This window comes from Burkholderia sp. AU31624, from assembly GCF_020420065.1.
Taxonomy (GTDB): Bacteria; Pseudomonadota; Gammaproteobacteria; order Burkholderiales; family Burkholderiaceae; genus Burkholderia.
Genome location: NZ_JAIZRT010000005.1, coordinates 339349 through 454691 on the forward strand (window position 1 = coordinate 339349; position 115343 = coordinate 454691).

General features: G+C 66.8%; 100 protein-coding genes and 8 tRNA genes (2 of these 108 only partly in view). 35 read left to right on the plus strand and 73 right to left on the minus strand.

Features of this window, described 5'->3' with window-relative positions; translation table 11 throughout:
* The 4 genes from LGM89_RS20630 to LGM89_RS20645 form a co-directional block, all read right to left on the minus strand.
* Positions 1–538, minus strand: partial view of a hypothetical protein gene (locus LGM89_RS20630; protein WP_226273771.1) — the 5' portion only. The gene continues 80 nt to the left of window position 1, outside the view; 538 of the gene's 618 nt are visible here — the first part of the coding sequence; the start codon lies at positions 536–538; its stop codon lies off the left edge, out of view.
* Positions 539–544: 6 nt separating this feature from the next.
* On the minus strand, positions 545–2005 hold the full coding sequence (guaB, locus tag LGM89_RS20635) for an IMP dehydrogenase (protein WP_011352433.1): 1461 nt from the start codon (positions 2003–2005) through the stop codon (positions 545–547).
* A 274-nt stretch (positions 2006–2279) separates the two neighbouring features.
* Positions 2280–3086, minus strand: coding sequence for a DUF2182 domain-containing protein (locus tag LGM89_RS20640; RefSeq protein WP_226273772.1), 807 nt, complete (start codon positions 3084–3086; stop codon positions 2280–2282).
* Positions 3087–3114: 28 nt separating this feature from the next.
* On the minus strand, positions 3115–3879 hold the full coding sequence (locus LGM89_RS20645) for a DUF899 domain-containing protein (protein WP_089495091.1): 765 nt from the start codon (positions 3877–3879) through the stop codon (positions 3115–3117).
* A 114-nt stretch (positions 3880–3993) separates the two neighbouring features.
* Here LGM89_RS20645 and LGM89_RS20650 point away from each other — a divergent pair, with 114 nt between their 5' ends.
* The 3 genes from LGM89_RS20650 (at position 3994) to LGM89_RS20660 (ending at position 7052) form a co-directional block, all read left to right on the plus strand.
* Complete coding sequence (locus LGM89_RS20650) at positions 3994–5214, plus strand: helix-turn-helix domain-containing protein (protein WP_226273773.1); 1221 nt, start codon at positions 3994–3996, stop codon at positions 5212–5214.
* 31 nt (positions 5215–5245) lie between these two features.
* Positions 5246–5932, plus strand: a complete 687-nt coding sequence (locus LGM89_RS20655; RefSeq protein WP_226206900.1) for a DUF5074 domain-containing protein — start codon at positions 5246–5248, stop codon at positions 5930–5932.
* Positions 5933–6068: 136 nt separating this feature from the next.
* On the plus strand, positions 6069–7052 hold the full coding sequence (locus LGM89_RS20660) for a DMT family transporter (protein ID WP_226273857.1): 984 nt from the start codon (positions 6069–6071) through the stop codon (positions 7050–7052).
* Positions 7053–7106: 54 nt separating this feature from the next.
* On the opposite strand, the gene LGM89_RS20665 is transcribed toward LGM89_RS20660, so the two are convergent.
* Both LGM89_RS20665 and LGM89_RS20670 read right to left on the minus strand, forming a co-directional pair.
* Positions 7107–7430 (minus strand): RnfH family protein, encoded by a 324-nt coding sequence (locus LGM89_RS20665; protein WP_089495093.1) that lies wholly within the window; start codon positions 7428–7430, stop codon positions 7107–7109.
* 4 nt (positions 7431–7434) lie between these two features.
* Entirely contained in the window at positions 7435–7872 is a 438-nt protein-coding gene (locus LGM89_RS20670; protein ID WP_043190873.1) for a type II toxin-antitoxin system RatA family toxin, read from the minus strand.
* Between the two features lie 98 nt (positions 7873–7970).
* Between LGM89_RS20670 and smpB the strand changes: the two genes are divergently transcribed.
* Positions 7971–8417 (plus strand): SsrA-binding protein SmpB, encoded by a 447-nt coding sequence (gene smpB / locus LGM89_RS20675; RefSeq protein WP_039342760.1) that lies wholly within the window; start codon positions 7971–7973, stop codon positions 8415–8417.
* Positions 8418–8656: 239 nt separating this feature from the next.
* Here smpB and LGM89_RS20680 read toward each other — a convergent pair whose 3' ends face one another.
* From LGM89_RS20680 to ppsA, 3 genes are all read right to left on the minus strand, one after another.
* Positions 8657–9592 (minus strand): SPFH domain-containing protein, encoded by a 936-nt coding sequence (locus LGM89_RS20680; RefSeq protein WP_089495094.1) that lies wholly within the window; start codon positions 9590–9592, stop codon positions 8657–8659.
* Between the two features lie 33 nt (positions 9593–9625).
* Positions 9626–10060 (minus strand): NfeD family protein, encoded by a 435-nt coding sequence (locus LGM89_RS20685; RefSeq protein WP_046545972.1) that lies wholly within the window; start codon positions 10058–10060, stop codon positions 9626–9628.
* Positions 10061–10313: 253 nt separating this feature from the next.
* Positions 10314–12713, minus strand: coding sequence for a phosphoenolpyruvate synthase (gene ppsA, locus LGM89_RS20690; protein ID WP_089495095.1), 2400 nt, complete (start codon positions 12711–12713; stop codon positions 10314–10316).
* Positions 12714–13089: 376 nt separating this feature from the next.
* On the opposite strand from ppsA, the gene LGM89_RS20695 reads away from it, so the two are divergent.
* Positions 13090–13905: a pyruvate, water dikinase regulatory protein gene (locus tag LGM89_RS20695; RefSeq protein ID WP_011352445.1), complete on the plus strand. Its 816-nt coding sequence runs from the start codon at positions 13090–13092 to the stop codon at positions 13903–13905.
* Between the two features lie 96 nt (positions 13906–14001).
* Here the strand turns inward: LGM89_RS20695 and LGM89_RS20700 are convergent, their stop codons facing one another.
* The 16 genes from LGM89_RS20700 to rpsB form a co-directional block, all read right to left on the minus strand.
* Positions 14002–14784, minus strand: a complete 783-nt coding sequence (locus LGM89_RS20700) for a TrmH family RNA methyltransferase (protein WP_089473091.1) — start codon at positions 14782–14784, stop codon at positions 14002–14004.
* Positions 14781–15425 (minus strand): ribonuclease HII, encoded by a 645-nt coding sequence (rnhB, locus tag LGM89_RS20705; RefSeq protein ID WP_089425680.1) that lies wholly within the window; start codon positions 15423–15425, stop codon positions 14781–14783. Before rnhB ends, LGM89_RS20700 begins: the two co-directional genes overlap by 4 nt.
* The gene (gene lpxB / locus LGM89_RS20710; protein ID WP_226273774.1) at positions 15422–16591 is read right to left on the minus strand and encodes a lipid-A-disaccharide synthase; all 1170 of its coding nucleotides are present in this window, start codon (positions 16589–16591) and stop codon (positions 15422–15424) included. Before lpxB ends, rnhB begins: the two co-directional genes overlap by 4 nt.
* Before the next feature lie 3 nt (positions 16592–16594).
* Positions 16595–17383, minus strand: coding sequence for an acyl-ACP--UDP-N-acetylglucosamine O-acyltransferase (gene lpxA / locus LGM89_RS20715; protein ID WP_089495097.1), 789 nt, complete (start codon positions 17381–17383; stop codon positions 16595–16597).
* A gap of 58 nt (positions 17384–17441) precedes the next feature.
* A complete protein-coding gene (gene fabZ, locus LGM89_RS20720) occupies positions 17442–17909 on the minus strand; it encodes a 3-hydroxyacyl-ACP dehydratase FabZ (protein ID WP_011352450.1) in 468 nt (155 codons plus the stop codon).
* A gap of 129 nt (positions 17910–18038) precedes the next feature.
* Complete coding sequence (gene lpxD / locus LGM89_RS20725) at positions 18039–19118, minus strand: UDP-3-O-(3-hydroxymyristoyl)glucosamine N-acyltransferase (protein WP_089425683.1); 1080 nt, start codon at positions 19116–19118, stop codon at positions 18039–18041.
* 16 nt (positions 19119–19134) lie between these two features.
* Positions 19135–19632: an OmpH family outer membrane protein gene (locus LGM89_RS20730; RefSeq protein ID WP_011352452.1), complete on the minus strand. Its 498-nt coding sequence runs from the start codon at positions 19630–19632 to the stop codon at positions 19135–19137.
* A gap of 64 nt (positions 19633–19696) precedes the next feature.
* Complete coding sequence (gene bamA, locus LGM89_RS20735; protein WP_089473095.1) at positions 19697–22006, minus strand: outer membrane protein assembly factor BamA; 2310 nt, start codon at positions 22004–22006, stop codon at positions 19697–19699.
* A gap of 61 nt (positions 22007–22067) precedes the next feature.
* Positions 22068–23438: an RIP metalloprotease RseP gene (rseP, locus tag LGM89_RS20740; protein WP_089473096.1), complete on the minus strand. Its 1371-nt coding sequence runs from the start codon at positions 23436–23438 to the stop codon at positions 22068–22070.
* Positions 23439–23449: 11 nt separating this feature from the next.
* Positions 23450–24646, minus strand: coding sequence for a 1-deoxy-D-xylulose-5-phosphate reductoisomerase (locus LGM89_RS20745; RefSeq protein ID WP_226273775.1), 1197 nt, complete (start codon positions 24644–24646; stop codon positions 23450–23452).
* Positions 24647–24661: 15 nt separating this feature from the next.
* On the minus strand, positions 24662–25483 hold the full coding sequence (locus LGM89_RS20750; RefSeq protein ID WP_124584573.1) for a phosphatidate cytidylyltransferase: 822 nt from the start codon (positions 25481–25483) through the stop codon (positions 24662–24664).
* Positions 25477–26259, minus strand: a complete 783-nt coding sequence (uppS, locus tag LGM89_RS20755) for a polyprenyl diphosphate synthase (RefSeq protein ID WP_006478494.1) — start codon at positions 26257–26259, stop codon at positions 25477–25479. The genes LGM89_RS20750 and uppS overlap by 7 nt, the downstream gene beginning before the upstream one ends.
* A gap of 49 nt (positions 26260–26308) precedes the next feature.
* On the minus strand, positions 26309–26869 hold the full coding sequence (gene frr / locus LGM89_RS20760; protein ID WP_039342717.1) for a ribosome recycling factor: 561 nt from the start codon (positions 26867–26869) through the stop codon (positions 26309–26311).
* 91 nt (positions 26870–26960) lie between these two features.
* Complete coding sequence (gene pyrH, locus LGM89_RS20765) at positions 26961–27674, minus strand: UMP kinase (RefSeq protein ID WP_011352459.1); 714 nt, start codon at positions 27672–27674, stop codon at positions 26961–26963.
* A gap of 163 nt (positions 27675–27837) precedes the next feature.
* Positions 27838–28719, minus strand: a complete 882-nt coding sequence (tsf, locus tag LGM89_RS20770) for a translation elongation factor Ts (RefSeq protein ID WP_089495101.1) — start codon at positions 28717–28719, stop codon at positions 27838–27840.
* A gap of 162 nt (positions 28720–28881) precedes the next feature.
* The gene (gene rpsB / locus LGM89_RS20775) at positions 28882–29622 is read right to left on the minus strand and encodes a 30S ribosomal protein S2 (RefSeq protein WP_006752149.1); all 741 of its coding nucleotides are present in this window, start codon (positions 29620–29622) and stop codon (positions 28882–28884) included.
* Between the two features lie 378 nt (positions 29623–30000).
* Between rpsB and map the strand changes: the two genes are divergently transcribed.
* Genes map through LGM89_RS20790 form a run of 3 tightly spaced genes read left to right on the plus strand, consistent with a single transcriptional unit; the run spans position 30001 to position 35323 of the window.
* The gene (gene map, locus LGM89_RS20780) at positions 30001–30816 is read left to right on the plus strand and encodes a type I methionyl aminopeptidase (protein ID WP_012328760.1); all 816 of its coding nucleotides are present in this window, start codon (positions 30001–30003) and stop codon (positions 30814–30816) included.
* Between the two features lie 45 nt (positions 30817–30861).
* Positions 30862–33438: a [protein-PII] uridylyltransferase gene (locus LGM89_RS20785; protein ID WP_089495102.1), complete on the plus strand. Its 2577-nt coding sequence runs from the start codon at positions 30862–30864 to the stop codon at positions 33436–33438.
* A gap of 16 nt (positions 33439–33454) precedes the next feature.
* Positions 33455–35323 carry a pseudouridine synthase gene (locus tag LGM89_RS20790; protein ID WP_226273776.1) on the plus strand — a complete coding sequence of 623 codons (1869 nt, stop codon included), beginning with the start codon at positions 33455–33457 and terminating at the stop codon, positions 35321–35323.
* A gap of 90 nt (positions 35324–35413) precedes the next feature.
* Here LGM89_RS20790 and def read toward each other — a convergent pair whose 3' ends face one another.
* The 5 genes from def to LGM89_RS20815 form a co-directional block, all read right to left on the minus strand.
* The gene (gene def, locus LGM89_RS20795; protein ID WP_039342702.1) at positions 35414–35947 is read right to left on the minus strand and encodes a peptide deformylase; all 534 of its coding nucleotides are present in this window, start codon (positions 35945–35947) and stop codon (positions 35414–35416) included.
* A complete protein-coding gene (gene ligA, locus LGM89_RS20800) occupies positions 35944–38019 on the minus strand; it encodes an NAD-dependent DNA ligase LigA (protein ID WP_089473102.1) in 2076 nt (691 codons plus the stop codon). Before ligA ends, def begins: the two co-directional genes overlap by 4 nt.
* Before the next feature lie 166 nt (positions 38020–38185).
* Positions 38186–39469 carry a cell division protein ZipA C-terminal FtsZ-binding domain-containing protein gene (locus LGM89_RS20805; RefSeq protein WP_089495105.1) on the minus strand — a complete coding sequence of 428 codons (1284 nt, stop codon included), beginning with the start codon at positions 39467–39469 and terminating at the stop codon, positions 38186–38188.
* 85 nt (positions 39470–39554) lie between these two features.
* Positions 39555–43067 carry a chromosome segregation protein SMC gene (smc, locus tag LGM89_RS20810; RefSeq protein WP_175237113.1) on the minus strand — a complete coding sequence of 1171 codons (3513 nt, stop codon included), beginning with the start codon at positions 43065–43067 and terminating at the stop codon, positions 39555–39557.
* 139 nt (positions 43068–43206) lie between these two features.
* Positions 43207–44148: a DMT family transporter gene (locus tag LGM89_RS20815; RefSeq protein ID WP_089495106.1), complete on the minus strand. Its 942-nt coding sequence runs from the start codon at positions 44146–44148 to the stop codon at positions 43207–43209.
* A gap of 159 nt (positions 44149–44307) precedes the next feature.
* Here LGM89_RS20815 and dapC point away from each other — a divergent pair, with 159 nt between their 5' ends.
* The 6 genes from dapC to cls all read left to right on the plus strand — a co-directional run bounded on the left by dapC (position 44308) and on the right by cls (position 50477).
* Positions 44308–45540 carry a succinyldiaminopimelate transaminase gene (gene dapC, locus LGM89_RS20820; RefSeq protein WP_226206905.1) on the plus strand — a complete coding sequence of 411 codons (1233 nt, stop codon included), beginning with the start codon at positions 44308–44310 and terminating at the stop codon, positions 45538–45540.
* 43 nt (positions 45541–45583) lie between these two features.
* Positions 45584–46411: a 2,3,4,5-tetrahydropyridine-2,6-dicarboxylate N-succinyltransferase gene (gene dapD, locus LGM89_RS20825; RefSeq protein WP_014896723.1), complete on the plus strand. Its 828-nt coding sequence runs from the start codon at positions 45584–45586 to the stop codon at positions 46409–46411.
* Entirely contained in the window at positions 46411–46779 is a 369-nt protein-coding gene (locus LGM89_RS20830; protein WP_069248286.1) for an ArsC family reductase, read from the plus strand. The genes dapD and LGM89_RS20830 overlap by 1 nt, the downstream gene beginning before the upstream one ends.
* A gap of 90 nt (positions 46780–46869) precedes the next feature.
* Entirely contained in the window at positions 46870–48009 is a 1140-nt protein-coding gene (gene dapE, locus LGM89_RS20835; RefSeq protein WP_226273777.1) for a succinyl-diaminopimelate desuccinylase, read from the plus strand.
* A gap of 11 nt (positions 48010–48020) precedes the next feature.
* Positions 48021–48929: a 50S ribosomal protein L3 N(5)-glutamine methyltransferase gene (prmB, locus tag LGM89_RS20840; RefSeq protein ID WP_226206907.1), complete on the plus strand. Its 909-nt coding sequence runs from the start codon at positions 48021–48023 to the stop codon at positions 48927–48929.
* A 108-nt stretch (positions 48930–49037) separates the two neighbouring features.
* On the plus strand, positions 49038–50477 hold the full coding sequence (gene cls / locus LGM89_RS20845; RefSeq protein ID WP_226206908.1) for a cardiolipin synthase: 1440 nt from the start codon (positions 49038–49040) through the stop codon (positions 50475–50477).
* A gap of 63 nt (positions 50478–50540) precedes the next feature.
* On the opposite strand, the gene LGM89_RS20850 is transcribed toward cls, so the two are convergent.
* Entirely contained in the window at positions 50541–51020 is a 480-nt protein-coding gene (locus LGM89_RS20850; protein WP_089425699.1) for a glutathione peroxidase, read from the minus strand.
* 136 nt (positions 51021–51156) lie between these two features.
* Between LGM89_RS20850 and LGM89_RS20855 the strand changes: the two genes are divergently transcribed.
* The gene (locus LGM89_RS20855) at positions 51157–53088 is read left to right on the plus strand and encodes an ATP-binding cassette domain-containing protein (protein WP_089495112.1); all 1932 of its coding nucleotides are present in this window, start codon (positions 51157–51159) and stop codon (positions 53086–53088) included.
* 209 nt (positions 53089–53297) lie between these two features.
* On the opposite strand, the gene LGM89_RS20860 is transcribed toward LGM89_RS20855, so the two are convergent.
* The 3 genes from LGM89_RS20860 to alr all read right to left on the minus strand — a co-directional run bounded on the left by LGM89_RS20860 (position 53298) and on the right by alr (position 56169).
* Positions 53298–53564, minus strand: coding sequence for a DUF2866 domain-containing protein (locus LGM89_RS20860; RefSeq protein ID WP_089495113.1), 267 nt, complete (start codon positions 53562–53564; stop codon positions 53298–53300).
* 146 nt (positions 53565–53710) lie between these two features.
* A complete protein-coding gene (gene radA, locus LGM89_RS20865) occupies positions 53711–55087 on the minus strand; it encodes a DNA repair protein RadA (protein ID WP_089456623.1) in 1377 nt (458 codons plus the stop codon).
* An 11-nt stretch (positions 55088–55098) separates the two neighbouring features.
* On the minus strand, positions 55099–56169 hold the full coding sequence (alr, locus tag LGM89_RS20870) for an alanine racemase (protein ID WP_089473110.1): 1071 nt from the start codon (positions 56167–56169) through the stop codon (positions 55099–55101).
* 218 nt (positions 56170–56387) lie between these two features.
* On the opposite strand from alr, the gene lplT reads away from it, so the two are divergent.
* On the plus strand, positions 56388–57695 hold the full coding sequence (gene lplT, locus LGM89_RS20875) for a lysophospholipid transporter LplT (RefSeq protein WP_226273778.1): 1308 nt from the start codon (positions 56388–56390) through the stop codon (positions 57693–57695).
* A gap of 58 nt (positions 57696–57753) precedes the next feature.
* Positions 57754–58563, plus strand: coding sequence for a bifunctional hydroxymethylpyrimidine kinase/phosphomethylpyrimidine kinase (gene thiD, locus LGM89_RS20880; RefSeq protein ID WP_226273779.1), 810 nt, complete (start codon positions 57754–57756; stop codon positions 58561–58563).
* An 18-nt stretch (positions 58564–58581) separates the two neighbouring features.
* Here thiD and LGM89_RS20885 read toward each other — a convergent pair whose 3' ends face one another.
* The 4 genes from LGM89_RS20885 to tsaB are packed head-to-tail and all read right to left on the minus strand — an operon-like array spanning position 58582 to position 61832.
* Positions 58582–59547 (minus strand): DUF1853 family protein, encoded by a 966-nt coding sequence (locus LGM89_RS20885; RefSeq protein WP_226206911.1) that lies wholly within the window; start codon positions 59545–59547, stop codon positions 58582–58584.
* Positions 59544–60581 carry a uracil-DNA glycosylase gene (locus LGM89_RS20890; protein ID WP_226273780.1) on the minus strand — a complete coding sequence of 346 codons (1038 nt, stop codon included), beginning with the start codon at positions 60579–60581 and terminating at the stop codon, positions 59544–59546. The genes LGM89_RS20885 and LGM89_RS20890 overlap by 4 nt, the downstream gene beginning before the upstream one ends.
* Positions 60568–61068 (minus strand): ribosomal protein S18-alanine N-acetyltransferase, encoded by a 501-nt coding sequence (gene rimI, locus LGM89_RS20895; protein ID WP_089440456.1) that lies wholly within the window; start codon positions 61066–61068, stop codon positions 60568–60570. The genes LGM89_RS20890 and rimI overlap by 14 nt, the downstream gene beginning before the upstream one ends.
* Entirely contained in the window at positions 61065–61832 is a 768-nt protein-coding gene (gene tsaB, locus LGM89_RS20900; RefSeq protein ID WP_089425706.1) for a tRNA (adenosine(37)-N6)-threonylcarbamoyltransferase complex dimerization subunit type 1 TsaB, read from the minus strand. Before tsaB ends, rimI begins: the two co-directional genes overlap by 4 nt.
* Positions 61833–61980: 148 nt before the next feature.
* Between tsaB and LGM89_RS20905 the strand changes: the two genes are divergently transcribed.
* The 3 genes from LGM89_RS20905 (at position 61981) to aceA (ending at position 65878) form a co-directional block, all read left to right on the plus strand.
* Positions 61981–62250: an acyl-CoA-binding protein gene (locus tag LGM89_RS20905; RefSeq protein ID WP_011352486.1), complete on the plus strand. Its 270-nt coding sequence runs from the start codon at positions 61981–61983 to the stop codon at positions 62248–62250.
* 358 nt (positions 62251–62608) lie between these two features.
* Positions 62609–64159 carry a DEAD/DEAH box helicase gene (locus LGM89_RS20910; RefSeq protein WP_089495118.1) on the plus strand — a complete coding sequence of 517 codons (1551 nt, stop codon included), beginning with the start codon at positions 62609–62611 and terminating at the stop codon, positions 64157–64159.
* A 411-nt stretch (positions 64160–64570) separates the two neighbouring features.
* Complete coding sequence (gene aceA, locus LGM89_RS20915; RefSeq protein WP_089456438.1) at positions 64571–65878, plus strand: isocitrate lyase; 1308 nt, start codon at positions 64571–64573, stop codon at positions 65876–65878.
* A 199-nt stretch (positions 65879–66077) separates the two neighbouring features.
* Here aceA and LGM89_RS20920 read toward each other — a convergent pair whose 3' ends face one another.
* A complete protein-coding gene (locus tag LGM89_RS20920) occupies positions 66078–66512 on the minus strand; it encodes a universal stress protein (RefSeq protein WP_089425708.1) in 435 nt (144 codons plus the stop codon).
* A gap of 159 nt (positions 66513–66671) precedes the next feature.
* Positions 66672–67577 carry a LysR family transcriptional regulator gene (locus tag LGM89_RS20925; protein ID WP_089495119.1) on the minus strand — a complete coding sequence of 302 codons (906 nt, stop codon included), beginning with the start codon at positions 67575–67577 and terminating at the stop codon, positions 66672–66674.
* 154 nt (positions 67578–67731) lie between these two features.
* On the opposite strand from LGM89_RS20925, the gene LGM89_RS20930 reads away from it, so the two are divergent.
* Together LGM89_RS20930 and aceB are read left to right on the plus strand one after the other, a co-directional pair.
* Positions 67732–68493, plus strand: a complete 762-nt coding sequence (locus LGM89_RS20930) for a haloacid dehalogenase type II (RefSeq protein WP_011352491.1) — start codon at positions 67732–67734, stop codon at positions 68491–68493.
* A gap of 67 nt (positions 68494–68560) precedes the next feature.
* Complete coding sequence (gene aceB, locus LGM89_RS20935) at positions 68561–70153, plus strand: malate synthase A (protein ID WP_089440461.1); 1593 nt, start codon at positions 68561–68563, stop codon at positions 70151–70153.
* Between the two features lie 134 nt (positions 70154–70287).
* Here the strand turns inward: aceB and LGM89_RS20940 are convergent, their stop codons facing one another.
* The gene (locus tag LGM89_RS20940; RefSeq protein WP_089495121.1) at positions 70288–70701 is read right to left on the minus strand and encodes a gamma-glutamylcyclotransferase; all 414 of its coding nucleotides are present in this window, start codon (positions 70699–70701) and stop codon (positions 70288–70290) included.
* Between the two features lie 258 nt (positions 70702–70959).
* Between LGM89_RS20940 and LGM89_RS20945 the strand changes: the two genes are divergently transcribed.
* The gene (locus LGM89_RS20945; protein ID WP_089495311.1) at positions 70960–71835 is read left to right on the plus strand and encodes an AraC family transcriptional regulator; all 876 of its coding nucleotides are present in this window, start codon (positions 70960–70962) and stop codon (positions 71833–71835) included.
* 26 nt (positions 71836–71861) lie between these two features.
* On the opposite strand, the gene LGM89_RS20950 is transcribed toward LGM89_RS20945, so the two are convergent.
* From LGM89_RS20950 to gltX, 9 genes are all read right to left on the minus strand, one after another.
* Positions 71862–72326, minus strand: coding sequence for a GNAT family N-acetyltransferase (locus tag LGM89_RS20950; RefSeq protein WP_027787064.1), 465 nt, complete (start codon positions 72324–72326; stop codon positions 71862–71864).
* 353 nt (positions 72327–72679) lie between these two features.
* A tRNA-Asp gene (locus tag LGM89_RS20955) sits at positions 72680–72756 on the minus strand.
* 73 nt (positions 72757–72829) lie between these two features.
* Positions 72830–72905 (minus strand) — tRNA-Glu (locus LGM89_RS20960).
* 66 nt (positions 72906–72971) lie between these two features.
* Positions 72972–73048 (minus strand) — tRNA-Asp (locus tag LGM89_RS20965).
* Between the two features lie 78 nt (positions 73049–73126).
* Positions 73127–73202, minus strand: a tRNA-Glu gene (locus LGM89_RS20970).
* A gap of 63 nt (positions 73203–73265) precedes the next feature.
* Positions 73266–73342 (minus strand) — tRNA-Asp (locus tag LGM89_RS20975).
* Between the two features lie 79 nt (positions 73343–73421).
* Positions 73422–73497 (minus strand) — tRNA-Glu (locus LGM89_RS20980).
* A gap of 138 nt (positions 73498–73635) precedes the next feature.
* Positions 73636–73711 (minus strand) — tRNA-Ala (locus tag LGM89_RS20985).
* 128 nt (positions 73712–73839) lie between these two features.
* On the minus strand, positions 73840–75249 hold the full coding sequence (gene gltX, locus LGM89_RS20990; protein WP_226273781.1) for a glutamate--tRNA ligase: 1410 nt from the start codon (positions 75247–75249) through the stop codon (positions 73840–73842).
* A 279-nt stretch (positions 75250–75528) separates the two neighbouring features.
* Here gltX and LGM89_RS20995 point away from each other — a divergent pair, with 279 nt between their 5' ends.
* The gene (locus LGM89_RS20995; protein WP_089495123.1) at positions 75529–76443 is read left to right on the plus strand and encodes a patatin-like phospholipase family protein; all 915 of its coding nucleotides are present in this window, start codon (positions 75529–75531) and stop codon (positions 76441–76443) included.
* Between the two features lie 146 nt (positions 76444–76589).
* Here the strand turns inward: LGM89_RS20995 and LGM89_RS21000 are convergent, their stop codons facing one another.
* The 6 genes from LGM89_RS21000 to LGM89_RS21025 form a co-directional block, all read right to left on the minus strand.
* Positions 76590–77264 (minus strand): C40 family peptidase, encoded by a 675-nt coding sequence (locus LGM89_RS21000; RefSeq protein WP_089495124.1) that lies wholly within the window; start codon positions 77262–77264, stop codon positions 76590–76592.
* Positions 77265–77392: 128 nt separating this feature from the next.
* Complete coding sequence (locus tag LGM89_RS21005; protein ID WP_226273782.1) at positions 77393–79015, minus strand: ABC transporter ATP-binding protein; 1623 nt, start codon at positions 79013–79015, stop codon at positions 77393–77395.
* Complete coding sequence (locus LGM89_RS21010) at positions 79012–80109, minus strand: ABC transporter permease (protein WP_226273783.1); 1098 nt, start codon at positions 80107–80109, stop codon at positions 79012–79014. The genes LGM89_RS21005 and LGM89_RS21010 overlap by 4 nt, the downstream gene beginning before the upstream one ends.
* A gap of 48 nt (positions 80110–80157) precedes the next feature.
* Entirely contained in the window at positions 80158–81201 is a 1044-nt protein-coding gene (locus LGM89_RS21015) for a microcin C ABC transporter permease YejB (RefSeq protein ID WP_089440466.1), read from the minus strand.
* A gap of 52 nt (positions 81202–81253) precedes the next feature.
* Positions 81254–83125, minus strand: coding sequence for an extracellular solute-binding protein (locus LGM89_RS21020; RefSeq protein ID WP_206148952.1), 1872 nt, complete (start codon positions 83123–83125; stop codon positions 81254–81256).
* Between the two features lie 139 nt (positions 83126–83264).
* Positions 83265–83630, minus strand: a complete 366-nt coding sequence (locus LGM89_RS21025; protein ID WP_089440468.1) for a hypothetical protein — start codon at positions 83628–83630, stop codon at positions 83265–83267.
* 297 nt (positions 83631–83927) lie between these two features.
* Between LGM89_RS21025 and LGM89_RS21030 the strand changes: the two genes are divergently transcribed.
* The 4 genes from LGM89_RS21030 to LGM89_RS21045 all read left to right on the plus strand — a co-directional run bounded on the left by LGM89_RS21030 (position 83928) and on the right by LGM89_RS21045 (position 90087).
* Positions 83928–87146, plus strand: coding sequence for an efflux RND transporter permease subunit (locus LGM89_RS21030; RefSeq protein ID WP_226273784.1), 3219 nt, complete (start codon positions 83928–83930; stop codon positions 87144–87146).
* Positions 87136–88311, plus strand: coding sequence for an efflux RND transporter periplasmic adaptor subunit (locus LGM89_RS21035; protein ID WP_226273785.1), 1176 nt, complete (start codon positions 87136–87138; stop codon positions 88309–88311). Before LGM89_RS21030 ends, LGM89_RS21035 begins: the two co-directional genes overlap by 11 nt.
* Positions 88304–89719 carry an efflux transporter outer membrane subunit gene (locus tag LGM89_RS21040; protein ID WP_226273786.1) on the plus strand — a complete coding sequence of 472 codons (1416 nt, stop codon included), beginning with the start codon at positions 88304–88306 and terminating at the stop codon, positions 89717–89719. The genes LGM89_RS21035 and LGM89_RS21040 overlap by 8 nt, the downstream gene beginning before the upstream one ends.
* 110 nt (positions 89720–89829) lie before the next feature.
* Positions 89830–90087: a DUF4148 domain-containing protein gene (locus LGM89_RS21045; RefSeq protein ID WP_226206922.1), complete on the plus strand. Its 258-nt coding sequence runs from the start codon at positions 89830–89832 to the stop codon at positions 90085–90087.
* Between the two features lie 74 nt (positions 90088–90161).
* Here the strand turns inward: LGM89_RS21045 and LGM89_RS21050 are convergent, their stop codons facing one another.
* Genes LGM89_RS21050 through LGM89_RS21060 form a run of 3 tightly spaced genes read right to left on the minus strand, consistent with a single transcriptional unit; the run spans position 90162 to position 92924 of the window.
* Positions 90162–90827: a response regulator transcription factor gene (locus LGM89_RS21050; protein WP_319001508.1), complete on the minus strand. Its 666-nt coding sequence runs from the start codon at positions 90825–90827 to the stop codon at positions 90162–90164.
* Between the two features lie 19 nt (positions 90828–90846).
* Positions 90847–92238: a sensor histidine kinase gene (locus tag LGM89_RS21055; RefSeq protein WP_226273788.1), complete on the minus strand. Its 1392-nt coding sequence runs from the start codon at positions 92236–92238 to the stop codon at positions 90847–90849.
* An 11-nt stretch (positions 92239–92249) separates the two neighbouring features.
* Positions 92250–92924, minus strand: coding sequence for a response regulator transcription factor (locus tag LGM89_RS21060; protein WP_039342574.1), 675 nt, complete (start codon positions 92922–92924; stop codon positions 92250–92252).
* Between the two features lie 216 nt (positions 92925–93140).
* On the opposite strand from LGM89_RS21060, the gene LGM89_RS21065 reads away from it, so the two are divergent.
* The gene (locus tag LGM89_RS21065) at positions 93141–93440 is read left to right on the plus strand and encodes a DUF4148 domain-containing protein (protein ID WP_226273789.1); all 300 of its coding nucleotides are present in this window, start codon (positions 93141–93143) and stop codon (positions 93438–93440) included.
* A 109-nt stretch (positions 93441–93549) separates the two neighbouring features.
* On the opposite strand, the gene cyoD is transcribed toward LGM89_RS21065, so the two are convergent.
* From cyoD to cysS, 11 genes are all read right to left on the minus strand, one after another.
* Positions 93550–93882, minus strand: a complete 333-nt coding sequence (gene cyoD / locus LGM89_RS21070; protein ID WP_009692722.1) for a cytochrome o ubiquinol oxidase subunit IV — start codon at positions 93880–93882, stop codon at positions 93550–93552.
* Positions 93883–94491 (minus strand): cytochrome o ubiquinol oxidase subunit III, encoded by a 609-nt coding sequence (cyoC, locus tag LGM89_RS21075; RefSeq protein WP_089440477.1) that lies wholly within the window; start codon positions 94489–94491, stop codon positions 93883–93885.
* A complete protein-coding gene (gene cyoB, locus LGM89_RS21080; RefSeq protein WP_226273790.1) occupies positions 94491–96497 on the minus strand; it encodes a cytochrome o ubiquinol oxidase subunit I in 2007 nt (668 codons plus the stop codon). The genes cyoC and cyoB overlap by 1 nt, the downstream gene beginning before the upstream one ends.
* Positions 96498–96500: 3 nt before the next feature.
* The gene (gene cyoA / locus LGM89_RS21085; RefSeq protein WP_039342567.1) at positions 96501–97388 is read right to left on the minus strand and encodes a ubiquinol oxidase subunit II; all 888 of its coding nucleotides are present in this window, start codon (positions 97386–97388) and stop codon (positions 96501–96503) included.
* 276 nt (positions 97389–97664) lie between these two features.
* The gene (locus LGM89_RS21090) at positions 97665–99194 is read right to left on the minus strand and encodes a complex I subunit 4 family protein (protein ID WP_069248321.1); all 1530 of its coding nucleotides are present in this window, start codon (positions 99192–99194) and stop codon (positions 97665–97667) included.
* Positions 99195–100316: 1122 nt separating this feature from the next.
* A tRNA-Ser gene (locus LGM89_RS21095) sits at positions 100317–100410 on the minus strand.
* A 110-nt stretch (positions 100411–100520) separates the two neighbouring features.
* On the minus strand, positions 100521–101774 hold the full coding sequence (locus tag LGM89_RS21100; RefSeq protein ID WP_174941919.1) for an aspartate kinase: 1254 nt from the start codon (positions 101772–101774) through the stop codon (positions 100521–100523).
* Positions 101775–102115: 341 nt separating this feature from the next.
* Entirely contained in the window at positions 102116–103537 is a 1422-nt protein-coding gene (tilS, locus tag LGM89_RS21105; RefSeq protein WP_226273791.1) for a tRNA lysidine(34) synthetase TilS, read from the minus strand.
* Positions 103538–103583: 46 nt separating this feature from the next.
* Complete coding sequence (locus LGM89_RS21110; protein ID WP_039364696.1) at positions 103584–104555, minus strand: acetyl-CoA carboxylase carboxyltransferase subunit alpha; 972 nt, start codon at positions 104553–104555, stop codon at positions 103584–103586.
* A gap of 103 nt (positions 104556–104658) precedes the next feature.
* Positions 104659–105486: a DNA-3-methyladenine glycosylase family protein gene (locus tag LGM89_RS21115; RefSeq protein ID WP_089425730.1), complete on the minus strand. Its 828-nt coding sequence runs from the start codon at positions 105484–105486 to the stop codon at positions 104659–104661.
* Between the two features lie 43 nt (positions 105487–105529).
* Complete coding sequence (cysS, locus tag LGM89_RS21120; protein WP_069248324.1) at positions 105530–106927, minus strand: cysteine--tRNA ligase; 1398 nt, start codon at positions 106925–106927, stop codon at positions 105530–105532.
* Positions 106928–107161: 234 nt separating this feature from the next.
* On the opposite strand from cysS, the gene LGM89_RS21125 reads away from it, so the two are divergent.
* From LGM89_RS21125 to LGM89_RS21140, 4 genes are all read left to right on the plus strand, one after another.
* The gene (locus LGM89_RS21125) at positions 107162–107884 is read left to right on the plus strand and encodes a tetratricopeptide repeat protein (RefSeq protein WP_179254818.1); all 723 of its coding nucleotides are present in this window, start codon (positions 107162–107164) and stop codon (positions 107882–107884) included.
* Positions 107885–107923: 39 nt separating this feature from the next.
* Positions 107924–108505 (plus strand): peptidylprolyl isomerase, encoded by a 582-nt coding sequence (locus LGM89_RS21130; protein ID WP_011352517.1) that lies wholly within the window; start codon positions 107924–107926, stop codon positions 108503–108505.
* 88 nt (positions 108506–108593) lie between these two features.
* Positions 108594–109085, plus strand: a complete 492-nt coding sequence (locus LGM89_RS21135; RefSeq protein WP_006478428.1) for a peptidylprolyl isomerase — start codon at positions 108594–108596, stop codon at positions 109083–109085.
* A 23-nt stretch (positions 109086–109108) separates the two neighbouring features.
* The gene (locus tag LGM89_RS21140; protein ID WP_226206929.1) at positions 109109–109909 is read left to right on the plus strand and encodes a UDP-2,3-diacylglucosamine diphosphatase; all 801 of its coding nucleotides are present in this window, start codon (positions 109109–109111) and stop codon (positions 109907–109909) included.
* Between the two features lie 48 nt (positions 109910–109957).
* Here LGM89_RS21140 and cysE read toward each other — a convergent pair whose 3' ends face one another.
* Together cysE and LGM89_RS21150 are read right to left on the minus strand one after the other, a co-directional pair.
* A complete protein-coding gene (gene cysE, locus LGM89_RS21145) occupies positions 109958–110761 on the minus strand; it encodes a serine O-acetyltransferase (RefSeq protein WP_226273792.1) in 804 nt (267 codons plus the stop codon).
* A 268-nt stretch (positions 110762–111029) separates the two neighbouring features.
* Complete coding sequence (locus LGM89_RS21150; protein ID WP_089495140.1) at positions 111030–111854, minus strand: RNA methyltransferase; 825 nt, start codon at positions 111852–111854, stop codon at positions 111030–111032.
* Between the two features lie 280 nt (positions 111855–112134).
* On the opposite strand from LGM89_RS21150, the gene LGM89_RS21155 reads away from it, so the two are divergent.
* Complete coding sequence (locus LGM89_RS21155) at positions 112135–112938, plus strand: inositol monophosphatase family protein (protein ID WP_011352522.1); 804 nt, start codon at positions 112135–112137, stop codon at positions 112936–112938.
* Positions 112939–113250: 312 nt separating this feature from the next.
* Positions 113251–114873, plus strand: coding sequence for an NAD(P)/FAD-dependent oxidoreductase (locus LGM89_RS21160; RefSeq protein ID WP_226206932.1), 1623 nt, complete (start codon positions 113251–113253; stop codon positions 114871–114873).
* 341 nt (positions 114874–115214) lie between these two features.
* Here LGM89_RS21160 and LGM89_RS21165 read toward each other — a convergent pair whose 3' ends face one another.
* Positions 115215–115343 carry the final stretch of a toxin-antitoxin system YwqK family antitoxin gene (locus tag LGM89_RS21165; protein WP_226273793.1) on the minus strand. 165 nt of this gene lie beyond the right edge of the window, so the window shows 129 of its 294 coding nt (coding positions 166–294); the start codon falls outside the window, past its right edge — the gene reads right to left on this strand; it ends in the stop codon at positions 115215–115217.

Below are 115343 nucleotides of genomic sequence, written 5' to 3' on the forward strand. Positions count from 1 at the left end.
CAGCGGACGCTGCGGGACGGCTGACGACGGGTTCGACACGCTGCGGTGCAGGTGACGACGCGGGTGCCGTCGCCGGCTCGGCCGGACGCTGCGCAGGCGCGCGCGCCTCGAGCGCCTGCTCCCGCGCCTGCGCTTTTTCGCGCTGGCGCACGGCCGATGCGAGCCGCACGCCGCCGAGGCCGAGCACGATCAGCGCGACACCGGCCACGGCCGACAGCACGCGGCCAGCGGCCGCGAGCGCGGGACCGCTGCCGGTGCCGATCGACCAGACGATCGTCAGCGCGCCGGTCAGCCAATACACATGGCCGACCGAACGCGCGACCGGCGCCGTGAGATCCCCGTTGAACGCTGCATGAAACGCGAGCCACGCGAGCCCGAGCAACGCGATGCCGAACGCCTGGCCGAGCATCGCCGGCTGGACGTTCGCAAGCTGCAGCGCGTTGAAGAGCGACTGCCAGGGCGTCAGCACGAACAGCACGCCGAACGCCAGCAGCAGGACGGCATCGATGATCAGCACGGCTCGCAGCAGCGGTTTCATCGGCAATCAGTCCACGTGGTAGTTCGGCGCTTCCTTCGTGATCTGCACGTCGTGCACGTGCGACTCGCGCATGCCCGCCGCGGTGATCTGGACGAATTCAGCCTTGTCGTGCAGCTCGTCGATCGTCTTGCAGCCGCAGTAGCCCATGCTCGCGCGCACGCCGCCGACCAGCTGGAACAGGATCGCGTTGACCGAGCCCTTGTACGCGACACGGCCTTCGATGCCTTCCGGCACGAGCTTGTCGATGTTCGCCGAGTTGTCCTGGAAGTAGCGGTCTGCCGCGCCGTCCTTCATCGCACCGACCGAACCCATGCCGCGATACGACTTGTACTGGCGGCCCTGGTACAGGAACACGTCGCCCGGCGCCTCTTCGGTGCCCGCGAACATGCTGCCCATCATCACCGCGTTCGCGCCGGCCGCGAGGGCCTTCGACACGTCGCCCGAGAAGCGCACGCCGCCGTCGGCGATGCACGGCACGCCCGTGCCCTTCAGCGCTTCCGCGACGTTCGCGATCGCGCTGATCTGCGGCACGCCGACACCGGCGACGATCCGCGTCGTGCAGATCGAGCCCGGGCCGATACCGACCTTGACCGCATCCGCGCCGTATTCGACGAGCGCCTTCGCGGCGGCGGCCGTCGCGATGTTGCCGCCGATCACTTCGACGTGCGGGAAGTTCTGCTTGACCCAGCGAACGCGCTCGAGCACGCCCTTGCTGTGGCCGTGCGCGGTATCGACGACGATCACGTCGACGCCGGCCTGCACCAGCAGCTCGACACGCTCTTCGTTGTCGGGACCGACGCCGACCGCCGCGCCTGCGCGCAGCTTGCCGTGTTCGTCCTTGCACGCGTCCGGGTGCTCGGTCTGCTTCGTGATGTCCTTGACGGTCATCAGGCCGCGCAGTTCGAACGCGTCGTTGACGACCAGCACGCGCTCGAGGCGGTGGCTGTGCATCAGCGCCTTCGCTTCGGCGAGCGGCGTGCCTTCCTTGACCGTGACGAGGCGCTCGCGCGGCGTCATGATCGACTTGACCGGCTCGTCGAGGCGGGTTTCGAAACGCAGGTCGCGGTTCGTGACGATGCCGACGAGCTGCGGGCCTTCGACGACCGGGAAGCCGGAGATGCCATGCTGGCGCGACAGCGCGATCACGTCGCGCACCTTCATTTGCGGCGGCACCGTGATCGGATCGCGGACGACGCCCGATTCGAAACGCTTGACCTTCGCGACCTCGCGGGCCTGTTCGGCCGGCGTGAGGTTCTTGTGGACGATACCGACGCCACCTTGCTGGGCCATCGCGATCGCAAGGCGACCTTCGGTGACCGTGTCCATCGCGGCGGACACGAGCGGCATGTTCAGGGAGATGTTGCGGGTCAGCTTGGTCTTGAGGCTGGTGTCGCGCGGGAGAACGTCGGAGAAGGCGGGAACGAGGAGCACATCATCGAAAGTGAGTGCTTTTTGGATCAGACGCATGGCAAATCCTATGGGCGCAAAAGCGAATTATACGCGAAGCGCTGCGAATTTTCACAACACGAACAACGGCTTAGCCGGTTTCGGCCGTTCGGGGGCCGAATCGTTCGGATCGCCGTTCGGTTCGTTTTCGATCGCCTTTCGTTTCACCGCCGCATCGAGCCATTCGCGCAGCCGGCCGCGAAACGGCCCATCTGCCTGTTGCGGACGGCCCACGCGGCGGCGGCGACGATGAAGCCCGGCCCGGCAATGGGCCGAACGGGCCCACCGTCCCGCCTCATAGCAGCCCGGCCGCGCGGACGATCATCACCACGCCGCCGCCGACCACGACGCAGCCGACGATCCGCGCAACCCGCCCGCCCGCCGGCATCAGGCGCTCGGCGGCGATCGCAACCGTCACGACCGCCATCACGCGCAGATCCATCATGCCGATGGCCAGCGCGACCGCCATCAGGTTGCCGCAGCAGGCCCCGCATCGCGTGGCGGCGCTCACCCCGTGCCGCCATGCCGCACCGGCCTCCGCGTGCGGCGGATGCACGCCGGTCGCCGCGTGCCGGCAGCACGTCAGCCGGCGCGCCTTCCATCCGGAGAATTGCAGGACGCCTGCGACCGATACGACCGCGCCGGCCACGAACGGCATGGCGCGAGCGAGCGCCGGCAGCCTTGCAGCGGCACTCGTCAGCGCCGCGCCGGCCGGAAACACGAGCACGCCGACTGCCATCCACACGGCGAAATACCCGGCGCCCACCACGGCGACGAGCCAGGTCGAACGCGCCGCCGCCAGCGGCCCGGCGCCCTGCCGGTATCGCCACAGCACCGGCGCGAGCACGGGCAGCATCATCGTCGCCGTCATCGCGCCCCACATGCGGGCGAACGCCTCGAACGTGCGGCCGGCGCCCCATCCGCACGGCCGCTGCCATGCCGCCGGCGTCATCCAGCCGCCGGACATTGGTGCGCCGCCTATCGCGGCCATCGACGCGTGCTGCATCACGGTCGCAACAACGGCAACGGCGAACACGGCCGCGAGCGCCACCGCGAAGGCCCGCGGATCGGGGCCCGCGACGCCTGCGGCAGGCCGAGTCATCGCCCGCCTCCGCCCGTCGCCGGCGCGCTCAGCCGCGTGCGTACTCGTCATGACGGCGCCACCACGGGCCGGTCTCGTTGCGCCCGTGCGGCGCGCGATCGAGCCACTGGTACATCCCCCACAGCCCGTCGAGGCCGCGCGCATAGGTGGAATACGTGTGATAAACCGCACCGTCCTCGCGCACGAACGCGCTCATCCCCGGCCGGTCGAGCGAATACGTGAGCGCGTCGGTACCGCAGGTCGCCGCGAATGCCACGACGGGTGCCGGCGGCGGATCCATGTCCATCGCGTGGCCGGCCCGCGCGTAGTTGTACTCGACGTCGCCCGCGCGCTGCTGCGTTTCGGTAAACGACACGTTGAAGTCGAAGTTGAAATCGCTGCCGACCGACGACGCCCACGGGAAGTGCCACCCCATCCGCTGGCGGTACGCGAGCAGCTTCGCGAGCGGCGCGCGCGACACGGCGGCGAGCGTCACGTCGTGGTTCGCCAGGTGCACGGCGAAGCCGTCGAAACCGTCGGCGACCGACGAACACGACGGGCAGCCGGCCTGGTAGTCGGGGCCGAACATGAAGTGATAGACGAGCAGTTGCGAACGGCCGCGAAACAGGTCGTCGAGCGTTGCCCGCCCGTCTTCGGTGTCGAACCGGTAGGTCTTGTCGACGCGCACCCAGGGCAGTGCCTGGCGCCGCCGCGCGAGTTCGTCGCTTTGCCGCGTCAGCGCCTTTTCCGCGTCGAGCAGCGCGCGGCGTTCGGCCAGCCATTCGTCGCGGGTTCCGGTGAGATGAGTCGTCATGGCGGGTTCCTCCTTCCGATGGGTATCCGGGCACGGCGTCCGGTGCCGTGTGCGTGGTGCTAGATTAGGGGCGGGCATCGGACCGGAGGGAGTGACAAGTGTGTCGGGATTCGGATGGATTCGCTGATCACCGCGGCCGCGCGCGCGCTCGCGGCCGGTGACGCGCTCGGCGCGCTGAACCGCGTCGCGCTGCGCGACGATGCGCCGGCGCTCGCGCTGCGCGGGATCGCGATAGCGCAGCTCGGCGATTTCGAACGGGCTCGCGCACTCGTGCGCGGCGCCGCTCGTGCGTTCGGCGCCAGGGAGGCCGTGGCGCGTGCGCGCTGCGTCGTCGCGGAAGCGGAGATCGCGCTCGCGTCGCGCGACCTGCGCTGGCCGACGCGCGCGCTCGATGCCGCATGCGCGACGCTCGACGCGCACGGCGACCGCGCGAACGCCGCGCATGCGCACTATCTCGGCGTGCGCCGGCTGCTGCTGATCGGCCAGCTCGACGATGCCGAGCGGATGCTCGCGAATCTCGATCCCGCGCCGCTGCCGGCTGCATCGCGCGCCGCCCATGAGCTGATCGCGGCCGGCATTGCGATGCGCCGCATCCGCACGCACGCGGCCCGCGCAGCGCTTGCCCGTGCGCGCGCAGCCGCCCGCGACGCGGGCATCGCCGCGCTGACGGCCGAGGTCGAGGCCGCGGCACGCGTGCTCGACGCCCCGGCCGCGCGCCTCATCGCGCGCGGTACATCGCGGCTCGTGCAACTCGACGAAGTCGAAACACTGTTCGCGTCGAACGCGCTCGTCGTCGATGCGTGCCGCCACACGGTGCGCGATGCGCGCACGACCGTGTCGCTTGCGCGGCGGCCCGTGCTGTTCGTGCTTGCCCGCGCGCTCGGCGAGGCCTGGCCGGCCGACGTGTCGCGCAACGCGCTCGTTGCCGTCGCATTCCGCGCGAAACACGCTGACGAATCGCATCGCGCACGCCTGCGTGTCGAGATCGGCCGGCTGCGCGCGGTGCTGCGGCCGCTCGCGAACGTCGTCGCCACCCCGCGCGGCTTCGCGCTCGAACCGCTCGGCATACGCGAGACCGTCGTGCTGGCGCGCCCGGTCGACGATCGCCACGCGGCCGTGCTCGCGCTCCTCGCCGATGGCGAAGCGTGGTCGAGCTCCGCGCTGGCGCTGGCCCTCGGCGCAAGCCAGCGCACCGTGCAGCGCGCGCTCGACGCACTCGCCGAAGCCGACAAGGTCCAGGCGCTCGGCCGCGGCCGCGCGCGCCGCTGGATGACGCCGCCATTGCCCGGTTTCGCGACGACCTTGTTACTCCCTGCCCCGCTGCCGGCCGATTAGGATGACCGCATCGAACGACGAGGTAACGAACATGAAACGCTCCCGAGCAGACATCCTTCGCGAATACGGCCCGTTTCCGGGCGTCGACGGCGTACACGGCGTCACGTACGACGGGCAGTACGTGTGGTACGCGTCCGGCGACAAGCTGAATGCGCTCGACCCCGAACGCGGCACGACCGTCCGCTCGCTCGACGTTGCCGCGCATGCGGGCACGGCGTTCGACGGCCGCCACCTGTACCAGATCGTCGAAGATCGCATCGAGAAGATCGATCCCGAATCGGGCCGCGTGCTCGCGACGATCCCCGCTCCCGGCAAAGGCGGCGATTCCGGGCTGGCCTGGGCCGAAGGCGCGCTGTGGGTCGGCCAGTACCGCGAACGCAAGATTCATCAGGTGGACCCGCAAACGGGCGCCGTGCTGCGCACGATCGAATCGAACCGCTTCGTCACCGGCGTGACGTGGGTCGACGGCGAGCTGTGGCACGGCACCTGGGAAGCCGACCAGGCCGACCTGCGGCACATCGATCCGCGCACCGGCCAGGTGCTCGAGCAGATCGACATGCCGGCCGGCGTCGGCGTATCGGGGCTCGAATCCGACGGCCACGAGCGCTTCTACTGCGGCGGCGGCAACAGCGGCACGTTGCGCGCCGTACGTCGGCCCGCGCGAGCCGGGGCGTCGGGCCACAACGCGGGCGCACCGCCCGATTCGGCTGACGAATGATCCGCAGCCTGCCGTGATCGCTCCCGGGCGCAGCACGCGTGCGCGCCGCCCGGTGCCGAGTGCAGGAATGAACAAGACGACGTGGCAGCCGCGTCGCTACGATGCGCGCTCGTCAGTCATGTGTTCGGAGCGGTCGATGCGACGCGGTGTGGTCTATGGTGTCCTGGCAGGTGCCCTGTGGGGCATGGTGTTTCTCGTTCCTCGGCTGCTGACCGACTTCTCGCCGCTGCTGCTGAGCGCCGGCCGCTACGCGATGTACGGCCTCGTGTCGCTGGCGGCCGCCCTGCCGGCGGCCCGCTCGCTGCTCGCGCGGCTGACCCGCGAGGATCTCGTCGCGCTGGTCAGGCTCGCCGTCGTCGGCAACGTCGCGTACTACATGCTGCTGTCCGGCGCCGTGCATCTGATCGGCATCGCGCCCAGTTCGCTGATCGTCGGCGTGCTGCCCGTCACGGTCACGCTCGCGGGCCTCGGCGACCACGGCGCCGTGCCGCTGCGGCGGCTCGCGGCCCCACTCGCGCTGGTGATCGCGGGCATCGTCTGCATCAACGTCGACCTGTTCACCTCCGAGGCCGCGCATGCGACGACCCTCGGCCAGAAGCTCGCGGGCATGACCTGCGCGGCCGGCGCGCTCGCGAGCTGGACCTGGTATGCGGTCGCGAACGCACGCTATCTGCAGCGCCATCATCATTTCGGCGGCAACGAGTGGTCGGTGCTGTGGGGTGTCGTGACGGGCCTGATCGGCGGGCTCGTCTGGATCGCGATCCTCGCGCTCCCGGCCGGCACCGTACAGGCAGCGGTCCCGGCGTCGCGCTGGCAACTGTTCTGGCTGCTGAACCTGGTGCTCGCGATCGGCGCGTCGTGGCTCGGCAACGGGCTGTGGAACGCCGCGTCGAAGCGGCTGCCGCTCACGCTGTCGGGCCAGCTGATCGTGTTCGAAACCGTGTTCGCGATGCTTTACGCGTTCGTGTACGACCAGCGGATGCCGCATGCACTCGAGATCGCCGCGCTGGTGCTGCTGCTCGCGGGCGTCTACGGATCGGTGCGGCAGCACGGCGACACGCCCGCCGGCGGCGATACGTCGGAAAGCGCGCCGGCAAACGCAAACGCCGCGGCCCACTGAGCGCCACGGCGTTTGATCAGACGAATCGGGACGAAAGGCGTGGAACGGCCGGCGTCAGCGCGAATCCTTGTGCATCCACTTGCGGCCCTCGATGGAGCCGGCGCGGCGCGACTTGTCGACGCGGCGCTGGCGCGCGAGCTTCGGATCGACGATCAACGGGCGGTAGATCTCGACGCGGTCGTGGTCGGCAAGCGGTGCGTCGAGCGGCGCAAGCCTGCCGTACACGCCCGTCTTCGCGTTCGCGAGATCGATTTCCGGGTGCATCGCGAGCACGCCGCTCGCATCGATCGCCGAACGAACGGTCGCCCCTTCGGGCAGCGACAGCGGAATCAGCGTCTGGCGATCCGGCAGCGCGTAGCAGACTTCGATCGACAGCATCGCGTCACCCCTTCCCGTAGCGCTGGTCGGCGCGCTTCACGAACGAATCGACGAACGTGTTCGCGATATGGCTGAACACGGGCCCGATGATCTTCTCGAGCAGGATGCTCGAGAACTCGTAGTGCAGCGCGAATTCGATCTTGCAGGCATCGGCACGCAGTGCCGTGAAGCGCCACGCGCCCGTGAACTTCTTGAACGGGCCGTCCGTGAACTCCATGTCGATCCGCGTCGGGCGCTGCTGCGTGTTGCGCGTCGCGAAATGCTGCTTGATGCCCTTGAAGTTGATGTCGATGCGCGCTTCCATCCCGCTCTCGTCCTGACGGCGAATCTCGACACCGCCGCACCAGGGCAGGAAATTGGGGTAGTCGGCCACGTCGGTGACGAGGTCGAACATCTGTTCCGCCGAGTGACGGATCAATACGGTTTTCTGGACATCTGCCATAAATCGCGCGGCATCGCTCAAGGTGAGAACGCAAGCCGGGCGATTCCCGCCCCGCTTTGCTAAAATCGTGATTTTAAACGAGTTGGCCCGATCCTTTCATGAGCATCATCGACAACAGGAAAGCGCACTTCGATTACCACATCGAGGAACGCTACGAGGCGGGGCTCGTGCTCGAGGGCTGGGAAGTCAAGGCGCTGCGCGCCGGGCGCGGCCAGATCCGGGAAGGTTACGTCGTGATCAAGCACGCCGAGATCTTCCTGATCGGTACCCATATCAGCCCGCTGCCCGAGGCTTCGACCCACATCACGCCCGACCCGGTTCGCACGCGCAAGCTGCTGCTGCACCGCGAGGAAATCAAGAAACTGATCGGCAAGGTCGAGCAGCGCGGCTACACGCTCGTGCCGCTGAACTTCCACTACAAGGGCGGTCGCGTGAAGTGCGACATCGCGCTCGCGAAGGGCAAGAAGCTGCACGACAAGCGCGAAACCGAGAAGAAGCGCGACTGGGAACGCGAAAAGGCCCGCATCATGCGCGCCGGCACCTGACCTGCGCGACAACACGCATCACACACGACACGGCCCGCTCGAAGCGGGCCGTGTTGCTTTGGTATCAGTGAATCGGGCGCGGCTACACGGGCGACACTCGGCACGCCACGCCGCCGGTTTCGGCTGTACAAAGGCACCGACGACGGCACCGCATGGGCATCATCCGCCTCCGGCTGCGCGACGATTCGCCGCACGTCGATCACACGCGGCGGCCACCGGCGCCCCGCGCCAATCCGGACTCAGGCCTTCCCGCCCGACGCGCCCCCCGCGCTCTTGACGATCGTCAGCGCCGACGAGATCGCCGAGCCGAGATCCGACAGGTTCGATGGCACGATCAGCGTGTTGCCCTGCTTCGCGAGATTCGAGAATGCGCTGACATACTGCTCGGCCACCTTCAGGTTCACCGCGTCCATCCCGCCCTGCGATTGCATCGCGTTCGCGATCTTCTGGATCGCCTGCGCGTTCGCCTCGGCCACCGCCAGAATCGCGGCGGCCTCGCCCTGCGCCTGGTTGATCGCAGCCTGCCGCTCGCCTTCGGATTTCTGGATCGCCGCTTCGCGCGCGCCCGACGCGAGGTTGATCTGCTCCTGCTTGCGGCCTTCCGACGCGGCGATCAGCGCACGCTTTTCACGCTCCGCGGTGATCTGCGCCTGCATCGCGTGCAGGATTTCCTTCGGCGGCGTCAAATCCTTGATCTCGTAGCGCAGGACCTTCACCCCCCAGTTCGCCGCGGCCTGATCGAGCGCCGACACGATGTTGTGGTTGATGAAGTCGCGCTCCTCGAACGTCTTGTCGAGTTCGAGCTTGCCGACCACCGAGCGCAACGTCGTTTGCGCGAGCTGCGTGATCGCGAGCACGAAGTTGCTCGACCCGTACGACGCCTTCATCGGATCGGTCACCTGGAAGTACAGCACGCCGTCGACCTGCAGCTGCGTGTTGTCGCGCGTGATACAGACTTGGCTCGGCACGTCGAGCGGGATTTCCTTCAGCACGTGCCGGTATGCGATGCGATCGACGAACGGCAGCACGATATTCAGGCCGGGCGACAGCGTCGCGTGATAGCGCCCGAAGCGTTCGAGCACCCACGCATGCTGCTGCGGCACGATCTTCACCGTCTTCGACACGATCACGATCGCGATGACGAGCAGGACAACCCAGATGATCAGCGAATCCATGAAATATTCCCTCCTTGTTGTATCGGCGGACGATCAGCCCGCGGGTTTCGCCACGACCACGAGACAATTGCCGCGCACGGCACTCACCTGGTACACGTGCGCGTCGTCGCGCTCGCCGTTCTCGAGCTCGACGTCCCAGTCGGCGCCGCGATACTGCACGCGCGCGCGGCCGTCACGCCACGCGTCGACCGTGACGGTCGCGCCGATATCGAGATTGACGTCGGGATTCGTCGACGTGTCGCGCTTCTGCTTGCGGCCGAGCCCCGAACGCCGCAACACGACCATCGCGACGATCGCGACCACGGCCGCCGCACCGAACTGCACGTGCGGCGCGAAACCGGCCAGCTGCAGCAGCCCGCCCGCGAGAAAGCCGAGCGCGATCATCAGCAGGTAGAACGTACCTGTCAGCAACTCGGCCACGACCAGCACGCCCACCGCGACCCACCAGAACAGATGCCCCGACATCATTGTGGTCTCCAGAAAAACATCTCCCGCGCTTACTTGCGTGGCATGGAACCAGAATACGCGCTGAAGCGCTGTTCCGGATCGATTTGTTCGTGACTCCCGGGCGGGCGTTCGGCAGGCCTGGAGCAGCCCGCTTCGTACCGACAAACAAAAACACCCCGGTATCTACCGGGGTGTTTATAGCATGAACCTTGCAATTTGCCTTCAGTGAAGGAGCAGCAGCGCCGCTCCTTCGTCGATGGCACGTTACCGACCGTTACTTCCGGTTGGCGAGCGCCTGCCACGTATCGATGATCGTGTCGGGGTTCAGCGAGATCGACACGATGCCTTCGTCCGTCAGCCATTGCGCGAAGTCCGGGTGATCGGACGGGCCCTGGCCGCAGATGCCGACGTACTTGCCCATCTTGCGGCAGGTATCGATCGCGCGCTTCAGCAGGAACTTGACGGCCGGGTCGCGTTCGTCGAAGTCGACAGCCAGCAGTTCCATGCCCGAGTCGCGGTCGAGGCCGAGCGTGAGCTGCGTGAGGTCGTTCGAGCCGATCGAGAAGCCGTCGAAGAACTGCAGGAAGTCTTCGGCGAGGATCGCGTTGGTCGGGACTTCGCACATCATCACGAGGCGCAGGCCGTTTTCGCCGCGCTTCAGGCCGAACTTCTCGAGCAGGCCGACGACGCGCTCCGCCTGCTTCACGGTACGCACGAACGGCACCATGATCTCGACGTTGGTCAGGCCCATCTCGTCGCGCACGCGCTTCAGTGCACGGCACTCCATCTCGAACGCCTGCGCGAAGTCTTCAGCGATGTAACGCGACGCGCCGCGGAAGCCCAGCATCGGGTTTTCCTCGTCCGGCTCGTAACGCGAACCGCCGATCAGCTTCTTGTACTCGTTCGACTTGAAGTCGGACAGACGCACGATCACGGGCTTCGGATAGAACGCCGCCGCGATCGTCGCGACACCTTCCGTCAGCTTGTCGACGTAGAACTGACGCGGCGATGCGTGACCGCGCGCGACGCTCTCGACGGCCTTCTTCAGGTCCTGGTCGATGTTCGGGTACTCGAGGATCGCCTTCGGGTGAACGCCGATGTTGTTGTTGATGATGAACTCGAGACGCGCGAGACCCACGCCGCCGTTCGGCAGCTGCGAGAAGTCGAACGCGAGCTGCGGGTTGCCGACGTTCATCATGATCTTGACCGGGATTTCCGGCAGTTCGCCGCGCTGCACTTCCGTGACTTCCGTCTCGAGCAGGCCGTCGTAGATCTTGCCTTCGTCGCCTTCCGCGCACGACACGGTGACGAGCGCGCCGTCCTTCAGGATGTCGGTCGCGTCGCCGCAGCCGACGACTGCCGGCACGCCGAGTTCACGCGCGATGATCGCCGCGTGGCAGGTCCGGCCGCCACGGTTCGTGACGATCGCGGCTGCACGCTTCATCACCGGCTCCCAGTTCGGGTCGGTCATGTCGGCCACCAGCACGTCGCCCGGCTGCACGCGTTCCATTTCCGACGGATCCTGGATCACGCGCACGGGGCCCGCACCGATCTTCTGGCCGATCGCACGGCCCGTCGCCAGCACCTGCGACTGGCCCTTCAGCTTGAAGCGCTGCTCGGCCTTGCCGGTCGCCTGGCTCTTCACGGTTTCCGGACGTGCCTGCAGGATGAAAATCTTGCCGTCGCGGCCGTCCTTGCCCCACTCGATGTCCATCGGACGCTGGTAGTGCTTCTCGATGATGACCGCGTACTTCGCCAGCTCGATCACGTCTTCGTCGGTGATCGAGTAGCGGTTGCGCTGCTCGTGCGGCACGTCGACCGTCTTCACGCGACCCGGCTCGCCCGGCTGCGTGAATTCCATCTTGATCAGCTTCGAGCCGATCGAGCGGCGGATGATCGGGTACTTGTCCTGTGCGAGCGTCGTCTTGAACACATAGAACTCGTCCGGGTTCACCGCGCCCTGCACGACGGTTTCGCCCAGGCCGTAGCTCGACGTGATGAACACGGCGTCCTTGAAGCCCGATTCGGTGTCGATCGTGAACATCACGCCGGCCGCGCCGACGTCCGAGCGGACCATGCGCTGCACGCCGGCCGACAGGGCGACTTCCGCGTGCGTGAAGCCCTTGTGCACGCGGTACGAGATCGCGCGGTCGTTGTACAGCGACGCGAACACGTGCTTCATGCGGTCGAGCACGTCGTCGATGCCGACGACGTTCAGGTACGACTCCTGCTGGCCGGCGAACGATGCGTCGGGCAGGTCTTCCGCGGTCGCGGACGAACGCACGGCGAACGACAGCTCGCCCGGCGAGCTGTTCTTCAGGGTTTCGAACTGCTCACGGATTTCCTGCTCGAGACGTGCCTGCATCGGCGCATCGACGATCCACTTGCGGATTTCGGCACCGGCTTCGGCGAGCGCCTTCACGTCGTCGATGTCGAGCGACTCGAGACGCTTGGCGATGCGGTCGGTAAGGTCGTTGTGCTTGAGGAAATCGCGGAACGCGAGCGCGGTCGTGGCGAAACCGGTGGGTACGCGAACGCCTGCTTCGGAAAGCTGGCTGATCATTTCGCCCAGCGACGCATTCTTGCCGCCGACGATCTCCACATCGGTCATCCGCAACTGCTCGAACGGAATTACATACGCCTGGTCCTTTGCGACGTTTGCTGCGTTAGTCATACAAGCCCCTAAGTGTGAAAAAAATGCTCGATTGCGCAAGTGGGCTTGGACGCGGGCGCTTGCAAAAAGGCGCGGCGCGTCTTGCGCAACCTGTTGGAGAAACAATCGCAGCGGCGGATGACCTTCCGACCCGATTTGCAAAAATCCCGGCAGAAGAGCGATATTTTCAGACAAATCGCCAAACTTGCCGGGAATTTTGGAATCGAGCGGCGAAGCCTGGGGCGCCGTTCGCGCCCTGCCCCCGCAATTGCTTATCCAACAGGTTGCCGCTATTCTACCGTGCCGGCTGCCGGATGTGGCGCGACCTTGTCACTGCGTCTGGAGGCGAACCTCCAGCCGCCCGCGCAACCGCCCTTCACGTTCGACGCCCAGATTCATGCTGCCTACCGTATTCATCGTCTCCGACGGCACCGGGATCACTGCCGAAACCTTCGCGCATTCGATCCTCTCCCAGTTCGACCAGAAATTCCGTCTCGTGCGCGTGCCGTTCGTCGATTCGCTCGACAAGGCCTATGCGACCGTCGAGAAGATCAACGAGGCCGCCGTGCACGACGGCCGCCGCGCGATCGTGTTCACGACGCTCGTCGACAGCGAGTCGAACGACATCGTCAAGCGCTCGAACGCACTCGTGCTCGACATGTTCCAGCGCTTCGTCGAACCGCTCGAGCAGGAACTGGAGCTCAAGTCGAGCCACGCGATGGGCCGCGGACACCAGAACGCGGACACCGAGGAATACAAGACCCGGATCGAGGCGATCAACTTCTCGCTCGCGCACGACGACGGCCAGTCGAACCGCAACCTGTCGGAAGCCGACGTGATCCTCGTCGGCGTGTCGCGCAGCGGCAAGACGCCGACGAGCCTGTATCTCGCGATGCAGTACGGCGTGAAGGCGGCCAACTATCCGCTGATTCCCGAAGATTTCGAGCGCGGCAAGCTGCCGTCGGCGCTCGCCGCGTACAGCGAGAAGCTGTTCGGGCTGTCGATCGACCCGCAGCGCCTGTCCGAGATCCGCAACGAGCGCCGGCCGGGCAGCAAATACGCGGCGCCCGAGAACTGCCGCTACGAGATCAACGAAGCCGAAGCGATGATGCGCCGCGAGGGAATCAAGTGGCTGTCGTCGACGCACAAGTCGATCGAGGAAATCGCGACAACGATCCTGCAGGAAATCCGTCTCGACCGGCAGTCGTACTAAGCCGGAGCGCTGGCGGCCGCCTGGTCGCCACTGGAAACGAAAAGGCCGCGTCGAACGCGGCCTTTTTCATGGTGCGGAGCGAGCACGCGTGTGGCGTCACGCACGCCGCTGCTGACGCACCTGCTCGAACAGGCAGACCGCGGCCGCGGCCGCGACGTTCAGCGACTCCATCCCGCCCGGTTGCGGGATCGTCACGCGATGCGTGGCCGCGTCGCGCCAGAACGCCGACACACCCGCCCCCTCATTGCCGAACACCCAGGCAACCGGCCCCGACAGGTCGCAGTCATAAACTGCCTGCGCGCCATGCGAGTCGGTCAGCGCGACCGGCACAGCGAGGCGCTCGGCGAGCGCGCCGGCGTCGACGTCCTCGTGGATCGACAGCAGGAAATGCGCGCCCATGCCCGAGCGCAGCACCTTCGACGACCACGCATACGCGGTGCCCGGCGCACAGAACACGTGACGCACGCCTGCGGCCGCCGCGCTGCGCAGGATCGAGCCGACGTTGCCGGCGTCCTGCACGCCGTCGAGCACGACCGACGACTGCGTCACGCGCGCCGGCAGCGGCTGCGCCGGCCGGTCGACGAGCAGCAGGAAGCCGACGCCGTTGACGACGTTCGACAACTGCCCGAACAGCGCGTCGGGCAGCGTGACGATCCGCTGCGCATCGATGCGCGCGACGATCGCCTGCGCTTCGGCATGCCCGAGTGCGCCTTCGGTCGTGACGCACAGCTCGGGCGTCGCGCCCGTATCGAGGTATGCGCTCGCGAGATGGAATCCTTCGAGCAGCGCCTGACCGCCGCGGCGCTGATGGGACGTCGAACCCGCGAGCGCCTTCAGGCGCTTGTACAGCGGGTTGTCACGGGAAGTAATGCTTTTCATCGAATCAGGTCGAGTGCCGCACGAACCGGCGCGAACGAACGCCGATGGGCTTCGCACGGGCCGTGCTCGCGCAGCGCCGCAAGGTGTTTCACGGTGCCGTAGCCCGCATGCACGTTGAAGCCGTACACCGGGAAGCGTTCGTGCAGGTCGACGAGCATGCGGTCACGGGTGACCTTCGCGAGGATCGACGCGGCCGAGATGCTCGGCACGAGCGCGTCGCCGCTGACGATCGCCTCGGCGCGCACGGTCAGCGTCGGACAGCGGTTACCGTCGATCTGCGCGAGCGTCGGCAGGACCGACAGCCCTTCGACCGCCCGCTTCATCGCGAGCATCGTCGCGTGCAGGATGTTCAGCGTGTCGATCTCGTCGACACTCGCCGACGCGACGCAATACGACAGCGAGCGCGCGACGATCAGCTCGTACAGCGCGTCGCGCTTCTTCGCGGACAACGCCTTCGAATCGTCGAGCCCGTCGATCGGCTGCGCCGGATCGAGGATCACCGCGGCGGCCACCACCGGCCCCGCGAGCGGGCCGCGGCCCGCTTCGTCGACGCCGCAGACGATCTCGTCGGGACGGCTGAAATCGAAACCGCCCTGCACGTCGCTCGACGCGCGGCGGCGTGGTGCACGGACTGCGGTCATGCGCGCCCCTTGCGTTGTTCAAGCACGCGCACGACCGCTTCGGCCGCCTTCACGGCCGTGTTCTGCCGCAGCGAAAGATGCATTTCGGTAAAGACTTCGGTCAGCGTGCGGCGGTTCGCATCGTCACGCAGCTGCGTGAGCGTCGCATCGGCGAGCGCCTCGGGCGTCGCGAAATGCTGCAGCAGCTCGGGCACGACGAAACGCCCCGCCAGGATGTTCGGCAAGCCGACGTACGGCAGGTAACCCTGCCGGCGCATGATCTGCCCGGTCAGCCAGGGCACCTTGTACGAGATCACCATCGGCTTCTTCAGCAGCGCGGCTTCCAGCGTGACCGTCCCGCTCTTCACGAGGATCGCGTCGGCAGCCGTCATCGCGACCTGCGAGCGGCCGTCGGTGATAGTCAGCGCGAGCTGCGGATGCGCGTCGACGAGCGGCTGCAGCAGCGCACGCAGCGCGGGCGTGGCCGCCGGCATCACGAACCGTACGCCAGGCTCGCGCTGCTGCATCAGCGCCATCGCCGCGAAGAAGGTCGGGCCGATCAGTGCGATTTCCGAGCGCCGGCTGCCCGGCAACACGGCGATCACCGGGCCGTCGGCCGGCAGTCCGAGCGCGATGCGCGCGCCGTGCGTGTCGGGCTCGAGCGGAATCTCGTCGGCGAGCGGATGGCCGACGTAGGTCGAGGCAACACCTGCCTTGTCGAGAATCGCCGGTTCGAACGGGAACAGGCACAACATGTGATCGACGGACTTCGCGATCTTCTTGATCCGGCCGCCGCGCCATGCCCAGATCGACGGGCACACGAAGTGGATCGACGGGATGCCCGCATCGCGCGCCGCCTGTTCGACGTTGAAGTTGAAGTCGGGCGCATCGACGCCGATGAACGCGTCCGGCCGCTCGGCGAGCAACTGGCGCTTCAGCTCGCCGCGAATCCGCAGGATCTCGGGAATCTGGCCCAGCGCCTCGACATAGCCGCGCACGGTCAGCTTGTCCATCTGCCAGTGCGAGTCGAAGCCCTGCGCGATCATTCGCGGGCCGCCGATCCCATAGTACTGGGCCGATTCGGGCAGCCGCTGGCGCAGCCCGCCGAGCAGCGACGCGCCGAGCAGGTCGCCCGACGGTTCGCCGGCCACCATCGCGAGCCGGAGCTGAGTGGTCGGAAGCGGCATCGCTTAGCGGATGATGCCGCGTTGCGACGCGTCGATGAACTCGACGAGCGCCTTCACGGGTGCGTCGCCCTCACCGCCCGCCGCCGCCAGCTCGCGCAACTGTACTTTCGCTTCCTCGAGCGACAGGCCGTTCTTGTACAGCAGGCGGTACGCGCTGCGCAGCGCGGAGATCGCGTCGGGCGAGAAACCGCGCCGGCGCAGCCCTTCGACGTTGATCCCGTGCGGCTCGGCCTTGTTGCCGGCCGCGATCACGAACGGCGGAATGTCCTGCACGAGCGCCGATGCGCCGCCCAGCATCGAGTGCGCGCCGATGCGCACGAACTGGTGAACGCCCGACATCCCGCCGACGATCGCCCAGTCGCCGATCTCGACGTGGCCGGCCATCTGGGCGTTGCTCGACAGGATCACGTGGTTGCCGACGGTGCAGTCGTGACCGATGTGCACATAGGCCATGATCCAGTTGTCGTCACCGAGCGTCGTCACGCCGACGTCCTGCACGGTGCCCGTGTGGATCGTCGTGAACTCGCGGATCGTGTTGCGGCTGCCGATCACGAGCTTCGTCGGCTCGTCCTTGTACTTCATGTCCTGCGGACGACCGCCGACCGACGCGTAATGGCCGATGCGGTTGTCCTCGCCGAGCGTCGTATGGCCTTCGATCACGCTGTGCGAGCCGATCGTCGTACGCGCGCCGATCGTGACGTGCGGACCAATGATCGCGTACGGGCCGATCTCGACCGATTCGTCGATCTGCGCGCCCGGTTCGACAATCGCGGTGGGATGAATCCTGGTCATGCGCCGTTGCCTCTCGATGTGATGTGTCGCGTTGCGTTGCCTGTCCGTGCCGCGTCGCTCAGGGCGCCACGTCGGTCGTCTTGACCGTGCACATCAGTTCGGCTTCCGCCGCCACCTTGCCGTCCACTTCCGCCACCGCCTTGAACTTCCAGATGCCGCGGATGTAGCGTTCGAACGTCACGTTCAGAATCAGTTGGTCGCCCGGCTCGACCGGACGCTTGAAGCGTGCGCCGTCGATCCCGACGAAGTAGTACAGCGTGTTCTCCGGATCCTTCGGCTGCTCTTCCGAGAAGGTCAGCAGCGCCGCGGCCTGCGCGAGCGCTTCGAGGATCAGCACGCCCGGCATCACCGGCCGCTTCGGGAAATGCCCCTGGAAGTACGGCTCGTTGATCGACACGTTCTTCAGCGCTTTGATGCCCTTGTGCGGTTCGAGTTCGAGCACGCGATCGACGAGCAGAATCGGGTAGCGATGCGGCAGCAGCGTGAGGATCTTGTGGATGTCGAGATTGATTTTTTCAGTGCTCATGATGGTTCGTCTCACGCAGAGGCTGCGCGGTGGTGATGCAAAGGCTGAAGTGGGCCGGCGTGCGGCCCAGTCTGGCAAACCGGGCCGGTTGCGCTGGCCGTACCCGGTTCGAGGTCTCGCATGATGCGCTCAGGCGTCCGTGCCGCCCTGGGCGGCGAGCGCGGCTTCGAGCGCCTTGATGCGCTCGCGCAGCTTGTCGAGATTGCGCACGAGCGCGGCGCTCTTGTTCCATTCGCCATGGTCGACGGCCGGGAACGCGCTGGTATAGATGCCGGCCTTCGGCAGCGACTTCGATACGCCCGACTTCGCGGTGATGATGACATAGTCGCCGAGCGTCACGTGGCCGGCGATCCCGGCCGCGCCGCCGATCATGCAGTGGCGGCCGATCGTCGTGCTGCCCGCGATCCCGGCGCTGCCGGCGATCACCGTATAGGCGCCAATCCGGCAGTTGTGGCCGATCTGCACCTGGTTGTCGATCTTCACGCATTCCTCGATGACGGTATCCGCCATCGCGCCGCGATCGATCGTCGTGTTCGCGCCGATCTCGACGTCCGGGCCGATCGTGACGCCGCCGACCTGCGGGATCTTGACCCAGCTGCCGGTGCGCGCATCGCCGTCGCCGACGAAATCCGGCGCGAAGCCGAAGCCGTCGGAGCCGATCACCGCGCCCGCATGGATGATCGCGCGCGGGCCGACCTTGCAGCCGTGGTACACCGACGCGTTCGGATACAGGTGCGAGCCCGCGCCGATCGTCGTGCCGCGGCCGATGAAGACGTTCGCGTCGAGCTGCACGCCGTCCTCGATCACCGCACCGGCCTCGACCGTCACGTGCGGGCCGATCACGGCACTCGCGGCGACCTGCGCGGCCGGATCGATCGTCGCGCTCGGATGCACGCCGGCGGCGCGCTGCGGCGTGGCCAGGTCGATGAACATCTGCGCGACGCGCGCGAAGTACGCGTACGGATTCGGCGTGACGATGAAGTTGCGACCGCTTGCGGCCGCGCCCAGCTTTTCCAGATCCTTCGGCGCGATCAGCACCGCGCCGGCGCGGGTCGACTCGACCTGCGACAGGTACTTCGGATTCGCGAGGAACGCGAGTTGCTGCGGGCCTGCCTGGTCGAGCGGTGCGAGCCCGCCCACCTTGCACTGTGCGTCGCCGGCGATCTCGCCGCCGAACCGCTTTACGAGTTCCTCAAGCGTCAATGCCATTCGTCGTCTGCTCCGTTCAGTTCGTCGAGCCGGACGCGAGCGCCTTGAGCACCTTGTCGGTGATGTCGATGCGCGGGCTGACGTACACGGCCTCCTGCACGATCAGGTCGTAATTCTGCTGCTCGGCGATCTGCTTGATGACCTTGTTCGCCCGCTCGAGCACAGCCGCCAGCTCCTCGTTGCGGCGCTGGTTCAGGTCTTCGCGGAACTCGCGCTGCTTGCGCTGAAAGTCGGTGTCGAGCTGGGCGAGGTCACGCTGCTTCTGCGCGCGGTCGGCCGCCGACAGCGACGCGCCGTTCTTGTCCAGCGAATCGGACATCGACTTCAGGCGCGCCGCCAGATCCTGCAGATCCTTGTCGCGCTTCGCGAACTCGGCTTCGAGCTTCGTCTGCGCCGCCTTCGCGGGCACCGACTCGCGCAGGATCCGATCCGAATTGACCGCCGCGATGCGGGCGACGTCCTGTGCGTGCACCGTTGCCGCGCCCAAGGCCAGCGCAACGGTCAGCGCGCACATCACTCGTTTCGAAAACTTACCGGTTAGCAAAATTACCCTCTCGTTGCTGTTGTCATGCGTTCGATCAGAACGCCGTCCCGATCTGGAACTGGAATTTCTGGTACTGGTCGCCTTCGTGCTTCTGCAGCGGGAACCCGAGGCTCAGCTTCAGCGGGCCGATCGGCGAGATCCACGCGAGACCCACACCGTAGCCGTAACGCAGGCCGTTGGCGCCCGTACTCGTGCCGCCCGGTGCGTTGCCCCACACGTTACCGCCGTCGAGGAACGTGAACACGCGCAGCGTGCGGTCGTAGCCCGTGCCCGGCAGCGGGAACGTCAGCTCGATGTTGCCGACGACCATCTTCGAACCGCCGATCGGGTCGTTCGTCTTCGTGTCGCGCGGGCCCAGCGAGCTCGGCTCGTAGCCACGCACGGAGCCGATACCGCCCGCGTAGTAGTTCTTGAAGATCGGGTACGGGTTGCCGATACCGTTACCGTAGCCGCCTTGCAGGTTCAGGCCCAGGATGAAGCCGCGCGAGAACGAATAGTAGTACTGGGCCTGCAGGTCGGCCTTGTAGTACTGGATCTTGCCGACCGGCACGCCGTACTCCATGTTCGCCTGCGTGAAGTAGCCGCGGCTCGGAATCAGCGCGCTGTCACGCGCGTCGCGCGACCACGCGACCGTCAGCGGCACCGTGTTCGACACGCGGCCGAACTGGTTCACGTAATCCTGGTAGCTCTGCGGCGTGTTCGAATCGACGTCGAGACGGTTCTGCTCGAAGCCCGCGCCGAAGTAGACGGTGTCGACTTCCGAGAACGGGATGCCGAACTTCAGGTTGCCGCCCGCGCTGATGATCCGGAAGCTCGAGCTCGTCGAATAGTAGAGCGGCTGGTACGTGCGGTAGTAGACGTCCGTGATCCGCTTGATGCCGTCGACCGTGAAGTACGGGTCGACCTGCGTGACGGTCAGCGTACGGTAGCTCTTCGCGGTGTTGACGTTCACCGACAGGCTGGTACCCGAACCGAACACGTTGTCCTGCGACACCCCCGCCGACAGCACGACCTTGTCCGTCGACGAGAAGCCGGCGCCCAGCGTGATCGCGCCGGTCGGCTTTTCGTCGACCTTCACGTTCACGTCGACCTGGTCGTTCGTGCCTTCGACCGGCAGCGTCGTCACGTCGACGTTGGTGAAGTAGCCGAGACGGTTCACGCGATCCTTCGACAGCGCGAGGCGGTTCGAATCGAACCACGAGCTTTCGAGCTGGCGCATTTCGCGGCGCACCACTTCGTCGCGCGTGCGCGTGTTGCCGACGACGTTGATGCGGCGCACGTACACGCGGCGGCTCGGATCGACGACGAGGTTCAGGTTCACCTTGTGGTTCGCCTGGTCGATGTCCGGCTGCGCGTTGACGGTCGCGAATGCGTAGCCGTACTCACCGAGCTTGTCGACGATCGACTTGGTGGTCTGTTGCAGCTTTTCGGCCGAGAAGCGATCGCCCGGCTTGATCTTGATCAGCTTGTTGAGTTCGGCTTCGCGATCGAGCAGGTTGCCCGACAGCTTGATGCCCGACACCGTGTACGGCTCGCCTTCGTGCAGCGTGACCGTCAGGTACATGTCCTTCTTGTCGGGCGAGATCGACACCTGGGTCGAATCGATGTTGAACTCGAGATAGCCGCGGTTCAGGTAGTACGAACGCACCGCCTCGAGGTCGCCGGTGAGCTTTTCCTTCGAGTACAGGTCGTTCTTCGTGTACCAGGAGAACCAGTTCGGCGTCGACAGCTGCATTTCGTCGCGCAGCGTGCTGGTGCTGAAGGCCTTGTTGCCGATGAAGTTGATCTGGCGGATCTTCGCGCTCGGGCCTTCGGCCACCGCGAACAGGATCGACACGCGGTTCGCGTCGACCGGCGTGACCGTCGTCTTGACCTCGGCCGCGTAGAAGCCGCGCGTGAGGTACTGGCGCTTGAGTTCCTGCTCCGCCTTGTCGACGAGCGCCTTGTCGTAGTAGCGGCCGTCGGCGAGGCCGACTGCGCGCAGCGCCTTCGTCAGGTTGTCCTTGTCGAACTCCTTCGTGCCGGTGAAGTCGATCGACGCGATGGCCGGACGCTCCTGCACCTGCACGATCACGACGTTGCCCTGCGTGGCGATGCGTACGTCGTTGAAGAAGCCCGTCGCGTACAGCGCGCGGATTGCTTCGGATGCCTTGTCGTCCGTGAAGGTATCGCCCTGCTTGATCGGCAGGTAGGCGAACACCGAACCCGCTTCGACGCGCTGCAGCCCCTCGATCTTGATGTCTTGCACCACGAACGGTGCCGCTGCATGGGCCGCGAGGCCGTGCGCGGCGAGCGCGGCCGCTGCAACTGTCTTAGGTACAAAGCGATGAGGTTTGAACAACATGCATCCCCAATATTTAGCTGCATCAAATCAGGCGGCTGCCCAGCGGCCGCCGCCTGACGCTTCAGAAATGGATTAACCGAGCCAGATCGTTGAACAGCGCGATCGCCGACAATGCGACGATGCAGATCAACCCGGCTCTTTGCAGAATCAGCTGCCAGCGCTCCGAGACGGCTTTCCCGGTCGCGGCTTCAACCGCATAATATAACAGATGCCCCCCGTCCAAAACGGGAATCGGCAACAAGTTCAGGACGCCAAGGCTAATGCTGACAAGGGCGAGGAACGACAGGAACGCCGACGGACCGAGCCGCGCACTCTTGCCCGCGTAGTCCGCGATCGTCACCGGGCCGGACAGGTTCTTCAGCGATGCGTTGCCCGTGATCATGCGCCCGAACATCTTCAGCGAATACACGGAGATGTCCCACGTACGGTGTGCGCCGAGCTGCAGGCTTTCGATCGGCCCATATCGCACGTCGACGGACGGCGCATGCATCGACAGCGCCGCGCCGATACGGCCGACCTGCTGCCCCGATTCGTCGTCGCGCTGCATCTGCGGCACGATCGACACCGTCTGCGCGGCGCCGTCGCGCTCGATCTGCAGGTCGAGCGGCTTGCCCGCATGGTGTTTCACGAAATCGATGAAGCGCGACGCGCCACCGATCGGCTTGCCGTCGAGCGCGACCAGCTTGTCGCCGGACTTCAGGCCGGCCTGCTCCGCCGCGCTGCCGGGCTGCACCGACGCGACCGACAGCGTGCCGCCGCCGGTCTCGAAGCCCAGATGGGCCATGAAATCGTCGTCGAGCTGACTTTCGGGAACCTGGCGGAGGTCGACGCGGAAATCGAACGTCGTGTTGCCGTCGCGTGCGCCGAGCACGATCTCGCGGTGATCGAATGCAGCGGCCAGCAGCTTCCAGCGCAGATCCGACCATGACCGCACCGGCTCGGCCTCGCCGCCTTGCGCGTTGCGGATCGACACGATCTTCTCGCTGCCGTCGAAGCCCGCCCGCGCCGCCACCGTGCCGGCGGCCGGCGGTGCGACGATCGCGGCCGGCTCGGTTACACCGGTGGCGAATACGACGGAAAACAGCGCGATTGCCAACAGGAAGTTGGCAATCGGCCCGGCTGCAACGATCGCGATGCGCTTGTAGACGGACTGCCGGTTGAATGCCTGGCCGAGCTCCTCGGGCGCGATGCCGGGGCCGGGATCGCGCTCGTCGAGCATCTTCACGTAGCCGCCGAGCGGCAGTGCCGACAGCGTCCACTCGGTGCCCGTCCTGCGGCTGACCCAGCGCGCGACGGGCTGGCCGAAGCCGATCGAGAAACGCAGCACCTTCACGCCGCACCAGCGCGCGACGCGATAGTGTCCGTACTCATGCACGACGACCAGCACCCCGATCGCCACCGCAAACGCGATCAGTTCGACCAGCACGTTCATGAGCACCCCATTCAGACAGTGCGCTCCACGCGTGGCGCAGGCGCTTTCGCAATGATCTCGGCGGCGAGGCGGCGTGCCTCGGCATCCGCCGCCAGGACGTCCTCGAGCCCGTCGGGCGTACGGTTCGGCAGCGTGTTGAGCACGGCGTCGACCGTCGCCGCAATCGCCATGAAGCCGATGCGGCGCTCGAGAAACGCTTCGACCGCGACTTCGTTCGCCGCGTTCAATGCGGCGCTCGCGATGCCGCCTTCCTCAAGCGCCTTCAGCGCGAGCGCGAGGCACGGGAAGCGCGCGTAATCGGGCTTCTCGAACGACAGCTGGGCAATTTGCGCGAGATCGAGTTGTTCGACGCCCGCATCGACACGCTCGGGGAACGCGAGCGCGTGCGCGATCGGCGTGCGCATGTCGGGGTTGCCGAGCTGCGCGAGCACCGAGCCGTCGCGATACGACACGAGCGAATGGATCACGCTCTGCGGGTGGATCAGCACGTCGATGCGCTCGCCCGGCAGCCCGAAGATCCAGTGCGCCTCGATCACCTCGAGGCCCTTGTTCATCATCGTCGCGGAATCGACCGAGATCTTGCGGCCCATCACCCAGTTCGGGTGCTTGCACGCCTCGTCCGGCGTCACATCGACGAGCGTGGCCGGTTCGCGCGTGCGGAACGGGCCGCCCGACGCGGTCAGGATGATCTTCGAGATCCCGCCATGCTCGGCCGCGTCGCGCGGCATGCACTGGAAGATCGCGTTGTGTTCGCTGTCGACCGGCAGCAGGATCGCGCCGTGGTCGCGCACGGCGTCCATGAAGATCGCGCCCGACATCACCAGCGCCTCCTTGTTCGCGAGCAGGATGCGCTTGCCGGCGCGCGCGGCCGCGAGGCTCGGCGCCATGCCGGCCGCCCCGACGATCGCCGCGACCACCGTGTCGCAGCCATCGCTCTTCGACACGTCGACGAGCGCCTGCGGCCCGTGCAGCACGGTCGTCTTGCTGCCCGCCGCGCGCAGTTTCGCGTCGACCTGCGCGGCCGTCTCGGCATCGCCCACCACCGCCACCTCGGGTGTGAAGCGCAGGCATTGCTCGACCAGCTTGTCGCCGTTGCGGTGTGCGGTCAGCGCATAGACCGAGAAGCGCTCGGGATGGCGCGCGACGACGTCGAGCGTGCTGTCTCCGATGGAGCCCGTGGAACCGAGCAATGTCAGGCGTTTTTGCATAACAGAATGAGTGGTTTAACCAAGCAGCAGCATCGCGAGCGGCAGCACCGGCAGCAGCGCGTCGACACGGTCGAGCACGCCGCCATGGCCTGGCAGCAGTCCGCTCGAATCCTTCACGCCCGCCTGCCGCTTCAGCAACGACTCGAACAGGTCGCCGATCACGCTGTATGCGACCAGCAGCGTCAGTGCGGCCCATGCGCCGGGCATCCCGTAGCGCACGGCGAACGCGGAAAACAGGGTCGGCTCGAACGCATGCACGGTCATCGCGACACCGGCGACGACCATCACGGCGAGCCAGCCACCGATCGCGCCTTCCCAGCTCTTGCCGGGGCTGATCGTGATGGCCAGTTTACGCTTTCCGAAGGCCTTGCCCGCGAAGTATGCGCCGATATCGGCGAGCCAGACGACCAGAAGCAGCGACAGCACGAACGGTACGCCCTGCGCACGCGCCGCGACGAGCGCATGCCAGCAGGCCGCGAAGACCACGAGGCCGGCCGCGAGCAGGAACGGCCGCCATACGCCGCCCGCGAGCGCCGGCTTGCGCCGCAGCGTGAACGGGCCGACTAGCAGCCAGAACACGCCGGCTGCCATGAAAAGGGGACGGGACGATGCCGCATCAACGCCGAGCGGCGCCGTTGCCGCGAGCGCCAGCGCCGCGACGACTGCATAGACGACCGGGCCGGCGCCGCCGAGCTTGAGCAGGCGCGCCCATTCCCACGCGGCAAACACGAGCACGACGCCGATCAGCGCGCCGAACGCGGCGAGCGGCGCGAACAGCGTCACCGGCAGCAGGACCGCCAGCATCACGATCGCCGTGATCACACGGGTTTTCAGCATGAAAGGGAGTCGGCGTTCTGCGATTGCGGTTCGAGCTGTGCGCTCGTGCGGCCGAAACGGCGCTCGCGCTCCGTATACGACGCCATGGCGTCGGCCAGCGCCGCGCCGTCGAAATCCGGCCAGTATTTGTCGGTGAAATAGAATTCGGCGTACGCGAGTTGCCACAGCAGGAAGTTGCTGACGCGCTGCTCGCCACCGGTACGGATGAAGAGATCGGGCTCCGGCGCATAGGCCATCGCCAGGTGCGGCGCGAAAGCGTCCTCGGTCACTTCGACCTCGCGACCCTCGCGCACGGCCTGCTCGACGAGCTTCTTCGTCGCCTGCAGGATGTCCCACCGGCCACCGTAGTTGGCCGCGATGGTGAGCGTAAGACGGGTATTGCGCGCCGTCTTGGTTTCGGCGCGGCGAATCAGCTCGCGGATGCGCGGCTCGAAGCGGTCGAGATCGCCGACGACACGCAGGCGGATCCCGTTCGCGTGAAGCTTGCCGACCTCGCGCTCGAGCGCGGTGATGAACAGGCGCATCAGGAACGACACTTCGTCGTTCGGACGGCGCCAGTTCTCCGAACTGAACGCGAACAGCGTCAGGTACTCGACGCCGGCGCGCGCGCAGCCTTCGACCACCGCCCGCACGGCATCGACGCCGCGGGTGTGCCCCGCGACGCGCGGCAAGCGGCGTTCGGTCGCCCAACGGCCGTTGCCGTCCATGATGATCGCGATGTGACGCGGCACGACGCCGACGTCAGGCACGCGAACGGTAGAGCTGGTATAGGTCATGGCCGTTGAGACAGTAATGCGGGAAGAAGGCGGCGCGCGAGGACGGTCGTCAGACCGTCATGATCTCGGCTTCCTTGCTCTGCACGAGCTTGTCGATTTCGGCAACGTGCTTGTCGGTCAGCTTCTGCACGTCGTCGCTCGCGCGGCGCTCGTCGTCTTCCGAGATTTCCTTGTCCTTCACGAGCTTCTTGAGCGCTTCGTTCGCGTCGCGGCGCAAGTTGCGGATCGCGACCTTGGCGGTTTCGCCTTCGCTCTTGACGACCTTGGTCAGCTCGCGGCGGCGCTCTTCCGTCAGCGCGGGCATCGGCACGCGGATCAGGTCGCCGGCGGTGGCCGGGTTCAGGCCCAGGTCGGCTTCGCGAATGGCCTTCTCGACCTTCGCGACCATGTTCTTTTCCCACGGCTGCACGCCGATCGTGCGCGCATCGACGAGCGTCAGGTTGGCGACCTGCGAGATCGGCACCATCGAGCCGTAGTAGTCGACCTGCACGTGATCGAGCAGACCGGTGTGTGCACGGCCCGTACGGATCTTTGCCAGATCGTTCTTGAACGCTTCGATCGAGCGCTGCATCTTTTGCTCGACGCCCTTCTTGGTATCAGCGACACTCATTTCAACCTCCGAACCTTCTAACCTTCAAAGAACACGGGCCCCGCCCGGCGCATCGGGTGCGCCGCGGCCGATGACCCGCATCCGCGGGAGTTTACACGTGGACGAGCGTACCTTCGTCCTCGCCCAGCACGATGCGCTTGAGCGCGCCCGGCTTGTTGATCGAAAACACGCGAATCGGCAGCTTCTGGTCCCGGCACAGCGCAAAGGCCGTCGCGTCCATCACCTGCAGGTTGCGGCTGATCGCCTCGTCGAAAGTGATCGTCGTGTAACGCGTGGCCGACGGATCCTTCTTCGGATCGGCAGAATATACGCCATCGACCTTGGTCGCCTTCAATACGACCTCGGCGCCCACTTCCGAACCACGCAGCGCGGCGGCCGTGTCCGTCGTGAAGAACGGGTTGCCCGTACCGGCCGCGAAGATCACGACGCGGCCTTCCTCGAGCTGGCGGATCGCACGGGGCCGGATGTACGGCTCGACGACCTGGTCCATCCGCAGCGCGGACTGCACACGCGCCTCGATGCCGGCGTGGCGCATCGCGTCCTGCAGCGCCAGCGCGTTCATCATCGTCGCGAGCATCCCCATGTAGTCTGCCGTCGCGCGATCCATGCCGGCCGCGCCACCCGCGACACCGCGGAAAATATTACCGCCACCGATCACGACCGCGAGCTGCGTACCGAGACGCACGACTTCGGCGATATCGGCCACCATCCGTTCGATCGTCGCGCGATTGATGCCGAAGGCATCGTCGCCCATCAGCGCTTCGCCGGAGAGTTTGAGGAGGACGCGTTTATAGGCATTGGACATAGGGGCTTCCGAGCGACGAGAGGATGACAACCACGAACTGTAGGGGCGAAATACTGATTCGGGCAAGCGCCGACGGTCGGACCGGGTTTCCCGGCCGGCCGGCGGCGGCGCCGACCGCGGCGGAGCGGACGCCCGCCGCGGATACTGCCTGACTGCTTACGGCTTACTGCTGCTTTGCTGCTGCGACTTGCGCGGCCACTTCGGCGGCGAAGTCGTCCTGGCGCTTCTCGATGCCTTCGCCGACGACGAACAGTGCGAACTTCTGCACTGCGGCATCCGCTGCCTTCAGCATCTGCTCGATCGTCTGCTTGTCGTTCTTCACGAACGTCTGGTTCAGCAGCGACACTTCCTTCAGGTACTTCTGGACGCTGCCGTCGACCATCTTCGCGACGATTTCAGCCGGCTTGCCCGATTCCGCAGCCTTCTGCTCGGCCACGCGGCGTTCCGTCTCGATCAGTTCCGCCGGCACGTCGGCCGACGACAGCGCGACCGGCTTCATTGCCGCGATGTGCATCGCGACGTCCTTGCCGACCTGCTCTTCCGCGCCCGTGTACTCGACGATCACGCCGATACGCGCGCCGTGCAGGTACGTTGCGATCTTGTTCGCGGTTTCGAAACGGACGAAACGGCGGATCGAGACGTTCTCGCCGATCTTGCCGACCAGCGCCAGACGCACTGCGTCGACCGTCGAGCCTTCGAGCGGCAGCGCCGACAGCGCAGCCACGTCGGCCGGGTTTTGCGTCGCGACGAGTTCTGCAACCGTCTTCGAGAATGCGAGGAAGTCGTCGTTCTTCGCGACGAAGTCGGTTTCGCAGTTCAGTTCGACCAGCGAGCCTGCGTTGCCGCCGACGAACGATGCGACGACGCCTTCTGCCGTCACGCGCGATGCCGCCTTGCTCGCCTTGTTGCCGAGCTTGACGCGCAGCAGCTCTTCAGCCTTGGCCAGATCGCCGTCGGCTTCCGTCAGCGCCTTCTTGCACTCCATCATCGGTGCGTCGGTCTTTGCGCGCAGTTCTGCCACCATGCTTGCGGTAATTGCCGCCATCATTCGCTCCTTGAGTCTGTATTCACAACGCCGCCCGCTTGGACGCGAACGGCCGAGATTCGTTTCCGGACCCGCGCCGATTCGGCGCGATCAGGTCCGGCGCACAAGCTTAAAAAAAGGGGGCCTGTTGAGAGCCCCCTTTTTGCGCCGGCTCGGGGCCAGTTACGCGTTTTCCTCGACGTACTCGTCGTCGCCGCGTGCGGCCTGGACCACTTCGTTGACCGCGTTCGCACGGCCTTCGAGGATCGCATCGGCCACGCCTTCAGCGTACAGCGCGACTGCCTTGCTCGAGTCGTCGTTACCCGGGATCACGTAATCCACACCTTCCGGCGAGTGGTTCGTATCGACCACGGCGATGACCGGCACGCCCAGCTTGTTCGCTTCGGTGACAGCAATCTTGTGGTAGCCGACGTCGACGACGAAGATCGCGTCCGGAATGCCGCCCATGTCCTTCACGCCGCCGATCGACTTTTGCAGCTTGGCGATTTCGCGTTCGAACAGCAGCGCTTCCTTCTTGCTCATCTTTTCGAGCTCGCCTGCCTCGACTGCCGCTTCCATGTCCTTCAGGCGCTTGATCGATACCTTCAGCGTCTTGAAGTTGGTCATCATGCCGCCGAGCCAGCGTGCGTTGACGAACGGCATACCTGCGCGCTGCGCTTCCTGGGCGATCGTGTCACGCGATTGACGCTTCGTGCCGACGAACAGGATCGTGCCGCGGTTCGCTGCCAGCTGGCGCACGTACTTCTGTGCGTCCGTGAACATCGGCAGCGTCTTTTCGAGGTTGATGATGTGAATCTTGTTGCGGTGACCGAAAATGAACGGAGCCATCTTCGGGTTCCAGAAGCGCGTCTGGTGACCGAAGTGGACACCCGCTTCCAGCATTTGGCGCATCGTAACTGCCATGTAAATTCTCCACGAGGGTTGGGTCTTAAGCCGGCCGCCGTACCGCCGCGCGATCCCACCCCGAAGGGCGCGAATGCCGCGCGGCCGGCACCCTGGTTGCGCCGGCTTGCGATTCGGCACGTGCAAACGCCCGTGCCGCAAGCCTTCCATCCGTCATGCCGCCCCAACATGGGGCAAGCTCGGCAATTGGATATCGACTTAGCCAAAGAGTATAGCACGCCGATTTGTCCGCTCTCAAGTCGCTCACCTCTTTCGCTTGCCGCGCGGCAGCCGGCCGGACAATCCGCGAAAACCCGCATCCGCACCGCCGGCAGGGGCTGCGAGGCCTGCCAGAAGGTGCGATAATCCGTCAATTCACCGCATTCCAGGCATACCTCGATGGCTATTACGCTCAAAAACGAACACGATATCGCCGAGATGCGCGTCGCCTGCCGTCTCGCGAGCGAAGTGCTCGACTTCATCACGCCGCACGTCGTCGCGGGCGTCACGACCGCCGAACTCGACCGCCTCTGCCACGAGTTCATGCTCAACGAACAGGGCACGATCCCGGCGCCGCTGAACTACCAGCCGCCCGGCTACCCGCCGTACCCGAAGGCCACCTGCATTTCGGTCAACGACGTGATCTGCCACGGCATTCCCGGCGAGAAGGTGATCAAGAACGGCGATGCGCTGAACATCGACATCACCGTGATCAAGAACGGCTACTTCGGCGACACGAGCCGCATGTTCATCGTCGGCGAGGGTTCGATCCTCGCGAAGCGCCTCGTGCAGACCACCTACGAATGCATGTGGCTCGGCATCGACCAGGTCAAGCCCGGCGCGCACCTCGGCGACATCGGCTACGCGATCCAGAAGCACGCGGAAGCGCAGGGCTACAGCGTCGTGCGCGAATACTGCGGCCACGGCATCGGCACGGTGTTCCACGAAGATCCGCAGGTCGTCCACTACGGCCGCCCGGGCACCGGCATCGAACTGAAGGCCGGGATGATCTTCACGATCGAGCCGATGATCAACGCCGGCAAGCGCGACATCCGCACGATGCCCGACCAGTGGACGGTCAAGACGCGCGACCGCAGCCTGTCGGCGCAGTGGGAGCACACGGTGCTCGTCACCGAAACCGGCTACGAGGTGCTGACCGTGTCGGCCGGCACGCCGGCGCGCCCGGTGTTCGCGCAACCGGCCGCCGCCGTCTGAGCGCCGTCGCGCCAGCCCGCCCCACCCGCACCTGAACGGCCGCCCATGAGCGCTCACGCAGCCCCCTCGCCCGAAGCGCTGTCGCGGCGCGCCGAATTCAAGGCCGCCAAAGCGGAGATGCTCGAGCGCTTTCGCCGCGCGGCGAACGTCGCGTCGCTGATGCACGCGCTGTCGAAACTCACCGACGAAGCGCTGAAGCGCGTGTGGGACGACTGCGGGCTGCCCGCGACGCTCGCGCTCGTCGCCGTCGGTGGCTACGGGCGCGGCGAACTCGCGCCCTATTCCGACGTCGACATCCTCGTGCTGCTGCCCGATGCGCACGATCCGGCCCTCGACGCCCGCATCGAGCGCTTCATCGGTATGGCGTGGGATCTCGGCCTCGAGATCGGCAGCAGCGTGCGCACGGTCGCGCAGTGCATCGAGGAGGCGTCGCAGGACGTCACGGTGCAGACCTCGCTGCTGGAAGCGCGCCGCATCGTCGGCAGCACCGCGCTGTTCGAACGCTTCACGGTGCGCTACCACGAGGCGCTCGACGCCCGCGCGTTCTTCACCGCGAAGGTGCTCGAGATGCGCCAGCGCCACGCGAAGTTCCAGGACACGCCTTACAGCCTCGAACCGAACGTGAAGGAAAGCCCCGGCGGGTTGCGCGACCTGCAGACGATCCTGTGGATCGCGCGCGCGGCCGGTTTCGGCAGCAGCTGGCGCGAGCTCGACACGCGTGGTCTCATCACCGATCGCGAGGCGCGCGAGCTGCGCCGCAACGAAGGTTTCCTGAAAACGCTGCGCGCGCGGCTGCACGTGATCGCCGGCCGCCGCCAGGACATGCTCGTGTTCGACCTGCAGACGCAGGCCGCCGAGAGCTTCGGCTATCAGGCGACGCAGGCCAAGCGCGCGAGCGAACAGCTGATGCGCCGCTATTACTGGGCCGCGAAAGCCGTCACGCAGCTCGCGACGATCCTGATCCAGAACATCGAGGCGCAGCTGTTCCCCGCGACGAGCGGCATCACGCGCGTGCTGTCGCCCGACCGCTTCGTCGAAAAGCAGGGCATGCTCGAGATCGTCGACGACGGCGTGTTCGAACGCCACCCCGACGCGATCCTCGAAGCGTTCCTGTTGTACGAGACGACCCGTGGCGTGAAGGGCCTGTCCGCCCGCACGCTGCGCGCGCTGTACAACTCGCGCGAGATCATGAACAACACGTGGCGCCGCGATCCGCAGAACCGCGACACGTTCATGCGGATCCTTCAGCAACCCGAAGGAATCACGCACGCGTTCCGGTTGATGAACCAGACGAGCGTGCTCGGCCGCTACCTGCTGAACTTCCGCCGCATCGTCGGCCAGATGCAGCACGACCTGTACCACGTGTACACGGTCGACCAGCACATCTTGATGGTGTTGCGCAATATCCGCCGCTTCGCGGTGGCCGAGCACGCGCACGAATATCCGTTCTGCAGCCAGTTGATCGGCAACTTCGAGCGCCCGTGGGTGCTGTATGTCGCGGCACTGTTCCACGACATCGCGAAGGGCCGCGGCGGCGATCACTCGACGCTCGGGATGGCCGATGCGCGGCGCTTCTGCCGCGAGCACGGCATTGCCGGCGACGATGCAGCGCTGATCGTGTGGCTCGTCCAGCATCACCTGACGATGAGCCAGGTCGCGCAGAAGCAGGACACGAGCGACCCGGAAGTCATCAAGCGCTTCGCCGAAGTCGTCGGCAACGAGCGGTACCTCACCGCGCTGTACCTGCTGACCGTCGCCGATATCCGCGGCACGAGCCCGAAGGTGTGGAACACGTGGAAGGGCAAGCTGCTCGAGGATCTGTACCGCATCACGCTCGCGGTGCTCGGCGGGGCCAACCCCGACGCGCATTCGGAGCTGAAGTCGCGGCAGGAGCAGGCGCTTGCGCTGCTGCGTCTCGAGACCGTGCCCGACGATGCGCATTGCGCGCTGTGGGATCAGCTCGATGTCGGCTTCTTCCTGCGTCACGACGCGGCCGACATCGCGTGGCAGACACGTGTGCTGTACCGGCACGTGAATGCCGAAACCGCGATCGTCCGCGCGCGGCCGTCGCCGATCGGCGACGCGCTGCAGGTGCTCGTATACGTGAAGGATCGCCCCGACCTGTTCGCGGGCATCTGCGCGTATTTCGACCGCAACGGGCTGTCGGTGCTCGACGCACGCGTCAGCACGACGCGGCACGGCTATGCGCTCGACAACTTCATCGTCACGCAGACCGAACGTGACGTGCGGTATCGCGACATCGCGAATCTCGTCGAGCAGCAACTCGCGTCGCGACTCACCGAAACCGCACCGCTGCCGGAGCCGTCCAAGGGCCGCCTGTCGAGGCTGTCCCGGACGTTTCCGATCACGCCGCGCGTCGACCTGCGGGCCGACGAACGCGGCCAGTACTACATCCTGTCCGTGTCGGCCAACGACCGGCCAGGCCTTCTCTATTCGATCGCGCGCGTACTCGCCGAGCATCGGATCGGCGTCCACGCGGCGCGGATCAATACGCTCGGCGAACGCGTCGAGGACATCTTCCTGCTCGCGGGTGCCGGCCTGTCCGACAACCGCCTGCAGATCCAGCTCGAAACCGAATTGCTGCGTGCGATCGCAGTCTGAATGAATCCCAGCGTTTATGCGCACCAAATTAACCGTCAAGAATCCGAAGCCGGCGTCGCCGACCCGCGCCCCTGTCCGCTCCGGCAGCCTCGTCGCCCGCAAGGCGGTGCGTCCCGCTACGCCTCCCGCCGGGGACAAGCCGGCCCGCCCGAAGAAAGCGTCCCCGGCCGGCGCCGGCGAACGCACGTTCAAGCCGCGCGCTGCCGCGGGCGCCGAGCGCCCGGGCGCGGATCGCGCACCGGCCAAGCGTGCACCGCGTGACGGCGGTGCGGAACGCGGCACGCGCGCCCCTTATCGCGACAACGCGGCCGGGGAAGGCGCGAAGCGCAGCTTCGGCGACCGCCGCACGTCGTCCGATCGTCCGCCGCGCCGCGATGACGACGCGCGGCCGCGTCGTGCAGGTGGCGAAGGCGGTGCACGCGCGCCGTATCGCGACAGCGCAGGCGGTGAAGGTGCAAAACGCAGCTTCGGCGACCGTCGTACGTCGTCGGATCGTCCGCCGCGCCGCGATGACGACGCGCGGCCGCGTCGTGCAGGTGGCGAAGGCGGTGCACGCGCGCCGTATCGTGACAACGCAGGCAGTGAAGGCGCGAAGCGCAGCTTCGGCGATCGTCGCCCGTCGTCGGATCGCCCGCCCCGCCGCGATGACGATGCACGTCCGCGCCGCGCAGGTTTCAGTGAAGGCAACGCACGCGCGCCATACCGCGACAACGCAGCCGGCGAAGGCGCGAAGCGCAGCTTCGGCGACCGCCGCACGTCGTCCGATCGTCCGCCGCGCCGCGATGACGATGCACGGCCGCGTCGTGCAGGTGCAGGCGAAGGCGGCACACGCGCGCCGTATCGCGACAACGCAGCCGGCGAAGGCGCGAAGCGCAGCTTCGGCGACCGCCGCACGTCGTCCGATCGCCCGCCGCGCCGTGATGACGATGCCCGCCCGCGCCGCTCAGGCGCCGACGACGGCAAGCGCCCGTCGTATCGCGACAAGCCTGCCGGCGAAGGTGCGAAGCGCAGCTTCGGCGACCGTCCGGCCCGCCCCGCACGCGACGGCGAGCGCCGCTCGTTCGGTGCGGTCAAGACCGCGCAACCGGTCAAGCGCGCCGCCGCCGACGTCGACTACGGTGACGAATCGGGCCTGATGCGCCTGTCGAAACGGATGTCCGAGCTCGGCATGTGCTCGCGCCGCGAAGCCGACGAATGGATCGAAAAGGGCTGGGTGCTCGTCGACGGCGAACGCATCGACACGCTCGGCACCAAGGTCCGCGCCGACCAGAAGATCGAGATCGACGAACGCGCGAGCGCCGCGCAGGCCGCGCAGGTGACGATCCTGCTGCACAAGCCGGTCGGCTACGTGTCGGGCCAGGCGGAAGACGGCTACGAGCCCGCTGCCGTGCTGATCACGCGCGCGAACCGCTGGAGCGGCGACCATTCGCCGGTACGCTTCTCGCCGCAGCACTTGCATGCCCTCGCACCGGCCGGCCGCCTGGATATCGATTCGACCGGCCTGCTCGTGCTGACGCAGAACGGCGTGATCGCGAAGCAGTTGATCGGCGAGCAGTCGGATATCGACAAGGAATACCTGGTACGCGTGCGCTTCGGCGAGCGGCTCATCGACATCGACCAGCACTTCCCCGCGGAATCGCTCGCGAAGCTGCGCCACGGCCTCGAGCTCGACGGCGTCGCGCTGAAGCCCGCGATGGTGAGCTGGCAGAACGGCGAGCAGTTGCGCTTCGTGCTGCGCGAAGGCAAGAAGCGCCAGATCCGTCGCATGTGCGAGCTGGTGGGCCTCGACGTGATCGGCCTGAAGCGCGTCCGGATGGGCCGCGTGATGCTCGGCGCACTGCCGCAGGGTCAATGGCGCTATCTGTCGGCCGACGAGACGTTCTGATCGCCGGCGCCTACACGTGCACCATGCAATGAGAAAGCCCGCGCAAGCGGGCTTTTTTCTTGTCTGCGAGACGCCGGCGAAGCCGGCCGATCAATCGTCGGAAGCCGGATCGAGCCCCGGGAACAGCACTTCCGTGAAGCCGAAACGCGTGAAGTCGGTGATCCGCATCGGATACAGCTTGCCGATCAGGTGATCGTATTCGTGCTGGACGACGCGTGCGTGAAAACCGTCGGCCACGCGGTCGATCTTCTCGCCGTACTGGTCGAAGCCGCTGTAGCGCACCTTCGCGTAGCGGCTGACGACGCCGCGCATGCCCGGCACCGACAGGCAGCCTTCCCAGCCCTCTTCCATGTCCGGCGGCAGGTACTCGATCTTCGGGTTGATCAGCACGGTCTCGGGCACCGGCGGCGCGTCCGGGTAGCGGTTGTTGTTGCCGAAGCCGAAGATGATGATCTGCAGCCCGATGCCGATCTGCGGTGCAGCCAGGCCAGCGCCGTTCGCGTGGTGCATCGTCTCGAACATGTCCGCGACGATCTCGTGCAGTTCGGGTGTATCGAACCGCTCGACCGGCTTGGCGACTTCGAGCAGGCGCGGATCGCCCATCTTCAGGATCTCGCGAATCATGGCGTATTACCCTCCAGGAGTTGGTGCAGGCCGTCTTCGTCCAGCACGGGGATGCCGAGTTCCTCGGCCTTCGCGAGCTTGCTGCCGGCTTCGGCGCCCGCGACCACGTAATCCGTCTTCTTCGATACCGAACCGGCCACTTTCGCGCCCGCCGCTTCGAGCATTTCCTTCGCGGCATCGCGCGTGAGCGTCGGCAGCGTGCCCGTCAGCACGACCGTCTTGCCGGCCAGCACGCCCTGCGGCGCCTTCGGCGCGGGCGGCCCTTCCGGCCACGTCACCTTGCCCGGCGCGCGCAACTGCTCGATCACGGTCCGGTTGTGCTCTTCCGCGAAGAACTGATGGAGCGACTCGGCGACGATCGGCCCGACGTCGTTGACTTCGAGCAGTTCTTCGATCGACGCGTCCATGATCGGCGTCAGCGAGCCGAAATGCTTGGCGAGATCCTTCGCGGTCGATTCGCCCACGTGACGGATGCCGAGCCCGTAGATGAAGCGCGCGAGCGTCGTATGCTTCGCCTTCTCGAGCGAGTCGAGCAGGTTCTGTGCCGACTTCTCGGCGAACCGGTCGAGCTCGGCGAGCGTCGCAAAGCCGAGATTGAACAGGTCGGCCGGCGTGCGCACGAGATTCAGCTCGACGAGCTGGTCGATGATCTTCTCGCCGAGCCCGTCGATGTCGAGCGCGCGGCGCTGCGCGAAATGCCACAGCGCCTGCTTGCGCTGCGCCGGGCAGAACAGGCCGCCCGTGCAACGCGCGATCGCTTCGTCCGGCAAGCGCTCGATCTTCGAGCCGCACACCGGGCATTCGGTCGGCATCACGAATTCGGCCGCATCGGCCGGGCGCCGGTCGAGCAGCGCGCCGACCACCTCGGGGATCACGTCGCCCGCGCGGCGCACGATCACGGTATCGCCGATCCGGATGTCCTTGCGGCGCACCTCGTCCTCGTTGTGCAGCGTCGCGTTCGTCACGGTCGCGCCGCCGACGAATACGGGCTCGAGGCGCGCGACCGGCGTGATCGCGCCGGTGCGGCCGACCTGCACGTCGATCGCGACGAGCCTGGTCAGCGCCTCCTGTGCGGGGAACTTGTGCGCGAGCGCGAAGCGCGGCGCGCGCGACACGAAGCCGAGACGCTCCTGTTCGTCGCGCCGGTTGACCTTGTAGACGACGCCGTCGATGTCGTACGGCAGCGACTCGCGCTTCTCGCCGACCTTGCGGAAGAAGTCGAGCAAGCCCTCGGCGCCGTGCACGACCGCGCGCTCGCGGTTCACGGGCAGGCCGAGCGACTCGTACCAGTCGAGCAGCGCGCTGTGCGTATCGGGCATCGGCATCCCGTCGAGCACGCCGATCCCGTACGCGAAGAACGACAGCGGACGCTGCGCGGTGATCTTCGAGTCGAGCTGGCGCAGGCTGCCGGCCGCCGCGTTGCGCGGGTTCGCGAATTCGCGCTGCTCGGCCGCGCGCTGGCGTTCGTTCAGGCGTGCGAAATCGCGCTTGAACATCAGCACCTCGCCGCGCACGTCGAGTACAGCCGGCACGTTCTTGCCCTTCAGCTTCAGCGGAATCGAACGGATCGTGCGCACGTTCTCGGTCACGTCCTCGCCCGTGGTCCCGTCGCCGCGCGTCGATGCCTGGACGAATACGCCCTGCTCGTAGCGCAGCGAGATCGCGAGACCGTCGAACTTCAGCTCGCATGCGTATTCGACGGGCTCCGTCACCGAGCCGGCGAGATCGGTCGTCTTGTCGAGCGCGTCGGCGACACGCTTGTCGAATGCGACGATGTCCTCGTCCGCGAAACCGTTGTTCAGCGACAGCATCGGCGCGTCATGGACGACCGGCGTGAAGCCGCCGGCCGCCTCGCCGCCGACACGCTGCGTCGGCGAATCGGGCGTCACGAGTTCCGGATGGTCGGCTTCGAGCTGCTGCAGTTCGCGGAACAGCCGGTCGTATTCGGCGTCGGGCAGATCCGGCTGGTCGAGCACGTAGTAGGCGTAGTTCGCCCGCTCGAGTTGATCGCGCAGCCACGCGGCACGCGCGTCGGGCTGGCTGGCTGGCGGTTCGGCTTGGGTTCGGGCCATGCTGGCGGCAGAGTCGTTCTGAAAAATCGGAATTCCGATTATCTCAGTTTGACGCCGCAGCGGGGGCACGCGATGCGAGCCGCGCGGGCCCGCTGCAGTGCACACAAGCACGGTGCATTGCAGCGACGGGCGACGGCACCGAAAGCCGCCGCCCGCCGGGCGCGCGTTACTGGCTGAAGAGGCGGCGCGTGACCGGCGAACCGGCCGGGATGCCGGCTTCCTCGAGCTTCGCGTACAGCTTCATCAGTTGCTGATCGATCGCGACCAGCGTCGATTCCGGCAGCGGCCGCCGCGAATCGTCGACGACCCGCGCGCCGATCCGCTCGGACAGCGACTTCGCGTAGTCGCACATCAGCCGGAACGGCAGGATGTCCTCTTCGGCGACCGGCACGTCGAGCACCAGCGTGATCATGTTGCCGCCCTTGTACGTGAGGTCGTCGCGCAGGAAGTTCGTGTCGCCGAACTGCAGCATGAACACGGGGTTCTGCTTCGCGTCGAGCTTCACGAAACGCGTGCCGTCGCGCGACAGCAGCAGCCCGTCCTGCGACGCGACCGCCTGCACGTAGTTCGCCGACCACGGCGCGCCGTCCGACATCACGTTGATCGACAGCTGCGCGTCGCACTGCGCGGCGAACGCGTCGAGCTCGCGCGCCATCGCGACCGTTTCCATCATGTCCGGGAATTCCGGCGCGCCGTCGATCGCGTCGGCGAACTGCTGGACGCCCGTCACGAATTCGGAGAACTCGAGCTCGTTCAGCGCACCGCTGCGGTTCGCGAGCTGCGCGGCCGCGCGCAGCTCCTCGTAGCGCACGCCGTTCTGCAGCAACTCCCACTGGCCGCCTTCCGGCTTGCCTTCAATGTGCACGGGCTTGCTGCCCGCGCGGCGCAGCCGCTGCGCGGCCGGCAGGATCTTGTCGCCCGGCAGCGACCCGCCGAGGCGGATCGGCACGATGCAGTCGATCCGGCGGTCGACGATCGCCGGCGGAGCCGACGAGATCGTCGTGGCGGCCGGCAGCACGGGTTCGGCCGGCTCTGCCGGTTCAGCGTGCGTGTCGTGCGCGGAAGCCGGTGCGGCTGCCTCGCCGGCAACCGGCTCGACCGACTCGGCCGGTGCATCGATACCGGTCGCCTCGGCCTGCAGATCGGCCGGCGTATCGGCAGGTGCCGCTCCACCGAACGTCGGCTCGACGCGCGCGACTTCGGCCGGCGTGCCGCCCGTGGCGGCCGCCGGGGCCGGTGCCGCGGGCTCACGCCGCACCGGCTGGCGCACCGGCTCGATGAACGGCAATTCTTCCTCGCGCTCGGGGCGGTTCATCGCCTCGGCCGCTTCCTCCGGCATCGGGCGCGGCATCCTGCGCCGCACCTTCGCGCCCTGCCATGCGTTGTAGACCACGACGCCGCCCACCACGACGGCGCCCGCGCCGATCAAACCGAGTGTCAACTCGTCCATGCACGCTCCATCAGCAATTCTTGTTCGTCGGAACCGCGAACGGGCGCCCATGCGCCGCGCGAACGCGGTCCGGTTTCGTCAAACGTCAATTCTGGGCAAAACCCGCGGCGGTTTCCATGTCCACCGCAACGATCCGCGACACGCCCTGCTCCTGCATCGTCACGCCGATCAGCTGCTGCGCCATTTCCATCGCGATCTTGTTGTGCGAGATGAACAGGAACTGCGTCTTGTCGGACATCGCGCGCACGAGATTCGCGAAACGCTCGGTGTTCGCGTCGTCGAGCGGCGCGTCGACCTCGTCGAGCAGACAGAACGGCGCCGGGTTCAGCTGGAACATCGCGAACACCAGTGCGGTCGCGGTCAGCGCCTTCTCGCCGCCCGACAGCAGGTGGATCGTCGCGTTCTTCTTGCCCGGCGGCTGCGCCATCACCTGCACGCCGGCATCGAGGATTTCGTCGCCCGTCATGATCAGCTTCGCCTGGCCGCCGCCGAACAGGCGCGGGAACAGGTCGCTGAAGTGACGGTTGACCTCGTCGAAGGTGCCTTGCAGCAGCGTGCGGGTTTCCTGGTCGATCTTGTGGATCGCGTCCTCGAGCGTCGTGATCGCGTCGATCAGGTCGGCCGACTGCGCGTCGAGGAACACCTTGCGCTCGCTCGCGGCCTTCAGCTCGTCGAGCGCGGCCATGTTCACCGGGCCGAGCGCGTTGATCGCGTTGTTCAGGCGCGTGACCTCGCCCTGCAGGTACGACGGTTTCAGATCCGGCGTGAGCTTCGCGGACAGCGCCACCTCGTCGACCTCGGCCGTCACGAGCTGCTCGGCGAACTGCTCGACCGACAGGCGCGCGGCCTGCTCCTTCAACTGCAATTCGGTGATGCGGTCGCGCAACGGCTGCAGCGAGCGCTCGGCGACGAGGCGCTGCTCGTCCGACGCACGCAGCTTCGCGGTCAGGTCGTCGAGTTCGATCCGCGCGGCCTGCAGCGCCTCTTCCTTCACCGCGCGAATCTCGAGCGCGTCCTGCAGGCCCGTGTGCGCGGTCTGCTCGTTGATCGTCTCGAGCTCGGCGCGTGCGTCTTCCAGCGACGCGGCGACGCGCTCGCTCTGCTCGTGCGCGACCTGGATGCTGCGCTTGAGCTCGTCGATCCGCGTCACGGCATTGCGTGCGGCGAAGCGCGCGTCGTTCGCGCCGCGCTCCAGGTCACGCGCTTCCTGACGCGCCTGCGTCAGCGATTCGTCGAGTGCCTCGAATGCGAGCTGATTGTCCTCGAAGCGCGCCTGCAGTTCGGCCAGTTCGCCGTCGAAACGCTCGAAATTCGCTTCCGACTCCGCGCGCATCGCGCGCTGCTCTTCGATCTGCGCGCCGATTTCCTCGAGTTCCTCGCGGATCTGCGTGCTGCGCTGCGTGTAACGTTCGTGCGCCTGCGCAAGCTTCAGCACGTCCATCTGCAGCGCATGCACGCGCTGCGTCGCACGCTCGGCCTGCGCGCGCACGTCGCCGAGCGCCTGCGTGGCCTGCGTGTGAGCGGCCTCCGCGCGGACAGCGGCCGTGCGCGCCTCGTCGGCGAGCAGCGCCTGCGCGCGCACCTGGCGCGTCAGGTTTTCGATTTCCTGCTGGCGGGCCAGCATCCCGGCCTGCTCCGAATCGGCCGCATACAGCTGCACGCCGACGCGCGTGACGATATGGCCGGCCTTGACGACGAACGCGCCGCCTGCCGGCAGCTGCGTGCGTGTCGCGAGCGCCTGCGCGACGTCGTCGGCGACGTACACGTTGCCGAGCCAGTCGTTCAGCACCGCGCGGATACCCGCATCGTCGATGCGCACGAGCGACAGCACCGGACGCAGACCGGCCACGGCCGCCGGCGGTTCACCGGCCGCGGGCGGCGCATAGAACGCGAGCTTCGCGGGCGGTGCGTCGGTGGCAAAAGCCTTCACCCAGTCGAGATTCGACACTTCGAGCGCGGCCAGGCGCTCGCGCAGCACGGCCTCGAGCGCGGCTTCCCAGCCGGCTTCGACATGCAGCTTCTTCCACAGACGCGGCAGTGCGCCGAGCTCGTGCTTGTCGAGCCACGGCTGCACCTTGCCTTCGGTCTGAACATTTTCTTGCAGCTGCTTCAGCGCGGCGAGACGCGCCTCGAGCTGGTGGATCTGCGCGGCTTCGGCCTGCACGCGCTCCTGCGCGGCACGGCGTTCGCCATCGAGGCGCGGCACCGTTTCCTGCGCGTCGGCGAGGCGCGCCTGCGCTTCGGCCAGGATCTCTTCCTGCTCGGCGAGCTGCATGCGCAGCTCTTCGAGCTGAGCCTCGTCCGGCGCGTCGAGCCCACCCGCTTCGCTCTTCAGGCGCTCATGGCGCTGCTGCAGCTGCTGGAGCTGCTGGTCGGCGTTGCGCTGGTGCGCGGCTTCGAGCTTCAGCGACTGTTCGGTCTGCGCGATCCGCGCGCGCTCGTCGTTGAGCTGCGCCTGCGCATCGCGGAATTTCGCTTCGAGCGCCGGCAGCGCATCGTGCTTCGCGGCGGCGTTGTCTTCGGCGAGCGCGGCCTTCTCGTCGGCCATTGCGCGCGCTTCTTCGGCTTCCTCGAGCTCGTCCTGCGCCTTCTCGGCCTGCGCGCGCCATTGCTCGCGCTGCGCATTCAGTGCGGCGATCTGCGCCTGCACGCGATTGCGCGATTCGACGATGAACTTGATCTCGGCTTCGAGGCGGCTCACCTCGGCGTTCGCTTCGTAGAGCGAACCCTGCGCGCCCTGCATCGCGTCGCTTGCCGAATAATGGGCGACGCGCAGCGTCTCGAGCTGCGCCTCGACCTCGCGCAGCTTCGCCGTTTGCGCCTCGAGGTCGATCTGCGCCTGTTCGATCGCGCGCTGCTGCTTCTGCTGCTCGCCGGCGGCCTCGTTCTTGCGCAGCAGCCACAACAGGCGCTGCTTCTCCTCGCCGTCGGCGACGAGTTCCTTGTACTTGGTGGCAACGACAGCCTGCGCCTCGAGCTTCTCGAGGTTCGCGCCGAGTTCGCGGACGATGTCCTCGACGCGGGTCAGGTTCTCGCGCGTGTCATGCAGGCGGTTCTCGGTCTCGCGGCGGCGTTCCTTGTACTTCGACACGCCCGCGGCTTCCTCGAGGAACACGCGCAGCTCTTCCGGCTTCGCCTCGATGATCCGGGCGATCATGCCCTGCCCGATGATCGCGTACGCACGCGGCCCGAGGCCGGTGCCGAGGAAGATGTCCTGGATGTCGCGGCGGCGCGCCGGCAGGTTGTTGATGTAGTAACTCGACGTGCCGTCGCGCGTCAGCACGCGCTTCACGGCGATCTCGCCGTACTGGCCCCACTGGCCGGCCGCGCGGCCGTCGGAGTTGTCGAAGATCAGTTCGACACTGGCCCGGCTGCCGGGCTTGCGGGCGGTCGAGCCGTTGAAGATCACGTCCTGCATCGATTCGCCGCGCAGCTCGGAAGCGCGCGACTCGCCGAGCACCCAGCGCACGGCATCGATGATGTTGGACTTGCCGCACCCGTTCGGGCCCACCACGCCGACAAGCTGGCCCGGAACCTGGAAATGCGTGGGATCGACAAAGGATTTGAAGCCAGCGAGTTTGATCGAGCTCAGACGCACGGCGGTATCGGATGTGAAGAAGGTGTGAAACGGACGGAGCCGCACTGCGCGAGGCCGGACAGCCCATGCGCGCGATGCGCTCCGGAATTCAAAAGCGGGGCCGCGCGCATACAGCGTTGGGCCCCGCAAACGGCTTCCATCATACCATCGCGCGTGCGGCGTCCCGACCGTCGCCGGGTTTGTCCGGTGCCGGCGCGGCACGATGGACCCGGCTCGACAGCAGCGTCGCCAGCACGATGCACGCGCCGCCCGCCCACTCGCGCGCGCTCGGCAGCTCGTTCGCGAACACCCAGGCCGACAGCGCGGTGATCACGATCTCGAACAGCATGATGATCGACGCACGGTTGGCCGGCACGCGCGCCAGCCCGTACTGCACGAGCAGGTTGTTCGACGCCATCGTCACGCCGATCGCGACGATGATCAGCACGGCCGTGCCGAGGTGGCCGCCCGCCGGCGCAGCCGGGATCCCCTCGAACAGCGACGCGATCGCGCCGAACACCGCCGCGCCGCCGAACAGCGTCGCGGTACGCATCTCGGCGCGCATCTCCGGCAACTCGCGGCTCGCCTTGATCACGAGCACGTTGCTCATCGCGAAGCTCAACCCGGCCGCGAGCCCGGCCCATTCGGCCGGGGTGGCCGGCAGCGGCAGGCCGAGCGTCGGCGACCACAGCATCAGCATCGCGCCGCCGATCGACAGCGCCGCGAGCCCCGCGCCGGCCCAGGTCAGCCGCTCGCGCAGCAGGAAGTGCGCGTAGATCGCGGTCCATGCGGGGGTCAGGTAGAACAGCAGCATCACGCGCAGCACCTCGCCGTGGATCGTCCCCCACACGAACCCGAGGTTCGTCACGCCGGCCGTCACCGCGATGCCGGGCAGCACCCAGTGCCAGCGCAGCGTCGCGATCGTGCGGTGGCGCGCGACGATCACAAACAGGAACGCGACGAGGCTCGTCAGCGCGCTCGCCAGCGTGCCCGTCACGCCGAGCGACGCCAGGATCCGCAGCGGATACCAGATCAGGCCCCATACCGATGCGCCGACCAGGATGGCCAGCGTCGGCAGGCTGCCGCGTACCGCGTTATTCATTTGGTTCAATACCCTTTATTCGACCGGCCCGGCCGCCGTTCCGGCAGGCCGTGACCGCATTCCGTCACGCTATAATCGTCCGTTGCGACCCGCGCGCCGTCGGCGCCCGTTCGCAGCCGCGCGGCGCGCCCGCCGCTTCTTTCGCTCCAACCGGCCGCGATGGCCGCTTCGCCCGTGAACCCTCGACTCGACTCGCTCCAGCCCTATCCCTTCGAAAAGCTGCGCGCCCTGTTCAAGGACGTGACGCCCTCCGGCGCCCTCAAACCGATCAGCTTCGGCATCGGCGAGCCCAAACATGCGACCCCGGCGCTGATCCGCGACGCCGTGGTAGCCGCGCTCGACGGCCTCGCGTCGTACCCGGCCACCGCCGGCTCGGACGCGCTGCGCACATCGATCGCGCACTGGCTCGAGCGCCGCTACGGGCTGCCGGCCATCGATCCGGCCACGCAGGTGCTGCCCGTGTCGGGGTCGCGCGAGGCGCTGTTCTCGCTCGCGCAGACGGTGATCGACGCACGCCCGGCCGAACAGGGCGAGAAGGCGATCGTACTCTGTCCGAATCCTTTCTATCAAATTTACGAGGGCGCGGCGCTGCTGGCCGGTGCCGAACCCTATTTCGCGAACAGCGACCCGGCCCGCAACTTTGCGTGCGACTACGCGTCCGTGCCCGACGCAGTCTGGGCGCGCACGCAGCTGCTGTACGTCTGCTCGCCGGGCAATCCGACGGGCGCCGTGCTGACGCTCGACGACTGGCGCGAGCTGTTCACGCTGTCCGACCGCCACGGTTTCGTGATCGCGTCCGACGAGTGCTATTCGGAAATCTATTTCGACGAAGCGGCGCCGCCGCTCGGCGGCCTCGAGGCCGCGCACCGTCTCGGCCGCGGCTTCGAGCGGCTCGTGATGCTGTCGAGCCTGTCGAAGCGCTCGAACGTGCCGGGCATGCGCTCGGGCTTCGTCGCCGGCGACGCGGCGCTGCTGAAGAAATTCCTGCTGTACCGCACGTACCACGGCGCGGCGCTGTCGCCGGTCTGGCAGCACGCGAGCATCGCCGCGTGGAACGACGAGGCGCACGTGCGCGAGAACCGCGCGCTGTACCTGCAGAAGTTCAATACCGTCACGCCGATGCTGGCCGACGTGATCGACGTGAAGCTGCCCGACGCGGCGTTCTACCTGTGGGCCAACGTGTCGCGCACCGGGCTGTCGGACACCGAGTTCGCCCGCCGCCTGTACGCCGACTATAATGTGACGGTTCTGCCCGGCTCGTACCTGGCGCGTGATGCGCACGGCACGAATCCGGGCCGCGATTTCATCCGGATCGCGCTCGTCGCGGGCACCCCCGAATGCGTCGAGGGCGCGCAACGCATCGTCGATTTCTGCCGCTCTCTCGCGCGGTAATCGTCCATCCGATCAATTCCATCCATCTCCTGCGAAAACGAACATGTCGCAACAACTTCAGCAAATCATCGATACCGCCTGGGACAACCGCGCCGAGCTGTCGCCGAAGGCCGCACCGGCCGACGTCCGCGAAGCCGTCGCGCACGCGATCGAGCAGCTCGACAAAGGCGCGCTGCGCGTGGCCGAGAAGATCGACGGCAACTGGACCGTGCACCAGTGGCTGAAGAAGGCCGTGCTGCTGTCGTTCCGCCTGGAGGACAACGCGCCGATGCCCGCCGGCGGCTACTCGCAGTTCTACGACAAGGTGCCGTCGAAGTTCGCGAACTACACCGCCGAAGATTTCGCCGCGGGCGGCTTCCGCGTCGTCCCGCCGGCCATCGCGCGCCGCGGCTCGTTCATCGCGAAGAACGTCGTGCTGATGCCGTCGTACACGAACATCGGCGCGTACGTCGACGAAGGCACGATGGTCGACACGTGGGCCACGGTCGGTTCGTGCGCGCAGATCGGCAAGAACGTGCACCTGTCGGGCGGCGTCGGCATCGGCGGCGTGCTCGAGCCGCTGCAGGCCAACCCGGTCATCATCGAGGACAACTGCTTCATCGGCGCGCGCTCGGAAGTCGTCGAAGGCGTGATCGTCGAGGAAAACTCGGTGATCTCGATGGGCGTGTACCTCGGCCAGAGCACGAAGATCTACGACCGCGAGACGGGCGAAGTCAGCTACGGCCGCATCCCGGCCGGCTCGGTCGTCGTCGCCGGCAACCTGCCGTCGAAGGACGGCTCGCACAGCCTGTACTGCGCGGTGATCGTCAAGAAGGTCGATGCGAAGACCCGCGCGAAGGTCGGCCTGAACGAGCTGCTGCGAGGCGACTGATGGCAAAGCCGCACACCGTGGTCGTCTACGGCATTCCGAACTGCGACACCGTGAAGAAGGCCCGCGTGTGGCTCGACGATCACGGCGTCGAATTCGAGTTTCACGACTTCAAGAAGCTCGGTGTCAGCGCACCGCTCGTCGAGGACTGGCTGAAGGACGTGTCGCTCGACGCGCTCGTCAACAAGCGCGGCACGACGTGGCGCGGCCTGGACGACGCGATGAAGGCGGCCGCCGAAACGAAGGCCGGCGCGGTCGCGCTGATGATCCACAAGCCGTCGGTCATCAAGCGCCCCGTGCTGGTAGTCAACGGCCGCGTGAAATCGCTCGGCTTCGTGGCCGATCAATACGCGGCGCTGTTTGCCGCATAGGGCTGCCCGCGCTGCGCCTGTCGGCGCAGCCCGACGTCTTGTCGCTGCCGGCCACCGCGCCGGCATTTTTTATCGAAAGTGGTCCGAACCATGTCCGCCACCCTAGCCCTTACCGAACAGCTGATCGCCCGCGCATCCGTGACGCCCGACGACCAGCATTGCCAGCAGATCATGACCGAGCGCCTCGCCGCGCTCGGCTTCGAATGCGAGACCATCGCGTCGCACGGCGTGACCAACCTGTGGGCCGTCAAGCGCGGCACCGACGGCCGCGACGGCAAGCTGCTCGCGTTCGCGGGCCACACCGACGTCGTGCCGACCGGCCCGCTCGAGCAATGGAGCTCGCCGCCGTTCATCCCCGCCCATCGTGACGGCAAGCTGTACGGCCGCGGCGCGGCCGACATGAAGACGTCGCTCGCGGCGTTCGTCGTCGCGTCCGAGGAATTCGTCGGGGCCCATCCCGGCCACCGCGGCACGATCGCGTTCCTGATCACGAGCGACGAGGAAGGCCCCGCCACCGACGGCACCGTGAAGGTCGTCGAGCTGCTCGAAGCACGCGGCGAGCGCATGGACTACTGCATCGTCGGCGAGCCGACGTCGACCGCCGAGCTCGGCGATGTCGTGAAGAACGGCCGCCGCGGCTCGATGTCGGGCGAACTCGTCGTCAAGGGCGTGCAGGGCCACATCGCGTATCCGCACCTCGCGAAGAACCCGATCCACCTGCTCGCGCCGGCGCTCGCCGAGCTCGCCGCCGAGCAGTGGGACGAAGGCAACGAATACTTCCCGCCGACCACCTGGCAGGTGTCGAACCTGCATGCCGGCACCGGCGCGACCAACGTGATTCCCGGCCACGCCGACCTGCTGTTCAACTTCCGCTTCTCGACCGCCAGCACCGTCGAAGGCCTGCAGGCACGCGTGCACGCGATCCTCGACAAGCATGGCCTCGAATACACGCTGAAGTGGTCGGTGAGCGGCCTGCCGTTCCTCACGCCGCGCGGCGAGCTGTCGGGCGCGCTGGAAAACGCGATCCGCACCGAGACCGGCATCACGACCGAGCTGTCGACCACGGGCGGCACGTCGGACGGCCGTTTCATCGCGCGCATCTGCCCGCAGGTGATCGAGTTCGGCCCGCCGAACGGCAGCATCCACAAGATCGACGAGCACATCGAAGTGCGCTTCGTCGACCCGCTGAAGAACGTGTACCGCCGCGTGCTCGAACAACTGATCGCCTGATGGAGCCTCGCATGACGACACCTTTTGCCACTGTTCGCGACCTGCTGCGCTACGCGGTCACGCGCTTCTCGAAAGCGAAGCTCGCGTTCGGCCACGGCTCCGACAACGCATACGACGAAGCGGCCTACCTCGTGCTGCGCACGCTCGACCTGCCGCTCGACACGCTCGAGCCGTTCCTCGACGCGCGGCTGCTGCCCGACGAAATCGCGGCCGTGCTCGCGGTGATCGAACGGCGCGCGGCCGACCGCGTACCGGCCGCGTACCTCACGCATGAAGCGTGGATGCACGGCCACCGCTTCTACGTCGACGAACGCGTGATCGTGCCGCGCTCGTTCATCGGCGAACTGCTCGACGACGGGCTGCAGCCGTACGTCGCCGATCCCGAGCAGGTCGGCGCGGTGCTCGAACTGTGCACGGGCTCCGGCTGCCTCGCGATCCTCGCGGCGAGCGCGTTCCCGAACGCCGAGATCGACGCGGTCGACCTGTCCGACAAGGCGCTCGAAGTCGCCGAGATCAACGTACGCGACTACGGCCTCGAAGACCGTGTCGCGCTGCACCGCGGCGACCTCTACGCACCGCTGCCCACGTTCCGCACCGATCCGGGCTCGCGCTACGACGTGATCCTGACGAACCCGCCGTACGTGAACGCGGCGTCGATGGCCGCGCTGCCGCCCGAGTACCGGCACGAGCCGGAGATGGCGCTCGCGGGCGGCGACGACGGGATGGACATCGTGCGACGCATCGTCGCCGAGGCCCATCGCTGGCTGCACGACGACGGCGTGCTCGTCGTCGAGATCGGCAACGAGCGCGAGCACGTCGAAGCCGCGTTCGGCGGCCTCGAGCTCACGTGGCTGCCCACCAGCGCGGGCGACGACGCCGTGTTCCTGATCCAGGCGTCGGACCTGCCCCGCAAGGCCTGAGCCTTCCCGGCTCGCCCACCGTGCGGTGCACCGTTGCGCCGCACGGTTGGGTAAGATGCGCGTAGGCGGCCGCCCGGCCGCGCGACCTCAGGAGTCCGACACGCGCCCATGACCCTCGACTGGCTACATCTCGGCACCCTGATCCTGACCATCCACGTGCTCGGGATCGTCGCGGCGTTCCACGCGATCATGAATACGCGTACGTCGCAAGGCGCGATCGCGTGGGCCGTCTCGCTCGCGGCCATGCCCTACCTGACGCTCATTCCGTACCTGTTCCTCGGCCGCAGCAAGTTCTCAGGCTACGTGGACGCCCGGCGCCACGAGCTGGAAATGTTGCGCATGCACACGCCGCGCTCGCCCTGGCTCACCACCGACGCGACCGACGGGCCGGCCGCCGACGCAATCGGCCAGGCCGCGGTGCTCGCGCTCACGCGCCTCGGCGGCATGCCGTTCCTCGGCGGCAATTCGGTGCGCACGCTCGTGAACGGCGACGCGACGTTCTCGGCGATCCTGGCGGCCATCGACGCCGCGCGCGACTACGTGGTGGTGCAGTTCTTCATCGTGCGCGACGATGCGCTCGGCCGGATGCTGCGCGACTCGCTGCTCGCGCGCGCGGCGGCCGGCGTGCGCTGCTGCCTGCTGTACGACAGCATCGGCAGCTTCGACCTCCCGCACAGCTACGTCGACACGTTGCGCCGGGGCGGCGTCGAGGTTCATCCGTTCGCGACCAACCGGAAGTTCGTCAACCGTTTCCAGCTCAACTTCCGCAACCACCGCAAGATCGTCGTCGTCGACGGCAATTGCGCGTTCGTGGGCGGCCACAACGTCGGCGTCGAGTATCTCGGCGCAAAGCCGCGCCTGTCGCCGTGGCGCGACACGCACATCGAGATTCGCGGCCCGGTGGTCGCGAGCATCCAGTACGTGTTCGCCGAAGACTGGCACTGGGCAACGCAGAAGCTGCCGCCGCTCGCGTTGCCCCCGCCCGCGCAGCCCGGCGACAACATGCATTGCCTCGCGGTGCCGATGGGGCCGGCCGACAAGCAGGAGACGGGCTCGCTGTTCTTCGTCGAGGCGATCAATGCCGCGCGCGAGCGGGTCTGGATCACCACGCCGTACCTCGTCCCCGACGAAGCCGTGATCGCCGCGCTGAAGCTCGCCGTGATGCGCGGCGTCGACGTGCGCATCCTGATCCCGAGCCGGCGCGATCATTACGTGGTATTCGAGGCGTCGAAGCTGTACGCGCGCGACCTGGTCGATGCGGGCGTCAAGGTGTTCCGCTACCGGCCCGGCTTCCTGCACCAGAAGGTCGTGCTGATCGACCGCATCGCGGCAGCGATCGGCAGCGCGAACCTCGACAACCGCTCGTTCCGCCTCAATTTCGAGATCATGGTGCTGACCGTCGATCGCACGTTCGCCGACGAAGTCGAGACGATGCTCGATGCCGATTTCGCGCAGGCGTACGAGGTCGATGCGAGCGAATACCGCCAATCGCCCGCCTGGCGGCGCATCGCGATGCACGTCGCGCGGCTGTTCGCCCCGATCCTCTAGCGGCCGGGACGGCGGCGGCGCCCGTGCGATCCGCACCGGCGCCGCGAACGCCGCCGGCAGCCGTCACAGCAGCTTGTCGATATCCGCGGCGATTTCGTCCGGCTTGGTTGACGGCGCGTAGCGCTTGACGATGCGCCCTTCGCGATCGACCAGGAACTTCGTGAAATTCCATTTGATCGCCTTGAGACCGAGAATGCCGGGCGCCTCGTCGGTCAGGTAGCGGTACAGCGGATGCGCATGGTCGCCCTTCACGTCGATCTTCGCGAACATCGGGAACGTGACGCCGTAATTGCGCTCGCAGAACGCACCGATCTGCGTGGCGTCGCCGGGCTCCTGCTTGCCGAACTGGTTGCACGGGAAGCCGAGCACATAGAAGCCGCGCGCCGCGTACTGGTCGTACAGCTTCTGCAGGCCCGCATACTGCGGCGTGAAACCGCACTCGCTCGCGGTGTTGACGATCAGCAGCACCTTGCCGCGATACGCGTCGAGCGAGGCCGGTGCGCCGGCAAGCGTCTCTGCGCTGAACGAATACAGGGTGGACATCGGGCACTCCTTTTATGAAACCGGATCGACGTGGAGTCTAGGCGAAATTGCCCCGTTGCGGCATCCGCCGAACGGCCAATGCCCGGCGCGAACGGCGCGCAGTCTAGAATAGCGGTTTTGGCCAGTCATTTCCGCCGTGATCCGTTTCAATCAGTTCAGCCTTGCGCGCGGCACCAAGCCGCTGTTCGAGTCGACCTCCTTCGTGCTCAATCCCGGCGAGAAAGCCGGCCTGATCGGCGCGAACGGCGCCGGCAAGTCGACCCTGTTCTCGGTCCTGCGCGGCGAGCTGCACTCAGACGGCGGCGATTTCTCGATGCCGCCGTCGTGGCGAATCGCCCATGTGTCGCAGGAAACGCCCGCCGTCGACCGCTCGGCGCTCGACTACACGCTCGACGGCGACGCCGCGCTGCGCGAGATCGAGGCCCGCATCGCCGCCGCGTCCGCCGCGCATGACGGCGCCGCCGAAGCCGACGCGCACGCGGCGTTCGCCGACGCCGACGGCTACACCGCGCCCGCCCGCGCCGAGGCGCTGCTGCTCGGCCTCGGCTTCACGCTCGCGCAGACGCGCGAATCCGTCGCCAGCTTCTCCGGCGGCTGGCGCATGCGCCTGAACCTCGCGCAGGCGCTGATGTGCCGTTCCGACCTGCTGTTGCTCGACGAACCGACGAACCACCTCGACCTCGACGCGATCGTCTGGCTCGAAGACTGGCTGCACCGCTACCCCGGCACGCTCGTCGTGATTTCGCACGACCGCGAATTCCTCGATTCGATCTGCAATGTCACGCTGCATCTGGAAAACCGCCAGGTGAAGCGCTATGGCGGCAACTACTCGCAGTTCGAAGTGCTGCGCGCGCAGCAACTGGCGCTGCAGCAAAGCGCGTACGAAAAGCAGCAGAAGACGATCGAGCACCTGCAGAGCTTCGTCGACCGCTTCAAGGCCAAGGCGACCAAGGCCAAGCAGGCGCAGAGCCGGATGAAGGCGCTCGAAAAGATGGAGCTGATCGCGCCTGCGCACATCGCGTCGCCGTTCACGTTCGAATTCCGCACGCCCGATGCCGCGCCGAACCCGATGATGGTGATGGAAGACGTCCGCTGCGGCTACCACGCCGACGGCGGAGCGGAAATCCCGATCGTCGAACGCGTCGCGCTGTCGATCCAGAACGGCCAGCGCATCGGCCTGCTCGGCGCGAACGGCCAGGGCAAGTCGACGCTGATCAAGACGCTGGCCGGCACGCTCGCGCCGCTGTCGGGGCACGTCCGCGACGGCAAGGGGCTGACGATCGGCTATTTCGCGCAGCACCAGCTCGAAACGCTGCGCGAGGACGATTCGCCGCTCGCGCATCTGGCACGGCTCGCGCCCGACACGCGCGAGCAGGAACTGCGCGACTTCCTCGGCGGCTTCAACTTCTCGGGCGATATGGCGACCACGCCGGTCGGGCCGTTTTCGGGCGGTGAAAAGGCACGCCTCGCGCTCGCGCTGATCATCTGGCAGAAGCCGAACCTGCTGCTGCTCGACGAACCGACCAACCACCTCGACCTCGAAACGCGTCATGCGCTGACGATGGCGCTCGCGCAGTTCGAAGGCACGCTGATCCTCGTCTCGCATGACCGTCACCTGCTGCGCGCGACGACCGACCAGTTCATGCTGGTCGCGAAGCACCGGCTGCAGCCGTTCGATGGCGACCTCGACGACTACCGCGACTGGCTGCTGCAGCACGCGGCCGAGCAGCGCGCGGCCGCGAAGGCCGACAGCGCGGCCTCTTCGGGTGCGAGTGCCGCAGCCAACCGCAAGGACCAGAAGCGTCAAGCGGCCGAGGAGCGGCAGCGCCTGTCGGTGCTGAAGAAACCGCTGCAGACGCGCATCACGAAGCTCGAAAAGGAAATGGAGACACTGCACGCGGAGAAGGCGCGTCTCGACGCATTCGTCGCCGACCCGGCGAGCTACGAAGCCGAGCGCAAGACGGAACTGACCGACGCGATCCGCAAGCTCGGGGACGTCAACACGCGTCTCGAAACGGTCGAGTCCGACTGGCTCGCCGCGCAGGAAGAGCTCGAGCAGATCGGCTGACCGCCGTCGCGGCACGGCCGGCCACTATGCCGATACGCCGGCCCTGCGCGCCGGCTGCCTCTGCGCCCGGCACCCTGGCATCGCGGCGCGGCGAAAGACCATCCGGCCCTCGGGAGGCCCAGATGCGACAAGGCCGGGCGCTCGGGCCCGGCCTGATCATTCACTACCGTCGTCGCACCGTTCTCCGGCTGCTCGCCGCGCTTGCCGGCTCAGCGTCGCGGCAACGTGTCGCGCGGCAGCTGCTCGTCGTCGCCCATCAGGTGCCGGCGCCCCTCGGTCGGCCGCCGGATCGCCGCGGCGACTTCCGCTTCCGTCACGTCCTCGGACACGACCTTGCGCGCCAGGCGCCCCTCGTCGTCGATCCATTCGACGATCCGGCATCCGCCGCCCCAGGGCTGGCGAATCGGCTCCGACACGCGGCAGCCACGCAGGTTGTAAAGGCGTCCGCTCGGCGCTTCCCCGTACGATTTCAACATAGGTTCCCTTCGCATTGCGCGGTTCGACAATCCGGCAAAGGATAGGGAAAAGCGATGTCCGTCGGGTTACATAACCCTACATCTTCTTTACAGCGAATTACGTGACAGATCGCCCGCACGCATGGCCCGGGCGGCTGCCGGGCCGGTCACTCGAGATCGCGCACGCGATCGATCGCCTGTTCGAGCCGATCGACGGCCATCACGTTCAACCCTTCGATCGGCTGCTTCGGCGCATTCGCCTTCGGGATCAGCGCGGACGTGAAACCGAGCTTCGCCGCCTCGCGCAGCCGCTCCTGCCCGCGCGGGGACGGCCGGATCTCGCCCGCCAGCCCGACTTCGCCGAACACGATCAGCCCCTTCGGCAGCGCCTTGTTGCGCATCGACGAATGGATCGCCAGCAGCACCGCCAGGTCGGCGGCCGGCTCGGTGATCTTCACGCCGCCCACGGCATTGAGGAACACGTCCTGGTCGAAGGCCGCGATGCCCGCGTGCCGGTGCAGCACCGCAAGCAGCATCGCGAGCCGGTTCTGCTCGAGGCCGACCGCAAGCCGCCGCGGGTTCGGCACGTGCGCCGTATCGACGAGCGCCTGGATTTCGACGAGCAGCGGGCGCGTGCCTTCCTGCGTGACGAGCACGCACGAGCCGGGCACGACCTGCTCGTGCTGCGACAGGAACAGCGCGGACGGATTCGCGACACCGCGCAGCCCGCGCTCGGTCATCGCGAACACGCCGAGCTCGTTGACCGCGCCGAAGCGGTTCTTGAACGCGCGCACGAGCCGGAACGACGAATGCGTATCGCCTTCGAAGTACAGCACCGTGTCGACGATGTGCTCGAGCACGCGCGGGCCGGCCAGGTTGCCTTCCTTGGTCACGTGCCCGACCATGATGATCGCGGTGCCCGACTGCTTCGCGATACGCGTGAGCTGCGCCGCGCACTCGCGCACCTGCGCGACCGAGCCCGGCGCCGACGTGAGCGCTTCCGAATAGACGGTCTGGATCGAGTCGATCACGGCCACGTCCGGCCGTTCCGTGTCGATCGCGGCCTGGATCTTCTCGAGCTGGATCTCGGCGAGCAGCTTCAGCTCATCCGCCGGCGCACCGCCGTCGAGCAGCGCAAGTCGTTGCGCGCGCAACGCGATCTGCGCGGCCGATTCCTCGCCGCTGATATAGAGCGCGCGCCGCTCGCTCGCGATGTCCGCGAGCGACTGCAGCAGCAGCGTCGACTTGCCGATGCCCGGATCGCCGCCGATCAGCACGACGCCGCCCGGAACCAGCCCGCCGCCGAGCACGCGGTCGAATTCGCCGATGCCGGTCGAGAAGCGCGGCACGTCGGCCGCTTCGATGTCGACGAGACGCTGGACGGGCGCCCGCTTCGCGAGCGACTGGAATCGGTGTGCCGACGGCGATTCGGCGGCCGATTCAACCAGCGTGTTCCAGGCCTGGCACGACGGGCATTGCCCCTGCCACTTGGGGGTCTGTCCGCCGCACTCGCTGCAGACGTATACGGTTTTCTGTTTGGCCACGCGCAACGCCCTTATTCCGCGCGCACGGGCACGCGGCCGGCGACCGCGCACATCAGCTCGTAGCCGATCGTGCCGCAATGGCGGGCGACGTCGTCGATCGGCAGTGCGTTGCCCCACAGCTCGACGCGCGCGCCGACACCGGCCTGCGGGCACGGGGTCAGGTCGACGGTGATCATGTCCATCGATACGCGACCGACGATCCGCGTGCGGATGCCGTCGACGATCACCGGCGTGCCTTCGGGCGCGACCCGCGGATAGCCGTCCGCGTAACCGCACGCGACCACGCCGATCCGCATCGGCGCCTGCGCGGAGAACGTCGAGCCATAGCCGATGGCCTGGCCCTTCCCGATCGTCTGCACCGCGATCAGCTCGGATGCGAGCGTCATCGCGGGCTTCAGCCCGGTATCGGCGATGTCGGACGACAGCCCGGACGGCGACGCGCCGTACAGCACGATCCCCGGGCGCACCCAGTCGAAGTGGGTATCCGGATGCCACAGCACGGCAGCGGAGTTCGCGAGGCTGCGCGCGCCGGCAATGCTTTCCGCGCCGCGCTCGAACGTCGCGAGCTGCTCGGCGACGCCGCGCTCGTTGTCCGCATCCGAAAAATGGGTCATCAACGTGATCTGGCCGATGCCGGGGCACGCGCGGGCGCGCTCCCATGCGGCACGGTATTTTTCCGGCAGGTAGCCGAGCCGGTTCATCCCGCTGTTCATCTTGAGCTGCACGTTGACGGGCTTCGACAGCCGCGCCGTTTCCAGCATCCGCATCTGCTCGTCGTTGTGGACAGTCGTCGTCAGGCTGTAGCGGTCGATCACGTCGATGTCGGTCGAGCGGAAGAACCCTTCGAGCAGCAGGATCGGGCCGGCCCAGCCGAGCTCGCGCAGCTTGACGGCCTCGTCGAGGTCGAGCAGCCCGAAGCCGTCGGTGCCGCGCAGGCCGGGAAACACACGCGCGAGACCGTGACCGTACGCGTTGGCCTTGACGACCGCCCAGACCTTGGACGGGCCGGCAAAGCGGCGGACGACGGAGAGATTGTTCGCGAGAGCGGCGGTATGGATGGTGGCGGAGATCGGGCGCGGCATGGGAAATTTACGTAAAGACGCTTGCGAATCATCAGCTTACCGCGCCTTTTGAGCACTGAAGCCGACAATTTGCGGAACGATCGGGGAATCTTGCTAGTCCGAATTGGCGTATTTTCATGTTATAAAGCCGTGCGCACAACCCATTTCGAACGGAATAAGCCGATCGCACACCAGGCGGCCTACGCGGCCCTGCCGCAGCGACGAAAGCATCGCATCAGATGAAAAAAGGTTTTTACACCATCATGGCCGCGCAGTTTTTCTCGTCGCTGGCCGACAATGCGCTCCTCATCGCCGCCATCGCCCTGCTGAAAGACCTCCACGCCCCCAACTGGATGACACCGCTGTTGAAGCTGTTCTTCGTGTTGTCCTATGTGGTGCTGGCGGCCTATGTCGGCGCCTTCGCGGATTCGCGCCCGAAGGGCCGCGTGATGTTCATCACCAACTCGATCAAGGTCGTCGGCTGCATGATCATGCTGTTCGGCGCCCATCCGTTGATCGCGTACGGGATCGTCGGGTTCGGCGCGGCGGCCTACTCGCCCGCGAAATACGGCATCCTCACCGAGCTGCTGCCGGCCGACCGGCTGGTCGCCGCAAACGGCTGGATCGAAGGCACGACCGTCAGCTCGATCATCCTCGGCACCGTGCTGGGCGGTGCGCTGATCAGCCCGCACATCGCGTCGCACGTGATCGCGCACACGCCCGCCTGGATCGGCACGCCCGCCGAGGCGGCGATGGCGATCATCATGGCGATCTACGTGATCGCCGCGCTGTTCAACCTCCGCATCCCCGATACGGGCGCACGCTACCCGAAGCAGGAACGCGGCCCGGTCAAGCTCCTCACGGATTTCGCCGACTGCTTCATGGTGCTGTGGCGCGACAAGCTCGGCCAGATCTCGCTGGCGGTCACGACGCTGTTCTGGGGCGCGGGCGCGACGCTGCAGTTCATCGTGCTGAAGTGGGCTGAAGTGTCGCTCGGCATGTCGCTGTCGGAAGGCGCGATCCTGCAGGCCGTGGTCGCCGTCGGCGTCGCAGCCGGCGCCATCGCCGCCGCCGCCCGAATCCCGTTGAAGAAGTCGCTGACCGTGCTGCCCGTCGGCATCATCATGGGCATCGCGGTGATGCTGATGGCGTTCTACACGCGCGACCTGTTCCCGTCGCACTGGGCCATCCACTTCGGCCACCTGCGCATGCCCGTGTACCTGATCATCGCGTACATCTTCCTGATGTGCGTCGGCGCGTTGTCCGGGTACTTCGTCGTTCCGATGAACGCGCTGCTGCAGCATCGCGGCCACGTGCTGCTGTCGGCCGGCCACTCGATCGCGGTGCAGAACTTCAACGAGAACCTGTCGGTGCTCGTGATGCTGTGCCTGTACGCGGTGCTCGTGTGGCTCGACGTGCCGGTCGGCGTCGTGATCGTGCTGTTCGGCACGTTCGTCTGCCTGACGATGTGGCTCGTGATGCGCCGCCATCAGGCGAACCAGCGCCAATTCGACTCGGTCGCGCTGATCGGCGAATCGCGGCACTGACGCTACACTTCCCGTTTCCGTCCGCCGGCGCCGGTCTTCGAACCGGCGCGTTGCCCTCATGACGCACCCGATACCCAACATCCTGACGATCGCCGGCTCCGATTCGGGCGGCGGTGCAGGCATCCAGGCCGACCTGAAGACCTTTTCCGCGCTCGGCGCGTATGGCGCGAGCGTGATCACCGCGCTGACCGCGCAGAACACGCACGGCGTGACGGGTGTGCATGCGCCGGACGCGGCGTTCGTGACCGCGCAACTCGACGCGGTGTTCGGCGACATCCGCATCGACGCGGTCAAGATCGGGATGCTCGCGAACGCGGCGATCGTGCACGCGGTGGCCGACGCGCTGCGCCGTTACGCGCCGCGCTTCGTCGTGCTCGACACGGTGATGATCTCGAAGAGCTCGCACGCGCTGCTCGCACCCGATGCCGTCGACGCGTTGCGCGATGCGCTGCTGCCGCTCGCGACGGTCGTGACGCCGAACCTGCCCGAAGCGGCCGCGCTGCTGAACGATGTGCCCGCCACCACCGAAGACGACATGGTCCGGCAAGGTCAGGCACTGTTACAGACGGGGGCGCGCGCCGTGCTGATGAAAGGCGGCCACCTGCCGGACGCGTCCGCGAGCCCCGACTGGCTCGTCGAAGCGACCCGCACCGTGCGGCTCGACGGCGCACGCGTGCCGGTCAGCAACACGCACGGTACCGGCTGCACGCTGTCGTCGGCGATCGCCGCGCTGCTGCCGCAGCAGCCCGACCTCGAAAGCGCGGTGCGCGAAGCCAAGACCTACCTGACCGGCGCGATCGCCGCGAGCGGCCACCTCGACGTCGGCCACGGCGTCGGCCCCGTCCATCACTTCCACCGCTGGTGGTGAACGCCGGCTGACGCGGCGTCAGTGCTCCTGCGCCGCGAACGCCTGGGCGCGCACCGGCCAGTCGTCCGGCACGACGAAGCCGCGCGCCGTTTCGCGCCACGTGCCGTCACTGCCCTTTTCATGGATGCCGATCAGCGCGGGCGCCTCGCGCGTCATCAATACCGGCGGCAGTTCCAGCGTGGCCGCCAGCGTGTCGGGTTCGAATCCGCTATCGGCGGCAGCCCGTCGCGGCGCTAACCACGCAAGCCGCGGCAACACGCTCCAGGCAACGCCGGCACCCTGCGCGGCCGCCCAGGCCGGCCACTGCGCGTGAGTCAGCCAGAAACCGTGCGGGTGATCCGGCGCGATTTCCGCGGACACCGGCGGCAACGGTGCGCCGTGCGGATAGAACAACCAGCCCTTGATGAACATCTGCGCATCGGACGGCGCACCGTAGCCGAGCCGCGCAAACCCGTCGCGATCGCCGAGCCGCAGCTGATGCTCGAGTAACCGAGTGCGCTTGCGGTCGAACCGGTCGACGAGGTTGGGGCCGACGAAATCGGCAAGCGATGCGCCGGCTTGCACCGGCGCGCACAGGTAGCACTTCACCGCGAGTTCCCAGTGCAGGCGCTGCCCGTCCGGTGCATCGACAAGAAAATCGACTTCGCCGAGCGTCTTGCCGTTGCTGCGCAGCGGCAGATTGGCCGCGACGAGCCGCAGCGACGGCCCGTACGTCAGGAAATACTCGAGCAGGCATTCGGCGTAGCGGCCGAGCCGGGTGGGCCGGAAACCGTCGAGCGCGCGATGCAGCGGCTCGGGCTGCGCATCGAGCGCGGCGAGCCATGCTTCGACGGCCGACTGTCCCGCTGCATCCGGCCACGGGCGCGCCAGCGGCGCGTCCGGCACCGCGGTCAGCAGGCTCGGGCTGGCCAGCAGCCAGCCCAGATCCCGAACCGCGACGTCGTGCAGCGTATCGACGAATGCGCACGCCGCGCCGGTCGTCATTGCCCGGCCGGCCCGTTCGCGTCGCCGCCCTCTGCACGCCGGAACGTGTCGCGCGCGAGGCACAGGTCGGCCCACGCCTTCGACTTGTCCTGCAGGCTGCGCAACAGGTACGCCGGATGGTAGGTCACGATCACCGGCACGCCTTCGTACGCATGCACGCGGCCGCGCAGCGACGCAATGCTCGCGTCCGTCTTCAGCAGCGTCTGTGCGGCGAAGCGGCCGAGCGCGACGATCAGCTTCGGCTTCACGAGCGCGACCTGGCGCTGCAGATAAGGCTCGCAGCTCGCGACCTCGTCCGGCTCCGGATTGCGGTTGCCGGGCGGCCGGCACTTGATCACGTTCGCGATGTACACGTTGTCGCCGCGCTTGAGCGACAGCGAATGCAGCATGTTGTCGAGCAGCTTGCCGGCCTGGCCGACGAACGGCTCGCCCTGCTTGTCCTCGTTCTCGCCCGGCGCTTCGCCGATCAGCATCCAGTCCGCTTCGCGGTCGCCGACGCCGAACACGGTGTTGGTCCGCTTCTCGCACAAACCGCACAGCGTGCAGTCGGCCACGCGCGCGGCCAGCGCATCCCAGTCGAGCGCGGCAACCGGCGTACCGACGGGACGCGATTCGGCCATCGGCACGGGATCGCCCGGCGGCGCCGCATCGAACCACGCGAAATCGTCGGGTCCGGCAGGCGGCATGTCGTCCATCGGCGGCATCGTGTTGGCCGACGCGACCGCCGTCACCGGTGCGGGCGCGCGTTCGCCGCCGTCGACGCGCCGCGACGGGACGGCTGCCGGCTCGCGAGCCGGCGACGCATCGGCGCTCCGCGCCACTGCCGGCGATGCGTCGCCCTGCACCGGCGGACGCGCGGTCCGCGCAGGTCGCCCGGTCGCGGCGGCCGGTGCGGCGTCCACCGCACCGGTTTGCGCGGCGGCGTGCGCTTCGGCTGCCGCGCCCTCGTCCGTGCCTTCACCCGCGCCTTGCCCGCGCCGCACCCAGATCTGCGCGAGGCCCATTTCCTCGAGCGCCGCTTCAGCCCATGCCATGCGCGTCCCCTTCGTCCTTGTTCAGCGTCAGACGCATCACGATCGCGTCCTCCCGGCTGCGATGCTTCGCCGGGTAATAATTCTTGCGCCGGCCGATCGTCACGAAGCCGAAACGCTCGTAAAGATGGATCGCGCGCGGATTGGACGGCCGCACCTCGAGCAGCACGCCGTCGAGCCCTTCCGCGCGCGAAATGCGCACGGCCTCGCGCAGCAGCGCCAGGCCCGCGCCCGCGCACTGCGCGGCCGGCGCGACGCACAGGTTCAGCAGGTGCATCTCGTCGACCACGGGCATCAGCACGCAATAGCCGATCAACGAACCCGTCACGTGCCGCAGGCACACGCCCAGATAGCCGTTGCGCAACGAATCCTCGAAATTGCCGCGGCTCCACGGGAATTCGTACGCGACGTGCTCGATCGCGACGACCTCGTCGAGATCGGCATCCGTCATCGGCGCCAGATAGCGGTCGCTCAGCAGTACGCCCGTCATCCCTTCGCTCCGCCCGTCTGCGCGGCCCGTGCCGCGACGCGCTCGGCAGTGGTCTGCGCGACCTTGTCGCGCACGTACTCCGGCGCGGCCTGATCGGCGGGCACCGCGCGGCCGGCGCGGAACGCCCGCAGGGCGGCATGGGCGACCGCCAGCGCGTGCGGCATCGCGTCGCCGTCGATCACGGCCGCGCGCGCCGCAGCCGGCAACTGCGCGCCGAACGCGGCGGCCGCATTGCCCGCGAGCGTGAACGGCACATCGGGCACGCCGACGGCGCCCGGCGCATCGAGCGAGGCCGGATGCAGCGTGCGCCAGTCGCCGGTGCTGTCGTCCCACGCGAAATCCGCCCAGTAGGCTTCATCCATCCGCGCGTCCAGCGCGGCCAGCACGCGGGTCGTGCCGGGCGCGCGCAGCCGCGCGTGCTCGGCGCACGCGAGCAGCGTGCCGATCGGCACGACCGGCAGCCCGCGCCCGAACGCGAGACCCTGGGTGATGCCCGTCGCGGTACGCAGGCCCGTGAACGAGCCGGGGCCTGCGCCGAACGCGATCGCGTCGCAATCGGCGAGTGTCAGTCCCGATTCGGCGAAAAGGTCCTGGATGGCCGGCAGCACGCGCGTGCTCGACACGGCGCCCGTCAGCTCGTGGCGAACCCAGGTTTGCGGGGTGGAAACGGCGTCATCGGCGTGGGCCGAGCGCAGCAGCGCGACCGAGCAGTATTCGGTCGACGTATCGATGGCGAGGAGCACTGTTTGCGTCATGGGCGACATTGTAATGCGGCGCCCCGCTCCCACGGGCGATCGGGCCCGATCCGTGCGTGTGCGCCGCACCGGGCGGCGGTTTGGAAGGATCGCTCGACCCCGCGCGGCGGTCCGCTTGTTAAGATCGCCCGACCTGAAACCCTTACGGAGACACCCGATGAGCGAACTCACCGCCCAATTCGACCAGGCCCAGATCGACGTCAAGCAACTGACGGAACGTCCGGGCAACCTGACCCTGCTGCGCCTGTACGCACTCTTCAAGCAGGCGACCGACGGCGATGCCCATGGCGACAAGCCGGGCTTCACCGACATCGTCGGCAAATACAAGTACGATGCCTGGGATGCGCTGAAGGGCACGTCGCAGGATGCGGCGAAGCAGCAGTACATCGAACTCGTCGAATCGCTGAAGAACGGCACGGCTTCCTGACCGAATCGCCCCCTGCCGCAATAGGCAATCAAATCAGTGGCGCAGCGCAGCAAATCTCTTTATAATGCTGCCTGCGTCATCTTCCGCGCTCGGCTCGCAAGCCGTTCCGGCCTGACGCCTCGTAGCGTTAAGCTCCAATCCGGTTTAGAACCTGTCCCCTCCTGCTTCGACCCTTGCGGTCGTCAACTAGGCTGGCGGCCTCGCTCCAGAAGCGCGCCGCACCCAAAACAGCTTCTAATGCCTCATCCGCCGACGGTTCGGCGGATTGCACCCGTTTCCCGATTTGCTCGCTGAATCCGACGACTTGGGTATGCGCGATTGGCGCCGACGTTTCACCCACTGTGTTTCAAGGATTGTTATGACTTCGAGCATCAACTCCAGCCCGCTCAACGCGATCGCCGACCAGGCGCTCGGTCTCGACGACGCCGCCGCACCGGCCGCGGTCGAACCGGCGTCGGACGAGCCGAACTTCGCGTCGCTCGGGTTGTCGCCGGAGATCGTCTCCGCGCTGCAGGCCGCCGGCTATGTGAAGCCGACGCCGGTCCAGCAGCGCGCGATTCCGGCCGGCATCGCCGGCCGTGACCTGCTGGTCTCGAGCCCGACCGGTTCGGGCAAGACCGCCGCATTCATGCTGCCCGCGATCGAACGTTTCGCGCAGCTCCAGAAGGCGCAGGCGCAGCAACCGCGCGCGCCGCGCGAACCGAACCAGGGCGACCGCCGCGCGCGCCGCCCGCAACCCGTCGCGCGCCCGGGCCTGCTCGTGCTGACGCCGACCCGTGAACTCGCGATGCAGGTCACCACGGCCGCAACGACCTACGGCAAGCACCTGAAGCGCCTGCGCACGGTCAGCATCCTCGGCGGCGTCGCCTACGGCCAGCAGCTGATGCTGCTCGCGAAGAACCCGGAAATCCTGGTTGCCACGCCGGGCCGTCTGCTCGACCACCTCGAGCGCGGCCGCATCGACCTGTCCGAGCTGAAGATGCTCGTGCTGGACGAAGCCGACCGCATGCTCGACATGGGCTTCATCGACGACATCGAAACGATCGTCGCCGCCACGCCCGAGTCGCGCCAGACGATGCTGTTCTCGGCCACGCTCGACGGCAAGATCGGTTCGCTGACGAGCCGCCTGCTGAAGGATCCGGAACGCATCGAGATCCAGCAGCGCCTCGAGTCGCGCGCGAACATCGCGCAGACCGTGCACTACGTCGACGACCGCGACCACAAGGATCGCCTGCTCGATCACCTGCTGCGCGACGACGCGCTCGACCAGGCGATCATCTTCACGGCGACCAAGATCGACGCCGACCAGCTCGCCGGCCGTCTCGCCGACGCAGGCTTCGAATCGGCCGCGCTGCACGGCGACCTGCCGCAGGGCGCGCGTAACCGCACGATCCGTGCGCTGCGCGAGCGCCGTGTGCGCGTGCTGGTGGCCACCGACGTCGCGGCACGCGGCATCGACATCCCGGGCATCACGCACGTGTTCAACTACGACCTGCCGAAGTTCGCGGAAGACTACGTGCACCGTATCGGCCGTACGGGCCGTGCAGGCCGTTCGGGCACGGCAGTGAGCCTCGTGCACCACGCCGAGCAAGGCGCGCTCAAGCGCATCGAGCGTTTCGTGCGCGCGCCGCTGCCGGTCAACGTGATCGAAGGCTTCGAGCCGCGCAAGGCGCCCCCGCGCAACGGCGGCACCGGCGGCCGCGGCCGTCCGGGCGGCGGTAACGGCGGTCGTCGTTTCGGCGGCAAGCCGGGCGGCGGTTATGGCGGCAACGGTAACGGCAACGGCCGCAGCTACGGCGGCGGCAATGGCGGCGGCTGGAGCGGCAAGCCGGGCGGCAGCCGTGACGGCGGCCCGCGTCGCGACGGCCAGCGCAGCGGCGGCCCGCGTCGCAGCAACTCCGCGTCGTAAGGACGCACGGGCGGCCATCTGCCGCCCTCCGGAGGGCAGGCCCGCGGATAACCGCCCTGCCCATCCAGCCAACCGGCGCATCCGCGCCGGTTTTTTTTCGCCCTGCCCCACATTTCACGATGCGGAAAATTTTTTTGTGTCGTAAAAAATCATGCTGCGCGGCACAACCCGGGCGATTGCGGGATGGGAAAAAGCATTTCTTATCCCGAAATGATGATTTCAAGATATTGATTTAAAACAACTAAAATTTCACCCCACTCATCAGCCGGCCCCCTGTCCTGCTCCAATCGATTTGCCTAGACTCTTATACAAGACCTCACGAACCGGAACACACTGCTCCCGGCTTCGAGAACAGCCTCAACACCGTCAGAGTCAACCCATCAGGCATCGCACCGCATCAAGGAGCTCATCATGTCGCGACAGCAACAGGCACAGGAACTGCAACAGCAATGGGAAACCGATCCGCGCTGGAAGGGCATCAAGCGCAGCTACTCGGCTGAAGACGTCGTCCGCCTGCGTGGTTCGATCCCGATCGAGCACACGCTCGCCAAGCGCGGTGCGGAAAAACTGTGGAGCCTCGTCAACAACGAGCCGTTCGTCAACGCACTCGGCGCACTGACCGGCAACCAGGCGATGCAGCAGGTGAAGGCCGGCCTGAAGGCGATCTACTTGTCTGGCTGGCAAGTGGCAGGCGACGCGAACGTCGCGGGCGAAATGTACCCGGACCAGTCGCTGTACCCGGCAAACTCGGTGCCGCTCGTCGTGAAGCGCATCAACAACACGCTGACGCGCGCCGACCAGATCCAGTGGTCGGAAGGCAAGAACCCGGGCGACGAAGGCTACGTCGACTTCTTCGCACCGATCGTCGCCGACGCGGAAGCCGGTTTCGGCGGCGTGCTGAACGCGTTCGAACTGATGAAGGCGATGATCGAAGCCGGCGCGTCGGGCGTGCACTTCGAGGATCAGCTCGCTTCGGTGAAGAAGTGCGGCCATATGGGCGGCAAGGTGCTCGTGCCGACGCGCGAGGCCGTCGCGAAGCTGTCGGCAGCGCGTCTGGCAGCCGACGTGATGGGCACGTCGACCGTGCTGGTCGCCCGCACCGACGCGGAAGCGGCCGACCTGATCACGTCCGACGTCGACGACAACGACAAGCCGTTCCTGACGGGCGAGCGCACGGTGGAAGGCTTCTTCCGCACGAAGCCGGGCATCGAACAGGCGATCTCGCGCGGTCTCGCGTACGCGCCGTACGCCGACCTGGTCTGGTGCGAGACGGGCAAGCCGGATCTCGAGTACGCGAAGAAGTTCGCGGAAGCGATCCACAAGCAGTTCCCGGGCAAGCTGCTGTCGTACAACTGCTCGCCGTCGTTCAACTGGAAGAAGAACCTCGACGACGCGACGATCGCGAAGTTCCAGAAGGAGCTCGGCGCGATGGGCTACAAGTTCCAGTTCATCACGCTGGCCGGCTTCCATGCGCTGAACTACTCGATGTTCAACCTCGCGCACGGCTATGCCCGCACGCAGATGAGCGCGTTCGTCGAACTGCAGCAGGCCGAGTTCGCAGCCGCGGACAAGGGCTTCACGGCCGTCAAGCACCAGCGCGAAGTCGGCACCGGCTACTTCGACGCGGTGACGCAGACGGTCGAGCGCGAAGCATCGACCACCGCGCTGCACGGCTCGACCGAAGACGAGCAGTTCTTCGACGGCAAGAAGGTCGCGTAAGCCGAAAAGCACGACGCGCCACGCGTCATGCCGATGCCCGCCCCGTCTCGCGGCGGCGCGGCATCGGCCACCGGACAACAATCAGGGAGGAGACGGCAGGCGCGCGACACCGATCGCGCGACCGGCCGCGCGGCCTGCGGGCCGCCAGCAACGACGCGCGCCGGCTTCGTCCGGCGCGCCCTTTTTCCAGGGCGCCGCCCTACCGATACACGATCACCGGAATTTTCGTATGGGTCAGCACGCGCTGCGTCTCGCTGCCGATCAGCAAGCTGCCGAGCCCGCGGCGTCCGTGGGACGCCATGAAGATCACGTCGCAGCCGCCGCGTTCGGCCGCCTCGATGATGCCGAGATACGGCGACGGATGCACGCTCGTCCAGGTGTCGCACTCGACGCCGGCCGCCTTCGCGGCCGATTCGACCTCGTCGAGGTGCGCACGCGCCTCGCGCTCGCTGCGCGCCCGGAAATCGGCGGGCGGCTCGATGATCACTTCGGAAAACGGCGAGTACGGATACTGCGGCAGGCACGCGTAGGCCGTGACGCGCGCACCGACCGCACGCGCCAGGTCGATCGCGCCGTCGATCGCCTTCTGCGACAGTTCGGAACCGTCGGTTGGAACGAGGATGTGCCGGAACATCGCGCCCTCCTTCGTCAATCGCACTCCGCGCGCCGCGCGTCCGGGCGGTCCGGCTGCGTCGCGTGGGGCATGCCTGTTTCGATTGTAGGACGTGAAAACACGCGGCCGGGCCGCGCAGCGGGTTCGCCCTCATATCGGAAACGCGCGGCTGGCCGCCGCCTACTCGCCCCAATAACCGGGCCGCTCGTACGTGTGCTTCAGGTAATCGAGAAACAGCCGCACGCGCAGCGGCAGATGCCGACGTTGCGGAAACACCGCGTGGATGCCGATCGGCGGGGCGGCGAACGCGTCGAGCACGCTGACGAGCCGGCCGGCCGCGATGTCCTCGCCGACCTCCCACCACGAGCGCCACGCCAGGCCGTGGCCTTCGAGGCACCACTCGTGCAGCACCGCACCGTCCGAGCACTCCATCGTGCCGTTCACGCGGATCGACACGACCTTGTCGTCCTCCTGGAACACCCAGCCGCGTTGCTGGTTCGCGTTTGCCGCGAGCGCGAGGCAGTTGTGCCGCGCCAGCTCGGCAAGCGTGACCGGCGTGCCGCGTCGAGCCAAATACGCGGGCGAAGCGACGCACACGCGACGGTTCTCGCCGAGCTTCAGCGACACGAGCGACGAGTCGGGCAGCTCGCCGAGCCGCACCGCGCAATCGAACCCCTCGTTGACGAGGTCGACCATCCGGTCGGACAGGTCGAGCGTGACCGAGACATCCGGATGCCCGACGCTGAATTCGGGCACGAGCGGCGCGACGTGCCGCCGGCCGAAGCCCGCCGGCGCCGAGATGCGCAGGTGGCCGCTCGCCTTGACGCCGCCGGCGGACACGCTCGCCTCCGCGTTCTGCATGTCGTTGATGACACGCTGGCAATCCTCGAGGAACGCCGAGCCCTCGAACGTCAGCGTGAGCTTGCGCGTCGTGCGCACCAGCAGCTTCACGCCAAGCCGCTCCTCGAGCGCGTCGAGCCGGCGGCCGATGATCGCCGGCGCGACCCCTTCCGCGTGCGCGGCCGCCGACAGGCTGCCCTTTGCCGCGACCGCGGCGAACGTTTCGATCTGCTTGAATCGGTCCATGACTCGCGGGGGCGGCTCCGCTGCCCTTCAAATAGCTTAAACCGCTCAAGATTAGGTAGATGAAAGTAAAAGATCAAGTGATGTTTAGCGTCTTTTTTAGCACATACGATCACGAATAGAATTCACCTGACCTCTGAAACTGGAGCGCAAGGCTATGTCGGCCACAACGACACTCTCCTCTCCCGACGCAATCCTCTTCGACGCATTCGGCACGTTGTTCGACGTGCGTGCGGTTCTGGCCGCGGCGGAGCAGATGTTTCCCGGTCACGGGGAACGGTTGTCGCAGTTGTGGCGACGCAAGCAAATCGAATACTCGCAACTGCGCACGCTCGCCGATCCGGCCGGCGCCCGCTATCGCCCGTTCCGGGACATCACGCTCGACGCGCTGCGCTTCGCCGCGCGTCGGCTCGGGCTCGCGCTGAACAGCGCGGCCGAGAAGCGGCTGATGGACGAATACGCGTGCCTGTCCACCTATCCCGATACGGTGCCGGCGCTGCGCAAGCTGCGCGCGCTCGATCCGCGCCCGCCACTCGGGATCCTGTCGAACGGCACGCCGCAGATGCTCGACATCGCGATCAAGAGCGCCGGCATGTCCGGGCTGTTCGATCGCGTGCTGTCCGCCGACACCGTACGCGCGTACAAGCCGAGCCCCGCCGCCTACGCGCTCGGCACCGACGCGTTCGGACCGAACCGGCGCGGCATCGTGTTCGTGTCGTCGAACGCGTGGGACGTCGCCGGCGCCGTCTGGTTCGGCTACACGACGTTCTGGCTCAACCGCACGGGCGCGCCCGCCGAGGAACTCGGCGCGCCGCCCGACGGCACCGGCACCGGCATGGCCGACCTGCTCGCATTCCTCGCCACCCCGGCTCCGTCCGGCAGACCCGCAAACCGCACGCGCCCCAGCCCGGGTGCATGACGTTCGCAGCGCTGCCGCCTTCCCCCTTCACCGAAACCGCAACTGACCGACCAAGGAGATGAGACTCATGAGCACCCCGATCACGCTGCCGCAAGGCATGGCGATCACCGGCGAAATCAAGCCGGGTTACGAAGCAATCCTGACGCCCGAAGCGCTCGCACTCGTTGCCGCGCTGCACCGCACGTTCGAGCCGCGCCGCCAGGCGCTGCTGCAGGCGCGCGTCGAGCGCACGAAACGCCTCGACGCGGGCGAGCGCCCCGACTTCCTGGCCGAGACGAAGGCGATCCGCGAAGGCGACTGGAAGGTCGCGCCGCTGCCGGCCGACCTGCAATGTCGCCGTGTCGAGATCACGGGCCCCGTCGAGCGCAAGATGATCATCAACGCGCTGAACTCGGGCGCCGATTCGTACATGACGGACTTCGAGGATTCGAACGCGCCGAGCTGGACGAACCAGATCGACGGCCAGATCAACCTGAAGGACGCGGTGCGCCGCACGATCTCGCTCGAGCAGAACGGCAAGTCGTACCGGCTGAACGACAAGGTCGCGACGCTGATCGTGCGTCCGCGCGGCTGGCACCTCGACGAGAAGCACGTGACGGTCGACGGCCAGCGGGTGTCCGGCGGCATCTTCGATTTCGCGCTGTTCCTGTTCCACAACGCGAAGGAACTGCTCGCGCGCGGCTCGGGCCCGTACTTCTACCTGCCGAAGATGGAAAGCCATCTCGAGGCACGCCTGTGGAACGACATCTTCGTCGCCGCGCAGGAAGGCGTCGGCGTGCCGCGCGGCACGATCCGCGCGACGGTGCTGATCGAGACGATCCTCGCCGCGTTCGAGATGGACGAAATCCTGTACGAACTGCGCGAACACAGCTCGGGCCTGAACGCCGGCCGCTGGGACTACATCTTCTCGGCCATCAAGAAGTTCAAGAACGACCGCGACTTCTGCCTCGCCGAGCGTTCGAAGATCACGATGACGGTGCCGTTCATGCGCGCGTACGCGCTGCTGCTGCTGAAGACCTGCCACAAGCGCAACGCGCCGGCGATCGGCGGGATGAGCGCGCTGATCCCGATCAAGAACGATCCGGAAGCGAACGACAAGGCGATGGGCGGCGTGCGCTCGGACAAGCAGCGCGACGCGACCGACGGCTACGACGGCGGCTGGGTGGCCCACCCGGGCCTCGTGCCGATCGCGATGGAAGAGTTCGTCAAGGTGCTCGGCGACAAGCCGAACCAGATCGCGAAGCAGCGCGACGACGTGCAGGTCGAGGGCAAGAACCTGCTCGACTTCCAACCGGAAGCGCCGATCACCGAAGCCGGCCTGCGCAACAACATCAACGTCGGCATCCACTACCTCGGCGCATGGCTCGACGGCAACGGGTGCGTGCCGATCCACAACCTGATGGAAGACGCGGCCACGGCCGAAATCTCCCGTTCGCAGGTGTGGCAATGGATCCGCTCGCCGAAGGGCGTGCTCGACGACGGTCGCAAGGTCACCGCCGAACTCGTGCGTGAACTTTCGAAGGCCGAACTCGACAACGTGAAGCGCTCGGTCGGCGGCAACACGCAGCCGTACGAGCGCGCCGCGGCGATCTTCGAGCAGATGTCGACGTCGGAAGGCTTCACCGAATTCCTGACGCTGCCGCTGTACGAGGAAATCTGACGTAGTTGCGCGCCTCGACCGGGGCCGACCCTGCGTCGGCGTCGGTCGCGTGCGATGACGGCATCAAAAAAGCGCCCCGAGGGGCGCTTCTTCTTTTGCGACAGGATCCGCTACCGCGGCTGCCGCACAACCCGTCACACCGCTTCCCGCTCGCGCCGGTGCTGAACCCAGTCGCCTGACGCGATGCGCGGACGCCCGGCAATCGCGTGCGCGGCGACCGGATAGTAAAGGCAGGCGTACTGCCGGCCGCCGAGCTCGACGGTCACGTCTTCCGGCTTGAACAGCGAGTCGACGCCCGGATACACGCGCTCGATCTCGTCGAGCACGGGAACGAGCCGGTCGTCGACCTCGTAGACGTCGCCCCATACCAGCGACTTGCCGGCCGACCCGGCGATCATTCCCGGATACGTACCGAAATCGTACAGTTCGCCCGGCAGCGCGGCGGCACCGAGCAGCGTCGGCGCGGCAATCCCGTGCCGGGCGGCCGCGTGGTCGATGTCGTTGGCCTCCCCGTTTCTCAAGGTGCCGTAGACGAATACGTAGCGCATCGTGGTTCTCCTCTTTGATTCGTATGTTGTCGTGTTCGCACGCGATTCGTGGCGAAACCGCCCGCGCATCGATAGACCACGATACCGGCCGAATGGTTCGAACCCGCCAGCGCGCGCGGCCCCGGGGCAGTCCGGAAATCGCCGGGGCCCCACACAAAGTTCATTTGAACGCGGCATGATCGCCCGACAAACCGCCGCGTGCACTTTCGCGGCGCCTTCTACAATAACGGCATCGCCGCCGCGCTGCCCGAATCGTCCATGAACCCGCCGTTCCAAGCCGACGTACCGAACCCGTACGTCATCGACATTCCGCCCGAATTCGCGCCGACCGCCGTCCATCCGATGCGCGTGCGCGCGCGGCAGGTCGATACCGGGCACCGCATCCCGCTGCATACGCACGCGTGGGCGCAGCTCGCGTACGCGTCGCGCGGCGTGCTGCGCGTCGCGACGACCGGCACGACCTGGATGGTGCCGCCGTCCCGCGCGATCTGGGTGCCGCCGCGCGTGACGCACGAGGTCGTGATCGTCGAAGAGGCGTATCTGCGCACGCTGTATATCGACGAGTCGATCGTGCCGGACGGGCTCGACGCGTGCCGCGTCGTCGAAGTGACGGGACTCCTGCGCGAACTGATCGTCGCACTCGACGCGCGCGACCTGAGCACCACGCGCGAGCGCCTGCTGTGCGGGCTCGTGCTCGACGAGCTGAGTCACGCCGAGCCGCTGCCGCTCGCGGTGCCGATGCCCGACGAAAAAAGGCTGCGCATGCTGTGCGAATCGGTCCTCGCGCATCCGGCCCACGCGGAGTCGCTCGAGCATTGGGCCGGCGAGGTCGGCGCCAGCACGCGCACGATTTCGCGGCTCTTCAAGCAGGAACTGGGGGTGAGCTTTTCGCAGTGGCGCCAGCAGGCGCTGCTGGCGCGGGCCATTCCGCTGCTGAACCAGGGGCGTCCGCTGTCGCATATCGCGCGCGAACTCGGCTACCAGAGCCAGAGCGCGTTTTCGGCGATGTTCCGGCGTGCATTCGGCGAAAGCCCGCGCGCATTCATGCTGCGCGGCTACGAGCACCGCGGCCCGGAAGGCAGCCGCGCGGACGACGAAATGCCGGACGACGACGCGATCGACGCTGCCCGCTGAACGCGTCGCTTCAGGTCGTCAGGACTTCAGACAGGTCGCACCATGTGGCGGATCGAGCCCAGTTGCGCGAGCCGCGACCCAGCAACCTGATAGCCCATGCGCAGGTAGAGACGCGCGGCCGGATTGTCGACGAACACGCGCAGTTGCAGTTCGTGCAGCCCGCGCGCACGCGCCCAGCGGTGCGACATGTCGAGCATGTAGGTGCCGGCGCCCTGCCCGCGATGACCGGCCGCGATCTGCACGTCGCGGATGTGCAGCGAGTCGCCCTCCTCGGTCACGCGCAGCACGCCGATGCGCTCGCCGTCGGCCTCGAGGATGAAGTTCTCGGATTCGCGCCAGCTCGCGTAGAACAGGTCGCTGCGCCACACGAGCCCATGGCGCTTGTAGTAACCGCCCATGTTGCCGTGCGTCAGCGCTTCGGCAAACGGAAAATCGCCAGCCTCCGCGGGCCGGAGCTGATACAGGAGTCGCAGGTCGGTCGGATCGAGCATCGCGCAGGGGTCAAGAACGCATCCCGCCACGATAGCGCAGTCGCGTGCGGATGCAATCGCGGATTTCTCGTAGCGGCTCGACACCGGATGACCGGAGGTTACGCGGCCAGCGGGCGCAACCGGAAACGCAAATGAAAAAGCCCGCACAAGGCGGGCTTCTTCATTTTTTTGGCGGAGCGGACGGGACTCGCCTACATACCGCAGGCCGCGGCTGCGCTTGCAAGCGCAGCCCTTCGAGTCCCGCCGGAAGCTGCGCAGGCAGCTTCCTCCACTCCGCAGTCACGCGCCCGCAAGCGGGCGCAACAGACGATGCAAATGAAAAAGCCCGCACAAGGCGGGCTTCTTCATTTTTTTGGCGGAGCGGACGGGACTCGAACCCGCGACCCCCGGCGTGACAGGCCGGTATTCTAACCGACTGAACTACCGCTCCAGTCTTGCTACTTGCCTGGCAGGCGTCGGTTGCTTCCTGCCGGCGCATCGTTTGTTCGAACGACGCCGAAATCTGGCGTCCCCTAGGGGATTCGAACCCCTGTACTCACCGTGAAAGGGTGATGTCCTAGGCCTCTAGACGAAGGGGACAACGTACTGCTTACATCTTTAATGCAAAAGCCCGTTCAAAAATCGTTCTTTGAACGGGCTTCGTTCTGGCGGAGCGGACGGGGCTCGAACCCGCGACCCCCGGCGTGACAGGCCGGTATTCTAACCAACTGAACTACCGCTCCAGCTTTCTTGCTCGCACCTGCAGGACATCGTCACGTTCCTGCAGGTGTTGCGACACTTCGATGAAACGCCGCTGAATCTGGCGTCCCCTAGGGGATTCGAACCCCTGTACTCACCGTGAAAGGGTGATGTCCTAGGCCTCTAGACGAAGGGGACAACGTACTGCTTACATCCTTAATACAAAAGCCCGCTCAAAAACGTCTTGAACGGGCTTCGTTCTGGCGGAGCGGACGGGACTCGAACCCGCGACCCCCGGCGTGACAGGCCGGTATTCTAACCGACTGAACTACCGCTCCAGCTTTCTTACCCTCACCCGCAGGACGTCGGTTACGTTCCTGCAAGCGTTGCGACATTTCTACGAAACGCCGCTGAATCTGGCGTCCCCTAGGGGATTCGAACCCCTGTACTCACCGTGAAAGGGTGATGTCCTAGGCCTCTAGACGAAGGGGACAAAATCTTTTCAGATTTGTCTGACTTTCGCTATTCACTTTTCAATCAACAGCGAAGGCCGAAATTCTAACTGCTTTAAATCATTTTGTGAAGCATTTATTACTACCCGTGCTTCGCAAATCAACTCAGCTTGTTCTGATGGTGGAGGTAAGCGGGATCGAACCGCTGACCTCTTGCATGCCATGCAAGCGCTCTCCCAGCTGAGCTATACCCCCTTGCAGAACAGAAATGAGATTATATGGAGCTACTTCGAACTTGTAAATACCCTTTTTGCGATTCGAACGAAATTTTTTGCGAAGCTGCCGCGATGTCACGCACGGGCAGCTTCGCTCGCCCCCGAACCTCAGGCCAGCGCCGCCTCGATGCGCGACACCACGACATCGCGGCCGAACAGCACGAGCACCGCATCGATCGACGGCGTATGCGTCGTACCCGCCACCAGCAGACGCACCGGCATCGCCAGTTGCGGCATCTTCAGCTTGTGCGTGCCGAGCGTCGACTTCAACGCGGCGGACACGGCCTCCTTCGTCCAGTCGGCCGCCTTCAGCGCCGCGACGAGATCGGCCAGCGCCGGACGCACCGCATCGGTTACGTGCTGCGCGAGCGCATCGGCTTCCGGTGCCGGCACACGGTAGAACATCGCGGCGCCTTCCGCGATCTCCTTGACCGTCGTCGCGCGATCCTTCATCAGCCCGACCACCGCCTCAAGCGCCGGGCCCGTCGCGATCGCCGCATCGTCGATGCCGAGGGCGGAGAGGAACGGCTTCGCCAGCTCGGCGAGGCGCACGCTGTCGGCTTCCTTGATGTAATGCGCGTTCAGCCAGCTCAGCTTGCTGTGGTCGTACTGCGCGGGCGACTTGCCGAGATGCTCGAGATCGAACCATTCGACGAACTGCTCGCGCGAGAAGATCTCCGCGTCGCCGTGCGACCAGCCGAGGCGCGCGAGATAGTTGACGACGGCTTCGGGCAGGAAGCCCGCGTCGCGGTACGCCATCACGCTCATCGCGCCATGCCGCTTGCTCATCTTCTCGCCCTGCTCGTTCAGCACGGTCGGCAGGTGCGCATAGACGGGCGGCTCGCCGCCGAGCGCATTCAGGATGTTGATCTGGCGCGGCGTGTTGTTCACGTGGTCGTCGCCACGGATCACGTGCGTGATGCCCATGTCCATGTCGTCCACCACCACGCAGAAGTTGTAGATCGGCGTGCCGTCCGGGCGCGCGATCACGAGGTCGTCGAGCTCCTCGTTCGAGATCTCGACACGCCCCTTCACCGCGTCGTCCCACACGACCGTGCCGGTCAACGGATTGCGGAAACGCAGCACCGGCTTCACGCCGGCCGGCGGCTCCGGCAGCACCTTGCCGGGCTCCGGACGCCACGTGCCGTCGTAGCGCGGCTTCAGGCCGGCCTCGCGCTGGCGTTCGCGCAGCGCGTCGAGCTCCTCGGCCGACATGTAGCACGGGTACGCGAGACCCTTCTCGAGCATCTGCGCGAGCACCTCGCGATAACGGTCCATCCGCTGCATCTGGTAGATCGGGCCTTCGTCGAAATCCAGGCCGAGCCATTGCATCCCTTCGAGAATTGCATCGACCGCTTCCTGCGACGAGCGCTCGACGTCGGTATCCTCGATGCGCAGCACGAACGTGCCCTTCATCTTGCGGGCGAACGCCCACGGATAGAGTGCGGAGCGGATGTTGCCGAGGTGGATGAAGCCGGTGGGGCTCGGCGCGAAGCGGGTACGGACAGGACGGGTCATAAACGGTAACTCGAACGCCTGGGGCGCATGAATGATTCGACGCGGGATCGACGGCGGCAGCCCGGACAGCAACGGGGCCGGCGACGCCCGGAACGGGAAAGAAGCCGGAATTATACTCGCGCCGGACATCGCGCCAAGCGCGCCGCTTGCTTTATGATGTGCGCGCCGCGGCCGCCAGCCGGCGCGGCGCCGGCCGCACGGAACCCCCGCGCGGCCGCTCGGAACCTATCGCCGCCGCGGGCCGTGACACCCGCCGCCAAGCCGCCGGAGAACCATTCGATGTCGTCCCCTCGCCTGTCGCGCCGCCACTTCACGATCGCCGCCGCGTCCGCCAGCCTCGCCGCCTGCACGTCGTTCGGCGACAAATCCCGCCCCGGCGCCACACTGCCACAGGAAAAGCCGGTGAAGATCGGCATCGCCCTCGGCGGCGGCGCCGCGCGCGGCTTCTCGCACATCGGCGTACTGAAGGCGCTCGAGGCGCGCGGCATCCCGATCGAGATCGTCGCGGGCACGAGCGCGGGCTCGGTGGTCGGCGCACTCTATGCATCGGGCATGAGCGCCCTTCAGATCAACAAGATCGCGCTCGACATGGACCAGGCGGCGATCAGCGACTGGGCGCTGCCATTCCGCTCGCGCGGGTTGCTGCAAGGCGTGGCGCTGCAGAACTTCCTGAACAAGACACTCAACAACCGGCCGATCGAGAAGATGGCGAAGCCGCTCGGCATCGTCGCGACCGATCTGCAGAACGGCCAGCCGATCCTGTTCCAGCAAGGCAATACGGGGCTCGCGGTGCGTGCATCGTGCAGCGTGCCGTCGGTGTTCGAGCCGGTGAAGATCGGCAACCGCGAGTATGTGGATGGCGGCCTCGTGAGCCCGGTGCCGGCGTCGTATGCGCGCAAGATGGGCGCGAGCTTCGTGATCGCGGTCGACATCTCGTCCCGGCCGGACGGCGCGGCAACCAACAACCCGATCGAGATGCTGCTGCAGACCTTCACGATCATGGGCCAGACGATCAAGACCTACGAGCTCGACAAGTACGCGGACGTCGTGATTCGCCCGAACCTCAACGCGATGGGCGGCAGCGACTTCAACCAGCGCAACGCGGCGATTCTCGCGGGCGAGGAAGCCGTCGCGCGCATCATGCCGGAACTGCAGCGCAAGCTCGCGGCAGCACGCGGCGTGGCGGCCGCGTAACGCACGCGATGCACAGGCCGGCGCGCGCCGGCCCGCCGACGGCGCGACGGTTTTCAGCCCGCCGTTCGCACCGCCCCAAAACAAAAAACCCTGCCGCCTTTCGGTGACAGGGTTTTTTTCGATCCGGCCGGACCGGCCGTCGAACGTCAGTTGTTGCCGTTCGCGGAATCGTCGCCGATCGTCGCGCGCACGCGCTGACGCAGGTCTTCCGGCTTCATCGGGAACTCCGATTCGAGCCGGCGCGCGCCGGTGAAACGCTTTTCCCAGTAGCCGCTGTCGAGATCGTCGACGCGGATGGTGCTGCCCGTCGACGGCGAGTGCACGAACTTGTTGTCGCCGATGTAGATGCCGACGTGCGAGAACGTACGGCGCATCGTGTTGAAGAACACGAGGTCGCCCGGCTTGAGGTTGCTCATGCTCACCTTCTCGCCGACGCGGCTCATCTCTTCCGCACGACGCGGCAGCGACATGCCGAGGGTGTCCTGGAACACGTAGCGCACGAAGCCGCTGCAGTCGAGGCCCGAATCCGGCGAGTTACCGCCCCAGCGATAACGCACGCCGATCATGTTCAGCGCACCGACGACCACATCGCCTGCCTTGCCGGCCATGCCCGCGAGGAACGACTTCGCGCCGCCGCTCGACGGCTGCGCGCTGGTCTGCTGGAGGGAGGCATTCGACGCGCTCTGCGTCGAATTCGTGACATTCTGGTTAAAACTGCTGACTTCGTCGGCGAACGCGCCGGGTGCTGCTGCGAACAGGGCGCCGATGAACAGCCCGGCGATGGTGCGCGCGCATGCCTGGGTCAGGGATCGATGCTGCATTGGTCGATGGAATGTGCTTAAAAATCAGCTGATTGGCGGAAAATTTCGGTCGATACTAGCCAGCGCGTAATCGTTTGTCAAAACAAATTAATAAATACAATCGAGATAGTCAGACCATTGGCCGCCTATCACGCTTTCCAGACCGCTTTCAACAGCTTTTGTGTGTAAGGATGTGACGGCCTGGCGAAGATGTCGGCCACTTCTCCCGACTCGACGACAGCCCCGTCCTGCATCACCGCGACGCGGTGCGCCATCGCCCCGATCACCTCGAGGTCATGGCTGATGAAGACATAGCCGAGGTTGTATTTCTGTTGCAAATTCGCGAGCAGTTTCAGCACCTGCTGCTGGATCGACACGTCGAGCGCGGACGTCGGCTCGTCGAGGATCAGGATGCGCGGCTCCAGCACCAGCGCCCGCGCGATCGCGATCCGCTGGCGCTGCCCGCCCGAGAATTCGTGCGGATAACGGTGCAGCACCGTGCGGTCGAGGCCGACTTCGCGCAGCACCGCGAGCGACTTCTCACGCCGCGCGTCGGGCGTCATGTCCGGGCGATGCAGCTCGAGCCCCTCGCCGACGATCCGCTCGATCGTGTGACGCGGCGAAAGCGAACTGAACGGATCCTGAAAGACGACCTGCATGTTCGAGCGCAGCGCGGTCTGTTCGCGGCCGCGATAGGTCGACAGCGCGCGCCCCTGGAATTCGATCGTGCCGCCGGCCGTCTTCTGCAGGCCGAGCAGCGCCATCGCGAGCGTCGACTTTCCCGACCCCGATTCGCCGACGATGCCGAGCGTCTCGCCCTGCCGCACCGACACCGACACGTCGGCTACGGCCGTCACCGGCACCGAGCCGAACCAGCCCGCGATGCCCGGCCGCTTGCGTGCGAACTGCACGCTCACGTGCTGCGCGTCGAGCACGACGGGCGCGATCGGCATCACCGGCGTGACCGCGCGTTGCGGCCGGCTGTTCAAGAGCCGCTGCGTGTACGGATGCTCGGGTTCCGCGAAGATCCGTTCGACGGGCCCGCTCTCGACGAGCCGGCCGTGCTCCATCACCGCGACACGATCCGCGAAGTGCCGCACGAGATTCAGGTCGTGCGTGATCAGCAGGATCGCCATGCCGCGCTTTTCCGCCTCCTCGCGCTGCAATTCCAGCAGCAGGTCGACGATTTGCGCGCGGATCGTCACGTCGAGCGCGGTGGTCGGCTCGTCGGCCAGCAGCAGCCGCGGCCGGCAGGCGAGCGCCATCGCGATCATCGCGCGCTGGCGCTGGCCGCCCGACAACTGGTGCGGATAGCTGTCGACGCGCTTCTCCGGCTCCGCGATGCCCGTGCGCGCAAGCAACGCGATCGCGCGCTTGCGCGCCTCGACCGCCGAGACGCCGTCGTGCAGCACGATCGTCTCGCCGATCTGCACGCCGATCGTATACAGCGGGTTGAGCGCGGTCATCGGCTCCTGGAAGATCATCGCGATGTCCGAGCCGCGCAACCCGCGCATCTCGCGCTCGTTCTTGGCCGTCAGGTCCTGCCCGGCAAAGCGGATCGTGCCGCTCACGTCCGCGTCGCGCAACAGCCGCAGGATCGACAGCGCGGTCACGCTCTTGCCCGACCCCGACTCGCCGACCAGCGCGACGCGCTCGCCGCGGCCGATCGCGAGCGTCACGTCGTCCACCGCGACCGTGTCGCCGAAGCGCACGTGCAGATGCTCGAGCGCCAGCAGCGGCTCGCGCTGCGTCGATACGACCGGTTCGCTCATCGCTGGCCTCCCGCCGCGCGCACCGAATCGGCAATCCGCGTGTCGAGTGCGTTGCGCAGCGCATCGCCCATGAAGGTCAGCAGCAGCAGCGTCGCGACCAGCACGCCGAAGGTCGACAGCGAGATCCACCACGCGTCGAGGTTGCCCTTGCCCTGCGCGAGCAGCTCGCCGAGGCTCGGGGTCGGCGGCGGCACGCCGAGCCCGAGGAAATCGAGGCTCGTGAGCGCGAGGATCGAGCCGCTCATCCGGAACGGCAGGAACGTGATCACCGGCGTGAGACTGTTCGGCAGCACGTGGCGCCAGATGATCTGCCAGTTCGTGAGGCCCATCGCGCGCGCCGCACGCACGTAGTCCTGCGTGCGGTTGCGCAGGAATTCCGCGCGCACGTAGTCGGCGAGCCCGATCCAGCCGAACAGCGACAGCAGCACGATCAGCAGCAGGAAGCTCGGCTCGAAGATCGACGCGAAGATGATCAGCAGGTACAGCTCGGGCAGCGAACTCCAGATCTCGATCAGCCGCTGCCCGACGATGTCGATGCGCCCGCCGAAGAAGCCCTGCACGGCGCCCGCGGCGATCCCGAGCAGCGTGCCGATCACGGTCAGGATCAGCCCGAACTCGACCGACACGCGGAACCCGTACACGAGCCGCGCGAGCAGGTCGCGCCCCTGCGCGTCGGTGCCGAGCCAGTTCGCACGCGACGGCGGCGCGGGGTTCGGCACGTTCGAGAAATAGTTCAGCGTGTCGTAGTAGTAGAGGTTCGGCGGGTAGACGACGAAGTTGCCGGGCGCCTCGAGCCGCTTGCGCACGTATGGATCGAGATAGTCGGCCGGCGTCGGGAAGTCGCCGCCGAAGGTCGTCTCCGGATACGCGTGGAACAGCGGGAAATAGGTCTGGCCGTCGTAACGCACGACGAGCGGCTTGTCGTTCGACCACAGCGGCGCCGCCACGCTCACGGCGAACGCCACGAAAAAGATCACGAAGCTCCAGTAGCCGAGGCGTTGCTGCCGGAAGCGCTGCCATACGCGGCGCGCGGGCGACGGCGACACGCGGGCGCGCGCCGCATCGATGCGGGAGGACACGACGGCCCGGTTCATCGCGCACCTCGCCCGGTGACGCCGGGCATGCAGACGGACGGTTTCATGTCAGCGCTCCAGGGTGTCGAATTGAATGCGCGGATCGACCCACACATAGCAGAGATCGGAGATCAGCTTGGTCGCGAGCCCGATCAGCGTGAACAGATAGAGCGTGCCGAGCACGACCGGATAGTCGCGCCGCACGACCGACTCGTACGACAGCAGCCCGAGGCCGTCGAGCGAGAACAGCGTCTCGATCAGCAGGCTGCCGGTGAAGAACGCGCCGATGAACGCGGCCGGAAAGCCGACGATCAGCGGCAGCATCGCATTGCGAAACACGTGCTTCCACAGCACGTTGCGCTCGGAAAGCCCCTTCGCACGCGCGGTCAGCACGTATTGCCGGCGGATCTGGTCGAGGAACGCATTCTTCGTCAGCATCGTGACGACCGCGAAGCTGCCGACGACCGACGCCGTGATCGGCAGCGCGATGTGCCACAGATAGTCGAGCACCTTGCCGACGAGCGACAGCTGCGCGAAGTTGTCCGACGTGAGCCCGCGCAGCGGGAACAGCTGCCAGAACGAGCCGCCGCCGAACAGCACGAGCAGCAGCACGCCGAGCACGAAGCCCGGAATCGCATAGCCGACGAGCACGACGAGGCTCGTCGCGACATCGAACGGCGAGCCGTTGCGCACGGCCTTCGCGATGCCGAGCGGCACCGATATCAGGTACGTGAGGAAGAACGTCCACAGCCCGATGCTGATCGACACGGGCAGCTTCTGCACGACCAGCGACCACACGCTCTGGTGGCGGAAGTAGCTTTCGCCGAGATCGAAGCGCGCGAAGCGCTTGAGCATCAGCCAGTAGCGCTCCAGCGGCGGTTTGTCGAAGCCGTAGAGCGCCTTGAGCTGCGCGAGCTGCTGCGCGTCGACGCCGGTGTGCGCACGCATCCCGAACGGCACCGCGCCCTGCTCCGTCGCGCCCTTGCGCAATTCCTGCACGGCCTGTTCGACGGGGCCGCCCGGCACGAACTGGATCACCGCGAACGTGAGGGTCAGCACGCCGATGAGCGTCGGGATCATCAGCAGCAGGCGTTTGAGGATGTAGCTCCACATAGGGCGTCGACTCGCGATCGGTAGGCGGGATGGGACGTCAGGGCGGCGCGGTTCAGTGATCGGGCTTCGCCCACCACGTCGACACGACCCAGCCCTCGGCCGAATAGTACAGCGGCAGCGTCTGCGGATAGGCAAGCGTGCGCTTGTACGCGACCCGGTGCGTCGTGCTGTACCACTGCGGGACCGCGTAGTAGCCGTGCATCAGCACACGGTCGAGCGCGTGCGTCGCGTCGAGCAGGTCTTCGCGCGTCTGCGCGGTACCGAGCGCGTGCAGCAGCGCGTCGACGGCCGGCGACTTCAACCCGATGAAGTTGTCGGAGCCCGGCTCGTCGGCGAACTTGCTCGCGTAACGCGAGTATTGCTCGGCACCCGGCACCTGCACGCCCGGCAGGCGGATCGTCGTCATGTCGTAGTCGAACGCGTCGAGACGCTTTTGCAGCAGCGCGAAATCGGCCGTGCGAAAACGTGCGTCGATGCCGAGCTTCGCCAGATTGCGCTGATACGCCGCCACGATCCCTTCCATTGCCGCGCCGGAATCGTCGAGGATCTCGAACGTGAACGGCTCGCCCTTCGCGTTGCGCAACGCGCCGTCCCGATAGGTCCAACCAGCCTGCGCGAGCAGTGCGCGCGCCTTCAGCAGGTTCGCGCGCAGCGAGCCCGGCGGATTCGTGTTCGGCTGCGTGACCACCGGACCGAACACGGCCGGGTCGAGCTGCTCGCGCAGCGGCTCCAGCAGCTTCAGCTCGCCGGGGCCCGGCGTGCCGGTCGCCTGCAGGTCGGTGTCGGCGAAGTAGCTGTTCATCCGCGTGTAGGCGCTGTAAAACAACTGGCGGTTCAGCCATTCGAAGTCGAACGCGAGGTCGAGCGCCTGGCGCACGCGCACGTCGCGAAACAGCGGCCGGCGCAGGTTCATGAAGAAGCCCTGCATGCCGGCGCCGTTGTGCTGGCGGAATTCACGCTTGACCAGCTCGCCGTTGTCGAAGCGCTTGCCGACGTCGCGGCGCGTCCAGTTGCGCGCGATGTACTCGACGAGCACGTCGTATTCGCCGGCCTTGAACGCCTCGAGCCGCGCGACGCCGTCGCCGTACAGCTTGTAGACGATCCGCTCGAAGTTGTTGGTGCCCACCCGCACCGGCAGGTCGGCGCCCCAGTACGCCGGGTTGCGCCGGTAAGTGATCGTCCGGCCGTTGTCGTAATGGTCGATCACGTACGGGCCGCTGCCGATCGGCTGCTCGAACGCGAGCTGGTCGAACGGGATGCGCGAGCCGTCCGCGCGCAATCCCCACTTGCGGGAAAACACCGGCACGCCGCCTGCGATCAGCGGCAATTCGCGGTTCGCGCTGCGGAACTCGAAGCGCACGGTGGCCGGATCGACGACCACGGCCTTCGCGATCTCCGCGAAATAGGCGCCGAACTGCGGCGCAGCCTGCTTGCTCTTCAGCGTGTCGAACGAGAACTTGACGTCGTCGGCGGTGACGCGCTCGCCGTTCGAGAAGCGCGCGCGCGGATTCAGGTGAAACGTGACCGACCGGCGGTCCGGCGCGATGTCGATGTCGTCGGCGAGCAGCCCGTATGCGGAGGCCGGCTCGTCCGAGCTGCCGGTCGCGAGGCTCTCGAACAGCATGTCGATGCCCGGCGCGGGGTTGCCGCGCATCGTGAACGGGTTGAACTTGTCGAACGACGTCAGCCGGTTCGGGTTCGCCAGCACGAGCGTGCCGCCCTTCGGCGCGTCGGGGTTGACGTAGTCGAAATGCTTGAAGCCCGGCGGATACTTCGGCTCGCCGTACTGCGCAATGGCGTAGGCCGCGTGCGCAGCGGTCGCGGCCAGCACCGTTTGCAGCACGAACACCGCGGCCGCGCGGCCGGCAGTTCGTGCCGCACGGCGGACGCGCGCGGCGGCGGCCCGGGGCGAACCCTTCGTCATAGAGGCCCTGTCGGTCGAATGAGGGGAGTAACGAGGGACGATTCTACCCATTCAAGCCAGCGAGCCAAAAGAAAACCGCCACGCGGGCGGTTTCTTCACGAGCGGATCGGAGGCGCGCATCAGGGGCGCGCCCTGCCGATCAGCGCCAGCCGTTGTGGCGGCCGTTGTCCCAGTGGCCACGATCGCCACGATCGCCCCAGCCACGGCCGTGATGGCGATACCACTCGTCACGGCCCCAGTAGCGGCGGCCGTCCCAGTAGCGGTCGCCGTGCCAGCCGATCACGATGGCCGGTCCCGGTGCATATACAGGGGCCGGCGCGTAGACCGGCGCAGGCTGATAGACGACCGGCGGCGGAGGCGGCGGCGCATACACGGGTGCGGGCGCGACGTAGACCGGCGCCGGAACGCCGAGATTGATCCCGACATTGACTCCCGCCATTGCTGCGCCCGACACGAGCAAGGCCGTCATACCGGTCAAGAGCGAGGCAACACGCAAGGTCTTCATGGATTCCTCTTCTGGTTGTTTCATGTGTGATTCGACTATAACGGCAAGCGCCGTCCCCGCATATTTCCACTTTGTAAGAACTGATGCGCCGCATCGCAACGGTAAGCCCGCGCTAACGTCTTGTAACAATCGTCGCCCGCCCCGCCCCCTCACGCCCCATTCCTAAAACATCTTTCATCCTGCCCCGCGCCCCGCGTTAAGCGGCGCCACGCACACTGCGCGAGCCGAACCGGGCGCCCGCCGCGCTTCGGCACTTCGCTGACAGGCCGGCGCCCCGCGCCGGCGGAGACCTTGCCGATGCTGAAACTCGTCCGACTCGCGCTTGCGCGCCCCTACACGTTCATCGTCCTCGCGCTGCTGATCCTGATCGCGGGGCCGCTCGCGGCGCTGCGCACGCCGACCGACATCTTCCCCGACATCCGGATTCCGGTCATCAGCGTGGTGTGGAACTACGCGGGCCTGCAGCCGGCCGACATGGCCGGACGCATCGTCACCTACTACGAGCGCACGCTCGGCACGACGGTCAACGACGTTGCGCACATCGAGTCGCAGTCGTTCCGCAGCTTCGGGATCGTCAAGATCTTCTTCCAGCCGAGCGTCGACATCCGCACCGCGACCGCGCAGGTCACGTCGATTTCGCAGACGGTACTCAAGCAGATGCCGCCGGGCACCACGCCGCCGCAGATCCTCAACTACAACGCATCGACCGTGCCCGTGCTGCAGCTGGCGCTGACGAGCGACACGCTGAACGAACAGCAGCTCGGCGACTACGCGACCAACGTGATCCGGCCGCAGTTGCTGTCCGTCGCGGGGGTCGCGATTCCGTCGCCGTACGGCGGCAAGGTGCGCCAGGTGCAGATCGATCTCGATCCGCAGGCGCTGCAGGCCAAGGGGCTGTCCGCACAGGACGTCGCGACCGCGCTGGCGCAGCAGAACCAGATCATCCCGGCCGGCACGCAGAAGATCGGCGGCTTCGAGTACAACATCAGGCTCAACGACAGCCCGCTGACCATCGACCAGCTCAATGCACTGCCGATCCGGAGCGTGAACGGCGCGGTGATCTTCATGCGTGACGTCGCGCACGTGCGCGACGGTTATCCGCCGCAGGGCAACATCGTGCGCGTCGACGGCCGGCGCGCGGTGCTGATGAGCGTGCTGAAAAGCGGTTCGGCGTCGACGCTCGACATCATCTCGGGCGTCAAGGCGCAGTTGCCGCGCATCGAGGCGACCCTGCCGCCGTCGCTCAGGCTCGTCGTGATGGGCGACCAGTCCGTGTTCGTCAAGGGCGCCGTCAGCGGCGTGGCCCGTGAAGGCCTGATCGCCGCCGCGCTCACGTCCGCGATGATCCTGCTGTTCCTCGGCAGCTGGCGCTCGACGCTGATCATCGCCGCGTCCATTCCGCTCGCCGTGCTGGCCGCGATCGCGGCGCTCGCGGCCGCGGGCGAGACGCTCAACGTGATGACGCTCGGCGGACTCGCGCTCGCGGTCGGCATTCTCGTCGACGATGCCACCGTCACGATCGAGAACGTGAACTGGCACCTCGAACAGGGCAAGGCGGTGCGCGATGCGATCCTCGACGGTGCGTCGCAGATCGTCGCACCGGCCTTCGTGTCGCTACTGTGCATCTGCATCGTGTTCGTGCCGATGCTGCTGCTCGACGGCGTGGCCCGCTTCCTGTTCGTGCCGATGGCCGAAGCCGTGATCTTCGCGATGATCGCGTCGTTCGTGCTGTCGCGCACGTTCGTGCCGATGATGGCCCGCTACCTGTTGAAACCGCATGCCGCGCATCCGGCGGCCGCGCTCGCGCCGCATGGTGCGCCGTTCCCGCCGCCATGCGCACGCAATCCGCTCGTCGCGTTCCAGCAAGGGTTCGAGCGCCGCTTCGCGGCACTGCGCGCCGGCTACCGCGTCGTGCTCGGTCTCGCACTCGTCCACCGTGCGCGTTTCGTCGCGCTGTTCCTCGCGGCGGTCGCGGTGTCGTTCGTGCTGGTGCCGTGGCTCGGCCGCAACTTCTTCCCGTCGGTCGACGCAGGCGAAATCGCGATTCACGTGCGCGCACCGATCGGCACACGCATCGAGGAGACGGCCGCGCTGTTCGACCACGTCGAGCAGACGGTGCGCGGCGTCGTGCCGCCGCACGCGATCGCGAGCATCGTCGACAACATGGGGCTGCCGAACAGCGGGATCAACCTCACGTACAGCAACAGCGGCACGATCGGCCCGCAGGACGGCGACATCCTCGTATCGCTCACGGGCGACCACGCGCCGACCGCCGACTACGTCAAGCAGTTGCGTACGCGGCTGCCGCGCGCGTTTCCCGGCGTGACGTTCTCGTTCCTGCCCGCCGACATCGTGAGCCAGATCCTCAACTTCGGTGCGCCCGCACCGATCGACGTGCAGGTGACGGGCCCCGATCGCGCCGCCAACCACACCTATGCGACCGAGCTGTTGCGACGCATCCGCAGCGTGCCGGGAGTGGCCGACGCGCGCGTGCAGCAGGCGTCGACCTATCCGCAGTTCACCGTATCGGTCGACCGCACGCGGGCCGCGCAACTCGGCATCACCGAGCAGGATGTCACCAATGCCGTGGTCGCGAGCCTGTCCGGCACGAGCCAGGTGTCGCCCACCTACTGGCTCGATCCGCACAACGGCGTGTCGTATCCGATCGTCGCGCAGACGCCCCAGTACCGGATGACATCGCTGGCGGACCTGCGCGCGCTGCCGGTAACGGGCCGCTCGGGCGCGCCGCAACTGCTCGGCGGGCTCGCGACGATCGTGCGCGGACAGACCGACGCGGTCGTGTCGCACTACGACATCGCCCCGCTGTACGACATCTTCGCGACGACGCAGGACCGCGATCTCGGTGCGGTCAGCGCCGACATCGAACGCGTACTGCACACGAGCGCGGCCGGCTTGCCCAAGGGATCGCGCGTGACCGTGCGCGGCCAGGTACAGACGATGAACGGCGCATTCGGCGGGCTGCTCGCGGGCCTCGCCGGCGCGATCCTGCTGATCTACCTGCTGATCGTCGTCAACTTCCATTCGTGGCGCGACGCATTCGTGATCGTGAGCGGCCTGCCCGCGGCGCTGGCCGGCATCGTCTGGATGCTGTTCGTCACGCGCACGCCGCTGTCGGTGCCGGCCTTGACCGGCGCGATCCTGTGCATGGGCGTCGCGACCGCGAACAGCATCCTCGTGGTGACGTTCGCGCGCGAACGGCTCGCGCACACCGCCGATGCGGCCGTCGCCGCGCTCGAAGCCGGCTTCACGCGCTTTCGGCCCGTGATGATGACCGCACTCGCGATGATCATCGGCATGGCGCCGATGGCCCTCGGTCTCGGCGACGGCGGCGAGCAGAACGCGCCGCTCGGCCGCGCGGTCATCGGCGGCCTGCTGTGCGCGACCGTCGCGACGCTCGTGTTCGTGCCCGTCGTGTTCAGCCTCGTCCACCGGCGCGATCGCGCGCCTCGTTCCGAATCCCTGCCCCTCACTCCGGGAGAACAGCATGTCCACTGAATTCGAAGTCCGCCCTCCTGGCACGCCGCGCTACCTGAAACCGCTCGCGATCGCGGGCGCCATCGCCGCGCTCGCCGTCGCGGCGGCCGGCGTCGTCGCCCGCGTGAACGATGCGCACGCGGTCGCCGCCTGGACCGTGCAACAGGCGATCCCGACCGTCGCGACGGTTGCGCCGCAGCCGGCCGCGGCCGACGCGCTGGTGCTGCCCGGCCGGCTCGACGCGTACGTCGACGCGCCGATCTACGCGCGCGTGCCCGGCTACCTGCACGCGTGGTATGCCGACATCGGCGCGCATGTGAAAGCCGGCCAGTTGCTCGCGTCGATCGACACGCCCGATCTCGACCAGCAATTGCAGCAGGCACGCGCGGACCTGCAGAGCGCGAACGCGAACGAACGGCTTGCGGCCGTCACGGCCGCTCGCTGGGCCGAGATGCTCGCGCAGGATTCCGTCTCGCAGCAGGAGGCCGACGAGAAACGCAGCGACCTCGACGCGAAACGCGCGGCCGTCGCGGCAAGCACCGCCAACGTGCGACGGCTCGAAGCGCTCGAATCGTTCAAGCGGCTCACCGCGCCGTTCGACGGCATCGTGACGGCCCGCAAGACCGATGTCGGCGCGCTGATCGACGCGGGCAGCGGCAACGGCGCCGAACTCTTCACCGTCTCGGACGCGCGGCGGCTGCGGCTGTACGTCCACATTCCGCAAGACGACGCGGCCGCGATCCGCGCAGGCATGCGTGTCGCGCTGACCGTGCCCGAGCGCCCCGGCATGACGTTCGACGCCACGCTCGCGGATTCCGCCCAATCGATCGATCCGGCTTCCGGCACGCTGCTCGCGCAGTTCTCGATCGCCAATCCAGCAGGCACGCTGTTCCCGGGCGAGTACGCGCAGGTGCGGATCGCGATGCCCGGCGCCGCGCATGCGCTGTCGATTCCGGCAAGCACGCTGATCTTCCGCCACGACGGGTTGCAAGTCGCCGTGCTCGATGCGACCGGGCATGCGCGGCTGCGCACCGTATCGATCGCGACCGATCTCGGCACGCGTGTCGAGATCGCATCGGGGCTCGCGGCCACCGACCGCGTGATCGACAATCCGCCCGATTCGCTCGCGGACGGCGACCCCGTGCGTATCGCCGGCACCACGGCGACGGAGCGTGCGCATGGCTGACCGTCTGCTCGCTGTGTGGCTGGGCAGCGTCGCGCTGCTCGCCGGCTGCTCGTTGGCGCCGGCCTATCGCGCGCCAGCAGTTCCGGTGCCGACCGCGTTTCGCGAAACGGGCGCGTGGGTCGATGCCGTACCAGCCGATCGCCTGCCTCGTGACGGCTGGTGGCGCGTGTACGGCGACGCGACACTCGACCGGCTCGAACCGCTCGTCGCACGCGCGAATCCCGACCTCGCCGCCGCCGTCGCAAGGCACGACGAAGCCGCCGCGCTGTTCGACGAGGCGCATGCGGCGTTGCTGCCGGCCGTGGGCATCGATGCCGAGACCGATCGCGACCGTCAGTCCGCGCGCCGGCCGCTGCGCGGCAGCGGCCAGCCCGACACCTATGAGTCGAACACGCTCGAAGCGGGATTCGGTTACGACGTCGATCTCTGGGGCAAGGTCCGCAACGCGGTCGCGGCCGGCCGCGACGACGCGCAGGCGGCCGACGACGACCTCGCGTCGGTCCGGCTCAGCCTGCAGGCCGCCGTCGCCAGCACCTACTTCGACCTCGCGGGGCTCGACCGTGAAGCGGACACGCTCGCGCAAACGATCGACACGTACCGTCGTGCATGGCAACTGACGGTCAGTCGCCATCGCGGCGGCCTCGCATCGGGGCTCGACGTTTCGCGTGCGCAAACGCAACTCGCGCTCGCCCAGGCGCGTGCGTCCGACATCGCCGCTCGTCGCGCGCTCGACGAGCATGCGATCGCGGCACTCGTCGGGGAATCCGCGTCGACGTTCTCGCTGCCGCCCGTTGCGGCGCTGCCGGGCGTGCCGTCGATTCCGACCGGACTCGCGTCGACGCTGCTCGAACGCAGGCCCGACGTCGCCGCCGCCGAACGCCGCGTCGCGGCCGCGAACGCGCGGATCGGCGTCGCACGCGCCGCGTACTTTCCCGACCTGTCGCTCGGCCTCGACGCCGGGTTCCAGAGCGATACGTTTTCGCCGTGGCTCGCCGCGCCCAACGAGATCTGGTCGATCGGGCCGCGTCTCGCGATGACGCTGTTCGACGGGGGCCGGCGTGCCGCCGGCGTACGCCATGCGCGCGCGCAGTTCGACGAAGAGGGCGCGCGCTACCGCGCGGTCGTGCTGCAGGCATTCCGCGACGTCGAGGACGATCTCGCGCAGTTGCACCGCCTCGGCGACGAATCGGACCACGACGACGCGGCGCTCGTCGCGGCGCGGCATTCGCTTGCGCTGGCGATGTCGCGCTATCGCGACGGCGCGGTCAGCTATCTCGACGTGGTCACCGCGCAGACGACCGAACTCGATACGCAGATCGCGGCGCTCGACGTCGACGCCCGACGCCTGCAGGTATCCGTCGGGCTCGTGCGTGCGCTCGGCGGCGGCTGGCACGACGCGCGTTCATGAACGTTTCTTCATCGGCGCGCCCGGTGCCCGCACGGGCGCATTCGATAACGTCGATCCTGCCGGCATCGTCATCGCAGCACCGGCCACTGTCACTTGAAAAGGATCACGCCATGAAGACATTGATGTTCGCCACCCTGCTCTCCGCCCTGTGCGTCGCGCTGCCCGGCCGGGCCAGCGCAACGCAGCCCGACACCGCGACTGCGCCGCAGACGTACGCCGCGACCGCTTCCGCATCGTTGTCGTCGCAACCGGCATGGAACGCGCGACCGGCCACGCCGCTGACACGCGCGCAGGTGTATCGCGAACTTGTCCGCGCCGAACGCGACGGCCAGCTCGCGCAGCTCAACCGCGAACTCTATTCGCACTGAGCGCACGCAATCGAACCTGCCGCGCGACGCGCGGCATGTGTGCCATCTGCCAGGAACGGCGCGATGCCGCTCCGTCACCCGCCCACGTCGAACCTGAACCCGAATCGCGCGACCGTTTCGATGCGCGCGGAAAACGCATGTGCGGCCAGCTTGCGCCGCAACCGCACGACCAGCGCATTGACCGTCTCGGGTTCGACGTCGGCATCGCCCCATGCATAACGCAGCACGGCATCGCGCCCGACCGGTCGCCCCGCTTCGCGCAGCAGGCATTCGACGAGACGAAATTCCCGCATGCTGAGCGCCAGCCTCCGGCCCTGCTCCTCGAGTGCGCGCGCGGCCACGTCGAGCCGGACCGACTCGCGCATCGCGATGACACCGTTGCGGCGCCACAGCGCACGCAACCGCTCGTGCAGCTCCACGAACGAACAGGGATGGGCAAGACACACATCGCAGCCGGCCAGCAACATCCGCGCGCGCTGCGCAGGTGTCGTCCCGGCCACGATCGCGGCAATCGTCGCGCCGCCCGCCGATACGGCGAGTCGCGGCAATGCCTCGAGCATCGCGGGGTCGGCAGCGGTATCGGGCGCAATGATCACGATGGCATCGAACCGGTCCTGGGTCGCCACGAAGCAGCCATCGCGCCATCCATCGACGCGCTCGACGCCATGCGTGCTCTCGCGAAAGGCCTTGTCGAGCCGCGCCGCCTCTGGGTTCGGCGGGGAAATCAGCAGGATGCGCATCGCTCGTTCCCCGACGCCGTCACGCGAGCGAGCGCGGCCAGCATTCGACCGTGATCGCCGCACCGGCCAGCGGTGCATCGCCGATCCGCAGCGCAAAGCCGTGCACGCGCATCACCGCCGAGACGATGCTCAGCCCCAGCCCCGAGCCGCTCACATGGCGCGTGCGCTCGCCGCGATAGAAACGCTCGAGCACCGCGTCGCGTTCGCCGGGCGGGATGCCGGGCCCGGTGTCCTCGATCCGCACGAGCGGCCCGTTCGTCGTCGAATGGAGCGCGACGCGCACGCGGCCACCCGGCGGCGTGAACTTGATCGCGTTGTCCGCGAGATTGCTGAATGCCTCGAACAGCAACGCACGATCGCCATGAATGCGGTCGACCGATGCTGAAGCGAGTTCGAACGACACGTCGACGGCTTCGGCCAGCGGCTCATAGAGCTCGCAAACGTCGCGCAGCAAGGCCGCGACGTCGACCGCGGCAAAGCCGCCACGGCGGCTCAGCGTGCCGATCTCGGAGATGCGCAGCATCGCGCGAAAGCGCTCGAGCAAGCGGTCGGTCTCGTCGCGCGCCGACGCGAGCAATGCCGACGACGCAGGGTCGCCCGCGCAAAACGGCTGCTCCGCGAGCCGGGCCAGCATCGTGTGCACGCGTGCGAGCGGCGTACGCAGATCGTGCGCGATGCCGTCGCAGGTATGACGCACCTCGCCCATCAGCCGCTCGACTTCGTCGAGCATGTGGTTCACGAGATGCGCGAGCAGGTCGAGTTCGTCGTAGCGTCCGACCGGCAGCCGCTTGCCGAGATCGCCCTCGGCGATCTGCCGCGTGACGCGCCGGATCGCGGCGACCCGGCGCATCTGCCGCATGCCGAGCATGCTGCCGCCCGCGATGCCCGCGATCAGGATCATCACGCCGCCGATCACGAGCCCGCGGATCGCGACATCGCGGATCTGGATGAAATGGGACAGGTCGCGTGCGACGACCAGCGTCATCCCGTTGTCGCGGCGTACCGCCATCGCGCGCGTGATCGGCGCGGGCTGGCCGTCGAGCGGCGCAAGCGTGCGGTTCAGCGTGCGTCCGTGGCGATCCGTGCGCAGCGCGGGCGGCGTCGCGATGTCCCCGGCCACGCGGCGCCCGTTCGCGTCGAACAGCCCGTAGAAACTGGTATGCATGTGCTCGTGCTCGAGCCGCCGGTGGATCGCGAGCGGCAGCGCGGCATCGGGAATCGAATCGAAATAGATCAGTTGCCATGCGAGCACCTCGTCGGTGTCGCGCGCCATCGTGTGCGTCGCGGCCACGCTGATCACGCCCGCGAGCACGAGCAGCGAAACCGAGAAGATCGCCGCATACGCGCACAGCCACCGAAACGTCGTCGTGTGCCAGCGGCGCGTGAAGTTCGCCGCGCGAGCCGCATCCATCCGGGCCTCCGTCATGCGAGCATGTAGCCCGAGCCGCGCACCGTCTGGATCATCGGGGTCACGCCGGGCGGATCGATCTTCTTGCGCAACCGGCCCATGTGGACATCGATCAGGTTGGTGCCGGGATCGAAGTGATAACCCCATACCGTCTCGAACAGCATCGTGCGCGTGATCGTCTGCCCCGCATTGCGCATCATGAATTCGAGCACGCGGAACTCGGTCGGTAGCAGCGGAATCTCGTCGGCCCCGCGACGCGCGCAGCGCGAAATGAGATCGAGCTCGAGCGCCCCGACCTTCAACAGCGTCTGCTGCGGCACGCCCGACGCCTGCCGGCGACGCAGCAGCACCTCGATGCGGGCGCTCAGCTCGCCGGAATCGAACGGCTTCGTCAGGTAATCGTCGCCGCCCGCGCGCAGCCCGCGGATGCGCTCGTCGACATCGCCGAGCGCGCTCAGCATCAGCACCGGCGTATCGATGCCGACCGTGCGCATCGCGGTCAGGATCGCGAGGCCATCCGCGCCCGGCAGCATCCGGTCGAGCGTGATCGCGTCGTATGATGCGCTCATCGCGCGCAGCATGCCTTCGCGGCCGTTGTCGATCCAGTCGACCTCGAACCCGCGCGCGGTCAGCTCGCCGACGATTTCGTTCGCGGTCACCGCATCATCCTCGACCGTCAGTACTCGCATGGTTGCCCTCGCAATGAACGTCATGACGGGCGCACGCGATGCGCCCGCGACTATCGTAGCCGCCTCGATCGCCGTCCGGCGTTACATGAAAAATGCTTCATCCGGCGCCGTGGCGCACGGGTGAAACATGTTTCATCCGGGCGTCGCCCACCCCGTCGTGCACGCCGCCTACGCTGACGTCATGCGGCATCGGGCCGCGCAATCAGGAGCTACCGGATGAAACTGTCGACTACCATCGCCTGCATGCTGCTCGCATGCGCCAGCACCGCCGCGTTCGCGGCACCGCACCTGACGCCGCAGGAATGCAACGCGTATCCGTTCGTCCACACCGGCCACGACGTCACGCATGCGGACCTCGTGCGCGAACTGACCGAACTCGAACGGGTCGGCTACGAACCAGCGCATGCAAGCCCGTATTACCCCGACGATCTCGACGGTGCGAAAGATCGGCTCGCCGCCGAGTATCGTGCGGACTGTTCGCATGCGCTGACCGCCGATGCGGGCGCCCGGCACTGATCCCGCCACCCGGCACAATACGGCCGGGAAAAGCAAAAAAGGCGGCACGCGAGTGCCGCCTTTTCTGCATGAACGCGCATGGATTGCTACCGCTGCGCTTGGCTGCCGCTCAGCGCGACATCATGTTCATGCTGACGTTGTGCATCACCCACAGCGTGCCGACGATCAGGATCGCCGCGGTCAGCACCGTGTAGCTGAACGCCATCACGTTCCAGCGCTGCCCCGACGAGCCGTTCATGTGCAGGAAGTACACGAGGTGCACGACGATCTGCACGAACGCGAGCACGGCCAGCGCGACCAGCGACGCGTGCGGCGACAGCACGCCGCCCATCACGAGGCCGAACGACGCGGCCGTGAGCAGCACCGACAGGATGAAACCCGCGACGTAGCCGCCGACACTGCCGTGCCCTTCTTCGAGTTGAGACGAATGCGAATGGGCCATTTAGATCACGCTCGCAAGATAGACAAAGGAAAACACGCAGATCCACACGATGTCGAGGAAGTGCCAGAAGAGGCTCAGGCACGTCAGGCGTCGCAGGTCGCGATCGGTCAGGTCGCCGCCGCGCAACACGATCTGCCCGGCGAGCACGATCATCCACAGCAGGCCGGCCGTCACGTGCAGCCCGTGCGTGCCGACCAGCGTGAAGAACGCCGACAGGAACGCGCTGCGCTGCGGGCCCGCGCCCTCCGCGATCAGGTGCGAGAACTCGCGCAGTTCCATCACGAGAAACGCCGCACCGAGCACGAACGTCACCGCGAGCCACGCGAGCAGCGCGCCGCGCCGCTGCTTGTACGCGGCGAGCATCGCGAAACCGTACGTGATGCTCGACAGCAGCAGCGCGCCCGTTTCCACCGCGACGCCGGGGATATCGAACAGGTCTTTCGCGGTCGGGCCGCCCGCATACTGCTGGCCGAGCACCGCGAACGTCGCGAACAGCGCCGCGAAGATCACGCAGTCGGTCATCAGGTACAGCCAGAACCCGAACACCGAATGCGACGGCGGATGGTCGTCGTGCTCGAGCAGGGTTGCGCTCAAGGTTTTCTGCAACATCAGTTGGCCTCCAGTTCCACGTCGTCGACGCGCGCAGCCACGCGCTTCGTCGGCTGCTTGTCTTCGATCTTCCGCACCGTCGACGCGGGGATGTAATAGCCGTCGTTGTCACGCGAGCTGTAGATCACGAGCGTCGTGACAATCCCGACGAGCCCGCCGATCGCCATCCACCAGATGTGCCACACCAGCGCGAAGCCGAGCACCAGGCTGAAGATCGCGACCACGAGGCCCGCGCAGGTATTCGACGGCATGTGGATATCGCGAATCGCCGCTGGGTTCGGCCGGCCTTCGCCGTGTGCCTTCATGTCCGCATACGCGTCGAGCGTGCGCACTTGCGGGATCACCGCGAAGTTGTAGTCGGCCGGCGGCGACGAGGTCGCCCACTCCAGCGTGCGGCCGCCCCACGGATCGCCCGTGGTATCGCGGTACGCGGGCAGGTTGCGGTTGCGGATGCTGACCACCAGCTGCAGCAGCTGGCATGCAATGCCGATCGCGATCAACACGGCGCCGAATGCGGCGACCAGCAGCCACGGATGCCAGGCCGGGTTGTCGTAATGGTTGATCCGGCGCGTCATGCCCATGAAGCCGAGCACGTAGAGCGGCACGAACGCAACGTAGAAACCGATCTGCCAGAACCAGAACGCCGCCTTGCCGAGCTTCTCGTTCAGCTTGAAGCCGAACGCCTTCGGGAACCAGTAGTTGAAGCCCGCGAGATAGCCGAACAGCACGCCGCCGATGATCACGTTGTGGAAGTGCGCGATCAGGAACAGGCTGTTGTGCAGCACGAAGTCCGCGCCGGGGATCGCCATCATCACGCCGGTCATGCCGCCGAGCGTGAACGTGACCATGAAGCCGATCGTCCACAGCACGGGCGTCGTGAATTCGATCCGGCCGCGGTACATCGTGAACAGCCAGTTGAACACCTTCACGCCGGTCGGGATCGCGATGATCATCGTCATGATGCCGAAGAACGCGTTCACGTTCGCACCCGAGCCCATCGTGAAGAAGTGGTGCAGCCACACGAGGAACGACAGCACCATGATCGCGCAGGTCGCGTACACCATCGTCTTGTAGCCGAACAGCGGCTTCTTCGCGAACGTCGAGATGACTTCCGAGAAAATGCCGAACGCCGGCAGGATCAGGATGTACACCTCGGGGTGACCCCATGCCCAGATCAGGTTCAGGTACAGCATCGCGTTGCCGCCGGCTTCGTTTGTGAAGAAGTGCATGCCGAGGTAACGGTCGAGGCCGAGCAGCGCGAGCGTCGCGGTCAGGATCGGGAACGACGCCATGATCAGCACGTTCGTGCAGAGCGCGGTCCACGTGAACACCGGCATCTTCATCAGCGTCATGCCCGGCGCGCGCATCTTGATGATCGTCACGAAGAAGTTCACGCCGGTCAGCAGCGTGCCGACGCCCGAGATCTGCAGCGCCCACAGGTAGTAGTCGACCCCTACCCCCGGACTGAACTGCAGCTCCGACAGCGGCGGATACGCGAGCCAGCCCGTCTGGGCGAATTCGCCGATCACGAGCGAGATGTTGATCAGGATCGCGCTGACGGCCGTCATCCAGAACGACAGCGAGTTGATGAACGGGAATGCGACGTCGCGCGCGCCGATCTGCAGCGGCACGATCAGGTTCATCAGGCCGACCATGAACACCATCGCCATGAAGAAGATCATGATCACGCCGTGTGCCGTGAAGACCTGGTCATAGTGGTGCGGCGGCAGGTAGCCGGGCCCGTTGTACGAGAGCGCGAGCTGCATGCGCATCATGATCGCGTCCGCGAAGCCGCGCAGCAGCATGATCAGCGCGACGATGATGTACATCACGCCGAGTTTCTTGTGGTCGACCGTGGTCAGCCATTGCGTCCACAGCCATTTCCACCGGCCGGTGATCGTCAGCGCGGCGAGGATGCCCAGCACGACCAGCCCCATGAAGGCGCCGGCCCCCATGATGATGGGCTGATCGAACGGGATCGCCGAGAGTGTGAGTTTGCCGAACATGCGTTACCCCTTCGTGCCGCAGGCGGCGTCCTTCAGGTCGAGGACGTGGCCATCGTTGTATTTCGCGATGATGTTGTGGAAGAGCCGCGGATCGACCGACGAGAAGTAGCGCACGGGCGCCTTCTCGCTCGGCTGCGCGACGGTGCCGTACACGGTCGCGTCGAGCCGGTCCGGCGACGCCTTCACCTTCTGCACCCATGCATCGAACTGTTCGCGCGGCTCGGCGAGCGTGCGGAACTTCATGTCGGAGAAGCCGCGGCCGCTGAAGTTGGCGGACGTGCCCGCATAGTTGCCGGGCTCGTCGGCGATCAGGTGCAGGCGCGTCTGCATGCCGGCCATCGCGTAAACCTGGCCGCCGAGCTGCGGGATGAAGAACGAGTTCATCACCGAATCCGACGTGATGCGGAAGTTCACCGGCGTGCCGACCGGAATCGCGAGCTGGTTCACCGACGCGATGCCGAGTTCCGGATAGATGAACAGCCACTTCCAGTCGAGCGCGACGACCTCGACGTCGATCGGCTTCACCGACGACTCGAGCGGCTTGTACGGATCGAGCTCGTGCGTGGTTTTCCACGTGAGCACGCCGAGGAACAGGATGATCAGCGTCGGCACCGTCCAGATCACGACCTCGATCGCGGTCGAGTGCGACCAGTTCGGCGCGTAGGTGGCGTTGCGGTTCGACGCGCGGTAACGCCACGCGAACCACAGCGTGAGCAGGATCACCGGCACGACGACGATCAGCATCGCCCAGGTGGACGTCGCGATCAGCGCCTTTTCGGCAGCGCCCACGCTTCCTTTCGGATTTAGTACATCTAAATTACAGCCTGACAGGCTCAAAGCCGCGCCGATCGACATCAGCGCCACTCCGCCTTTTGAAGCTTTTCTTTTCATCACACAGCCCGAGGGTCATTGAATCCGTTTGCGTATGCCCGATGCGCATTCGATCCACGAAAGTGGCCGAATCATACGTCGCGCGAGTGCGATGAAAAACCAGCTAATGCGGAAAATCATCATTGCAGAAACTGCCGTGAGACAGATTGTCGCGGGGCAATTTCACGCAGCCGGAAGCCGGCCCGGCGCGGCGTGCGCCGGACCGCGACGGAATCGATGCGCGCGCAACGACCGCACCGCCGTGCGGTGCGCCCCACTCCGTGCGACGTGCCGCGATCAGCCGCGCGTCGATGCCATGTACGACGGCTGCGGCTGCGCAGGGCCGTCCCCTGTCGGCAGCTTCGAATGGCTCGCGTCTTCGATCAGCCGTCCGACGGTCGGATCGATCGCGTCGGTGAACGGCTTCGGATCGATGCCGACCGCCAGCACCACGAGCGCGAGCGACGCGAACATCACGATCTCGCGACGGTTCAGGTCGGCGAGCTTCGCGATCCGCTGGCTCGCGACCTTGCCGAACACGACGCGCTTGAGCATCCACAGCGTGTACGACGCGCTGAGGATCAGCGTCAGCGCCGCGATGGCGCCGATCCAGAAGTTGAAGCGGATCGCGCCCATGATGACCATGAACTCGCCGACGAACCCCGACGTGCCCGGCAGGCCGACGTTGGCCATCGCGAACAGCACCGTGAAGGTCGCGAAGCGCGGCATCACGCCCGCGACGCCGCCGTAAGCGGCAATCTCGCGCTGCTTCGTGCGATCGACGAGCACGTTCACGCACAACAGCATCGCGCCCGCGACGAAGCCGTACGACACGAGCTGGACGATCGCGCCTTCGACGCCGATCCGGTTGAACAGGAACAGCCCGAGCGTGACGATCCCCATGTGCGCGACCGTCGAATACGCGAGCAGCTTGCCGAGATCGGTCTGCGCAAGCGCGATCAGGCTCGCGTAGACGATCGCGAACAGCGACAGCGCGATCACGGCCGGTGCGAAGAAGTGGCTCGCATCGGGCGTGACCGGCAGCGCGAAGCGCAGGAACCCGTAGCCGCCGAGCTTGAGCATCGCGAGCATCAGCGCGGCGCCGGTCGGGCCGTCGGTGTAGACGTCGCTCAGCCACGTGTGGACCGGCCACATCGGCACCTTGACCGCGAAGGCGGCGAAGAAGCCGAGGAACACCAGCAACTGCGGCGCGAAGCCGAGCTGCAGCGTGCGCCATACGGCCATGTCGAACGTATGCGACTGCGCGTACAGGTACAGCATCGCCATCAGCAGCAGCAGCGAGCCGGCGAACGAGATGAAGAAAAACTTCACGGCCGCGTACACGCGGCGCTCGCGCCCCCACGTGCCGATCAGCAGGTAAAGCGGGATCAGCGTCGCCTCGAAGAAGATGAAGAACAGCAGCCCGTCCTGCGCGACGAACACGCCGACCATCAGCCCCGACAGGATCAGGAACGACGCGTAGTACTGCGCGACGCGTACCGTGACCGACTCCCACGACGCCACCACCACCACGAGCGTCGTGAACGCGGTCAGCACGACGAGCCACAGCGACGCGCCGTCGATGCCGACCCGCCATCCGGAATTGAATGCCGCCAGCCAGTTGCGGCTTTCGACGAACTGCATCGCGGCAGAGTGCGCATCGAAACCGGCAACCAGCGGCACGACCGCCGCAAGCCCCACCAGCGCGCCGACGAGCGCGATCAGCCGGGTACGGCGTGGATGATGGTCGGAACCGGCGCGCAGCAGGCACGCGCCGAACAGGATCGGAGCCCAGATGGCCAGGCTCAGGAAGGGGAAATCATGCATGTCAACAAGGCCTTGATGAAGTCGCGCACTGCATCGGGGACAGGCGAGACGAAAGGAACGAAATCAAATCGACAGGTAGATTTCGTGAATCGCCAGCGTTGGCAAAATGTAAAGCGGCATCACCGGAAAACTTGACGCCGCTCAAATGCGATCGGGTTAACCAGCATAAGGCGATTGATTATTTTCTGCAGCGCAGCAGAGCATTGATTTTCATCGCAGCTCTATGCTCATGATTTTTATGTGTAATTTTTTGTATTGCCCGATCAGGTCGATCGCGAAAATCGACGCAGTGCCGCATTTTTGACGCAGGTGACCTATTTCAAAGGGTCTGAGCAAAATAATTGACGGTCGCCAAGGTAGCGCGTGGGCGGCTCTCAATGCTTACAAGATACCTTTCATTGTTATTTCACTCAGCTTTACTCGACGCAAGTCGAGGGAATGGTTGCCCTCACCTCGCCTTCATGTTCCCGAGCGCGATCGCCGATGACTCAGGCGGCCCGCATGTGCATCTTCATCGCGTGATGACGGTCGTGTTGCGGAGGAAATTGGAAGAAGCGGCTTCCACGCGTGGCATCGGCTAGCGTCGATCATGCCGCTCGCGGCGGGCTGCGCCGACTTCGATGCGGGCGCTGGGACGCGCGCATCGTGGTTATGCGCGACATCCTGCGGCGCGGCGTGCGTGTCGAACGCAAGGAACGGATCTAGCACGAGCGGCAACGTTGCCCTGCTCCATCGCGACACGCTGCGCGATGATCGTCGGGACCCTGCGCATGATCTGCTGACGCCTGCGATACACGTGCATGCTGTCGACTAGCATATGCCGCTAGCTCTGTTGGCCGTGCGTAACGGCACGTGGTTGCCGACAAATCCGTCGACGGGCGATGAGCGAGGATGGTCAGAACGGGATGCGGGCTTGCTGAAAGCGACACCTTGAATTGCGTCAAACGACAAGCGACATGTCGCGATGCTCAACCCAAGCCAAACACGCATCGAACACCGCCAGCCCCGCCCGAATCCACCGGCGAATGAATCCCAGCCACATCCCGCACCAGGCGCTCCGCGGCGCCCGAAAAAGAAAAAGCCCCGCAAGTCCGAGAACTTGCGGGGCTTTGTCACCGCTTTTGGCGGAGACGGAGGGATTCGAACCCTCGATCCAGGTTTTGGCCCAGATGCTCCCTTAGCAGGGGAGTGCCTTCGACCTCTCGGCCACGTCTCCCAAACTTTCGCTCGCACCAGGGAGGCAGTGCGACGAGAACGAAATAATATAGGGTTTCGAACCGCGCGTCAATTTCCGTAATGCATTTTCTTCAATGCATCATGAAAAATTCACGATGCCTGGTCGAGTTCGAATGCCTTGTGCAGCGCGCGGACGGCCAGCTCCATGTATTTCTCGTCGATCAGCACCGAAATCTTGATTTCCGACGTCGAGATCATCTGGATGTTGATGCCCTCTTCCGACAGCGTGCGGAACATCTTGCTCGCGACGCCCACGTGCGAACGCATGCCGACGCCGACGACCGACACCTTCGACACCTTCGGGTCGCCCTGCACGTACTCGGCGCTCACGTGGCCCTTCACCTGGTTGGTCAGGATGTCCATCGCCTTCTGGTAGTCGCCGCGGCCGACCGTGAACGTGAAGTCGGTCTTGCCCTGGACGCTCTGGTTCTGGATGATCATGTCGACGTCGACGTTCGCATCCGCGACCGGGCCGAGGATCTGATATGCGATGCCCGGCTTGTCGGGCACGCCCATCACAGCAATGCGTGCTTCGTCGCGCTGGAACGCGATGCCGGAAATGACTGCCTTTTCCATGGTCTCGTCTTCTTCAAAAGTAATCAGGGTGCCCGAGCGCATTTCTTCGTCGAGCGCAATCAGCGGATCGGTCAGGCTCGACAGCACACGCGTCTTCACCTGGTATTTGCCGGCGAATTCGACCGAGCGGATCTGCAGGACCTTCGAGCCGAGGCTGGCCATTTCCAGCATTTCCTCGAACGTCACGCGATCGAGGCGGCGCGCCTCTTCGACGACGCGGGGATCGGTCGTGTAGACGCCGTCGACGTCCGTATAAATCAGGCACTCTTCGGCACCCAGCGCAGCCGCCACCGCCACCGCCGACGTGTCCGAGCCGCCACGGCCCAGCGTCGTGATGTGGCCGTCCGGATCGACGCCCTGGAAGCCCGTGATGATCACGACCTTGCCTGCATTCAGATCGGCCTTCACGCGTTCGTCGTCGATCGAGTGAATGCGCGCCTTCGTGAACGCGCTGTCGGTCTTGATCGGCACTTGCCAGCCGGCGTAGCTCACGGCCTCGACGCCGATTTCCTGCAGCGCGATCGACAGCAGGCCGACGCTGACCTGCTCGCCGGTCGACGCGATCATGTCGAGCTCGCGCGGGCTCGGCTGGCTCGAAATCTCTTTCGCAAGACCGAGCAGACGGTTGGTTTCGCCGGACATCGCCGAAGGCACGACCACCATCTGGTGCCCGGCCTGATGCCATTTTGCGACGCGTTTCGCGACGTTCTTGATGCGCTCGACCGAGCCCATCGAAGTGCCGCCGTATTTGTGTACGATGAGTGCCATTGTCGTTCTGAACTGGAGGAGAAACCGCACGGGCGCGCTGGGCAGGCCGCGTAGCCGTTCGGTCACGCGGCTTGTGGCTGTGGACGGACGACGAGGGGGACGGCTGGGACGCAACACGCAAGCGTGACGGATTTTGCCCGGAAGGCCGATCAGGCCGCGCAAACCGGGTACGTCACGCGGAAAACCTGCACAAATCGCTCAAAAATCGAGCCGAGCAAACGACCGAGCGTACCCGATAGACGCCTGCTTGACAAGCCGCGCGCGGCGTCCGGGGCCGTTCCGGCGCTGTTTACCAAATGGTGAAAATGCGCGTGCCATCGCGCCGTCAGGGGCCGCCGCCGCTATGCGATCAGCATGTCGGGACGCCACTCGATCCGGCGCCACGCGCCATCACCGGGCGCCCCGCCGCCGGACAAGCCGGCATCGCGATTCACGCCGAGGCGCGGCACGTAGATCAGCAAGTCGCCAGCGAACAGCAGCGGCACGTCGCGCTGCCAGGCCGGCACGCCACGCTCCTGGAACAGGCTCTTCAGCGTACGGCCCGGGCCGCCCGGCGACGTGCGCATCCGCTCGCCGCCCGCGCGGGCACGCGCCGCCAGCCGCGCGCCGCGCAGCAGCGCCTCCGGCACCGCGTCGGCGCTTCCCGCCTCGGCGGGCGCGAACACGAACGTGCCGCGCCATCCCGGCAGGTGCCAGACTTCCTGCCCGTCCCACGCGAGCATTGCTTCCGGGTGCGGACTCCCGGTGCCGTCATCGGCCGGTTCGCTGCTGTCGCCCGCTTCCCAGTAGACGACATCGCGATACAGGCGCAGGCGTTGCCCCGCGTGATCGACGCGCAACGCATGGGCGACATGCGTGGCACGCAACTGCCGCATCATGTTGGCGAGCCGGGCAGCCGACGCACTCGGCAGACCGAGCCGACGCATCCAGAAGCGCAGCAGGTTCGCGCCGCGCGTATCGTCGAACGCGACCAACGCGTCGCGCGACAGTGCCTGCCCGTCATCGCGCGCGGCAACGGCGAAGTCGAGCTCGGCCAGATCGTCGAGCAGTCGCTGCGCGGCCGCCGCATGCTGCGCCGCGCGGCCGAGCGCGTCGCGAAAGCCCGGGAAATGCACGGCCAGCGCCGGCAACACGTCGATGCGCAGCGCATTGCGCGCGTATCGTGTGTCGTTGTTCGATTCGTCGTCGATCCACGCCAGGTCGTGCTGCGTCGCATAGCGCTCGAGTTGCGCACGCAACAGTCGCAGCAGCGGGCGCACGCGCTCGACGCTCACGCCGTCAGGGCGGTAACGCGGCGCCATGGCGGCCAGCCCCGCGATCCCCGCGCCGCGCAACAACTGCAGCAACACCGTCTCGGCCTGGTCGTCCGCATGCTGCGCGAGCCACAGCGCGGCCGCGCCGTGGCGCTCGCACATCTCGTCGAGCGCCGCATAGCGCCGCTCGCGCGCCGTTGCCTCGACCCCGAGGCCGCTGTCGCGCGGCACGTCGACGCGCATCGATTCGAACGCGACACCGAGCCCTGCGGCGCTGGCCTCGGCATGCGCCACCCACGCGTCGGCATTCGCACTGAGCCCGTGATGCACGTGCAGCGCGACACAGCGCGACGCGCCCGCGACGCGCACGGCCGCATCGAGCAGCACCGTCGAGTCGAGGCCGCCGCTGTACGCGATCGCGATGCGTGCATCCGCCGGCATGCCGGAAAGCGCAACGCCGACCGCGTCGAGAACGACGCGATCGGCGGAGAATTCGGTGGGCGGGATCACGAGAGGAACGCGCGCGCAGCGGCGCGCGATGGGAGGACGCAGCCGGTCATGCGCCCGGCGTGGTTTCCTTGAACTTGCCGTAGGCCATCAGGCGCTCGAAGCGACGCTCGCGCAGCGCATCGATGCTCATCCCCTGGAACTGGCGCAGCGAATCGGCCAGTGCACGGCGCAGCAGCGCAGCCATGCCCTTCGGATCGCGATGCGCGCCGCCGAGCGGCTCGTTGATGATCTTGTCGATCAGGCCGAGCGCCTTCAGGCGGTGCGCGGTCAGGCCCAGCGCTTCGGCTGCTTCCGGCGCCTTCGCGGCGCTCTTCCACAGGATCGACGCGCAGCCTTCCGGCGAGATCACCGAGTAGGTCGAGAATTGCAGCATCATCACCGTGTCGGCCACCGCGATCGCGAGCGCGCCGCCCGAACCGCCCTCGCCGATCACCGTCGTGATGATCGGCGTCTTCAGCTCGGCCATCACGTAAAGGTTGCGGCCGATCGCCTCCGACTGGCCGCGCTCTTCCGCGCCGATGCCCGGGTATGCGCCCGGCGTGTCGACGAACGTGAAGATCGGCAGACCGAACTTCTCGGCGAGACGCATCAGGCGTTCGGCCTTGCGATAGCCTTCCGGACGCGGCATCCCGAAGTTGCGCGCGGCGCGCTCCTTCGTGTCACGGCCCTTCTGGTGACCGATCACCATGCACGGATGGCCGCCGAAGCGCGCGAGCCCGCCGACGATCGACACGTCGTCCGCGAATGCGCGGTCGCCGTGCAGCTCGTGAAAATCGGTAAACAGTTCCGCAACGTAATCGAGCGTGTACGGACGCTGCGGATGCCGCGCGATCTGCGAGACCTGCCACGGCGACAGGTTCGCGTAGAGGTCTTTCGTCAGTTGCTGGCTTTTCTTCGACAACCGCTCGATTTCTTCCGAAATGTCGACAGCCGAGTCGTCCTGCACGAATCGCAGCTCTTCGATCTTGGCCTCGAGTTCGGCGATCGGCTGTTCGAAATCCAGAAACGTGGTCTTCATGTGTTCGAATCCTTGGGTCTTGCGGCAGCGCGTATTCTACCCGCGCGGGCGACGCTCAAAACCGGCTCTCAACTATTGATGTTTAAAACCCGATAGCCGCCACTCAGGCGTCGGCGTCGGGCGCATCGAGGCTGCGCCACATATACCAGGTCGCGACGGTGCGCCACGGTTCCCAGTTGGCGGCAACCTCGCGCGCCTCGCTGCGCGTGACGGGTTCCCCGCTGAAGTAATTGACGCTGATCGCGCGGATCAGGCCCGGGTCGTCGAGCGGCAGGACGTCCGGCCGCGACAGGTTGAAGATCAGGAACATCTCGGCCGTCCAGCGGCTGATGCCGCGGATCTGCGTGAGTTCCGCGATCACGTCCTCGTCGTCCATCGACGTCCATTTGTCGACATGCAGCGCGCCCGACACGAAATGCTGCGCGAGATCGAGGATGTATTCCGTCTTGCGCTTCGACAGCCCGCACGCGATCAGCTTGTCCGCGCCGAGCCGGATCACCGGCTGCGGCGCGAGTTTCGGACAGGCATCCCCGATGCGCGCCCACAGCGACTGCGCGGACGGCACCGAAATCTGCTGGCCGACGACCGAGCGCGCGAGCGTGACGAACGGGTCGCCGCGCTTCACGAGGTGTGCGGGACCGAACTTCGGAATCAGTTTCTTCAGGATCCGGTCGCGCTTGACGAGGTCGGCGCATGCCTTGTCCCAGTAAGCAGGACGCACGACCACCTCCTCGCCGTCCGCTTCGGACGCACGGGCCTTGCGGGCCGCGTCGGCGGCCGGCGGTACCGCCGCCGGCTGCGCGTGACCGTTGAGCGCGCCGTTCGGCACGGCGCGCGTCGCGTCCGTCTTCGCCGGCGGCACGCGCTTGGCTGCCGGACGCGCGGCGACCGGGGTCGCGCGCCTGACCGGCGCTTTTCTGGCCGTTGCCATCTTGCCTCCTACCTGACGGATCGGTCAGTGGAACGCACCGCGCTCATACGCGACGCCATTCGGTCGATCCGCCCGGTTTGTCTTCAAGTGCGATACCGGTCTCGAGCAGTTCCGCCCGGATCCGGTCCGCTTCGGCATAGTCCTTCGCTTGCTTCGCCGCGACACGCGCGGCGATCTTCGCTTCGATCTCGTCGGCGGCGAGCCCGCCCGCCTGCGCGGCGCCGGACGCCTGCTGCAGGAACGCGCGCGGCTCGCGGCCCAGCAGGCCGAGCAGGCCCGCCAGCTGTTTCAGTTGCCGCGCGAGCGATGCGTCGCCCGTGCGATTCACCTCGCCCGCCAGCTCGAACAGCGTCGCCACCGCGACCGGCGTGTTGAAGTCGTCGTTCATCGCGGCGGCGAATCGCTGCGCGTGCGGCTCGTTCCAGTCGAGCGCGAGCGTGTCGGCTTCAACATCTTTCAGCGCGGTATAGAGACGCGTGAGCGACGCGCGCGCATCGTCGAGATGCACGTCGCTGTAATTGAGCGGCGAACGGTAGTGCGTGCGCACGATGAAGAAGCGCATGACTTCCGCATCGTAGCGTTCGAGCACTTCGCGGATCGTGAAGAAGTTGCCGAGCGATTTCGACATCTTCTCGTTGTCGACCTGCACGAAGCCGTTGTGCATCCAGTAATTGACGAACGTCTGGCCGGTCGCGCCTTCGCTCTGCGCGATCTCGTTCTCGTGGTGCGGGAATTGCAGATCCTGCCCGCCACCGTGGATGTCGAAATGCTCGCCGAGCAGTGTGCAGCCCATCGCCGAGCACTCGATGTGCCAGCCCGGGCGCCCCATCCCGTACTTCGATGCCCACGACGTGCCTTCCGGATCTTCCGGCTTCGCGCGTTTCCACAGCACGAAATCGAGCGGATCCTCCTTCGCGTCGTTCGCGGCAACGCGCTCGCCCGCGCGCAGGTCGTCGAGCGACTTGCCCGACAGCTTCCCGTAGTTCGCGAACTTGCGCACCGAGTAATTGACGTCGCCGTCGGTCGCCTGGTACGCGTAGCCGTTCGTCTCGAGCGTCTCGATCATGCCGAGCATCTGCGGGATGAACTCGGTCGCGCGCGGCTCGATGTCGGGCCGCTGGATACCGAGCGCGCTTTCATCGTCGTGCATCGCGCCGATGAACCGGTCGGTCAGCGACTTGATCGTCTCGCCGTTCTCGACCGCGCGGCGGATGATCTTGTCGTCGATGTCGGTAATGTTGCGCACATACGTGACCCGGTAACCGATCGCACGCAACCAGCGCTGGACGAGGTCGAACACGACCAGCATGCGCGCGTGGCCCACGTGACAATAGTCGTATACGGTGATTCCGCATACGTACATCCGCACTTCGCCAGCCTGGCGCGGCACGAAGACTTGCTTGTCACGCGCGAGCGTGTTGTAGATGCGCAGTGATTCCATAGAGATGAACCGTGAGCCGAAGGAAACCGCCCTGGCGAAGCTCGCCCAGCATGCGAAACGGACGGACCATCTGCTGCGGCACCAGGCCGAGCGTCCTCGATATCACATGGGGCGGTCAGGCTGCAAGCACAGCGGTGACGGCCACGAGAGGCAAAGAAAGACTGTCTGACGCTCGCCGGAACGCGCAGACGTTTTGTTAGAATGGCTCGGAGTATAACATTCCGATTTACGCCTATGAAACCTCATCGCGGCCGCGCGCAGAGCGCTGCGACCCTCGTTGCGACCACCGTCATGGGCGTCGCGCTGACGCTTTTCGCGGCTCCCGCGGCGCATGCGCAGAAGGCCCCGGCCACCGCCGACGGCACGCCCGAAATCGACGCGTCGATCGCCGGCAAGCAGTGGAAGCAGGCGCTCGCGCAGCTCGACGCGCGCATCGCATCGAATCCGCACGACGTGCAGGCGCAGTTCAAGCGCGGCACCGTGCTGGCCCGCCTGAACCGCGATGACGACGCGATCCAGCAGTTCGTCGCGATCACGCAGGCGTACCCCGAACTGCCCGAGCCGTACAACAACCTTGCGGCGCTTTACGCGAAGCATGGCCGCTACGACGAAGCGCGCACCGCGCTCGTCACGGCGACGCAATCGAACCCGGGCTACTCGCTCGCGTACGAGAACCTCGGCGATCTCTACCTGCGCCTCGCGGCCGAGTCGTACAAGCGCGCGCAATCGCTCGGCCGCACGAGCGGCGCGACCGCGCAGCGCCTTGCCGATCTCCAGAAGATCGTGTCGCCGCCGAAGGCCGCGCCGAATGCCCGCGCAGCCGCACCGGCCACGCGCGACTACTCCGACCGCGCTGCCGCGAACGTGAGCACCACCACGCTGCCGATGTCGCCGACGTTCCAGTTCAGCGGTCCGTCAGGCGCACTGGCGGCGCCGTACGTCGCGCCGTCGAAATAAGCGGCGCGGCCTTCTTTCCCTCCCAACCTGAGGATCGCAATGAAACGTCTGTTGCTGGCGCTTGGCGGCGCCGCCCTTCTCGCGACCGCGACCGCACCTGCGTTCGCGCAATCGGCTACCGCGCACCCCGTCGTGCAGCTGAAGACCTCGCAGGGCGACATCCGCGTCGAGCTCTACCCGGAGAAGGCGCCGAAGTCCGTCGCCAACTTCCTCGATTACGTGAAGGCCGGCCAGTACAACGGCACGATCTTCCATCGCGTGATCAAGGGCTTCATGATCCAGGGCGGCGGCTACAAGACCAACTTCGAGGAGAAGCCGACCCGCGCGCCGATCCCGCTGGAGAGCCGCAATGGTCTGAAGAACCTGACGGGCACGATCGCGATGGCACGCACGAGCGATCCGAACTCGGCCACCGCGCAGTTCTTCATCAACACGGTAGACAACAGCGGCCTCGACTACCCGAACCCGGACGGCAACGGCTATGCGGTGTTCGGCAAGGTCGTGTCGGGTCTCGACGTCGTGAAGAAGATCGAAGGCGTCGCGACGACCTCGCGCGGCCCGATGCAGGACGTGCCCGCGCAACCGATCGTGATCGAATCGGCCAGCATCGTCTCGAAGTAAGAACCTGCCGGCACGTCCGGCGCCTCACGCGGCCGCGTCGCACGACCGGCCGCGTGCCATTTAAACCGCCTCACCGAAGGAATTCATCATGGTTGAACTGCATACGAACCACGGCGTGATCAAGCTCGAGCTCGACGCCGCGAAGGCACCGAAGACGGTCGAGAACTTCCTGAACTACGTGAAGAAGGGCCACTACGACGGCACCGTGTTCCATCGCGTGATCAACGGCTTCATGATCCAGGGCGGCGGCTTCGAGCCGGGCCTGAAGCAGAAGCCGACCGATGCGCCGATCGACAACGAGGCGAACAACGGCCTGAAGAACGACAACTACACGGTCGCGATGGCGCGCACCAACGATCCGCACTCGGCGACCGCCCAGTTCTTCATCAACGTGAACGACAACGACTTCCTGAACCACTCGTCGCCGACGCCGCAAGGCTGGGGCTACGCGGTGTTCGGCAAGGTCGTCGAAGGCCAGGACGTGGTCGACAAGATCAAGGGCGTCAAGACGGGCAACGCTGGTTTCCACCAGGACGTGCCGACTGACGACGTCGTGATCGAGAAGGCCGTCGTGGTCTGACGCGCAGTTACGGAGGCACTTCGATGTTGCAGGAGAGTCCGCCGCGAAGCGTCTCCGCGGGCGTGCCGGGCGAGCGCGAATACGCGCAAGCCGCACGCCCGTTCCTGTTTCTCTCCGATCTGCACCTGAGCGAAGCGATTCCGAAGACGGTCGCCGCGTTCGAGCATTTCGTGAAATACACCGCCGACAGCGCCGACTCGGTGTTCATCCTCGGCGACCTGTTCGAGTACTGGATCGGCGACGACATCCTCGACGACGATCCGTTCGCAGCCCGCATGGCCGCGCTGATGCACACGTTCTCGGAGCGCGGCATTGCGCTCTACGTGATGCACGGCAACCGCGATTTCCTGCTCGGCCGGCGCTTCATGAAGGCAGCCGGCGCGATGCTGCTGCCCGATCCTTCGCTGATCATGGCGTTCGGCCAGCGCATCGTGCTCGCACATGGCGACGCGCAATGCACGGCCGACCGCGGCTACCAGGTATTCCGTCGCTTAGCCCGCAACCGCGCTGCGCAATGGCTGTTTCTCGCCTGGCCGTTCCGTTGGCGCCGTGCGCTCGCGCAGCGCATGCGCTCGAACAGCGAAGCGGGCCGGATGCGCCCTGCTTCGGCGATCTACGATGTCACGCGTGAAGGCGTGGCCGCGCTGTTCCGGAAAAGCCGCGCAAGCGTGATCATTCACGGCCATACGCACCGCCCCGCCCGGCACATGGAACCGGCTGGCATCCGCTGGGTGTTGCCCGACTGGGATCTCGACCACGGCAAGCCGCGCGGCGGCTACCTGCGCGTCGACGCGGAAGGCATCCACGCGATGCCGCTCGACTGACACCGCTGCTGCCGTCGCACCCACCGGCAGCAGCGGGCATCCATTGAATTACGCCTGACGCTCGACCGACTTCCCGTCCAGCACGGCCGACAGCCGGCGCAGATCGAGGCGCGCCGCGTCGGCGCCCTGCAGTGTTTCCAGATGCGTGCCCAGCCGCTCGAGCGCCGCGACGATCTCGTCGACGCGGCGGCTTTCCTTCGCCGCGTGATCGATCAGCCCGTGAATCGCGAGTGACATCGGATCGTCGGCATTCGGCGTGATCCCGTATGCGCAGAACGCCGCGCGCTCGGGCTGCGGCTTCGGCTGCGCCGGCATCACGACGCGCGCCGGATTGCCGACCGCCGTGCCGCCAGCCGGCACCGGCTTCACGACGACCGCGTTCGAACCGATCTTCGCCCCCGCGCCGACCGTGAAGCCGCCGAGCACCTTCGCGCCCGCGCCGACGATCACGCCGGCCTCGAGCGTCGGGTGGCGCTTGGCGCCGCGCGTGAGCGACGTGCCGCCCAGCGTCACGCCCTGGTAGATCGTGCAGTCGTCGCCGACGATCGCCGTCTCGCCGATCACGACACCCATCCCGTGATCGATGAACACGCGCCGGCCAATCGTCGCGCCGGGGTGAATCTCGATCCCCGTCAGGAACCGGCCGGCCTGCGACGCGAAACGCGCGAGCCAGTAGCGCTTCGCGCGCCAGCATGCGTGTGCGAAACGATGCAGCACGAGCGCATGCAACCCCGGATAACAGGTCAGCACTTCCCATGCACTGCGAGCGGCGGGATCCCGCTCGCGAATCGTTGCAACGTCTTCGCGCAGTCTCGTGAACATGATGTGGTCTGGGAAAAGGCCGGCGCGCATCGCCGGCAACGACCGGCCGTTATCGCGCCGGGTAATTTGCTTATGACGTTCGGCGATTGTAGGGCGAGTCACGAACGGCCGCACGCGCTCGCCAGTTCACCCCGCCGCCGGCGCGGGTATTCGGGCGGAACGCCTGCCGTTACTGGGTTGGCGGGGTGATCGACCAAGTGAAGTGATCGGCCCCGGCGCTTTCGGCAACCGACCCGGCACCTGCCGACGGGTGGTTGCCCCGCGCGCCGAGACATCCGCCCCCCCATGCGCCGACCGCTTACGCGTCGCCGTCGGGCTTGCCCGATTTCAGCAGGATGTGCTTCGCGACGCCGCGCAGGATGTTGACCTCCTCACGCTCGAGGCCCGTGCGCGCGAACAGGCGCCGCAGCCGCGGCATCAGCTTCTTCGGGTTGCGCGGATCGAGGAAATCGAGCGCGATCAGCGCGTTCTCGAGGTGCACGTACATCCGCTCGATCTCGTCGCTCTGCGCAAGCGTGCCGGCTTCGGCCGACGGTTGCGCCGACGGCTCGCTCGCCTGCTCGAGAAACGCGACACGCAGCTCGTACGCAAGCACCTGCACGGCCTGTGCAAGATTCAGCGAACTGTAGGCCGGGTTCGCCGGGATGTGCGCCAGCGCGCTGCACTGCTCGACATGCTCGTTCGCGAGGCCCGTGCGCTCGTTGCCGAACACGAGCGCGATGTCGCCCGTGCCGACCTGCGCGCACGCCTGCGCGGCGGCGGCACGCGGCGCCAGGCGCGGCGGCCCGTATTCGCGCGTGCGCGCAGTCAGCGCGATCGACCAGTGAACACCGGACAGCGCGTCGCCGAGCGTCGGCACGACATGCGCGGACGCGAGGACGTCGTCCGCGCCGCTGGCCATCGCGATCGCCTCGGGATCGCTCTGCACGTGCGGCACGCGGGGCGCGACCAGCACGAGACGCGAGAAGCCCATCGTCTTCAGCGCGCGGGCGGCCGCCCCGACATTGCCGGGATGGCTCGGCTCGACGAGCACGAAACGGGTGGACGTGAAGCCGCCGGACGGCGGCTGGGACGAGGCCGCGCCCGGCTCGGACGGCGCGGCGGTGATCTGCGGGGTTTCCACTACGATACGACTCGGTTCATCAGAATGGCCGTATGGTATCGCCATCGCCACGGCAAACCCACTCGTCCGGACGGATAGTGGGGGTTTCCCCGTACGCCGGTCGCCTGAAACCGCCAAAAATCGGGTAAAATCATGCCTTTACGCGCCGCACTCCGTGCGACGCGGGTCGTACCCCGTTCTTTGTCAATTCGCGTCTCATCTCGCCTGCCACGCTTGCGCCGTGCCGGGCGGTTGTTCCACTTCGTGGCGGCCCGTGCCGCCAGCTACAGGATCCAGGCTCATGCATCCCATGCTCAACATTGCTGTCAAGGCTGCGCGCCGCGCCGGACAGATCATCAATCGCGCGTCCCTCGATCTCGACCTGATCGAGATCCGCAAGAAGCAGCAGAACGACTTCGTCACCGAAGTGGACAAGGCCGCCGAAGACGCGATCATCGAGACGCTGAAGACCGCCTACCCCGATCACGCGATCCTCGCGGAAGAATCGGGCGAGTCGGAGAACGAATCCGAATTCAAGTGGATCATCGATCCGCTCGACGGCACGACCAACTTCATCCACGGTTTCCCGTACTACTGCGTATCGATCGCGCTCGAGCACAAGGGCGTCGTCACGCAGGCTGTCGTCTACGACCCGAACAAGAATGACCTGTTCACGGCCACCCGCGGCCGCGGCGCGTACCTGAACGACCGCCGCATCCGCGTCGGCCGCCGCGACCGCCTGTCGGACGCGCTGGTCGGCACGGGCTTCCCGTTCCGCGAAAAGGACGGCCTCGATGCCTACGCGCGCCTCTTCACCGAAATGACGCAGGCCTGCACGGGCCTGCGCCGCCCGGGCGCGGCCGCACTCGATCTCGCGAACGTCGCGGCCGGCCGCCTCGACGCGTTCTTCGAACAGGGCATCAACGTGTGGGACATGGCAGCGGGCAGCCTGCTGATCACCGAGGCCGGCGGCCTCGTCGGCAACTACACGGGCGATGCCGACTTCCTGCATCGCCATGAAATCGTCGCCGCGAACCCGAAGATCTACGCGCAGATGATCCCGATCCTGAAGGGTTACACCCGCGTGCATCCGGCAGCGGAGTAAGCCCCGGCCGCGCCTGCATGGCGCGGCTTGCGCGCACGCCGCTCGCGGGCGTCGTCATGACGGCGCACCGTTCGCCTCCCGGTTGCCGGGAGGCGGGACAATCTTCCCGCACAAGGGTCGCTTCGTGCGCCTATCCTGAAGTTGCCTGAGTTGTACGGGCCGTTCAGCGTACTGCCGCTTGCACGGCCCTTCCCGCAATGACAATGATGGGTTTGCGTCCGGCATGCCCGCACGGCGGACAACACCGCCGGCCTGCCGGCCCCGACCGTATCAACACCGCCACGACGCCGTGGCAATCGCATCCGAGTCCCCATGTTACGGCTAAGCGAAATTAAACTCCCCCTCGACCACCCCGAAAGCGCGCTCGAGGCCGCGATTCGCGCGCGCCTCGCGGAGCTTGGCGTGGCCGCGGACGGGCTCCTCCGTTACACCGTGTTCCGCCGTGCGCACGATGCGCGCAAGCGCGCCGACATCAAGCTCACGTATATCGTCGATGTCGAAGTCACGGACGAAGCGGCCGCGATCAAGCGCCTCGCCGGCAAGCCGCATTGCGGCGTGACGCCCGACATGGCGTACCACTTCGTCACGAAGGCGCCCGAGCACGGCAATTTCCTGCGCCCGGTCGTGATCGGCATGGGGCCGTGCGGCCTGTTCGCGGGGCTGATCCTCGCGCAGATGGGTTTCCGCCCGATCATCCTCGAACGCGGCAAGGCCGTGCGCGAGCGCACCAAGGACACCTTCGGCCTGTGGCGCAAGAGCGTGCTCAACCCCGAATCCAACGTGCAGTTCGGCGAAGGCGGTGCCGGGACGTTCTCCGACGGCAAGCTGTACAGCCAGATCAAGGATCCGAACCACTATGGCCGCAAGGTGCTGGACGAATTCGTCAAGGCCGGTGCGCCGGACGACATCCTGTATCTGAGCCGGCCGCACATCGGCACGTTCCGCCTCGTCAGCATGGTGGAAAAGATGCGCGCGTCCATCCACGAACTGGGTGGTGAAGTGCGTTTCGAAACGCGAGTCGACGATATCGAGATCGATCAGGGCAAGGTGCGCTCGCTGAAGCTCTCGAACGGCGAAACGCTGCGGTGCGACCACGTGGTGCTGGCCGTGGGCCACAGCGCGCGCGACACCTTCCAGATGCTGCACGATCGCGGCGTCTATATCGAAGCCAAGCCGTTCTCGCTCGGCTTCCGTATCGAACATCCGCAGGGGCTGATCGATCGCAGCCGCTTCGGCAAGTTCGCGGGCCACAAGCAGCTCGGCGCGGCCGACTACAAGGTGGTCCACCACTGCAGCAATGGCCGCGCGGTCTACAGCTTCTGCATGTGCCCGGGCGGCACGGTGGTCGCGGCGACCTCCGAGCCGGGCCGCGTGGTCACCAACGGCATGAGCCAGTATTCGCGGGCCGAGCGCAACGCGAATGCGGGCATCGTCGTCGGCATCACGCCGGACGACTATCCCGGCGGCCCGCTGGCGGGTATCGCGTTCCAGCGCAAATGGGAAGAGCGCGCGTTCGAACTCGGCGGCGGCGATTACCGTGCGCCGGGGCAGCTAGTCGGCGATTTCATCGCCGGCCGGCCGTCGACGTCGCTCGGCTCCGTGGAGCCGTCGTACAAGCCGGGCGTGAACCCGACCGATCTCAGCACCGCGCTGCCGGACTACGTGATCGAAGCGATCCGCGAAGCCCTCCCCGAGATCGACAAGAAGATCGCCGGCTTCGCGATGCACGATGCGGTGCTCACCGGTGTCGAGACGCGCACTTCGTCGCCGATCCGGATTCGACGCAAGGACGATTACCAGAGCATGAACGTCGAGGGGCTGTATCCGGCGGGTGAAGGCGCGGGGTATGCGGGTGGCATCTACTCGGCAGCCATCGACGGGATCGAAGTCGCGCAGGCGGTGGCGCTCAGCATGACGTCGGGGCAAGCGGCCTGATGCACGAAACGAGTCGGCGCGCGAAGGTTCTCGACCTGAGCGGCGCCGACTTTCGCATGGCCGGCCGGAAGCGCGGTCGGACAGCGGCGTGAGAACGACCGGCGCCGGTCGCGCAATCTCCGGCAACCTGGCCGAATGGCGAACTTCGCGCGTGCCTGCCGAAGCCACTGGTAAACTCGGGCAACCCAAGCAACAACTTCACGCCTGACTTATGACCACGCTGTCGCCCGACGCCTTCGCCGGCCATACCCCGATGATGCAGCAGTACCTGCGCCTTATCTGACATAGGTTAGCTTAGAAGGTTACGCTGAAACCTACGCTCGCCGCGTCGAGATCGGCCGTCACTTTATCTCGCGTTGCCCGTCAGCATCCCAATACGTCCAGTTCTCCGCTTCGGTTCCGTGATCGTAGTCCCCAAGGGCGGCAAGTTGTCCGTTTGGATGAAAATCCTTCCAGACTCCATGCTCAAC

Coding starts and splice junctions, on each gene's coding strand:
- dapD (WP_014896723.1), top strand. CDS start 45,584: ATGTCGCAACAACTTCAGCAAATCATCGATACCGCCTGGGACAACCGC.
- LGM89_RS21065 (WP_226273789.1), top strand. CDS start 93,141: ATGAAACTGTCGACTACCATCGCCTGCATGCTGCTCGCATGCGCCAGC.
- LGM89_RS21050 (WP_319001508.1), bottom strand. CDS start 90,827: ATGCGCATCCTGCTGATTTCCCCGCCGAACCCAGAGGCGGCGCGGCTC.
- rpsB (WP_006752149.1), bottom strand. CDS start 29,622: ATGGCAGTTACGATGCGCCAAATGCTGGAAGCGGGTGTCCACTTCGGT.
- aceB (WP_089440461.1), top strand. CDS start 68,561: ATGAGCACCCCGATCACGCTGCCGCAAGGCATGGCGATCACCGGCGAA.
- cyoB (WP_226273790.1), bottom strand. CDS start 96,497: ATGTTCGGCAAACTCACACTCTCGGCGATCCCGTTCGATCAGCCCATC.
- LGM89_RS21060 (WP_039342574.1), bottom strand. CDS start 92,924: ATGCGAGTACTGACGGTCGAGGATGATGCGGTGACCGCGAACGAAATC.
- fabZ (WP_011352450.1), bottom strand. CDS start 17,909: ATGAGCACTGAAAAAATCAATCTCGACATCCACAAGATCCTCACGCTG.
- uppS (WP_006478494.1), bottom strand. CDS start 26,259: ATGACCTATACCAGCTCTACCGTTCGCGTGCCTGACGTCGGCGTCGTG.
- LGM89_RS20910 (WP_089495118.1), top strand. CDS start 62,609: ATGACTTCGAGCATCAACTCCAGCCCGCTCAACGCGATCGCCGACCAG.
- cyoC (WP_089440477.1), bottom strand. CDS start 94,491: ATGTTGCAGAAAACCTTGAGCGCAACCCTGCTCGAGCACGACGACCAT.
- LGM89_RS21000 (WP_089495124.1), bottom strand. CDS start 77,264: ATGCAGCATCGATCCCTGACCCAGGCATGCGCGCGCACCATCGCCGGG.
- dapC (WP_226206905.1), top strand. CDS start 44,308: ATGGCCGCTTCGCCCGTGAACCCTCGACTCGACTCGCTCCAGCCCTAT.
- ligA (WP_089473102.1), bottom strand. CDS start 38,019: ATGGCCCGAACCCAAGCCGAACCGCCAGCCAGCCAGCCCGACGCGCGT.
- LGM89_RS21160 (WP_226206932.1), top strand. CDS start 113,251: ATGTTACGGCTAAGCGAAATTAAACTCCCCCTCGACCACCCCGAAAGC.
- LGM89_RS21035 (WP_226273785.1), top strand. CDS start 87,136: ATGTCCACTGAATTCGAAGTCCGCCCTCCTGGCACGCCGCGCTACCTG.
- LGM89_RS20650 (WP_226273773.1), top strand. CDS start 3,994: ATGGATTCGCTGATCACCGCGGCCGCGCGCGCGCTCGCGGCCGGTGAC.
- LGM89_RS21020 (WP_206148952.1), bottom strand. CDS start 83,125: ATGACGAAGGGTTCGCCCCGGGCCGCCGCCGCGCGCGTCCGCCGTGCG.
- cls (WP_226206908.1), top strand. CDS start 49,038: ATGACCCTCGACTGGCTACATCTCGGCACCCTGATCCTGACCATCCAC.
- cyoA (WP_039342567.1), bottom strand. CDS start 97,388: ATGAAAAGAAAAGCTTCAAAAGGCGGAGTGGCGCTGATGTCGATCGGC.
- rimI (WP_089440456.1), bottom strand. CDS start 61,068: ATGACGGGCGTACTGCTGAGCGACCGCTATCTGGCGCCGATGACGGAT.
- lpxB (WP_226273774.1), bottom strand. CDS start 16,591: ATGCCGCTTCCGACCACTCAGCTCCGGCTCGCGATGGTGGCCGGCGAA.
- LGM89_RS20860 (WP_089495113.1), bottom strand. CDS start 53,564: ATGTTGAAATCGTACGGGGAAGCGCCGAGCGGACGCCTTTACAACCTG.
- LGM89_RS21040 (WP_226273786.1), top strand. CDS start 88,304: ATGGCTGACCGTCTGCTCGCTGTGTGGCTGGGCAGCGTCGCGCTGCTC.
- LGM89_RS20950 (WP_027787064.1), bottom strand. CDS start 72,326: ATGCTCGATCCGACCGACCTGCGACTCCTGTATCAGCTCCGGCCCGCG.
- ppsA (WP_089495095.1), bottom strand. CDS start 12,713: ATGACTAACGCAGCAAACGTCGCAAAGGACCAGGCGTATGTAATTCCG.
- LGM89_RS20695 (WP_011352445.1), top strand. CDS start 13,090: ATGCTGCCTACCGTATTCATCGTCTCCGACGGCACCGGGATCACTGCC.
- LGM89_RS21025 (WP_089440468.1), bottom strand. CDS start 83,630: ATGAAGACCTTGCGTGTTGCCTCGCTCTTGACCGGTATGACGGCCTTG.
- LGM89_RS21015 (WP_089440466.1), bottom strand. CDS start 81,201: ATGTGGAGCTACATCCTCAAACGCCTGCTGCTGATGATCCCGACGCTC.
- bamA (WP_089473095.1), bottom strand. CDS start 22,006: ATGTTGTTCAAACCTCATCGCTTTGTACCTAAGACAGTTGCAGCGGCC.
- lplT (WP_226273778.1), top strand. CDS start 56,388: ATGAAAAAAGGTTTTTACACCATCATGGCCGCGCAGTTTTTCTCGTCG.
- LGM89_RS21100 (WP_174941919.1), bottom strand. CDS start 101,774: ATGGCACTCATCGTACACAAATACGGCGGCACTTCGATGGGCTCGGTC.
- LGM89_RS20655 (WP_226206900.1), top strand. CDS start 5,246: ATGAAACGCTCCCGAGCAGACATCCTTCGCGAATACGGCCCGTTTCCG.
- LGM89_RS20850 (WP_089425699.1), bottom strand. CDS start 51,020: ATGTCCACCCTGTATTCGTTCAGCGCAGAGACGCTTGCCGGCGCACCG.
- LGM89_RS20905 (WP_011352486.1), top strand. CDS start 61,981: ATGAGCGAACTCACCGCCCAATTCGACCAGGCCCAGATCGACGTCAAG.
- dapE (WP_226273777.1), top strand. CDS start 46,870: ATGTCCGCCACCCTAGCCCTTACCGAACAGCTGATCGCCCGCGCATCC.
- map (WP_012328760.1), top strand. CDS start 30,001: ATGGCTATTACGCTCAAAAACGAACACGATATCGCCGAGATGCGCGTC.
- rseP (WP_089473096.1), bottom strand. CDS start 23,438: ATGAACGTGCTGGTCGAACTGATCGCGTTTGCGGTGGCGATCGGGGTG.
- LGM89_RS21055 (WP_226273788.1), bottom strand. CDS start 92,238: ATGGATGCGGCTCGCGCGGCGAACTTCACGCGCCGCTGGCACACGACG.
- tsf (WP_089495101.1), bottom strand. CDS start 28,719: ATGGCGGCAATTACCGCAAGCATGGTGGCAGAACTGCGCGCAAAGACC.
- LGM89_RS20815 (WP_089495106.1), bottom strand. CDS start 44,148: ATGAATAACGCGGTACGCGGCAGCCTGCCGACGCTGGCCATCCTGGTC.
- LGM89_RS20890 (WP_226273780.1), bottom strand. CDS start 60,581: ATGGCATGGGCTGAAGCGGCGCTCGAGGAAATGGGCCTCGCGCAGATC.
- LGM89_RS21125 (WP_179254818.1), top strand. CDS start 107,162: ATGAAACCTCATCGCGGCCGCGCGCAGAGCGCTGCGACCCTCGTTGCG.
- LGM89_RS20645 (WP_089495091.1), bottom strand. CDS start 3,879: ATGACGACTCATCTCACCGGAACCCGCGACGAATGGCTGGCCGAACGC.
- LGM89_RS20945 (WP_089495311.1), top strand. CDS start 70,960: ATGAACCCGCCGTTCCAAGCCGACGTACCGAACCCGTACGTCATCGAC.
- LGM89_RS21115 (WP_089425730.1), bottom strand. CDS start 105,486: ATGGCAACGGCCAGAAAAGCGCCGGTCAGGCGCGCGACCCCGGTCGCC.
- LGM89_RS20685 (WP_046545972.1), bottom strand. CDS start 10,060: ATGATGTCGGGGCATCTGTTCTGGTGGGTCGCGGTGGGCGTGCTGGTC.
- cysE (WP_226273792.1), bottom strand. CDS start 110,761: ATGCGCGCCGGCCTTTTCCCAGACCACATCATGTTCACGAGACTGCGC.
- LGM89_RS21135 (WP_006478428.1), top strand. CDS start 108,594: ATGGTTGAACTGCATACGAACCACGGCGTGATCAAGCTCGAGCTCGAC.
- thiD (WP_226273779.1), top strand. CDS start 57,754: ATGACGCACCCGATACCCAACATCCTGACGATCGCCGGCTCCGATTCG.
- LGM89_RS21010 (WP_226273783.1), bottom strand. CDS start 80,109: ATGAACCGGGCCGTCGTGTCCTCCCGCATCGATGCGGCGCGCGCCCGC.
- cysS (WP_069248324.1), bottom strand. CDS start 106,927: ATGGAATCACTGCGCATCTACAACACGCTCGCGCGTGACAAGCAAGTC.
- aceA (WP_089456438.1), top strand. CDS start 64,571: ATGTCGCGACAGCAACAGGCACAGGAACTGCAACAGCAATGGGAAACC.
- cyoD (WP_009692722.1), bottom strand. CDS start 93,882: ATGGCCCATTCGCATTCGTCTCAACTCGAAGAAGGGCACGGCAGTGTC.
- prmB (WP_226206907.1), top strand. CDS start 48,021: ATGACGACACCTTTTGCCACTGTTCGCGACCTGCTGCGCTACGCGGTC.
- LGM89_RS21155 (WP_011352522.1), top strand. CDS start 112,135: ATGCATCCCATGCTCAACATTGCTGTCAAGGCTGCGCGCCGCGCCGGA.
- lpxA (WP_089495097.1), bottom strand. CDS start 17,383: ATGACCAGGATTCATCCCACCGCGATTGTCGAACCGGGCGCGCAGATC.
- LGM89_RS20885 (WP_226206911.1), bottom strand. CDS start 59,547: ATGACGACCGGCGCGGCGTGCGCATTCGTCGATACGCTGCACGACGTC.
- LGM89_RS21090 (WP_069248321.1), bottom strand. CDS start 99,194: ATGCATGATTTCCCCTTCCTGAGCCTGGCCATCTGGGCTCCGATCCTG.
- LGM89_RS20830 (WP_069248286.1), top strand. CDS start 46,411: ATGGCAAAGCCGCACACCGTGGTCGTCTACGGCATTCCGAACTGCGAC.
- LGM89_RS20750 (WP_124584573.1), bottom strand. CDS start 25,483: ATGCTGAAAACCCGTGTGATCACGGCGATCGTGATGCTGGCGGTCCTG.
- smpB (WP_039342760.1), top strand. CDS start 7,971: ATGAGCATCATCGACAACAGGAAAGCGCACTTCGATTACCACATCGAG.
- LGM89_RS20995 (WP_089495123.1), top strand. CDS start 75,529: ATGTCGTCCCCTCGCCTGTCGCGCCGCCACTTCACGATCGCCGCCGCG.
- LGM89_RS20680 (WP_089495094.1), bottom strand. CDS start 9,592: ATGGATTCGCTGATCATCTGGGTTGTCCTGCTCGTCATCGCGATCGTG.
- rnhB (WP_089425680.1), bottom strand. CDS start 15,425: ATGACCGCAGTCCGTGCACCACGCCGCCGCGCGTCGAGCGACGTGCAG.
- LGM89_RS21045 (WP_226206922.1), top strand. CDS start 89,830: ATGAAGACATTGATGTTCGCCACCCTGCTCTCCGCCCTGTGCGTCGCG.
- alr (WP_089473110.1), bottom strand. CDS start 56,169: ATGCCGCGCCCGATCTCCGCCACCATCCATACCGCCGCTCTCGCGAAC.
- LGM89_RS20805 (WP_089495105.1), bottom strand. CDS start 39,469: ATGGACGAGTTGACACTCGGTTTGATCGGCGCGGGCGCCGTCGTGGTG.
- LGM89_RS20660 (WP_226273857.1), top strand. CDS start 6,069: ATGCGACGCGGTGTGGTCTATGGTGTCCTGGCAGGTGCCCTGTGGGGC.
- LGM89_RS20940 (WP_089495121.1), bottom strand. CDS start 70,701: ATGCGCTACGTATTCGTCTACGGCACCTTGAGAAACGGGGAGGCCAAC.
- LGM89_RS20665 (WP_089495093.1), bottom strand. CDS start 7,430: ATGCTGTCGATCGAAGTCTGCTACGCGCTGCCGGATCGCCAGACGCTG.
- LGM89_RS20730 (WP_011352452.1), bottom strand. CDS start 19,632: ATGTGCGCGCTGACCGTTGCGCTGGCCTTGGGCGCGGCAACGGTGCAC.
- LGM89_RS20640 (WP_226273772.1), bottom strand. CDS start 3,086: ATGACTCGGCCTGCCGCAGGCGTCGCGGGCCCCGATCCGCGGGCCTTC.
- LGM89_RS21030 (WP_226273784.1), top strand. CDS start 83,928: ATGCTGAAACTCGTCCGACTCGCGCTTGCGCGCCCCTACACGTTCATC.
- LGM89_RS20745 (WP_226273775.1), bottom strand. CDS start 24,646: ATGCAAAAACGCCTGACATTGCTCGGTTCCACGGGCTCCATCGGAGAC.
- LGM89_RS20925 (WP_089495119.1), bottom strand. CDS start 67,577: ATGGACCGATTCAAGCAGATCGAAACGTTCGCCGCGGTCGCGGCAAAG.
- guaB (WP_011352433.1), bottom strand. CDS start 2,005: ATGCGTCTGATCCAAAAAGCACTCACTTTCGATGATGTGCTCCTCGTT.
- lpxD (WP_089425683.1), bottom strand. CDS start 19,118: ATGGCATTGACGCTTGAGGAACTCGTAAAGCGGTTCGGCGGCGAGATC.
- def (WP_039342702.1), bottom strand. CDS start 35,947: ATGATTCGCGAGATCCTGAAGATGGGCGATCCGCGCCTGCTCGAAGTC.
- LGM89_RS20930 (WP_011352491.1), top strand. CDS start 67,732: ATGTCGGCCACAACGACACTCTCCTCTCCCGACGCAATCCTCTTCGAC.
- LGM89_RS20920 (WP_089425708.1), bottom strand. CDS start 66,512: ATGTTCCGGCACATCCTCGTTCCAACCGACGGTTCCGAACTGTCGCAG.
- gltX (WP_226273781.1), bottom strand. CDS start 75,249: ATGACCCGTCCTGTCCGTACCCGCTTCGCGCCGAGCCCCACCGGCTTC.
- LGM89_RS21140 (WP_226206929.1), top strand. CDS start 109,109: ATGTTGCAGGAGAGTCCGCCGCGAAGCGTCTCCGCGGGCGTGCCGGGC.
- LGM89_RS21005 (WP_226273782.1), bottom strand. CDS start 79,015: ATGAGCGAACCGGTCGTATCGACGCAGCGCGAGCCGCTGCTGGCGCTC.
- LGM89_RS21130 (WP_011352517.1), top strand. CDS start 107,924: ATGAAACGTCTGTTGCTGGCGCTTGGCGGCGCCGCCCTTCTCGCGACC.
- LGM89_RS20790 (WP_226273776.1), top strand. CDS start 33,455: ATGCGCACCAAATTAACCGTCAAGAATCCGAAGCCGGCGTCGCCGACC.
- LGM89_RS20700 (WP_089473091.1), bottom strand. CDS start 14,784: ATGAAAAGCATTACTTCCCGTGACAACCCGCTGTACAAGCGCCTGAAG.
- pyrH (WP_011352459.1), bottom strand. CDS start 27,674: ATGTCCAATGCCTATAAACGCGTCCTCCTCAAACTCTCCGGCGAAGCG.
- LGM89_RS21110 (WP_039364696.1), bottom strand. CDS start 104,555: ATGAAGACCACGTTTCTGGATTTCGAACAGCCGATCGCCGAACTCGAG.
- LGM89_RS20785 (WP_089495102.1), top strand. CDS start 30,862: ATGAGCGCTCACGCAGCCCCCTCGCCCGAAGCGCTGTCGCGGCGCGCC.
- tsaB (WP_089425706.1), bottom strand. CDS start 61,832: ATGTCGCCCATGACGCAAACAGTGCTCCTCGCCATCGATACGTCGACC.
- LGM89_RS20670 (WP_043190873.1), bottom strand. CDS start 7,872: ATGGCAGATGTCCAGAAAACCGTATTGATCCGTCACTCGGCGGAACAG.
- frr (WP_039342717.1), bottom strand. CDS start 26,869: ATGAGTGTCGCTGATACCAAGAAGGGCGTCGAGCAAAAGATGCAGCGC.